General features: G+C 45.2%; 75 protein-coding genes, 1 tRNA gene and 2 pseudogenes. 23 read left to right on the top strand and 55 right to left on the bottom strand.

Annotation, left to right across the window (positions count from 1 at the left end; genetic code table 11):
* Positions 1 to 61 precede the first annotated feature (61 nt).
* Positions 62 to 146 (top strand) — tRNA-Tyr (locus BCT49_RS11675).
* A gap of 111 nt (positions 147 to 257) precedes the next feature.
* On the opposite strand, the gene BCT49_RS11670 is transcribed toward BCT49_RS11675, so the two are convergent.
* The 3 genes from BCT49_RS11670 to BCT49_RS11660 all read right to left on the bottom strand — a co-directional run bounded on the left by BCT49_RS11670 (position 258) and on the right by BCT49_RS11660 (position 3,920).
* Positions 258 to 1,787: an SgrR family transcriptional regulator gene (locus BCT49_RS11670; protein WP_102435338.1), complete on the bottom strand. Its 1,530-nt coding sequence runs from the start codon at positions 1,785 to 1,787 to the stop codon at positions 258 to 260.
* Positions 1,788 to 2,807 (bottom strand): Gfo/Idh/MocA family protein, encoded by a 1,020-nt coding sequence (locus BCT49_RS11665; RefSeq protein ID WP_102435337.1) that lies wholly within the window; start codon positions 2,805 to 2,807, stop codon positions 1,788 to 1,790. It abuts the gene before it with no gap.
* 204 nt (positions 2,808 to 3,011) lie between these two features.
* Entirely contained in the window at positions 3,012 to 3,920 is a 909-nt protein-coding gene (locus BCT49_RS11660; protein WP_102435336.1) for a Tim44 domain-containing protein, read from the bottom strand.
* A 197-nt stretch (positions 3,921 to 4,117) separates the two neighbouring features.
* On the opposite strand from BCT49_RS11660, the gene BCT49_RS11655 reads away from it, so the two are divergent.
* From BCT49_RS11655 to BCT49_RS11645, 3 genes are all read left to right on the top strand, one after another.
* Positions 4,118 to 4,708 carry a TetR/AcrR family transcriptional regulator gene (locus tag BCT49_RS11655; protein ID WP_017110059.1) on the top strand — a complete coding sequence of 197 codons (591 nt, stop codon included), beginning with the start codon at positions 4,118 to 4,120 and terminating at the stop codon, positions 4,706 to 4,708.
* 17 nt (positions 4,709 to 4,725) lie between these two features.
* A complete protein-coding gene (locus tag BCT49_RS11650) occupies positions 4,726 to 6,600 on the top strand; it encodes an MFS transporter (RefSeq protein ID WP_102435335.1) in 1,875 nt (624 codons plus the stop codon).
* A 161-nt stretch (positions 6,601 to 6,761) separates the two neighbouring features.
* Positions 6,762 to 7,682 (top strand): YeiH family protein, encoded by a 921-nt coding sequence (locus tag BCT49_RS11645; RefSeq protein ID WP_102435334.1) that lies wholly within the window; start codon positions 6,762 to 6,764, stop codon positions 7,680 to 7,682.
* A 143-nt stretch (positions 7,683 to 7,825) separates the two neighbouring features.
* Here BCT49_RS11645 and BCT49_RS25840 read toward each other — a convergent pair whose 3' ends face one another.
* The 7 genes from BCT49_RS25840 to BCT49_RS11615 all read right to left on the bottom strand — a co-directional run bounded on the left by BCT49_RS25840 (position 7,826) and on the right by BCT49_RS11615 (position 15,517).
* A complete protein-coding gene (locus BCT49_RS25840; RefSeq protein WP_198595848.1) occupies positions 7,826 to 7,990 on the bottom strand; it encodes a hypothetical protein in 165 nt (54 codons plus the stop codon).
* Positions 7,991 to 8,145: 155 nt separating this feature from the next.
* Positions 8,146 to 9,576, bottom strand: coding sequence for an o-succinylbenzoate--CoA ligase (menE, locus tag BCT49_RS11640; RefSeq protein ID WP_102435333.1), 1,431 nt, complete (start codon positions 9,574 to 9,576; stop codon positions 8,146 to 8,148).
* Between the two features lie 52 nt (positions 9,577 to 9,628).
* Positions 9,629 to 10,636 carry an o-succinylbenzoate synthase gene (gene menC, locus BCT49_RS11635; RefSeq protein WP_102435332.1) on the bottom strand — a complete coding sequence of 336 codons (1,008 nt, stop codon included), beginning with the start codon at positions 10,634 to 10,636 and terminating at the stop codon, positions 9,629 to 9,631.
* 73 nt (positions 10,637 to 10,709) lie between these two features.
* The gene (gene menB / locus BCT49_RS11630; protein ID WP_010439547.1) at positions 10,710 to 11,576 is read right to left on the bottom strand and encodes a 1,4-dihydroxy-2-naphthoyl-CoA synthase; all 867 of its coding nucleotides are present in this window, start codon (positions 11,574 to 11,576) and stop codon (positions 10,710 to 10,712) included.
* 102 nt (positions 11,577 to 11,678) lie between these two features.
* Entirely contained in the window at positions 11,679 to 12,479 is an 801-nt protein-coding gene (gene menH / locus BCT49_RS11625) for a 2-succinyl-6-hydroxy-2,4-cyclohexadiene-1-carboxylate synthase (protein WP_102435331.1), read from the bottom strand.
* Between the two features lie 9 nt (positions 12,480 to 12,488).
* Positions 12,489 to 14,213 (bottom strand): 2-succinyl-5-enolpyruvyl-6-hydroxy-3-cyclohexene-1-carboxylic-acid synthase, encoded by a 1,725-nt coding sequence (gene menD / locus BCT49_RS11620; RefSeq protein WP_102435330.1) that lies wholly within the window; start codon positions 14,211 to 14,213, stop codon positions 12,489 to 12,491.
* On the bottom strand, positions 14,210 to 15,517 hold the full coding sequence (locus BCT49_RS11615; RefSeq protein WP_102435329.1) for an isochorismate synthase: 1,308 nt from the start codon (positions 15,515 to 15,517) through the stop codon (positions 14,210 to 14,212). Before BCT49_RS11615 ends, menD begins: the two co-directional genes overlap by 4 nt.
* 296 nt (positions 15,518 to 15,813) lie before the next feature.
* Between BCT49_RS11615 and BCT49_RS11610 the strand changes: the two genes are divergently transcribed.
* The 3 genes from BCT49_RS11610 (at position 15,814) to BCT49_RS11600 (ending at position 19,363) form a co-directional block, all read left to right on the top strand.
* Positions 15,814 to 17,046 (top strand): pyridoxal phosphate-dependent aminotransferase, encoded by a 1,233-nt coding sequence (locus tag BCT49_RS11610; RefSeq protein ID WP_102435328.1) that lies wholly within the window; start codon positions 15,814 to 15,816, stop codon positions 17,044 to 17,046.
* 333 nt (positions 17,047 to 17,379) lie between these two features.
* On the top strand, positions 17,380 to 17,964 hold the full coding sequence (gene yfbR, locus BCT49_RS11605) for a 5'-deoxynucleotidase (RefSeq protein WP_102308149.1): 585 nt from the start codon (positions 17,380 to 17,382) through the stop codon (positions 17,962 to 17,964).
* A gap of 55 nt (positions 17,965 to 18,019) precedes the next feature.
* Positions 18,020 to 19,363, top strand: coding sequence for an anti-phage deoxyguanosine triphosphatase (locus BCT49_RS11600; protein WP_102435327.1), 1,344 nt, complete (start codon positions 18,020 to 18,022; stop codon positions 19,361 to 19,363).
* Positions 19,364 to 19,407: 44 nt separating this feature from the next.
* Here the strand turns inward: BCT49_RS11600 and BCT49_RS11595 are convergent, their stop codons facing one another.
* Positions 19,408 to 20,007 carry a tRNA-uridine aminocarboxypropyltransferase gene (locus tag BCT49_RS11595; protein WP_102435326.1) on the bottom strand — a complete coding sequence of 200 codons (600 nt, stop codon included), beginning with the start codon at positions 20,005 to 20,007 and terminating at the stop codon, positions 19,408 to 19,410.
* 9 nt (positions 20,008 to 20,016) lie between these two features.
* Here BCT49_RS11595 and rrtA point away from each other — a divergent pair, with 9 nt between their 5' ends.
* The gene (gene rrtA / locus BCT49_RS11590) at positions 20,017 to 20,565 is read left to right on the top strand and encodes a rhombosortase (RefSeq protein WP_102435325.1); all 549 of its coding nucleotides are present in this window, start codon (positions 20,017 to 20,019) and stop codon (positions 20,563 to 20,565) included.
* Here the strand turns inward: rrtA and BCT49_RS11585 are convergent.
* The 8 genes and pseudogenes from BCT49_RS11585 to BCT49_RS26345 form a co-directional block, all read right to left on the bottom strand.
* The gene (locus tag BCT49_RS11585) at positions 20,556 to 20,855 is read right to left on the bottom strand and encodes a ComEA family DNA-binding protein (RefSeq protein ID WP_102351290.1); all 300 of its coding nucleotides are present in this window, start codon (positions 20,853 to 20,855) and stop codon (positions 20,556 to 20,558) included. The two genes, rrtA and BCT49_RS11585, sit on opposite strands and share 10 nt — an antisense overlap.
* 261 nt (positions 20,856 to 21,116) lie before the next feature.
* Entirely contained in the window at positions 21,117 to 22,982 is a 1,866-nt protein-coding gene (gene ppiD / locus BCT49_RS11580) for a peptidylprolyl isomerase (protein WP_102435324.1), read from the bottom strand.
* 220 nt (positions 22,983 to 23,202) lie between these two features.
* Positions 23,203 to 23,496 carry an HU family DNA-binding protein gene (locus BCT49_RS11575; protein ID WP_012604504.1) on the bottom strand — a complete coding sequence of 98 codons (294 nt, stop codon included), beginning with the start codon at positions 23,494 to 23,496 and terminating at the stop codon, positions 23,203 to 23,205.
* A gap of 172 nt (positions 23,497 to 23,668) precedes the next feature.
* The gene (gene lon / locus BCT49_RS11570) at positions 23,669 to 26,020 is read right to left on the bottom strand and encodes an endopeptidase La (RefSeq protein ID WP_017110085.1); all 2,352 of its coding nucleotides are present in this window, start codon (positions 26,018 to 26,020) and stop codon (positions 23,669 to 23,671) included.
* A 132-nt stretch (positions 26,021 to 26,152) separates the two neighbouring features.
* Positions 26,153 to 27,433: an ATP-dependent protease ATP-binding subunit ClpX gene (gene clpX / locus BCT49_RS11565; RefSeq protein WP_017110086.1), complete on the bottom strand. Its 1,281-nt coding sequence runs from the start codon at positions 27,431 to 27,433 to the stop codon at positions 26,153 to 26,155.
* A gap of 81 nt (positions 27,434 to 27,514) precedes the next feature.
* Positions 27,515 to 28,141 (bottom strand): ATP-dependent Clp endopeptidase proteolytic subunit ClpP, encoded by a 627-nt coding sequence (clpP, locus tag BCT49_RS11560; protein ID WP_004736080.1) that lies wholly within the window; start codon positions 28,139 to 28,141, stop codon positions 27,515 to 27,517.
* Between the two features lie 105 nt (positions 28,142 to 28,246).
* Positions 28,247 to 29,545 carry a trigger factor gene (tig, locus tag BCT49_RS11555; RefSeq protein WP_102435323.1) on the bottom strand — a complete coding sequence of 433 codons (1,299 nt, stop codon included), beginning with the start codon at positions 29,543 to 29,545 and terminating at the stop codon, positions 28,247 to 28,249.
* Positions 29,546 to 29,838: 293 nt separating this feature from the next.
* Positions 29,839 to 30,021, bottom strand: a pseudogene (locus BCT49_RS26345) (hypothetical protein); the annotation flags it as partial.
* Between the two features lie 162 nt (positions 30,022 to 30,183).
* Between BCT49_RS26345 and BCT49_RS11545 the strand changes: the two are divergent.
* The 3 genes from BCT49_RS11545 (at position 30,184) to BCT49_RS25830 (ending at position 33,654) form a co-directional block, all read left to right on the top strand.
* A complete protein-coding gene (locus BCT49_RS11545; protein ID WP_102435322.1) occupies positions 30,184 to 31,992 on the top strand; it encodes a sensor histidine kinase in 1,809 nt (602 codons plus the stop codon).
* A 60-nt stretch (positions 31,993 to 32,052) separates the two neighbouring features.
* Positions 32,053 to 33,402, top strand: a complete 1,350-nt coding sequence (locus tag BCT49_RS11540; protein WP_102435321.1) for a sigma-54-dependent transcriptional regulator — start codon at positions 32,053 to 32,055, stop codon at positions 33,400 to 33,402.
* Positions 33,403 to 33,480: 78 nt separating this feature from the next.
* Positions 33,481 to 33,654, top strand: coding sequence for a hypothetical protein (locus BCT49_RS25830; RefSeq protein WP_198595847.1), 174 nt, complete (start codon positions 33,481 to 33,483; stop codon positions 33,652 to 33,654).
* A 61-nt stretch (positions 33,655 to 33,715) separates the two neighbouring features.
* On the opposite strand, the gene BCT49_RS11535 is transcribed toward BCT49_RS25830, so the two are convergent.
* From BCT49_RS11535 to BCT49_RS11525, 3 genes are all read right to left on the bottom strand, one after another.
* Positions 33,716 to 35,077, bottom strand: a complete 1,362-nt coding sequence (locus tag BCT49_RS11535; RefSeq protein ID WP_102350267.1) for a TRAP transporter large permease — start codon at positions 35,075 to 35,077, stop codon at positions 33,716 to 33,718.
* A 2-nt stretch (positions 35,078 to 35,079) separates the two neighbouring features.
* Positions 35,080 to 35,835, bottom strand: a complete 756-nt coding sequence (locus BCT49_RS11530) for a TRAP transporter small permease (RefSeq protein ID WP_192890198.1) — start codon at positions 35,833 to 35,835, stop codon at positions 35,080 to 35,082.
* Between the two features lie 66 nt (positions 35,836 to 35,901).
* A complete protein-coding gene (locus BCT49_RS11525; RefSeq protein ID WP_102435319.1) occupies positions 35,902 to 36,897 on the bottom strand; it encodes a TRAP transporter substrate-binding protein in 996 nt (331 codons plus the stop codon).
* Positions 36,898 to 37,253: 356 nt separating this feature from the next.
* On the opposite strand from BCT49_RS11525, the gene BCT49_RS11520 reads away from it, so the two are divergent.
* On the top strand, positions 37,254 to 37,661 hold the full coding sequence (locus tag BCT49_RS11520; protein ID WP_009847292.1) for a thioesterase family protein: 408 nt from the start codon (positions 37,254 to 37,256) through the stop codon (positions 37,659 to 37,661).
* Positions 37,662 to 37,681: 20 nt separating this feature from the next.
* Here the strand turns inward: BCT49_RS11520 and BCT49_RS11515 are convergent, their stop codons facing one another.
* Positions 37,682 to 38,509, bottom strand: coding sequence for a 4'-phosphopantetheinyl transferase family protein (locus BCT49_RS11515; RefSeq protein ID WP_102435318.1), 828 nt, complete (start codon positions 38,507 to 38,509; stop codon positions 37,682 to 37,684).
* A 526-nt stretch (positions 38,510 to 39,035) separates the two neighbouring features.
* Between BCT49_RS11515 and BCT49_RS26340 the strand changes: the two genes are divergently transcribed.
* From BCT49_RS26340 to pfaD, 5 genes are read left to right on the top strand one after another with little or no spacing between them, the layout of a single operon-like run.
* Complete coding sequence (locus tag BCT49_RS26340; protein WP_020628682.1) at positions 39,036 to 39,227, top strand: hypothetical protein; 192 nt, start codon at positions 39,036 to 39,038, stop codon at positions 39,225 to 39,227.
* Positions 39,227 to 47,059: a type I polyketide synthase gene (locus BCT49_RS11505; protein WP_102435317.1), complete on the top strand. Its 7,833-nt coding sequence runs from the start codon at positions 39,227 to 39,229 to the stop codon at positions 47,057 to 47,059. Before BCT49_RS26340 ends, BCT49_RS11505 begins: the two co-directional genes overlap by 1 nt.
* Positions 47,059 to 49,113, top strand: a complete 2,055-nt coding sequence (locus tag BCT49_RS11500; protein ID WP_102435316.1) for a PfaB family protein — start codon at positions 47,059 to 47,061, stop codon at positions 49,111 to 49,113. The genes BCT49_RS11505 and BCT49_RS11500 overlap by 1 nt, the downstream gene beginning before the upstream one ends.
* Positions 49,110 to 55,076, top strand: coding sequence for a beta-ketoacyl synthase N-terminal-like domain-containing protein (locus tag BCT49_RS11495; protein WP_102435315.1), 5,967 nt, complete (start codon positions 49,110 to 49,112; stop codon positions 55,074 to 55,076). Before BCT49_RS11500 ends, BCT49_RS11495 begins: the two co-directional genes overlap by 4 nt.
* A 38-nt stretch (positions 55,077 to 55,114) precedes the next feature.
* A complete protein-coding gene (pfaD, locus tag BCT49_RS11490; protein WP_102435314.1) occupies positions 55,115 to 56,752 on the top strand; it encodes an eicosapentaenoate synthase subunit PfaD in 1,638 nt (545 codons plus the stop codon).
* A gap of 97 nt (positions 56,753 to 56,849) precedes the next feature.
* Here pfaD and hflX read toward each other — a convergent pair whose 3' ends face one another.
* The 10 genes from hflX to prmB all read right to left on the bottom strand — a co-directional run bounded on the left by hflX (position 56,850) and on the right by prmB (position 69,159).
* Positions 56,850 to 58,217, bottom strand: coding sequence for a GTPase HflX (hflX, locus tag BCT49_RS11485; protein ID WP_102435313.1), 1,368 nt, complete (start codon positions 58,215 to 58,217; stop codon positions 56,850 to 56,852).
* Between the two features lie 279 nt (positions 58,218 to 58,496).
* The gene (locus BCT49_RS11480) at positions 58,497 to 59,609 is read right to left on the bottom strand and encodes an ABC transporter ATP-binding protein (RefSeq protein WP_065113367.1); all 1,113 of its coding nucleotides are present in this window, start codon (positions 59,607 to 59,609) and stop codon (positions 58,497 to 58,499) included.
* Between the two features lie 6 nt (positions 59,610 to 59,615).
* The gene (locus BCT49_RS11475; RefSeq protein ID WP_102435312.1) at positions 59,616 to 60,473 is read right to left on the bottom strand and encodes a carbohydrate ABC transporter permease; all 858 of its coding nucleotides are present in this window, start codon (positions 60,471 to 60,473) and stop codon (positions 59,616 to 59,618) included.
* Positions 60,470 to 61,408: a carbohydrate ABC transporter permease gene (locus BCT49_RS11470; RefSeq protein ID WP_009848503.1), complete on the bottom strand. Its 939-nt coding sequence runs from the start codon at positions 61,406 to 61,408 to the stop codon at positions 60,470 to 60,472. Before BCT49_RS11470 ends, BCT49_RS11475 begins: the two co-directional genes overlap by 4 nt.
* 144 nt (positions 61,409 to 61,552) lie before the next feature.
* Complete coding sequence (locus BCT49_RS11465) at positions 61,553 to 62,800, bottom strand: ABC transporter substrate-binding protein (RefSeq protein ID WP_054548180.1); 1,248 nt, start codon at positions 62,798 to 62,800, stop codon at positions 61,553 to 61,555.
* A 110-nt stretch (positions 62,801 to 62,910) separates the two neighbouring features.
* Entirely contained in the window at positions 62,911 to 64,356 is a 1,446-nt protein-coding gene (locus BCT49_RS11460) for an ATP-binding protein (RefSeq protein WP_102435311.1), read from the bottom strand.
* 71 nt (positions 64,357 to 64,427) lie between these two features.
* Positions 64,428 to 65,156 (bottom strand): response regulator, encoded by a 729-nt coding sequence (locus tag BCT49_RS11455; protein ID WP_017110102.1) that lies wholly within the window; start codon positions 65,154 to 65,156, stop codon positions 64,428 to 64,430.
* Positions 65,157 to 65,312: 156 nt separating this feature from the next.
* Positions 65,313 to 66,770 (bottom strand): protein adenylyltransferase SelO, encoded by a 1,458-nt coding sequence (locus tag BCT49_RS11450; RefSeq protein WP_102435310.1) that lies wholly within the window; start codon positions 66,768 to 66,770, stop codon positions 65,313 to 65,315.
* Between the two features lie 553 nt (positions 66,771 to 67,323).
* Positions 67,324 to 67,965: a LysE family translocator gene (locus BCT49_RS11445; protein WP_102435309.1), complete on the bottom strand. Its 642-nt coding sequence runs from the start codon at positions 67,963 to 67,965 to the stop codon at positions 67,324 to 67,326.
* 261 nt (positions 67,966 to 68,226) lie between these two features.
* Positions 68,227 to 69,159 (bottom strand): 50S ribosomal protein L3 N(5)-glutamine methyltransferase, encoded by a 933-nt coding sequence (gene prmB, locus BCT49_RS11440; RefSeq protein WP_102435308.1) that lies wholly within the window; start codon positions 69,157 to 69,159, stop codon positions 68,227 to 68,229.
* 63 nt (positions 69,160 to 69,222) lie between these two features.
* Here prmB and smrB point away from each other — a divergent pair, with 63 nt between their 5' ends.
* Complete coding sequence (gene smrB, locus BCT49_RS11435; RefSeq protein WP_076671161.1) at positions 69,223 to 69,753, top strand: endonuclease SmrB; 531 nt, start codon at positions 69,223 to 69,225, stop codon at positions 69,751 to 69,753.
* A gap of 135 nt (positions 69,754 to 69,888) precedes the next feature.
* On the opposite strand, the gene sixA is transcribed toward smrB, so the two are convergent.
* A complete protein-coding gene (gene sixA, locus BCT49_RS11430; RefSeq protein ID WP_017073606.1) occupies positions 69,889 to 70,353 on the bottom strand; it encodes a phosphohistidine phosphatase SixA in 465 nt (154 codons plus the stop codon).
* A 305-nt stretch (positions 70,354 to 70,658) separates the two neighbouring features.
* On the opposite strand from sixA, the gene BCT49_RS11425 reads away from it, so the two are divergent.
* Positions 70,659 to 73,436, top strand: coding sequence for an insulinase family protein (locus BCT49_RS11425; protein WP_102435307.1), 2,778 nt, complete (start codon positions 70,659 to 70,661; stop codon positions 73,434 to 73,436).
* A gap of 328 nt (positions 73,437 to 73,764) precedes the next feature.
* On the opposite strand, the gene fadJ is transcribed toward BCT49_RS11425, so the two are convergent.
* Together fadJ and fadI are read right to left on the bottom strand one after the other, a co-directional pair.
* Positions 73,765 to 76,011, bottom strand: coding sequence for a fatty acid oxidation complex subunit alpha FadJ (gene fadJ, locus BCT49_RS11420; protein ID WP_198595846.1), 2,247 nt, complete (start codon positions 76,009 to 76,011; stop codon positions 73,765 to 73,767).
* The gene (fadI, locus tag BCT49_RS11415) at positions 76,011 to 77,318 is read right to left on the bottom strand and encodes an acetyl-CoA C-acyltransferase FadI (protein WP_102435306.1); all 1,308 of its coding nucleotides are present in this window, start codon (positions 77,316 to 77,318) and stop codon (positions 76,011 to 76,013) included. Before fadI ends, fadJ begins: the two co-directional genes overlap by 1 nt.
* A 571-nt stretch (positions 77,319 to 77,889) precedes the next feature.
* Between fadI and BCT49_RS11410 the strand changes: the two genes are divergently transcribed.
* The 4 genes from BCT49_RS11410 (at position 77,890) to BCT49_RS11395 (ending at position 82,296) form a co-directional block, all read left to right on the top strand.
* Positions 77,890 to 78,438 carry a sigma-70 family RNA polymerase sigma factor gene (locus BCT49_RS11410; RefSeq protein ID WP_198595849.1) on the top strand — a complete coding sequence of 183 codons (549 nt, stop codon included), beginning with the start codon at positions 77,890 to 77,892 and terminating at the stop codon, positions 78,436 to 78,438.
* Positions 78,431 to 79,159: a DUF3379 domain-containing protein gene (locus BCT49_RS11405; protein ID WP_102435304.1), complete on the top strand. Its 729-nt coding sequence runs from the start codon at positions 78,431 to 78,433 to the stop codon at positions 79,157 to 79,159. Before BCT49_RS11410 ends, BCT49_RS11405 begins: the two co-directional genes overlap by 8 nt.
* A gap of 297 nt (positions 79,160 to 79,456) precedes the next feature.
* Positions 79,457 to 80,710, top strand: coding sequence for an outer membrane protein transport protein (locus tag BCT49_RS11400; protein WP_004736040.1), 1,254 nt, complete (start codon positions 79,457 to 79,459; stop codon positions 80,708 to 80,710).
* Positions 80,711 to 81,006: 296 nt separating this feature from the next.
* Complete coding sequence (locus tag BCT49_RS11395) at positions 81,007 to 82,296, top strand: outer membrane protein transport protein (RefSeq protein ID WP_102435303.1); 1,290 nt, start codon at positions 81,007 to 81,009, stop codon at positions 82,294 to 82,296.
* 95 nt (positions 82,297 to 82,391) lie between these two features.
* Here the strand turns inward: BCT49_RS11395 and BCT49_RS11390 are convergent, their stop codons facing one another.
* The 19 genes and pseudogenes from BCT49_RS11390 to BCT49_RS11300 all read right to left on the bottom strand — a co-directional run.
* On the bottom strand, positions 82,392 to 83,177 hold the full coding sequence (locus BCT49_RS11390; RefSeq protein ID WP_102435302.1) for an MlaA family lipoprotein: 786 nt from the start codon (positions 83,175 to 83,177) through the stop codon (positions 82,392 to 82,394).
* Between the two features lie 203 nt (positions 83,178 to 83,380).
* Positions 83,381 to 84,601 (bottom strand): c-type cytochrome biogenesis protein CcmI, encoded by a 1,221-nt coding sequence (gene ccmI / locus BCT49_RS11385; protein ID WP_102435301.1) that lies wholly within the window; start codon positions 84,599 to 84,601, stop codon positions 83,381 to 83,383.
* Positions 84,601 to 85,089, bottom strand: a complete 489-nt coding sequence (locus tag BCT49_RS11380; RefSeq protein WP_065104891.1) for a cytochrome c-type biogenesis protein — start codon at positions 85,087 to 85,089, stop codon at positions 84,601 to 84,603. The genes ccmI and BCT49_RS11380 overlap by 1 nt, the downstream gene beginning before the upstream one ends.
* Entirely contained in the window at positions 85,086 to 85,637 is a 552-nt protein-coding gene (locus tag BCT49_RS11375; RefSeq protein ID WP_102435300.1) for a DsbE family thiol:disulfide interchange protein, read from the bottom strand. The genes BCT49_RS11380 and BCT49_RS11375 overlap by 4 nt, the downstream gene beginning before the upstream one ends.
* A 5-nt stretch (positions 85,638 to 85,642) precedes the next feature.
* Positions 85,643 to 87,613 (bottom strand): heme lyase CcmF/NrfE family subunit, encoded by a 1,971-nt coding sequence (locus BCT49_RS11370; RefSeq protein WP_102435299.1) that lies wholly within the window; start codon positions 87,611 to 87,613, stop codon positions 85,643 to 85,645.
* Positions 87,610 to 88,092 (bottom strand): cytochrome c maturation protein CcmE, encoded by a 483-nt coding sequence (ccmE, locus tag BCT49_RS11365; RefSeq protein ID WP_017076805.1) that lies wholly within the window; start codon positions 88,090 to 88,092, stop codon positions 87,610 to 87,612. The genes BCT49_RS11370 and ccmE overlap by 4 nt, the downstream gene beginning before the upstream one ends.
* Positions 88,089 to 88,295 carry a heme exporter protein CcmD gene (gene ccmD / locus BCT49_RS11360; RefSeq protein WP_102435298.1) on the bottom strand — a complete coding sequence of 69 codons (207 nt, stop codon included), beginning with the start codon at positions 88,293 to 88,295 and terminating at the stop codon, positions 88,089 to 88,091. The genes ccmE and ccmD overlap by 4 nt, the downstream gene beginning before the upstream one ends.
* Before the next feature lie 14 nt (positions 88,296 to 88,309).
* Positions 88,310 to 89,050, bottom strand: a complete 741-nt coding sequence (locus BCT49_RS11355; RefSeq protein ID WP_102435297.1) for a heme ABC transporter permease — start codon at positions 89,048 to 89,050, stop codon at positions 88,310 to 88,312.
* Between the two features lie 148 nt (positions 89,051 to 89,198).
* The gene (gene ccmB / locus BCT49_RS11350) at positions 89,199 to 89,867 is read right to left on the bottom strand and encodes a heme exporter protein CcmB (RefSeq protein ID WP_102435296.1); all 669 of its coding nucleotides are present in this window, start codon (positions 89,865 to 89,867) and stop codon (positions 89,199 to 89,201) included.
* A gap of 1 nt (position 89,868) precedes the next feature.
* Entirely contained in the window at positions 89,869 to 90,486 is a 618-nt protein-coding gene (ccmA, locus tag BCT49_RS11345; RefSeq protein WP_102435295.1) for a cytochrome c biogenesis heme-transporting ATPase CcmA, read from the bottom strand.
* A gap of 280 nt (positions 90,487 to 90,766) precedes the next feature.
* Complete coding sequence (locus BCT49_RS11340; protein ID WP_102435294.1) at positions 90,767 to 91,276, bottom strand: DUF2802 domain-containing protein; 510 nt, start codon at positions 91,274 to 91,276, stop codon at positions 90,767 to 90,769.
* Positions 91,276 to 91,770: a chemotaxis protein CheW gene (locus BCT49_RS11335; RefSeq protein WP_004736225.1), complete on the bottom strand. Its 495-nt coding sequence runs from the start codon at positions 91,768 to 91,770 to the stop codon at positions 91,276 to 91,278. The genes BCT49_RS11340 and BCT49_RS11335 overlap by 1 nt, the downstream gene beginning before the upstream one ends.
* Positions 91,771 to 91,842: 72 nt before the next feature.
* Positions 91,843 to 92,910 carry a chemotaxis protein CheW gene (locus BCT49_RS11330; protein ID WP_102435293.1) on the bottom strand — a complete coding sequence of 356 codons (1,068 nt, stop codon included), beginning with the start codon at positions 92,908 to 92,910 and terminating at the stop codon, positions 91,843 to 91,845.
* A complete protein-coding gene (locus BCT49_RS11325; RefSeq protein WP_102435292.1) occupies positions 92,897 to 93,679 on the bottom strand; it encodes a ParA family protein in 783 nt (260 codons plus the stop codon). Before BCT49_RS11325 ends, BCT49_RS11330 begins: the two co-directional genes overlap by 14 nt.
* A gap of 10 nt (positions 93,680 to 93,689) precedes the next feature.
* Entirely contained in the window at positions 93,690 to 94,814 is a 1,125-nt protein-coding gene (locus BCT49_RS11320) for a protein-glutamate methylesterase/protein-glutamine glutaminase (protein ID WP_102435291.1), read from the bottom strand.
* Between the two features lie 13 nt (positions 94,815 to 94,827).
* Complete coding sequence (locus BCT49_RS11315) at positions 94,828 to 97,023, bottom strand: chemotaxis protein CheA (protein ID WP_102435290.1); 2,196 nt, start codon at positions 97,021 to 97,023, stop codon at positions 94,828 to 94,830.
* A gap of 9 nt (positions 97,024 to 97,032) precedes the next feature.
* Positions 97,033 to 97,764, bottom strand: coding sequence for a protein phosphatase CheZ (locus tag BCT49_RS11310; RefSeq protein ID WP_017104842.1), 732 nt, complete (start codon positions 97,762 to 97,764; stop codon positions 97,033 to 97,035).
* A gap of 114 nt (positions 97,765 to 97,878) precedes the next feature.
* Positions 97,879 to 98,247, bottom strand: coding sequence for a chemotaxis response regulator CheY (gene cheY, locus BCT49_RS11305; RefSeq protein ID WP_017104841.1), 369 nt, complete (start codon positions 98,245 to 98,247; stop codon positions 97,879 to 97,881).
* Positions 98,248 to 98,289: 42 nt separating this feature from the next.
* A pseudogene (locus tag BCT49_RS11300) lies at positions 98,290 to 98,790 on the bottom strand (RNA polymerase sigma factor FliA); the annotation flags it as partial.
* Positions 98,791 to 98,807 lie beyond the last annotated feature (17 nt).

The following is a 98,807-nucleotide window of genomic DNA, read 5'->3' as shown; positions in this document are numbered from 1 at the left end:
TTGATGGGCTTATGGGAAAACATCAATTTAGGCTTACTTTGTGAAGAGTAAGACACACCCTGGAGGGGTTCCCGAGTGGCCAAAGGGAGCAGACTGTAAATCTGCCGGCACTGCCTTCGATGGTTCGAATCCGTCTCCCTCCACCATATTCTTCTTAATTGGAAAATCGAAAAGCCAACTCATTGAGTTGGCTTTTTTCGTTTCTGGCTTGTTGATTACTTATTTCTTATTGATCACTTCCTTTGAACCATCAGTGCTTAACTGTCTGAAATCCATAATTTATTCAATTCACACCAGCCAAAACCATTCACTTGTACGCCTTGTATCCGCTCTGATACTTCTAATCCAAACGCTTCATGCTTAAGATCAGTAACAATATCTACCTCAGACAACCAATGACGACATTTAGCTAGTATGGCTAGCGAACGACTGTAATCAGGCTGCTGACGAATCAACGAAAGATACGTTCGCATCGTCTCCAAGATCTGCGAATCTAAATTGAGAGTAGAAAACGGAAAGCGAGATAAGAAGCTAAGCCAAGCGCTCAACGGATCACCTTCGTCAATAAGACTGCACAACACCACTCCTTCGATCTTGGTGTAGTTTCCGTATTCGATTAACACCAAATTATCATCAGGTGAAGCAAGGCTTGTAAAAAGTTTTTGGGATTCCGATGTATCTTCAACCGTCACTGTTTGGGTTATTTCGTTAGTCTGACTGAGGGCTTGGATCTTCAAAAATATGGAATAGTTTTCACTCGGTACGGCACTGGTTTTTTCTGGCATTTCAAGGCACAGCTTGTTTTCAGCGCATACCTTACTCGTTGCCCATTCTGGGTACACCCACAGCTCGATACTGTTCAAAATAGACACATGATGTGAATAGAGTTTATTACGACTTAGACGGAGCATGTTCTCTGAGAACACATCGAGAGAAAAAGCACCAGATCCATTGAGCTTTCCAGATATCGACGTTTGAAATATTGACGCTTCTACGCGCGACAAAAGCCTTGGTAAATGCCAGTCCGTTTCATTCAAACGCACTTCCACGGTATTCTCTGAATAGAGATCCACGGCGGCTATATGCTGATAACCAAGACGCCAATGCTCACTCTGAGTCAAAGATTGAAGGCAGCGAACAATATCCTTGCTCAATAAAAGGCTGCCATCATGAAAATGCACGTCATTGCGAATTTGAAAGCGCCACACTGTCGCATCTTCATTTGATTGCCAGTGATAAGCCAAATCACCTCGAACTTGGCTATTCTTAGCCTGGTCATTCCCTGCTTGGTTATTCTCAGTTTGGTCATTCTCTACATAGGTAAGGCGCTGGCACACTTGGCTCACTAAGAAGCGCTCAGTTCGTCGGAGCACCTTATGAGGATGAAGTTGTTCTAGCTTTCGATGAAATGGGATATAGGCCCGACGCGCAGCTTGATTGGCATGACTTAAAAACGACTGCAGCTCTAGCCCAGCATCCCTTCCGCCAAAACTCAGTATTGGAAGCATTTGCTCCACACTACCCGCGTCTGACAACTCGCGAACCAGCGTATAACACGCATCGATAGGTTCAACGAGGCATGTTAATAACGCTTTTTTGTTGCGACCTGAACTCGCCTGCCACTCAACCCAACCTTCCCTTACCATCGTTTTGATAATGGTTTGAACATGACGCTCACTGACGAACAACAGCGCCGCCAACTGACTGATCTGACATCGCGAGGTTCCAGGGCCAAACGCCTGAAATATCTGTTCGTAAAGTTCGAGTTGTCGCTTTTGGTTTGCCATCTATTTTTCTGAAGTCTTTGTCTTAGTGAGGTGTCCGTAGCCTGCATTCAGCAATGCTCGTTCCATTGTTTCGATAACCTGTAAAGAGACATCAGAGAGTAGAACATCAGAGTCGGTCTTGTTATCACGTACCAACTGAGACATATGATCAATCTCGAACTCGAAACCATTTCCCACTACTTTATGCTGAATGGTGTGTTTTGTGCCCTGATATTCAATGTCTATTGTCTCTGGGTTCCACCACTTATCTCTTATCGTGATCGTTAGTTCAGGCCCACGCAATGTAGCAGAGCGAGGTAAATTAGAAACGATAGACGCCGATATTTTCCCTTCAATACCTTGAGAGAACGTAAACAAAGAATCAGTATCCACATTCGATTGCTTGTACATACTCGACATATCAACCTGAGGCTCTGAAGGCGTTACGCCTAAGCTTCGACATAAATCATAGTAAAACCACAGTCCATAAACCCCAACATCAAGTGTCGCACCACCCGAGAGATCTGGGTTGAATATAAACAAGTTGGGATCATAGTCATGTTCGTTGCCAAACCCAGCTTCAATCGAGGTAATCTGCAGATTGTTTTCAACAAGATAAGATTTGAGCTCACGGTACGCTGGAAACGCCACAGTTTTCATCGCTTCCAATAACAAGACCCCATTTTTGTCCGCTAGGGCTTTCATTGCCAACCAATCCGCGAGATTAGTAAACGCAGGCTTCTCTACCAATACATGTTTTTTGTGACTCAGAAACAGCTCTGCCAACGGTTTGTGGTATGGGTGAACCGTGGCAATGTAAACTGCGTCCACATTCGGGTTGTTGGCCATCTCTTCATAGGAGCCATAACTCAACTCACAACCAAAGTTCTGACCAAACGCGTTTGCTCGTTCAGAGTCCCTAGAAGCGACAGCGTAAAGCTCGCCATGTTCAGAGTGCTGAGTGAGTGCGGTTGCGAACCTTTTCGCTATGTTGCCTAAACCAGCAATACCCCATTTCACCGACGTTGTGTCTTCGCTCATCATATTACCTAATCAATTGTTTGGTATCAGTTTACTCAGAACTCATTCAATGAAATAGAGAACAAATAAGCCAACCTGTTCATGATTTATCTCACCCGCTCACAAAGAAAGGGAAATTACCGTTTTCTTTCCATAAAAAAACGCCTACTGATTGCTCAGTAGGCGTTTGATTCAAAGACTAAATTGAATGGTATTTAGTATAGATTAACCTTGAATACCAACAATTAGCCATGGTGCATTGTCAGTAGTTAGATCACGCTCTAAGTGCCAGATATCTGTGATATCTTCTTCAACACCATCCGCAGTATCACGGTAACGACCGCTAAACTGTAGGCTTAATTGAGCCTTGCTACCGTCATGGTCAGCACGAACGATTTCAGCATCAACGTACATTACGTCTGTATGTTGCTCACCAGAAAGCTTATCACGCTCAGCTTTAAGGTCTTCGAATAGGCTTGGAGAAACGTATTCTTCAATTGTATTCAACTCGTTGTGGTTCCATGCACCTTGCAGTGTACGGTAGTGTTCACGCGAACCATTGATGAAAGCTGCTTGATCAAAGCCCGGTGGGTAATTGTGTGGAACATCGCTTTGCGCACCAAAACCAAAGCCGCCAGCAGCGCCTTGAGATTGAGGTTGTGCTTGCTCGAAGTTATGAACATTTGGCTTTTGCTGCGGTTGTTCAAACTTGTTCTGACCCATGCCGCCGAATGCTGGCTGTTGGCCACGTGCATTCTGCTGGTTCATGGAGCCTTGCTTCGCCCCCAACATTCCGCGTAGGAATTTGAACGCAAGGAAAGCAATCAGACCCATAATCAGGATATCCATAAACTGGATACCTTCAAATGCGCCACCGAAGAACGCAGCTAATAGACCACCAGCAAGTAAACCGCCTAGCAGACCACCCATAAGGCCTTTCTTGCTAGAGTTAGCTGCTGTGTTCTTACCAGTTTGATCTTGTCGGATCGCATTCGTATTTTGTTGTTTTGGTGCTGGAGCCGTTTTAAAGCTTTTGCCAAATGACTTACCACCACCAAACTTTTTCGCTTCCGCGATTGGCGTCACCGCGACTGTTACCAACAGGATCGCGACTAGTGAGAAAAATCGTTTCATTATTATCCTTTATAGGTTTCTTTATCTTTCGACACCTTAATCATACTCGTTAACAAAGAACAATGAAATATTCACTGCGTTTACACATGTATCATAATATTGCGGTTATTAATTGTTTACTAATGTAGCTAAAGGATTGACGGCACTCTGGGGCAGCATTAAAATATTGAACGATGTTCATTTACTAGATACTACTCATGGCACGAAGAAACGATCACACTCGAGAACAACTGGTTCAGCTCACCTTAAAGACGGTGACGGACTTCCTAGAAGAGCACTCTTATCACGAGTTAAGTTTACGCAAAATCGCCAATATGATTGGGTATGTACCGAGTACTCTAGTGAATGTGTTTGGTAACTATAACCTGTTGCTTTTGCACGTTGTTGCTCAAACACTAGACGAACTCGCCTCTGAATCCGCATCAGCCGTAGAGAAATCAAGCAACCCACAGCAAGCGTTATTCAACCTCGCTTATTGCTACCACGACTACGCACAGAAAAATCCTCATCGCTGGCAGCTTATCTTCGAACACAACATGAATGGTGAAAACCTTCCTGAGTGGCAATCTAATCGAATCGATAAAATGACGGGCATGCTAGAGCAATTATTAATGGCCATTGCGCCTGAACACACCGAAAGTGAAGTTGTGAAAGCAAGCCGCGTGTTATGGTCTGGTGTTCACGGAATAACCCTGCTGAGTGTTGATGATAAATTTTTCGCTTCTGAGCCTATTGATGGTAAAGAACTGATTAATAACCTAATCTCAAACTACCTCACCAACTGGTAATCATCAAAGGACAGATAATGAACAATGACAGCCAATCCTCGCTGTTAGCCCAAAAAAGGTTCCTACCCTATTTTATTACCCAATTTTTGGGAGCCTTTAATGACAACATCTTCAAAAATGTCCTGCTGCTCTTTGTTGCCTTCGCAAGCGTAGACACCTTGCCAATTTCCAGCAACTTGTTCATTAACTTGGCCGCTGGTCTTTTTATCCTGCCCTTCTTTCTCTTTTCTGCTTTAGCGGGCGTCTTGGCGGATAAGTACGAAAAATCTTGGTTCATTCGTAAGGTGAAGCTTCTTGAAGTCGTGATCATGTCACTGGGTGCCATTGGTTTTATCTACGAAAGCTACGCGATTTTGCTGCTATTACTGTTTTTAATGGGAACACAAAGTGCCTTCTTTGGCCCTGTAAAATACGCCCTACTTCCTCAACAGTTAGAATCGAAAGAACTGGTTTCTGGTAACGCTTTGGTCGAGACTGGCACCTTCTTAGCTATTTTGATCGGCACCTTAGGCGCCGGAATCATTGCCTCAGAAGAGAATTCAAAGCTGATCGCTGCAGTCTGTATTGTGACGTTTGCGGTGCTCGGCTATTTAGCCAGTCACTTTATCCCTGAAGCGCCAAGCAATGCACCTAATCTAAAAGTGAAGTGGCAACCCATTACACTGACACGCCAAACGCTCGCGATTGCTAAGAAAGATCGACCTACGTTCCAAGCACTGATGGCAATAAGCTGGTTTTGGTTCTTAGGGGCGACTTATCTCACTCAGTTTCCCAACTTCACCAAGGTTTACCTAAACGGCACGGAAAGCGCTGTCGCGTTTTTATTAGCACTGTTTTCAGTCGGTATTGCCATTGGTTCATTGGCTTGTGACAAATTATCCAACCACAGGATTGAGATCGGCATTGTGCCCATGGGCAGCCTAGGTATCTCTATTTTCGGGTTTTTAATGGCCGTTTCGATACCAGATGCACTTCCTGAATTCGATTCGTTCAAAAGCTTCGTGTCTTACTCTGAATTATGGCCTCTGTTCACCTATCTACTGCTGCTTGGCATGTCGGGTGGTATTTTCATCGTGCCTTTGTACTCTTTGATGCAGTTTAGAGCCAAACCCAATGAGCGAGCGCAAGTTATCGCAGGCTTGAACATCTACAACTCACTGTTCATGGTGGGAAGCGCTGTTCTTGGTATCGTGTTCCTGAGTGTTCTACAGTTTTCAATTCCACAATTGTTCGCCCTACTCGCGGTGTTCAATACTTTAGTTATGTTTGCTCTGTTTTATCAGGTGCCGATCTATGCCTTCCGATTCTTCACTTGGGTGGTGACTCACACCATGTACCGTGTGAAGCATAAGAACCTGCATCACTTACCAGAAAAAGGCGGTGCGCTGATCGTCTGTAATCATGTGAGCTATATGGATGCATTACTGCTGAGCGCCGTTTGCCCTCGCTTGATCCGCTTTGTGATGGAGGAAGATTACGCCAAACTCCCACCATTGCGACGTTTCTTGAAAAGAGCTGGGGTGATTCCAATCTCCGCTACAAACCGCAGTTCGATTCGTAATGCTTTCAAAGAAGTAGAACGCGCACTGCATGAAGGCCACATCGTGTGTATTTTCCCAGAAGGAAAGCTGACCTCAGATGGCGAAGTAGCAGAGTTCATGCGTGGAATGGAACTGATCATCCGACGTTCACCTGTACCTGTTATCCCGATGGCACTCAAAGGTTTATGGGGAAGCTACTTTAGTCGCTTTAAAGGCAGTGCATGTAAAGGTTTGCCTAATCGATTCTGGACAAAGATCGAGATCGAAGCAGGGAAACCGATTTTGCCGAAAGATACCTCTTGTGAAACATTGCGCCAGTCGGTTGCAGAGCTTCGTGGATCATTGCGCTAAGCAGAGCCATCCCGACAACTCTTTAGCTAAATATTAGAGCATAAGAACAAGCGTTCAGTTTTACTTAACGTTTGTTCAATTCATTTAGACTTACTTACCATTGTGTTACACGTATAGTCTTCCACTACGCTGCCAATACTAGACGCGACGACCTAAATATAATGAATCTAAAAAAGTCTGTTCCATTTTATCTTGCTGCTCTGTTTTGCTTAACCCCATGGGTGAGTTCACCGACGGCACTCGTGATCGGTTTCCTGCTTGCAAGTTTAGGTTTAGTCCCTGAGCACCTAGAAGTAGGCAAACTCACCAAGAAGCTACTGGCCTACTCAATTGTCGGCTTAGGTTTTGGCATTCAGTTTGAAAAAGCACTGGCAGTAACAGGCGACGGTATTGGTCTGATTGTCACAACCATCATTGGCACGCTGGTGATTGGTTGGTTCTTAGCGAAACGAATGGGACTGGATCGCACCACGGGTTACCTGATCTCTTCTGGTACCGCAATTTGTGGTGGTAGCGCCATTGCCGCCGTAGCCCCAGCCATTAAAGCAGACGATGAACAGATTGGTTTAGCGTTAGCTACAGTGTTCGTGTTGAACTCAGTTGCCCTTTTCTTGTTCCCGATGATTGGCCATGCGCTAGAGCTAAGCCAACAGACTTTCGGAACATGGGCTGCAATCGCGATTCATGATACATCTTCGGTTGTTGGTGCAGCATCAGCGTACGGCGAAGAAGCACTAACCACAGCAACAACATTGAAGCTAGCACGCGCACTTTGGATTATCCCAATCGCGTTAGTCAGTGCGATGATCTTCAAGAATGATCAAAAGAAGATTACGATTCCTTACTTCATTTTCTTCTACTGTGCTGCTATCGCTATTAGTGACTTGATGCCACAATTTGAGATGGTCTACCAAGGTATCTTTGATGTGTCTAAGCGTGCGCTGGTAGTTTGTTTATTCTTGATTGGTTGCGGTATTTCAGTTGAGAAGCTTAAAGCGGCAGGGCCGAAGCCACTGATGTTTGGTATTACAATGTGGACGATGATTTCGACAGGCTCATTAGCGTGGTTAACTCTCGCCTAATACACCTACACCTAATACGCAAAGCAGCCCTGTAGATTGGTTCATGTGTTAACCAGACACACAGATTAGCGAATAACAAAATAAAAAGGCAAAGCTCAAATGGGCTTTGCCTTTATCGTATATATTCATTGTTACAACAGTCACTAGTCAAACACAGGCTTATCACTCTTTTGATTCTCCCTTTTCATCAAAACAAGTACCACAACCAATACAAATGCAGTGAGTTCAGCCAACGATCGCGTCAGCCCAGACGAAGTAACTGCTTGGCCTATCTGCAGTAAAACCGCAATGATGAGGGCAATTTTCATAATAAGACCTTATTCTATAATCCGTTATTTATAGGGCTTATTATGATGGATGGTTATAAAGATAATAAATTCTGTTTTGAACTATCTAATTGCTAAATTAACTAACCGGCTCTCAATCTAGCAAACGACATACATCTTCCAGTGTTCTTCGGCTTTTAGTTTCTATGCTGAAACAACCAAGCTGCTAAACCTGCTCTCGATACTTTGATCCCCTGCTGTTCTTGCTCAGGCATCTGATAATACTTAATTGGAAACTTGAATCGCTCTAGGCTCCCTTGTAACTGCTCTGCAAACCAACCTTTGGTAGGTAGTTCATCGCAGTCGACAATCGCAATCGGTCTAAAGCCAAATTCACTGTCTTCAACAGGGACCACAAAGGCTTGTTTAACTTCAGGTAATTGGTTGAGTGCTCGCTCGATTTCTTCACAGTGGATGTTTTCACCGCCGGAAATAAACTGATTATCCGCTCGGCCAATAATCAACACTTGTTCGCCATCCCATTCACCGAGGTCTTTACTGTCGAACCAACCTTGGTCATCCACCAGTGGCGTTAAGTCACCTTGATAGTAATAACCAGAAGCAAGTGTATTACCGCCAATATAGATGCGCTGCTCTTCAATCTTCAATTGGCGCTGGTCGAGAACAAAGCCTGCCGTTTTGGTGCCATCGACGGGTTTCGCGGTCACTGTCGAAGCCGCTTCTGTCATGCCATATCCAAGCCAAGTTTCGATACCCATTTGTTGAGCTTCAAGCCCTAGCGCTTCTGGAATATGACTACCACCTAAAAGCACATGAGTTAAAGTAAGTGCTTGCTTACTTTGTAATAACCTATGCAGTTGAGTAGCGACTAAAGAGGCATGACTGCAACTTTCGATATCGGTTTCGAGCTTACCTTGACCTATTTTGATACAACCACCAGCAGCTAACCAACGATGGACAATCGCTAATCCCGATACGTGGTACATCGGTAAGCTAAGTAGCCAAGTGTCAGCTTGTTCAAAGTGAAAAACGTCGAGTAAACCGTTCGCTGAACATAAGTGTTGCTGTAACGTGTGCGCCACCGCTTTCGGATTTCCGGTAGAGCCAGACGTGAATACGATGCTCGCTAAAGATTGAGGATTAAAGTTAGGATTTTTCGGTGTTGTTAGTTTGTCATTACCATCGACCTTAACTTCGTTCAAGCAAGGTAAGGTCACCAATATCGTCTTGAGGTCAACAGCATCAGAATGATCTAACCCACAGCTATCTAATAACCACAGGTAACGTCTGTCTAGTTGACCATAAAGGGATTCAAGCTTCTGCGTTAAACGAGCTTTTGGCTGAGGCATGGTAAACGCACAAACCACCCCTAAATTTAAGGCCGCAAGATACACTGGAATCACTTCAGCTTGGTTCTTACCGGCAATCGTCAGTACATCACCTTCACATAAACCTTGATGGGATAATTGTTGTTGGTACTCACTCACTAACACTGAGACTTGCAGCCAAGTGTAAGCCCAGTCAGGAGTCACTAACGCTGTTTGATGTGGGTTTTGCTGCGCCCACTTTACCCAGAGCGGGTGGTGAATAGATTGTGGGCGCATCATAAAATAACCAAGTTATGGATTGAAAACGGTCTAAGCCAAACGAACAATCAGCCTAAGAAGACCAAATCAATTGCTGCTGTTCAAGCGTTGAAACTGGAAGCTGGCAACCCGGCCAAGAGACTTCTAGCTGTTGCTGATACAAGCCAATTGTATCAAGTCCTGGGACTTCATTAGGCAAGTATTGTTGTGCCAATCGAGCAATCTGAGTTAAGCCAAGGCTCGACTCTATGCTTGAACTTAGTACTGGTTTGATACCAAGTTGCTGCGCGCGTTCAATGATAGCGACACAACGTTCTACCGAACCAATTAGAGTTGGTTTAATCACTACCGCTTTAACACCCGTAAGGTCGCTGAGATTAAACTCAGGGCTTCTTACCGCTTCTTGTAGTGTCTCATCCCATGCAATCGCAACACCATGGTCAATGGCAAATGCCAAGCTGTCTTCTGGCTTCTGACAAGGTTCTTCAATAAAGCTAATACGTTGACGCAGTGAAGGCGCAATGTACTTGATAAACTGCTTAGCCTTTTCTGGCTTCCACGCACGGTTAGCATCAAGTCTTAGGGTTAAATCAGGAATCGACTCAAGGAATAAGCTCACCAGCATGCCATCACGGATCGCTTCATAAAGGCCAACTTTTACCTTAGCAACCTTCTCGCCTTTCATCTCATTGAGCACAGGGATCAACTCATCAGGATCGCCAGTACACAAAGGCGCAGCTTGGTAGTTACCTTCTGCGTTAAGTTCGCCGCGTAGTTCCATCATCGCCATCGAAAAACCGAAGGCAACAGAAGGATATAACTCATCAAAAGGCGTTTGAGGGTTATTGTGGCTCCAAAGCTCTAGTTCGTGTTGCAGTTGAATACCGGCTTGCTCGGCATCTTCTAGGCTAAAACCTGGCAGAGGTGCAACTTCACCAAAACCAGTTTTACCATCACACTCAAGTTGGATAATGTAACCAATTCGTTCGCTCAACTTATTATCACGAAGTACTACACCACTATCCATAGGTAACTGATAACGGTAGAGTTTCGCGTGACGCTGAGAATTCACTGAGTTCATAAGGTGTCCTAAAAATGGGAACATCAAAACAAAACGAGCCGCTATTTAGCGACTCATTCTGAAGAGGAAAAGGCTATGGGTTACGCGGGAATTTGTCGAAATCAGGTCGACGTTTCTCGTTAAACGCATTGCGACCTTCTTGGCCTTCCTCTGTCATGTAGAACATCATGGTTGCGTTACCCGCCAACTCTTGAAGACCGGCTTGGCCATCACAGTCAGCATTGAGTGCCGCTTTTAAGCAACGCAGCGCCATTGGGCTGTGTTGAAGCACTTCACGACACCAACGAACGGTTTCTTTTTCTAGATCAGCAACAGGTACGACTGTGTTTACTAGACCCATGTCCAATGCTTCTTGAGCATCGTAGAAACGACATAAGAACCAGATTTCACGCGCTTTCTTCTGGCCAACGATACGCGCCATATAAGAAGCACCCCAACCGCCATCGAATGAGCCTACTTTAGGACCCGTTTGACCAAACTGTGCGTTTTCAGCTGCGATTGTAAGGTCTGCCATCATGTGAAGAACATGACCACCACCTACTGCCCAACCCGATACCGCTGCGATAACTGGTTTTGGACAAGTACGAATTTGACGTTGGAAATCAAGCACGTTCAGGTGGTGTGTACCTGAATCATCTTGATAGCCGCCGTAGTCACCACGAATACTTTGGTCACCACCAGAACAGAACGCCTTCTCACCAAGACCCGTCAAAATGATTACGCCAACCTTCTCGTCATAACGAGCATCAGCCAATGCATTGATCATCTCTTTTACGGTTTGTGGACGGAACGCATTGTGAACTTGAGGGCGAGCAATCGTGATTTTCGCAATACCGTCGTCAGACTTGTGATACTGAATATCTTCAAATTGACTGCTTTCATCGCGCCAGTTAACTGCTGCGTAAAGTTCTTCTTCTGTGATGCCTACTGTTTTAGCCATGGTGATTCCCATTGTTCTATTAGAGACCACGACTAACGAATAGTCGTGACGGTGTTGCTCTGCTTTTGATAGTGCTTGATACGAGAGAACCGCTCAGTCAGTTTAGCGACGACTGGCGATACATTGGATGATCAGGTTGGAAAACAGCTCTGGTTGTTCGAAATGAACATTATGACCAGCGTAATCAACCTGACTATATTCAAAGCCACTATTCTCAGCTAGCTCCATGAATTTACGATCTTTTTCACCACACACATAATGCAATTGATGCTCATGAGACTTCAATGTGGCACGTAAATCCGGTTGCTTAGCTAACGAAGTAGATAACAACATATTTGCTACGGATACTCCAAGGTTACCACTACGCTTTATGACCAAAGTTTGTCTTTGCTCATGATTTAGTGAAGAAAAGACGCTTTGTTGATACCAATCGTCTAAAACATCTTCAATCGACTGCTGCGCAAAGCGGACAGCCCACTGCGTATCATGTACTAACCTTTGTGCTCGTTCTTCATCACGCTCAAGACCAAAGTTGCCACCTTCAATAATGACTTTCTCAAGATTGAGCGTTTCGAAGCAAGGGCTTGTCACCCCATACATGGCAAGCCTGCCACCCATAGAGTAGCCAATCACCACGATAGGGTAATCTGCAGGGAGATCGTTGAGGACAAGTTGAGAAGTGATGCACTGAACGATTTTCTTGCAGCAATGATCAAAGCCTACCGGATCAATAAAGCGACTTTGTCCATGCCCGGGCAAATCTATGCAAAGACGAGGAAAATCCTCTAGATATGGATGACATGCGCTCCAATCATCCCCGCTTCCGAGTAAACCATGTAGAAAAACAAGCAAAGGTTTGTCAGAAGATTCTTGTACAGCTGGGTAATAATTGGAGTAAAGCATGTAAAGTCCTTAGGCTAATGCCTCGGTGAGCATTGAACTGAATTGTTTCAGCAAAGTAGACGCTTGTTCGGGAGGCGTCTTAACTTCAACGAGCAAGGTACCCTGACCCTGTTCGAAATGTTGTTCGATAATCGTTTGATAGCAATTCAAAGTTTCTGGCGCCGCATAACCAAGCTGGAATTGTGCAGTGGCATGTTCAAAACCGAAACCATGGGGCATTTGATATAGAGATTGTTTTTGTTGCTCAGGAACGGGCAACAAGTCAAAGATTGCACCGCCATCATTGTTGGTCACAACAATAACCATCGGCGTTAGATTGTGAGTAAGCAGAGCCAGTGAGTTGAGGTCGTAAAGCAAAGAGGTATCGCCAATCAACATCATCAAAGGGTTCTTGTTGGCTTTTACCACGCCCGCAGCCGTCGCCACCAAGCCATCAATGCCCGATGCGCCACGATTACTGTAAACTTGATTCGCAGATATTGATGACAGCATATCCACCAGCCTTACCATCAAACTATTTCCCACAAATAGCTCTCTGTCTTTAAGTCTAGTCGACAAGTCAACTGCAACGCTCAACTCGGTCAGTTGGTCATTATTGGATATTTGCGCCAACGCTAATTGTTGAACCGTATTCGCGATTTCTACCAAAGGTGCCGCCCAACCTGCATGCTGACCTAACAAGGTAGGTAAATGCTGCTCTGACACCCATGACTCGATATCAGCAACGATATGGGTTTGAGGCAGATGATCTTGGTTGATTCGGTGCGAGTCCGGTGACACAACAATGTATTGTGATGAGCAGAATGATGATGCTTGCGACTTTATCCAGTGATTAAGGCGCTTAGAAACAATGCGTTCACCGAACTGAAGGATGAAATCACATTGTTTAAGTTGTTCTTTCGCTACACCACTCTGCATCCACAGATCATAATGTTTCCAATCACTTGTGACTCCTGATTGAGGGTCGCAAAAAACTGGCCAGCCTAATGCAGTGGCAAACTGCTGAGCTTTTGTCGCTTGTTCAATATCTAGCGAACCGAGAATAACCACACCCTTACGTCCAAGATACTCACCTGGAGCGATGGGTTGTGTGTTCACTTGATTAGGTAAAAACGTTTGGCTGTAACAACCTATTCCCGACTTCCACCCAGCGACACTGGAGGTGTATTCCGCATACATTTCCGCGCTATTCGCAGAATATAGAGGTTCTGGGAACGGACAATTGATATGAATAGCACCACCAACATTACGTTGTTTCGCCAGCACGTTATCAACTGATGTCAGAAGCCAGTTCAAAGAAACTTGTGTACTCGGGCTTGGTAAATTTAAAGCACTTTCAACATGGGAAGAAAAGATACCCTGCTGCTGAATCGCTTGGTTAGCACCACAGTCGACTAAATCAATTGGTCGATCGGAGGTCAGCAAGATCAGTTTTTCTCGTGTCAGCCCAGATTCAGCCGTCGCAGGAAGAAGGTTTGCGACAGCAGTACCAGAGGTCACAATCACTGCAACTGGCTTATCACTGGCTTTTGCCAAACCTAACGCGAGAAAGCCAAGCCCACGCTCATCAAAGTGCGTGTGCAGTGTCAGTTTGGGATTGGCTTCAGCTTCAAGTGTTAATGGTGTTGAGCGCGAGCCCGGTGCAACACAAACATGTTCAACGCCGCTGCGGGCTAGTTCTTCAAGTAATGTGTGACACCAAACTCTATTTAATACGGCTTGGTCGTGGTTCATGACGCCACACCCAGCGGTGGGTGATCTGAAATTAGGCTGAGCAGAGTCGACATCTTCTTGTTCAACTCTTGCCACTCATGTTCAGCAACGGATCCCGGCACGATCCCCGCACCCGCGAACAGTTGTACTTGATCGTTTACAACCAAGGCACTACGAATCGCGACACAGAATTCGGCGCGTTGATGGCTGATATAACCAACAGAGCCGGCATACCAGCCTCTCGCAAACGGTTCATGTTCAAGTATGAAATCCATCGCTTCTTTACGAGGTAATCCCGCAACGGCAGCTGTTGGTTGTAATGACGCAAGCAACTGGACACCGTTAACGCCAGTATTGAGTTTAGCGTGAATATTACGCTTGAGGTGCTGCACCTTACGCAAACGCACAAGTCGCGCCTCTTTTTCAACGTGGACCGTTTGAGAATGAGGAGTGAGACGCTCAATGATATCGTCGACCACATATTGGTTTTCATTGAGGTTTTTACTGTCTTGAGAAAGCCAGTTAGCTAACTCCATATCTTCTGTCGCGTTTTCTCCGCGACCAATGGTTCCCGCTAGCGCTTCAGTATCAAGCTCAGTGCCGTATCGGCTGTACAAGCGCTCTGGCGTTGAGCCGATAAAGCTGTGTTTGGAATCCAATACCAACATAAAGTGAAAGCTGTGATGGTTTTGCAAGTAGCTAGCCTTGAGCAACTGAGCCGCGCAGATTGGCGCATCCAATTGCAATGTGGTTTTACGAGCTAATACGACTTTCTTATATTCTTCGTCGCTGATGCCCTGAAGTACTTTATCAACCAAATTGCCCCACTGTTCTCGTTCTGGAACGTGGTTAATCTGCTCAATATGCGCCGACAAAGGAGCCAATATCGCCGCTTCTACAGAAAGCTTATTCAAAGCATTAATGGAAGCAACGCGATCAGGAGACAAATTAACCGCTAGCGACCAAGTGTCATCAAAGCGAATTAATTCAACCTGAGGAAGGAAGAAAAACGATTCCATGCAACGGCGGTTCTTTGCGGTATGTCCGTCAAATGAACGTCCACCCCAAATTCGTTGGTCTTCACCAAGAATGGCATACGCGGGAGCAGGATCGGAGAAAGTGTGCAGTTGACCGAGCGCGACCACTTCTTCACGAGTGTCGCGTGACTGCCAATAGAACTTTGGAAAGAGCGGTTGAGCATGAAGCCATTCTATAAATGCAAACGATGGTTTTTGCGTTAGAACTTCAACACAACGAACTTCACTTGCTTGGGCATTTTGTACTCGCTCAATCAAAGCGGAGATAGTTTGCTGGAAATGTGACAAATCGACCTCGTTCACATCTAAATTATTATTATATTAGTTTGATACTTTATGGGCAGCACCCACTTAGATCAAGAATGTACTATATCTTTTGAACATTCGTGTGATTTTAAGCAATCCAGCCTCTTTATTCATCTTAGCTAATAACAAAGAAAGCGATTAATTAAAATTTAGAAAAGAGTGACAACAAAAAGACCAAACGTGACACTGAAATGCGACATTCATCAGATTTTTATTCTATCAAACCCCGTTTTGCGGTACTTTAATAAAGTATTTAAATTAATTTCAGGAAATCGGCAATGCAAAATATCGGGATGTCGTCAAAACTCAACAGCGTATGCTACGAAATCAGGGGACCTGTACTCAAACATGCTAAGCGCATGGAAGAAGAAGGGCATAAAATACTGAAGCTTAATATCGGTAACCCCGCCCCATTTGGTTTTGACGCCCCTGATGAAATCCTTGTTGACGTAATCCGTAACCTACCGACATCTCAAGGTTACTGTGACTCAAAAGGCATCTATTCAGCCCGTAAAGCGGTTGTTCAGCACTACCAGAAAAAAGGTCTACGTAACCTTGATGTAGAAGACGTTTACATTGGTAACGGCGCATCAGAGCTTATCGTTATGTCTATGCAAGCGCTACTGGATAACGGTGATGAAATCTTAGTTCCCGCTCCCGACTACCCATTGTGGACTGCGTCTGTTGCGCTTTCTGGTGGCACACCGGTTCACTACATGTGTGATGAAGATGCTGATTGGTATCCAGATCTAGACGACATGCGCGCGAAGATTTCACCAAAGACGCGCGGCATTGTACTGATCAACCCAAACAACCCAACGGGCGCTGTTTATAGTCGCGACTTCTTACTTAAAGTGGTTGAGATCGCTCGTGAGAATGACCTGATCATTTTTGCCGATGAGATCTACGACAAAGTACTTTACGACGGTGCGGTACACACTTCAGTTGCAACGCTTGCTGAAGACGTATTAATGGTCACGTTCAACGGCCTATCTAAAGCTTACCGTGTATGTGGTTTCCGTGGTGGTTGGATGTTCTTAACCGGTCCAAAGCATATTGCGAAAGGCTATGTCGAAGGATTAGAGATGCTCGCCTCGATGCGTTTGTGTGCCAACGTACCTATGCAGCATGCAATCCAAACTGCACTGGGTGGCTATCAAAGTATCAACGAACTGTTGCTGCCCGGCGGTCGCTTACTTGAGCAACGTGACCGAGCATGGGAACTGATCAACAAGATTCCAGGTGTCTCTTGCGTGAAACCTAAGGGCGCTATGTATCTGTTCCCTAAGATTGACACCAACATGTACAACATCAAAGACGATCAGAAGTTTGTGCTCGACTTCCTTAAGCAAGAAAAGGTGCTATTGGTTCAAGGTACTGGCTTCAACTGGCCGAAACCGGATCACTTCCGTATTGTGACTTTGCCACATATTGAAGACCTTGAAGTGGCCATTGGCCGTCTTGAACGCTTCTTACAGACTTACAGTCAAGACGACCTCACCGAGGCTTAATTAACACCAAGAGTTATGACTACAATTTGCTGTTTTAAAAGACTTTAACTTGTAATCAATCACTTCTATGCTTAAAAGGCTCCTGTTTAGGAGCCTTTTTTATATCCGCTGTCTCGTGCAGTTTGTGGCAAACACAAGGTACGAGTGGAGTATTGTTTATACCAATCACAGTAAGTAAGTGTTCAGAAATAGCGTAGTGAAAAAGCTTGAGAACAAGGCAGATTTTTTTGGTAAGTAGTTATTCTACAATCAAAAATTCTAACATAGTTATCGAGTTTTTTAACAAGCTAGGATGACCAGTTATTTACTACGATTGGTACTATAAGGACGATTATGAAACAGAGCCATTTCTTTGCCCATCTAGCACGCATGAAGCTTATCCAACGTTGGCCGCTGATGCGTTCAATCTCAAGCGAAAACATTTCAGAACACAGCCTACAAGTGGCTTTCGTCGCACACGCCTTGGCGCTTATCAAAAATAAGAAGTTTGATGGTCAGCTCAACCCCGAGCACATTGCCTTGCTCGGTATGTACCATGACACCAGTGAGGTACTGACAGGAGATTTGCCAACTCCGGTTAAATACTACAACCCGGACATTGCTCTGGAATATAAGAAAATCGAGGCCGCAGCAGAACAAAGGTTACTCTCTATGTTGCCGGAAGAATTCCAAGACGATTTCGCGCCCTTCTTAATATCCGGAACAGCAAACAAAGAAGAACAAAGCATCGTCAAACAAGCCGATACTATCTGTGCTTACCTCAAATGCTTGGAAGAACTCAGCGCTGGGAACCACGAATACGAACAGGCCAAACGCAGGCTTGAAGAGACGCTATCACAACGCAAAAGTCCGGAAATGGATTACTTTCTGACGACATTTGCCCCCAGTTTCGAATTATCACTAGACGAAATCAGCTAGCTAGGTATAAGTTGAGTGTAATTATCTAAATAAAATCAATTTGATAGGTGCTATTTTGACTTCTCCAATCGAACCACCATTTGTACTCGAGCAAGAATGGCAAGATCGAAACAACGATGAGCATAAGATCAGAAGAGACGATCACCGTAGTCCATATCAACGCGATCGTGCTCGCGTACTTCACTCAGCAGCGTTTCGTCGTCTACAAGCGAAAACGCAAGTGCATGGCACCACAGTCAATGATTTTCACCGTACCCGATTAACGCACTCACTAGAAGCAGCTCAACTTGGTACGGGGATTGTCGCTCAGCTAAAGAAAAAACAACCCGAGTTTCGCGATTTGTTGCCGTCAGACAGTTTGATCGATTCACTGTGTCTGGCTCACGACATTGGCCACCCACCTTATGGACACGGTGGTGAAGTCGCATTGAACTATATGATGCGAGATCACGGTGGCTTTGAAGGCAATGCTCAGACGTTCCGAATAGTGACTCAGTTAGAACCCTATACCGAACATCATGGAATGAACCTATCAAGACGCACCCTACTCGGTTTGATCAAATACCCATCGCTACTCAGCGAGGTCCACTCACAATCTCAACATAAACCCGTTAAGCACCAGCGACAACTGCGCGCCAAAGATTGGATGCCAGCGAAAGGGATCTACGATCATGATGAAGAGTTGTTCAACTGGGTACTTGAGCCACTTTCAGACAACGACCAACAGCTTCTGAAGAAGAAAAGAAAGTCGCATACCGAACCACTTGAGCACAATAAAACTAAGTACAAATCACTCGACTGTTCGATCATGGAACTGGCTGATGACATCGCTTATGGGGTACATGATTTGGAAGATGCAATTGTGCTTGGTTCTGTCACCAAAGCACAATGGGTTGAATCGGCTTACCCTCAATTGAAAGAGGTGGCTGACCCTTGGATTTATGAGCATTTAGATTCGATTACTGAAATGCTTTTTTCGGGTGAGCAGTATCGTAGAAAAGATGCGATAGGTGGGATAGTTAACGCGCTACTCACCAGTATCTCTATCAAGCCCGTTGATACAGAATTTGAGAACGTGCTGCTGGCTTATAACGCTTTTCTTGAGCCGAGTATGGATGCCACATTGGATAGGCTAAAGCGCTTTGTCAGCGAGTTTGTAATCCAAGTTCCACAGGTTCAGGTGATCGAATACAAAGGTCAGCAGATCATCATGGATATGTTTGAAGCATTCAGCGCCGATCCTGAACGTTTGTTGCCACTGCCAATCAAGAAACAATGGCTACAGCATGACGATGAATCGAGAAAGATGCGCGTGATCGCCGATTACATCTCATCAATGACCGATGACCTTGCACAAAAAATGCATCAGCAACTGTTCTCGGCTCATACTGAGTTTTAATTTCTGACTTGTGCTAGGGAAACGGCTTAACCTTAATCTTAATCTTAATCTAAGTAGTTTTTCTCAAACACGCCCGGCGGCATATGATTGATCTGAAACTGAATCATCTGATCAAATGCCGTTAGCAAAGGGCTAAAGTCTCGGTCATTTTCTAACAAGCTCAACAGGTGATAACCCGCCTCTACAGTCGAAAGGCTGTTTTCACTTGGCGCTTTGCGGATTCGGTAATTACCTTTGAGATCTTTGGGTAAGTGAACAGTTTGTAGCGCGTGCAAGTTACTCGATACCTGCCACATTTTAAACGCCTTCTTCCATGTGCCATCCAATAAAATTACACGCAGCTTTTTACTTGGGCATGTTGCAGACTCAACAGAAACAGAATGTTCGCTGGGGTACAAGATCACGTGTTGATAATGCTCATCAGCCAGTAACTCATTAAGTTGTGTATTCTCTGAAAAATCTTCACCCACAAGCGTCACGCTGTTTTTTAGGGATAAAGAGAGAATACGTGCAGTTCCCATTGGGCGATGCTCTTCTGATGGGTGCTGAAGAATGATAAGCTCAACATTCGATTCGAGTGGTGTAACCCACTGACAAATACAAGCTTTCAAAGCCTTGCTGCATTGGGGGCAATAACGAGACATGGATTTAATGTGTACCCTGTTTTAATTTTCACTTCACTTTTATGCGTCTTATTCCAATTTGAGCCAATACAAGCTTGGGTCGTATGGGATAGCAATGCGATTGCCGAGGGGCAATGGTGGCGGATCCTAACAGGAAACTTTTCACATACCAACTACTCACACCTGCTTATGAATCTAGCCGGCTTATGGATCATCAGTTATCTGTTCCAACCTAATAAAAAACAACTGCTCAGCGCATTGCTTTTCATTAGTTTAGTCACTGGATTCTCTCTGTTGCTGTCGAGTATTCAAATCTATGTTGGCTTATCGGGAACTTTACATGGGCTATTTGGTTTATTCGCACTCAGAGAAGCGTTAAACGGCAGGAATTCTAGTTGGCTGTTGGTGTTAGGATTAATCGCTAAAATAGCCTGGGAGCAGCTTGTTGGCCCTTCTAGCACGACTGGCGAACTGATTAATGCTCGTGTCGCCATTGAAGCCCACCTAGCAGGTGCACTGGCTGGAGGCTTCATGGCTGTCGTGTTATTTATAACGGATAGAAAAACGAATCAAAGCTGAATTCTTTCGCGGTTCTTTTCGACCGTGGCCTCACCAATTCCTTTCACGTTCACCAAACTGTCAGCAGTGGCAAACTCACCGTTCTTCTCTCTGTAATCAACAATCTCTTTTGCTTTCTTATCGCCCACACCTACTAATAAGGCTGATAGCTCTTCTGCTGTCGCTGTGTTGATGTTTACCGTGATCTCAATGCCATCGTATAGCTCAGCTTTAGTTGGGCTATCAGCAAACACTGCAGAGCTCAGGGTAATAAGAAATGAAAGAAGTAGTGTTGAATATATCGCGCGCATAAACCGTTCCTTTGTACAAAAAAGGTAACTTATGCATTTACCGCTGCAGATAACACGAACGCCAGATAAAAACAAAGCGGGTCACCGAAGTGACCCGCTTTGTTATACATCTTATTTTCATCAGCTTGTTTGTTAGCTCACAAATCTGATTTATCGAATAAACCTAATTTGCAAAGCAACAACCATCGCATGTTGATTCTCGGCAGTCAGTCACCAAACAGTCTTAACTACCGAGCTAAGCTAACTCAAGCTAACCTGAGCTTACTGACCTTGACCCACTACGTAGTATTCAACGTCTGCATTTTTGCGTAGTACGTTTAATACGTTAGTTAGATCTTGTTGGTTACCAACACGCTCTAACTGAGCACCGATTTGAGTGCTGTAAGCTGGGTTGATTTCAGCCGTCACTTTAGAAAGCTCAACAACTACGATGTTACCGTCTTGGTCTTTAGATTGACCAAATACCGCTTGGCCTTCTTCTGGTTTCGATAGTGCGAACACAGAAGCTGCAAGTGGAGAGTTACGGTCAATCGTTTCAAGTTCAGTGAACTCAAGGTTGTTGTCTGAAAGTACCGCTTCGTCACCTTGCTTAAGTTCGTTAACAAGAGATACACCAAGCTCAACCGCTTGTTGCTCTGCTTGTACCGCAGACAGTGCAGCGACAACTTGATCTTTCACTTCAGCTAGCGGAAGAACTGTTTCGTCACGAGTCTCTTCTACACGAACAACAATCACGTGCTCAGGTGCAACTTCGATAACTTCAGAGTTCAGACCGTCTTCTTTCACTTCAGGGCTCAAGATAGCTTGCATTACTGCAGGCGTCATCAGAACTTCTGGTGCGTCAGCTTGAGAGATGAAATCAGTCGTCGTGATTTTCGCATTGATAGCTTCTGCAGAGTCGTCTAGAGAATCTGGGAATTCAAACGCTACTTTTTCAAGTTCAGTTTGTTGCTCGTAGAACTGATCAACTGCGTGTTGGTCTAGAAGCTCAGTCTTAATCTCTGCCGCTACTTCAGTGTAAGGCTGAGCTTGAGATGCTTTTAGTTCGTCTAGCTTGATGATGTGGTAGCCGAAATCAGATTTAACTAGGCCAGTAGTATCGCCAATATTCTCAAGAGCGAAAGCCGCATCTTCGAATGCTGGGTCCATAACATCACGTTCAATCCAACCTAGGTCACCGCCAACATCTGCACTACCGAAGTCGTCAGATTTCTCTTCCGCTAGCGTAGCAAAATCAGCGCCTGCATTTAGTTCGTCTAGGATAGACTGAGCTTTCGCCTCGTCATCGCCTTGAACTAGAATGTGGCTAACTTTACGTTGCTCTTCAGTTGAGTACTTGTCTAGGTGCTCTTGGTAGTATTTCTGAGCTTCTTCATCGCTAACTTCAAGCTGAGACTTAAGTGCTTCAGCAGAAAGCTCGATGTAAGACACCTTAGCTTGCTCTGGACGAGTGTAAGCTGCTGGGTTCTCAGTGTAGTACTGTTCGATCTGTTCGTCAGTTAACTCGATGTCTTTCGCTAGGTCAGCAACAGAAAGAGTCACTGTACGAATGTCACGAGTTTGAGCAATAAGCTTGCTTTGCGTATCGATCTCACCTTGAAGAACGAATTCGCTGCCTTGTAGAGCAGTAACAAGCTGGTTGCGCATTAGATCACGACGCATGTATTCAGCGAAGCTTTCTGCACTGAAACCTGCACGACGTAATGCCGATTGGTAAACTTCTTGGTCGAATTGACCAGCCGTTTGGAATTGAGGCATTTCTAGAATCATGGTACGGATTTGAGTGTCACTGATTCGTAGACCTAGAGACTCAGCTTGCTGCTCAAGTAGAACGTCATTGATCATGCGATCAAGAACTGATTTACGGAAAGACTCTACGTATGCAGGGTCTGCAAGCATTTGAGCAAAGTAATCGCCTAGTTGAGACTGCATGCGATTACGTTCGTTTTGGTAAGCCTGTTCGAACTCACCACGAGCGATTTCTGTATTGCCAACTTTAGCTGCTGCGTTGTTACCGCCACCGGTGATGTAGCTGCCTACACCTGCGAATACGAATGACAGGATAATCAACCCAAGGATAATTTTTACCGCGATGCTATTCACGCCTTCGCGTAATCGATCCATCATAATTTAAGTGCTCTCCGGATATGAAGCATTGGCTTCAAAATAAAAATCTATTCACGCGATATTATCAGAAAAAGAAATGCGCATCAGTAGGATGCGCATAATTTAAATAAGTTCAATGTGCTTTGCACACATACTGTCTAAGAATGAAACATCATTTTTCAAACAGTAAACGCATATTACTGCCTTCCCCTCGCAAAATTCGAGGTTTCAGCAACAAAAATTAGTTACATGCGTCTTTAAGTGCTTTACCCGCTTTGAAGCCTGGTACTTTAGCTTCTGCGATTTGGATCTCTTCACCAGTTTTTGGGTTACGACCTGTACGAGCAGCACGAGTACGAACACTGAAAGTACCAAAGCCTACAAGTGCCACTTGGTCACCTGATTGTAGCGTTGTGCCAACTGCTTCGATGAAAGCGTCTAGAGCGCGGCCAGCTGAAGCTTTAGAGATGTCTGCGTTTTCTGCGATTGATTCTACTAGTTGTGTTTTATTCACTGTTTTTCCCCTATGTGTCATCTGTGACTACTTCTCGATGACTGTACGTTCCATTTTTGGTTTTAATTTAGCCGCAAGCCTTATTACAAAAGGGATTGCCGCTTTAGTGGAATAACTTAGCGTCCAAAAAAAACGCTGACAAGCCTTTTCGAGCCTATCAGCGTAATTCTTTACTAGTTTTTGCTACGCATCACTATTTTTTCACGTCAAACTCGACCCCTGACGGATCTCGTTCTAGCGCGACTTTAAGTACTTCATCAATCCACTGGACTGGGATCACTTGTAAGTCAGCAATAACATTGTCTGGAATCTCTTCCAAATCGCGCTCATTGTCTTTTGGAATCAAGACAGTTTTGATGCCACCACGGTGTGCAGCAAGCAGTTTTTCTTTCAAGCCACCGATAGGTAAAACTTCACCACGTAGGGTAATTTCACCTGTCATACCCACTTCAGCTTTCACAGGGTTACCCGTTAAGCTAGAAACAAGTGCAGTACACATTGCGATACCCGCACTTGGGCCATCTTTTGGTGTTGCACCTTCAGGTACGTGAACGTGAATGTCACGCTTCTCGTAGAAATCTGAATTAATACCCAGATTTTCCGCACGAGAACGAACCACAGTCATTGCCGCTTGAATCGATTCTTTCATCACATCACCAAGAGAACCGGTTTGCGTTAGCTTACCTTTACCTGGCATTGATTCAGTTTCGATAGTCAGTAGGTCGCCGCCAACTTGAGTCCACGCTAAACCAGTCACTTGACCGATACGGTTACTCTCATCCGCCTTGCCGAAGTCATGACGTTGAACACCCAAGTACTCTTTCAGGTTATCAATGTTAACCGTTACAGACTTAAGGCTGCTGTCTAGCAGGATATTCTTAACTGCTTTACGGCAGATCTTAGAGATTTCACGTTCTAGGTTACGTACACCCGCTTCACGCGTGTAATAACGAATAATGCCGACGATTGCTGAATCTTCGATATTAATCTCATGAGGCTTAAGACCGTTACGTTGAACTTGTTTGTCCAGTAAATGGCTCTTAGCAATGTTGAGCTTTTCATCTTCTGTGTAACCCGACAGACGAATCACTTCCATACGGTCCAGTAACGGGCCAGGAATGTCCATTGAGTTAGATGTTGCGACAAACATCACATCTGACAGGTCATAATCGACTTCTAAGTAGTGATCGTTGAATGCAACGTTTTGCTCTGGATCGAGCACTTCTAGAAGCGCTGAAGATGGGTCGCCACGCATATCAGACGACATCTTATCGATTTCATCTAATAGGAACAGTGGGTTCTTAACACCAACTTTAGACATCTTCTGGATCAGTTTACCCGGAAGTGAACCGATGTAAGTACGACGGTGACCGCGGATTTCCGCTTCGTCACGTACGCCACCTAGAGCCATACGAGTGTACTTACGGCCCGTTGCAGCGGCAATCGAGCGACCTAGAGAGGTTTTACCTACACCAGGAGGACCAACAAGACAAAGAATTGGACCTTTTAGCTTGTTAATTCGGTTTTGTACTGCCAAGTATTCAAGAATACGTTCTTTAACACGCTCTAAGCCGTAGTGGTCTTCATTCAAGACCTCTTCCGCTTTCGCTAAATTCTTCTTAACTTTTGAACGCTTAGCCCAAGGAACACCAACCATCCAATCGATGTAGCTACGTACTACTGTTGCTTCAGCAGACATTGGCGACATCATTTTCAGTTTTTGTAGTTCTTGCTCGGTTTTTTCACGAGCTTCTTGAGGCATTTTTGAATCTTCGATCTTCTTCTTCAGAGTCTCGAATTCATCAGGTGCGTCATCCATCTCGCCCAGTTCTTTCTGAATCGCTTTCATTTGCTCATTCAGGTAGTACTCGCGCTGAGATTTCTCCATCTGCTTCTTAACGCGGCCACGAATGCGTTTTTCAACTTGCAGGATGTCAATTTCTGACTCCATTTGGCCCATTAAGAATTCCAGACGTTCAGTCACATCTGCAATTTCTAGAACGTGCTGCTTATCTACCAACTTAAGTGGCATGTGCGCTGCAATCGTATCGGCTAGGCGTGCAGCCTCATCAATACCGTTCAGAGACGTTAGAACTTCTGGTGGGATTTTTTTGTTTAGCTTAATAAAGCCTTCGAATTGATTGATCGCGCTGCGAACAACCACTTCTTGTTCTTTTTCGTCAAGTTCTGAGGTTACAACGTATTCGGCATCCGCTAGGAAAAATTCACTTTCTTTAAATTGGTGAATTTTTGCACGCTGCTGACCTTCAACAAGTACTTTTACAGTACCGTCAGGGAGCTTAAGTAACTGAAGAATGGTAGCAACGGTACCTACATTAAATAGGTCTTCGATTGAAGGCTCATCAGTGTCCGCTTCTTTCTGCGCTACAAGTAGTACTTGTTTGTTAGCTTCCATTGCCGATTCAAGGCAAGTAATCGATTTTTCACGACCGACAAACAATGGAATAACCATGTGTGGGTAAACCACTACATCACGTAGAGGTAGCACGGGGATTTCGATACGCTCGGAACGTTCCAAGTTCATATATTTCTCTCTTCCGCTTTAACTTATAAAGCAGTATATGGGGCTTAAACGACTGGATTCAATGGAAGAATAAAAAAAAGGAGGTAATTGCTTACCTCCTTTTTCAATTTGAGTGACTTGTCTAAAAAAGACCTACTCTGCAACCGCGGCTTGGTTATCTGAGTTACTGTAAATCAATAGTGGTTCTGACTCACCATTAATTACCGACTCATCAATCACAACCTTGCTTACATCTGTCGAAGATGGCAGTTCGTACATAGTTTCTAGTAGAACACCCTCCAAGATAGAACGCAGACCACGAGCACCCGTTTTACGTTCCATTGCTTTCTTAGCAATCGCACGTAGCGCATCTTCGCGGAATTCTAATTCAGTATCTTCGATTTCAAATAATGCTGCGTACTGCTTAGTAAGCGCATTCTTCGGTTCACAAAGAATTTGAACTAGAGCTTCTTCGTCAAGTTCTGTCAATGTCGTTGTCACGGGTAGACGACCAATGAATTCCGGAATTAGACCGTACTTCACAAGATCTTCAGGTTCAACTTGAGTGAACAGTTCACCCACAGTTTTTGCTTCGTCTTTTGAACGCACTTCTGCGCCAAAACCAATGCTCGAACCTTTTTCTACACGTTGTTCAATCACTTTATCTAGGCCAGAGAATGCTCCGCCACAAATAAATAGGATCTTAGACGTGTCCACTTGCAAGAACTCTTGCTGTGGATGCTTACGACCACCTTGAGGTGGAACTGAAGCAACTGTACCTTCAACAAGTTTTAGCAGAGCTTGCTGTACACCTTCACCAGACACGTCACGCGTGATTGATGGGTTTTCAGCTTTACGAGAAATCTTATCGATTTCATCGATGTAAACAATGCCGCGTTCCGCTTTCGCTACGTCATAATCACACTTCTGAAGCAACTTCTGGATGATGTTTTCAACATCTTCGCCCACGTAACCGGCTTCGGTTAGTGTTGTTGCATCTGCCATTGTGAATGGAACGTCTAGGAAACGAGCCAGTGTTTCAGCCAGTAGCGTCTTACCACTACCAGTAGGACCGATAAGAAGAATGTTACTCTTACCTAGCTCTACGCCTTCAGCTGTCGTGTCACCATTACGCAAACGCTTGTAGTGGTTGTATACCGCAACTGCTAGCACTTTTTTCGCGTATTCTTGACCGATTACATAGTCGTCAAGATGCTCACGAATCTCACGCGGCGTTGGCAGCGATTCCGATTCTTTCTTAGGAAGAACATCTTTAATTTCTTCACGAATAATGTCGTTACAAAGATCGACACATTCATCACAAATGTAAACAGAAGGACCTGCGATTAACTTGCGAACTTCGTGTTGGCTTTTGCCACAGAAAGAGCAGTAAAGCAGTTTACCGCTACCACCCTCTTTGCTTTTATCTGTCATTCGCTAACCTCTTAGCCTTTACTCTCTATGCTTGAGTGTATATCAATTTGAATCACTTTGCGTTAAACAATTGCCGTGCAATTATTGACCGCGGTGATTAAGAACTGAATCCACTAAGCCGTATTCTACTGCTTGATCAGCAGACATGAAATTGTCACGATCTGTATCACGCTCAACAACTTCTAGAGGCTGACCTGTATGCTCTGCCAATAGTTTGTTCAGCTTTTGCTTGATCGTTAGGATCTCTTGCGCGTGAATTTGAATATCAGACGCTTGGCCTTGGAAGCCGCCAAGTGGCTGGTGAATCATTACACGTGAGTTTGGAAGCACGTGACGCTTACCTGGAGTACCACCCGCTAGTAAAAATGCACCCATAGAGCAAGCTTGACCCATACATACTGTGCTCACGTTTGGCTTGATGAACTGCATTGTGTCGTAGATAGACATGCCTGCTGTTACGCTACCGCCAGGTGAGTTGATGTAAAGATAGATATCTTTGTCTGGGTTTTCTGATTCCAAGAAAAGCAGTTGAGCCACGACAAGATTTGCCATGTGGTCTTCCACTTGACCTGTTAAGAAAATGATACGTTCTTTTAATAGACGAGAATAAATATCGTAAGAACGTTCACCACGGGAAGTCTGTTCAACCACCATAGGAACTAGTGCGTCCATAATCGATGGCATTGTATTTTTTTCTTGGTAGCTCATATTCTTATGTCCCTAAAATAAATGGCCCGAATGATTAAATCATACGGACCATTGTTAGCAGAATTGTTGACCGTACGTCAACCTTCTACGTCAGATATTACTATATTAAGCAGGTTGCTGATTCATTAGCTCGTTGAAGCTAACTTCTTTATCAGAAACTTGAGCTTTAGCGATGATTGCATCAATAGCTTGCTCTTCTAGAGCTACATTGCGCATGTTGTTCATCATTTGCTCGTTTTGCTCGTAGTAAGCAATAACTTCAGTTGGATCTTCGTATGCTGTAGCCATCTCTTGGATGATAGCTTTAACTTTCTCGTCGTCAGCTTTTAGTTCTTCAGTCTTGATTACTTCACCAAGAAGAAGACCTACAACTACGCGACGTTTAGCTTGCTCTTCGAACAGCTCACGTGGAAGTTGGTCAGCAGCTTCAGTGTTGCCACCAAAACGTTGAGCAGCTTGTTGACGAAGAACACCGATCTCTTGATCGATAAGAGCAGAAGGTACGTCGATGTTGTTTTCGTTAACTAGACCGTCGATTGCTTGCTCTTTGATGCGGTTCTTAACAGCTTGCTTAAGCTCACGCTCCATGTTCTTACGAACTTCAGCTTTAAGACCTTCAACACCGTCAGCAGCGCCAAACTTAGAAACGAATTCTTCGTTTAGTTCTGGAAGTTCACGAGCTTCAACTTTGTTGATCTTGATTGCGAACTTAGCAGCTTTACCTTTTAGGTTTTCTGCGTGGTAATCTTCTGGGAAGTTTACTTCGATTTCAAATTCCATACCTGTTGTTTTACCAACGATACCGTCTTCAAAACCAGGGATCATGCGACCAGCACCCATCTCTAGTGGGAAGTTCTCAGCTTTGCCGCCTTCAAACTCTTCACCGTCGATAGAACCAACGAAGTCGATAGTTGCACGAGAACCAGCGTCAGCTGCAGTTTCAACTTCAGTCCAAGTTGCTTGTTGCTTACGTAGAGTTTCGATCATCTCTTCAACGTCAGCTTCTTTAACTTCTACTGCTGGTTTCTCAACAGTGATGTTTTCTAGACCTTTCAGCTCAACTTCTGGGTAAACTTCAAAAGTTGCGTTGAATACTAGGTCAGCGCCTTCGTTGTTTTCAACTGGTGCGAAAGTAGGTGCGCCAGCTGGGTTGATTTTCTCTTTAACGATCGCTTCGATGAAGTGACGTTGCATTACTTCGCCCATCACGTCTTGACGTACTGCTTGGCCGTACATTTTAGCAACCATCTTCATTGGCACTTTGCCTTTACGGAAACCATCGAAACGACGGTTTTTCGCGATGTTGCGTAGTTCAGCTGTAACTGCATCTTCGATGTTAGCAGCAGGAACAGTAATATTAAGACGGCGCTCTAGGCCTTCTAGCGTTTCAACAGTAACTTGCATTATATAAACCTCAAAACTGGCTCAGTAATCTGAGCATATGAGCCGTAACTTAGCTTTTATTCAAAGCCGACGTTGTTGGCTGCATCCTTGTGTAGTGCTCTATCCGAACACCTAATTTAAAATTGAGCATTGATGTCTGAATTGATTATTCAACCAAACACCAGACTAATCAGCGATATCTTCGTTCTTCACGCGTCGATTAAAACGCAATAAAGCTTGTTTTCAGAAACAAGAAAGGTATCTCCGATTAGCCTCAGGACAGAAATTTTAGACGCGACATTCTAGCGATCTGTTTAATCTCTGTCGAGCCGTTCACCTCTGGTTGATGATGAATGCTCTAAATTCGTCCAACTAAATGATACAAAAACGATCAAATCATCACTTAGCACATCAGAAATGGGGACAATAGCGACTTTTTCAAGGGAATGGAGGGCTTTTTTTGCTAAAAACCTTAAAAAGAGATCTTGCTCTTGTTTTACCCCTCAGAGTCGATAACTTTTTCAACAATCTCCATTACAAGGCCTTAACCTATTCTGAGCTGCTAACTCCTAAATTTCCGTACAAATAACCATTATTTACGGTCATAAACAAAAGAATGCAGGCTTGTTGATTTTGACCAGATTTAGTGGAGATCCACCATGTTTCAAGCTTTAAGAGTGCCTGTTTTATTGTTGATCACTTATAGCTTGTTGATGATTGTCGGTGGCCACTGGGTATGGAGCACCAGCCATCAAAGTTTGTTAAATGATCATCAATCCAAACTCGACCGCTTTTCGGTCCATATTTCGAGCCAACTCGACAAATTCGCGCACATTCCAGAGCTATTATCAAAAGACAAAGAATTGATTGATGCCCTGCATTCACCCCGCAACTCAGCGCAAATTGAACTCACGAATCGCTACCTACGCCATGTAAACACGGTTATTCAAGCATCAGACACATATTTACTCGATAGTATCGGCACCACGATTGCAGCCAGTAATTGGAATCAACAGCGCTCTTTTGTTGGACGTAATTTTGCTTTTCGCCCCTATTTCCAACAAGCTATTCTGGGTCATGAAAACCAATACTTTGCATTAGGTTCAACCTCAGGAAAGCGTGGTTACTATTACTCTTACCCAGTCTCTTATGCCGCTGAAATTATTGGGGTTATCGTCGTAAAGATGGATCTATCTCTGATTGAAGCCAGTTGGAAAGGCAAGCAGAGCTTTTTTGTCGCTGACGATAAAGACCAAATTGTTTTCATGTCGAGTAACCCGGAATGGCTGTTCAAAAGCCTTCAGCCTTTGGACGAAGAACAACGTTCTCGCATTAAAGAAAGCCAGCAATACCTAGATACCAACATCGAGAGTCTGCATTTTTCGGGCGATTTAGAAAGCGCCACCAGCAGCATTAAGTCACCTCATCAATTGGTCAAGGAGCAGTTCTTCACCTCTTCGCGCTTCTTATCCGATCCTAGATTGACCGTCAGAGTCTTTTCCCCTACCCACTTAGTCTGGTGGGATTTGATCGCCTACCTTGTAGTCCTGAGCTTAGTGTTCGCCATTATTTATCTGGCGATACAACTCAATACGCATCGCCAGCAAAGGCGTGCTCAGATCGACAGGTTGCAGTCTGAAGCGAACCAAAAACTTGAATTTCAAGTGCTCGAAAGAACCTCTGAACTTCATATAGAGATCAAGCAACGTATCGAAACAGAGCGCGTGCTCAGACAAACCCAAGATGAACTCATACAAGCCGCAAAATTGGCCGTTCTGGGGCAGATGTCTGCAAGTATCAGTCATGAGCTGAATAACCCGTTAGCGGCTATTCGCAGTTATGCAGACAATGGCCGACTTTTTCTCGCCAAAGAAAAGACCGACCGTGTTGATGACAACTTGTCGCGGATCTCAGCGCTCACCGATCGAATGGCTAAAATCAGTCACCAACTTCGCTCTTTTGCCAAGAAATCGACCGCAGAAGAGCTACACACGTTACAAATTTTACCGGTTCTTCATTCTTCAAAGGAACTGATGAAACCTCAACTCAAGAGTGAGAGAGTTAAAATCAATGAGCTACCCGATACCTTTGATGTTCGTGTGGTCGCCAATGCTATCCAACTGGAACAAGTTGTCATTAACTTGCTGACCAATGCCATTCAAGCAATGGAGCAGCAAGACGATAAGCAATTGTCCATCTTGCTGGAGATACGACCACCAAGCGCAGACACAACGAGTACACTGCTTATTCATATCGATGACAATGGTCCGGGGTTCTCTTCACCTTCGAATGGCGACTTTTTCGAACCTTTCCATACCACCAAGAAGAACGGGCTTGGGTTAGGGCTGTCGATTTCTCAACAAATAATCAGCGGAATTAACGGAAAGCTGTTAACCGGAGTCAGCCCACAAGGCGGCGCTCGATTTAGTATCGAGTTACCCATCGTTCCAACAAAAGAATCAGATTAGTCGCTAAGTAAACCATTACACGCTCACCAATAATAAGAATAAAAGATTAAAGGAATAACTATGTGTCACGTCTATTTCATTGATGATGAATCCGATTTAAGAATGGCCATCGAGCAGAGTTTTGAACTTGCTGATATCGATGCTGAATTCTTTCCAGATGCAGAATCCGCTTTGCTCGCTATCCAAGCGGATGGCCTTCCACATGTCATCATCACTGACATTTGCTTGCCAGGTATATCAGGGCATGACCTGCTCAATACCCTGATGCACAAAGATAAAGAACTCCCAGTCATCATGATCACTGGTCACGGTGACATCTCCATGGCGGTGCAAGCCATTCAAGATGGCGCCTATGATTTCATTGAGAAACCGTTCGCCAACGAACGCCTAATAGAAACCACCAAACGCGCAATTGAAAAACGTCAACTGACCCTCGAAAACCTTGAACTAAAACGCTCTCTCAAAGCGAGCCAAGCGCTTGGTCCGAGAATCATTGGTGATACACAATCCATGACTGAGCTCCGTTCGGTCATCACTCATGTTGCAGACACCAACGCTGATATTTTGCTTTTCGGTGAAACCGGTACGGGCAAAGAGTTGGTCGCACGCTCTCTGCATGAACCGAGCAGTCGTCGAGAACACAACTTTGTTGCCGTCAATTGCGGTGCCGTTCCTGAGAGCCTGATTGAAAGCGAACTGTATGGTCATGAGAAAGGCGCGTTTACCGGCGCTGAAAGCAAACGCGTTGGTAAATTCGAATTTGCTCAGGGCGGCACCCTGTTCTTAGATGAAATTGAATCCATGCCGATGCAGGCACAAATACGCCTACTGCGTGTATTACAGGAACGCGTGATTGAGAGAGTTGGATCTAATAGTTTGGTGCCTCTTGATATTCGTGTGATTGCCGCCACCAAAGTCGACCTAAAAAAAGCGGCTGAAGAAGGGAGCTTTCGACAAGATCTCTATTACCGACTCAATGTCGTCACCTTGGATTTACCGCCTCTAAGAAGCCGCCAAGAAGACATCCCTGCACTCTTTCACCACTTCTTACTTGTGGCTGCGGCTCGCTATGGGAAAACAGCCCCTGCGCTTCCACAAAAGGAACTGCATGCGCTTTTAGCTCACGATTGGCCGGGAAATGTACGTGAATTACGTAATACTGCCGAACGTTTTGTGTTGTTAGGTAAGCTTTCTAACCTATCAGACAACAGCACCGACTCTAGCCATGAAATGTCGCTCACTGAACTGGTCTCTGATTTCGAAAAAAATACGTTAAAGCAAGCACTTATTGAGTGTAATGGCAGTATAAAAGAGACTATGGAAAGGCTACAGCTTCCACGAAAAACGCTCTACGATAAGATGCAAAAACACCAACTCACGAAAGAGTCTTATAAGGTAGAACAAAACTAGATTAGATTTGGGAGTAAGATCACCTATACTTATTTTGATAACAGGATGTTATGCAATAAATAGGATAAGGAAATAGGTATGGGTGAGAAAACGAGAGTACCATCGATTACTGACACGTTTGAGATAGACGGTATCTACTACACCGATCAGCATGTCGACTTAAACACACCAGAATTAGAAGCGAAGCGAGCGCTGTATGAGCAGATAAATCCTCATTCGAATCGCGGTAGAAATATAGATGAGGAGGTCTAATGACCTCCTCATTTTTTATTCCAATAAGACTTTTTCAGTTCTAATCACATAGAACAAACAGCTATTTGGTTATGATCTCTGGCCCCATCAAGGTGGTTGGTAACCATGTTGATACCCAAGGCACGTAAGTTACGATAATCAAGAATAAGAACATCACGCCAACCCATGGCAGTGCGGCTTTTACGACATTCATCATCGACATCTTCGCTACCCCTGCGGTCACAAACAAGTTGAGCCCCACAGGCGGGGTTATCATCCCTATCTCCATGTTCACCACCATCATGATACCAAGGTGAATTGGGTCGATACCCAGTGCAATTGCGATTGGGAATACCAGCGGAGCAACGATGATCAGCAAGCCTGACGGCTCCATGAACTGTCCGCCAATCAATAACAGAACGTTCACCACGATCAAGAAGGTAATCGGTCCTAAGCCCGCAGAGAGCATAGATTCAGTGATCATTTGAGGAATACGTTCTTCAGTCAGCACGTGCTTAAGAATCAGAGCATTGGCAATGATAAACAGCAACATGATAGTCAGCTTACCTGCATCATAAAGCGTATCTTTGGTGTCTTTATGAACAAAGGTTTGAACGATTTTGACCAAGGCTGGTTTCTTGTTCTCTTTGTCCGCAAACGGGCCCATATCTTTGTAGATAAAGTTAGCAATGAAGAACGCATAAACCGCTGCAACTGCCGCTGCTTCTGTCGGAGTAAAGATACCGCCGTAGATACCACCTAGAATGATAACAATCAGCAGCAAACCCCAGCTCGCGTCTTTCGCTGCTGCGAACATCTCACCCCAGCCTACAAATGGCTGTGCCGGAATCTTCTTAATACGTGCTGCAATGTAGATAGCAATCATCAACATCACACCCGCCAGCAGGCCTGGAATAACGCCACCTAGGAACATACGACCAACAGATACATCGGTAGCCGCTGCGTAAACCACCATAACGATTGACGGTGGAATCAAGATACCTAACGTACCCGCGTTACAGATAACGCCTGCCGCGAACTCTTTTGAGTAGCCATTTTTGATCATACCCGCGATAACGATACTACCGATCGCCACTACCGTAGCCGGTGAAGAACCTGACAGCGCTGCGAACATCATACATGCCACAACCGATGCCATCGCCAAACCGCCGCGGAACCAGCCCACCATCGCGATAGCAAAACGGATAATACGCTTTGCAACGCCACCCGTAGACATGAAGCTAGAGGCCAAAATAAAGAATGGGATTGCTAATAATGTGTAATGGCCAGCAAATGCGTTAAACAACGTTTGTGCAACGGATGCCAGAGAAGCATCAGAGTGCATCAGCAAAAATAGGACGCTCGATAAACCCAAGGAAATCGCGATTGGTACACCAACCAACATGAACGCAATTACCATCAAAAATAGAAATAACATTGCCATGATTAGTCTTCCTTACCGTTAGATTTTGTATTCGATTCGCTCGTCTTATTTGACGTGTTCGAGTCCAATACCGCTGTCGCGTCTTCATCAGAACCCGCTAGTACGTCAGCTTTAAGTGCATCCAGCTCTTCTTCTGCTTCATGTCCTGCAATCATGCGGTCCAGTTTTCCAGTTAAGATTTGGAACGCGACTTGAGCAAAACGGAAAGTCAGTAGCGCCATACCAATCGGCAGTGCCATGTAAGGAATAAAGCGAGGCAGTTTTTCATATCGTTCGCCTTCGTTAAGCCAATCCGCCATGAACTGCAGCATTTCAGGCATTGGAATATCGTCGGTTTCATACCATGCACGTTCAGTCGCGAACGGGTACCAATAATTCCAAGAACCGATAAGAAGTAAGATTGAAAAGGCTAAACAACAAGTCACGGCAATCAGCGCGTAGATCTTTCTTAGCTTTTCTGGCGCGAGGTTAATAATGACATCGACGCCGATATGAAAATGTTTTTTTACGCCATAAGAAGCGCCGACCAACACCATCCATGCAAACATGAATACCGTCAGTTCCAATGCCCACAAAATGTTGTCGTTGAATGCGTATCGAAAGACCACATTGGCAAAGGTAAGTAGCGTCATTGCGCCAAGGAAAAATGCAATCAAAGACTCTTCAATCACATCAGTAACTTTTCCGACTTTAGAAAAAAATGAAGGCTCTAATGCTGCTTCGTTAGAATTTGGTTGTTCCATTTGAGGATTATCCATAATTGACTCCGCTTATAATTGTTTTAATGAGGAGTAGCGAACCATGCTCGCTACTCCTTAGCGGTGTTATTGGTTTGAAGCTAACGCTGCATTGATAAGATCTGAACCGATGTCTTTTTCAAACTTCTTCCATACTGGTTGAAGTGCAGTTACCCATGCTTCACGCTGTTCAGGCGTCAAAGTACGAACCTCACCACCAGCTTCGATGATGTTGTTTTTGTTCGCTAGGTTAACTTTTGAAGATTCAGCATTACGTGTCTCAGACACTTCCTGAACGATAGTGCCAAGTTGCGTACGTACATCTTCAGGTAGGTCTTTCCAGAAGTCGTTCGACGTTACTACAAGGTAATCAAGGATACCGTGGTTAGTTTCTGTCACGCCGTCTTGTACTTCAAAGAACTTCTTACCGTAGATGTTTGACCATGTGTTCTCTTGGCCATCGATAACCTTAGTTTGCAGGCCACCGTATACTTCTTTGAAAGACATCTTCTGTGGGTTAGCACCGAGTTGTTCAAACTGAGCGACTAATACGTCTGATGCTTGAACACGGAATTTCAAACCTTCCGCGTCTTCAGGATTGATAAGAGGTTTGTTTGCCGACATCTGTTTCATGCCATTGTGCCAAAACGCTAGGCCTTGTAGACCACGACGCTTCATCGCATTTTTCAGCTTTTCGCCAGACTCTGAGTTTTGGAAACGGTCAACAGCTTCTACATCTTCAAATAGGAAAGGAAGGTCAAAAATGCGGTATTTCTTAGTGAACTTCTCAAATTTAGACAGCGATGGCGCCGCCATTTGAACATCACCATTTAACAGGGCTTCCAGTACCTTATTATCATCGTAAAGCGTTGAGTTAGGGAAAACTTGCATACAAGCTTTGCCGTTCATTTCCGTGTTTACTCGCTCTTCTAGTAAAGAAGCAGCAATGCCTTTCGGGTGCTTATCAGTATTGGTTACGTGACTGAACTTAATCACAATTTCACCTGGATCACAGTTAGCGGCAGCATTGAAGCTAGTGAGTGCCAGAGCAGATACAGACAGCAGGGTAAGAGGCTTAAACATTATTATTCTCCTTAGTAAACAAAGCAGCCCATCAATGGGAACTGCGTGCTTTCACTAAGGCAATTAGCGCGCCACATTGAAACAAAACATTAACAAGCCTTTAACCGTAAGGCTTCTTAAGATCGATAAGCTCTAATCGACTAACTGATGCAAATATTAATGGGTGGAAAATGACACATAGAATATTTGTAAATGGGTGGGAGTTGACCAACGTATTAGTAATGAATAAGGCCGAATGAGGTCTGACCAAAAGCTCGATAGTCGATGATGCCTTGAAGTAATTTCAACCTATCCTGTAGAGTGCTGCACAACTTAGCCAGATTTACACCCCCACTACTTAATAAGAGTTGATATCAATGAGTCAGATCTACCATCACCCAGTACAAATTTACTATGAAGATACCGATCACTCAGGTGTGGTTTATCACCCTAATTTTCTAAAGTACTTTGAACGTGCACGCGAACATGTGTTGGGTAGCGATAAACTGGCAACATTGTGGAATGAACACGGATTAGGCTTTGCGGTGTATAAAGCCAACATGACTTTTCAAGATGGTGTTGAGTTCGCAGAAATCTGCGACATCCGAACCTCTTTTGAACTCGATGGCAAATACAAAACGCTATGGCGACAAGAAGTGTGGCGTAAAGATGCAACCAAACCCGCGGTGATTGGTGATATCGAAATGGTCTGCCTTGATAAAGACAAACAACTGCAGCCCGTGCCTGCTGAAGTATTAAAAGCGATGCTTGGCGAAACGAGCTAACTTCATCTCACCAAACTAGCTTAAAAGAGATGAGACGACGAAAAGGTTCTCATCTCTAATTGCATTGGAAGACTCGCCCCACCCAGCGTAACCGCAAATCGGTACTGGTCATCCAATCGCCCTAAGCAACATTGCCATGCTGTAGAAATATCGCTTTGTTCAGCAGCATCCAACTCAACTTCGGCATATACACTGATTCCGCCATGCAATCTAATTTCATCTTGCAAGTTTGATTGAAAGTCCGAGGCGTGAAGTGACAGTGTTTGTTCAGTCAGGTTAGAGAAATCAAACGAAAAGCTTCGCAACGATGTCGCTAGCCCCCTGCCCGTCGCTTTGATATACGACTCCTTCAGCGCCCACAGATCGAAAAAACGCTCTCTTTGTTGTTCTTTGCTGAGCTCAAGTAAATCCGTCAATTCTGTATCTGAAAAATAGTGCTTCATGATCGAGTCGATATTGGTCGAGCTTCTTGCATGTTCAATATCAACACCCAGATGAACTTGTTTCCCTTCTCTCTGGCAAACCGCGATTAACAAATGTTCTTTGCTATGACTGATATTGAAATTCAGGCCGGTTTCTATTTGTTGTTTCTCAATTAAGCTTGGCTTTCCTTTCTCACCATATTCAAAACGCCACTCTTCAGGCATCAAATCAGAATAGCTAGACAGCACCTTTCTTAGGTAGTTTCGAACATACAAAGCTTGAGTCTGAGATAAGGGCATTCGATAGCGCTCAACTTTGGCAATCTCATCGGCTGTCAGTCTCTTTTTGAGCTGCGATACATTGTTTGGCTGGTCATTTAAATTACTCAGAGAACATAGCCACAAATCAACAACGGGAGTTTTCATTTAACTCGAACTCACTTCTACAAACCACTCTTCAAACACGATTGGAACAACCAAATCGAACAAATTTAACTCATCTATGATTTAAGCGAAACCTAGAGAATACGGGAGGGAAACACCCTTCATATACGGACTTAAAGCTAATTTTTCAAATAATAACAAATTAAAACACAGATCACACTTAGCCTTACATAAGAGGCACCCGTTAAATGTTACTTACAAAAATATGACATAGATCTCACCAAGTCAAAATATAGAGTAAAAACACTAAAAAACAACCCATACTCATTAATTATCAATAAGTTAATTAAATTAAAAATACAAAAATCAAAACCATGCCAAATTCATCTGGTCTGAACAGATCATAGTGGCCTCTGGGAGCATTGTATCGACAACTCACCTCGGGTAGCCTGCTCAACCATTAAACAAATTCACACGTTTTCTTTGCGGATACCGATTTGTCATTTAGTCAGACTTTGAACAGGATTTTAATGGACATCGCCTCAACATTTGAATGCCACCGTCGCGCATGAAACACCTCCCCTACTCTCGTAAGTCAACGCACTTCGAAAGCCTAATTTCTATCTGGTTGCCGCCACTCAGCAACCTGAATTTTCAGCTGCGCTTCCCTAAATCTGTTTCAGATTTTCTTTCTATAGCTTTAAAAGCGCAGCCTCAAAACACGACATCACTTTCTGTGATTTCTAGTGGAGACTCATAATGAGCCAACCCGAGACAAATACACCGGAATCAGTCGACGATACTCGATTGAATAAACGCCTTAAAGATATGCCTGTCGCTATCGTTGGTATGGCGAGCATGTTTGCAAACTCTCGTTACCTGAATAAATTTTGGGACCTTATCAGCGAAAAGATCGATGCGATTACTGAAGTGCCAGATACGCACTGGCGTCCAGAAGATTACTACGATTCAGATCGTACTACGCCAGACAAGTCTTACTGTAAGCGCGGTGGTTTCATCCCTGAAGTGGACTTCAACCCAATGGAGTTCGGCCTTCCGCCAAACATCCTAGAACTGACTGATACGTCACAGCTGCTTTCTCTGATCGTGGCAAAGGAAGTACTTGAAGATGCAAAACTTCCTGAAGGCTATGATCGCGATAAGATCGGTATTACGCTCGGTGTTGGTGGTGGTCAGAAGATCGCTCAAAGCCTGAATGCTCGTCTTCAATACCCTGTTTTGAAAAAAGTCTTCAAGAGCAGTGGCATCAACGACGAAGACAGCGAGATGCTGATCAAAAAATTCCAAGACCAATACATCCACTGGGAAGAGAACTCATTCCCTGGTTCATTGGGTAACGTAATTTCAGGTCGTATTGCTAACCGCTTTGACCTTGGTGGCATTAACTGTGTAGTAGATGCTGCTTGTGCAGGTTCTCTAGCCGCAATGCGCATGGCTCTAAGTGAGCTAGTTGAAGGCCGCAGTGAAATGATGATCACAGGTGGTGTGTGTACTGATAACTCACCAACCATGTACATGAGTTTCTCTAAAACACCAGCATTCACCACCAATGAAACCATTCAACCTTTCGACATCGACTCAAAAGGTATGATGATTGGTGAAGGCATCGGCATGGTTGCTCTTAAGCGTCTTGAAGATGCAGAACGCGATGGCGATAGAATCTACTCAGTGATTAAAGGTGTCGGTTCTTCTTCGGATGGTAAGTTCAAGAGTATTTACGCACCTCGCCCTGAAGGACAAGCGAAAGCGCTTAAACGTGCTTACGATGATGCTGGTTTCGCACCGCACACACTTGGCCTTTTAGAAGCGCACGGTACAGGTACAGCTGCGGGTGATGTGGCTGAATTTGGCGGCTTAAACTCGGTATTCAGTGAGAACAATGAAGAGAAGCAACACATTGCGTTAGGCTCTGTGAAATCTCAAATTGGTCACACTAAATCAACTGCGGGTACTGCAGGTTTAATCAAAGCTGCATTAGCACTGCACCACAAAGTACTGCCGCCAACAATTAACGTATCGGCTCCGAATCCTAAGTTGGATATCGAGAACTCACCGTTCTACCTAAACACACAAACGCGTCCTTGGATGAAACGTGTCGACGGCACACCGCGCCGCGCAGGTATCAGCTCATTCGGTTTTGGTGGCACTAACTTCCACGTTGTCTTGGAAGAGTACACCCCAGAACATGCTCGCGGTGACAAATACCGTCAGCGCCAAGTACCGCAAACTCTGTTATTCAGCGCGGAATCTCGTCAAGCACTGATCAATGAGCTAAAACAAGTTTCAACTCAAGCTGCAGATGCTGCGTTCAAACTAGTAGCGCTTGCTGAACAAAACGCTCTACGCGAAATTGACGCTAAGCATGCTCGTATTGGCTTAGTCGTGACTGACCAAGCAGACCTTCAAGCGCAGCTGACTCAAGCGGTTTCTATGCTTGAAAGCCAAACCAAAGCACATTGGCAGATGCCAAACGGTACTAGCTACCGTGAGTCGGCACTGATTGCTGAAAACGGCGCAGGTAAAGTGGCAGCACTATTTGCAGGTCAAGGTTCGCAATACCTAAACATGGGTCGCGAGCTTGCTTGTCATTACCCTGAGATGCGCCAACAGCTTGCTCAAGCGGATCAAGTATTTGGTCAGCACAAGAAAACGGCTCTGTCGCAAATTCTGTTCCCAATTCCAACCTTCACACCGGAAGCAACCAAAGCTCAAGAAGCAGTGCTAACCAACACGGCCAACGCGCAAAGTGCGATTGGTACTGTGTCTATGGGTCAGTTCGACATCATGACTCAAGCTGGCTTCAAAGCAGACATGGTCGCAGGCCACAGCTTTGGTGAGCTAAGTGCACTATGTGCATCGGGTGTTATCTCGCAAGACGATTACTACCAACTAGCTTTCGCTCGTGGCGATGCGATGGCAGCGACACCTGAACAAGGTGACAGCGGTACTATGTTTGCGGTCATCCTAGACGCAGACAAACTTCCAGCCGTTGAAAACTGCATCAGCCAATTTGAAGGCGTGAGTATTGCCAACTACAACGCTCCGACTCAACTGGTTATTGCAGGTCCAACTGCGACGGTTCAACAAGCAGCACAAGCGCTAACTGAACAAGGCTTCAAAGCAATTGCTCTGCCAGTATCTGGTGCTTTCCATACACCGCTTGTTGCTCACGCTCAAAAACCATTTGCTGCTGCAATTGATAAAGCTTCATTCAGCGCTCCAACACTGCCGCTTTACTCAAATGCAACAGGCAAGCTGCACAGCAAAGACGCTAAAGCGATCAAGAAAGCGTTCAAGCAACACATGCTGCAATCGGTTCGTTTTAGCGAGCAAATTGAAGCGATGTATGAAGCCGGTGCACGCGTATTCGTAGAGTTCGGTCCGAAAAACATTCTTCAAAAGCTGATTGAGAAAACATTGGCTGATAAGAACGAAGAGCTTTACGCAATCAGCATCAACCCAAGCCCTAAAGGCGACAGTGACCAACAGCTTCGTTTAGCTGCGGTTCAACTGTGCGTGGCAGGTGTTTCATTAGACAACATTGACCCTTACCAAGCTGACATTGCTGAACCTGCAAAGGCATCACCAATGAACATCAAACTGAATGCAACCAACTACATCAGCCCTGCTACTCGTAAGAAAATGGATCAATCATTGGCTTCGGGCAACGTCACCGAAAAGACTGAGATTGTTGAAGTGAAAGTTGAAGTCGAGAAAATCGTGGAAAAAGAAGTGATTAAAACAGAAATCGTTGAAGTACCTGTGGCTGCTCCTCAAGCTTCAAATGTACAACAATCAGTTGCAGCACCAAGTCTACAAGTAGCAACAGCAACTCAGCAGCTTCAAGTAGCACAACCTGCACCAGCGACTATTCAACCAACAGCTTCAGTAACGGTTGATGAGTCTTCACTGCAATCGTTCTTCAATGCTCAACAACAAGCAGCAGAAGTACATCAGCAGTTCCTTGCGATTCCTCAGCAATACGGTGACACGTTCAACACCCTAATGTCTGAGCAAGCGAAAATGGCAACAGCAGGCGTAGCAATTCCTGAGAACCTACAGCGTTCTATGGAGATGTTCCACCAGCACCAAGCTGAGACGCTAAAAGCGCACGCTCATTACCTAGAAATGCAAGCGCACAGCAACAACTCAGCACTGAACATGCTGACGCAAGGATCAGTCGAAACAGCACAACCAACCTTCGTTGCTTCTGTAAATGCTCAGCCAGCGATTCAAGCTCCAGCTACTCCAACAGCTGTCGTTCAACAACCTGTAGCTCAAGTGCAAACGACTCCTGTACAAGCAGCACCTGTTCAAAATGTGGTAGCTCAGAAAGCTCCAGTACAGAAAGCCGTGCCTGCACCGCAAGTAGCGGCTCAAGCGGCAGCGCCTGTTGCAGCTCAACCTGTGCCAGTTAAAGCGCAACCAGCTCCTGTAGCTGCACCAGTAGCAGTACAATCAGCCGATGCTGAAAAAGTGATGCTAGAAGTGGTCGCTGAGAAAACGGGTTACCCAACGGAAATGCTTGATCTAGAAATGGACATGGAAGCAGACCTTGGTATCGACTCAATCAAGCGCGTAGAGATTCTTGGTACCGTTCAAGACGAAATGCCAAACCTACCTGAGCTGAACCCTGAAGATTTAGCTGAGTGTCGTACTCTTGGCGAAATCGTCGGCTACATGAACAGTAAAAGCATGAACAGCAAGATGCCAGCATCAGCGCCTGTTGCCGCACAGCCAAGCGCAACTGCTCCTGTTCAAGCAGCTAACGGTCTTGATGCAAAAGTCGTTCAACAAACCATGCTAGAAGTGGTTGCTGAGAAGACAGGTTACCCAACGGAAATGCTTGATCTAGAAATGGATATGGAAGCAGACCTTGGTATCGATTCAATCAAGCGTGTTGAGATTCTTGGTACGGTTCAAGATAAACTGCCTACTCTTCCAGAGCTAAACCCTGAAGACTTAGCTGAGTGTCGTACTCTGGGCGAAATTGTTGACTACATGAACAGTAAACTTCCGACTTCTGCACCAGTTGCAGCACAAACGGAAGTAGTGGCGCCAGCAGCAGCTAACAACGGACTAGATGCGGCTGTCGTTCAAAAAACCATGTTAGAAGTAGTAGCAGAGAAAACGGGCTACCCGACTGAAATGCTAGACCTAGCAATGGATATGGAAGCTGACCTTGGTATCGATTCAATCAAACGTGTTGAGATTCTTGGTACGGTTCAAGATGAACTGCCTACTCTTCCAGAGCTAAACCCTGAAGACTTAGCTGAATGTCGCACTCTAGGCGAAATCGTAGCCTACATGAACAGCAAGCTTCCAGCTTCTGCTCCAGTAGCAGCTCAAATATCTGCACCAGTGCAAGCAGTATCAAACGGTTTAAACGCAGAACAAGTTCAAAGCACAATGTTGAGCGTAGTAGCGGATAAAACGGGCTACCCAACAGAAATGCTCGACCTAGCAATGGACATGGAAGCAGACCTTGGCATCGACTCAATCAAACGTGTAGAGATCCTTGGTACGGTTCAAGACCAGCTGCCAACATTGCCAGAACTAAACCCTGAAGACCTAGCTGAGTGTCGTACTCTGGGTGAAATTGTTGACTACATGAACAGCAAGTTAGCTCCTAGTTCGGAAGCAGCGGCAGTAGCTCCTGCTGCAGAAAGCGCAAGCAACGACCTAAAACCTGCTCATGTTCAATCAACAATGATGGAAGTGGTTGCCGACAAAACAGGCTACCCAGCAGAAATGCTCGATCTAGCAATGGACATGGAAGCAGACCTTGGTATCGACTCAATCAAACGTGTTGAAATTCTAGGTACAGTTCAAGACCAGCTACCAACGCTGCCAGAGCTAAACCCTGAAGACTTAGCTGAGTGTCGTACTCTTGGTGAAATCGTTACCTACATGCAAAGCAAGCTATCCGCTGCTGCACCCGTAGCGACTGCTAAAGCTGATTCAGTAACGCCTATCGCAGAAACAGCGACAGCGGAACTTCCTCCACACAATGAGGTAGCGCTAAAAAAGCTACCAGCGGCAGATAAACTCGTCGATTGTTTCTCAAAAGACGCTTGTGTCGTGATCACAGATGATGGTCACAACGCCGGTGTTCTAGCAGAAAAGTTGACCGCTAACGGCATTCAAGTTGCTGTAGTGCGTAGTGCTCTTTCTGCCGCGTCACCTTTAAACAGTGAAATCGCAAGCTACACACTCAACAGCGTCGATGATGCTGGTGTGACTGCAGTTATTAACGACATCGAAGCAGACCTTAAAACGTCGAACAAAGTGATTGCTGGCTTCATTCACCTACAAGCTATCGTTGATGCTAAACAAAGCAACGAGCAAGCGGTTAACTTGAATGCAGACTCAAGAGCTTCACTGACGACAGCGTTCTTATTCGCCAAGCACCTAAATGGCCAACTGAATGCCGTTTCTGGTCGCAGCGTGTTCTTTACACTAAGCCGTATCGATGGTGGCTTTGGTTACCTAGATACTAAGCAATTAGCGAATGCAGAACTTAACCAAGCGGCTCTATCTGGTCTAACTAAGACACTGAGCCATGAATGGTCAAACGTATTCTGCCGTGCATTGGATGCTGACGCTTCTATTGATGCTCGTCACCTAGCTGAAGCTATCACAGGTGAACTATTCGATATCGATACCAACACGGTTGAAATCGGCCTTAGCCATGCGGAAAACGGTGAATCTGGTCGTGCAACATTGATTGCGGCAACACCAGGTGCTGCACAAACTAAAAACACAGGCGCTCAACTCACCAAGAGCGACAAAGTTCTGGTGACGGGTGGCGCTAAAGGCGTGACGTTTGAATGTGCACTGACGCTTGCTAAGCAATGTAAGTCTCACTTCATTCTTGCAGGTCGTAGTAAGCATATTACTTCAGCTGAGCTACCTCAGTGGGCACAAGGCAAGCAAGAGAAAGAGCTAAAACCAGCGGCTATCGCTCACCTACAAGCTACGGGTGATAAGCCAACGCCGAAAAAAGTTGATGCCTTGCTAAAACCGGTATTGAGCAGCCTTGAAATCAACGCAGCACTTGCCGCTTTCAACGAGATTGGCGCGAGTGCTGAATACCTAAGCCTAGATGTATCGAACCATGAGTCAGTAGCGAAAACGCTGGCGAATTTCGAAGGCATCACAGGTCTTATCCACGGCGCTGGTGTACTGGCTGACAAACACATTCAAGACAAAACACTTGATGAACTGAACATGGTTTACGGCACGAAAGTGGGCGGACTAGAAGCGGTTCTTGGCGGTCTTGATAGCAGCAAGCTAAAACTGATTGCGATGTTCTCTTCGGCGTCGGGTTTCTACGGAAACACAGGCCAAAGCGATTACTCGATGTCTAACGAGATCCTAAACAAAGCGGCTCTACAGCTGTCTGCTCGCAACCCTCAAGCGAAAGTGATGAGCTTCAACTGGGGACCGTGGGACGGTGGCATGGTAAACGCAGCACTGAAACGTATGTTTACAGAGCGCGGTGTGTACGTAATTCCTCTTCAGGCGGGTGCAGAACTATTTAGTTCTCAACTACTGAACGAAACTGGCATTCAATTGCTGGTTGGTACGAGCATGCAAGGTTCTGACAACAAGGAAGCTGCTGTAAAAAAGCTTAATGCGGAGTCTGTGCATCTTGCAAAGAGTCCGCTGAATACAAGCATCACTGTGACACGTCATCTTGATCCAAAGGCATTGCCTTTCATTCAAGATCACTGCATTGCCGGTAACCCTGTGTTACCGACAGTGTGTGCCATCCAATGGATGCGTGAAGTCGCAGAGCAACTGTTAGGGGTGAACGTTAGCGTTCACAACTACAAACTGCTTAAGGGTGTGATTTTTGATACTGATGAAGTGCAAGAGCTGAAACTGGTTCTTTCTTCTGATGCTAAATCAAAAGATCAGCTAAAAGCGGTGATCAGTTGCCAAGGGCGACCACAGTATCAAGCTCAGTTGCAAGTTGCCTCTGTACAAGTGTCTGAAGATGTTCAACAAGCGTCAGTAAAACGCTTTGAGGCCAACACTTCAGCACCTGTAACAACGGCACAAGCTCTATACAGTGACGGCACTCTGTTTCATGGACCAAGATTGCAAGGTATTACCTCAGTCGAACGCTTTGACGACTTAGGTTTATTGGCTCAATGCCAGTTGCCTCACATTGAAAACAGCGACTGCGGATCATTTATTCCTAAGCAAGGTTTTGGTGATAGCCAGCCATTTGCTGAAGATTATCTGTTGCAAGCCATGTTGGTATGGGCTCGATTGAAATACGGCGCGGCAAGCCTACCGTCTGCAATCGGTGAGTTTATTTGTTACGCACCGATGCACAATGGTGACCAAGGTTGGCTAGAGCTGAGCGTGATAAAAAGCACGGCTCGTTCGCTGCAAGCTGATATCTCGCTTTACCATCAAGATGGTCGTTTAAGCGCAGTAATGAAAGGCGCCAAAGTCACCATCAGCAAGAGCTTAAATGACGCATTTTTGCCGAAATCTAGCTCAGCAGTATCAAAGAAAGAGGCGACTAAAAACGCAGAAAAGGAGCAATTGTCATAGTGACTGTTCCTACTAATAAAGCGATGCCATTGCGCATCGCTCTTTTAGCTCAGCCAGCAAACGCGGCTGAGCTTTCTGCCGACTTATTCCCCTCGTTCTCAGAGATGATAACTGTTGTGGTTGATGGCAATTTTAATCAAGCACTTAGCCGTGCGATTGAGACTGTAAATCAAGGCACTGCTGTTAAACTCTGTTTGGATTCTCACTCACCATCATTGTTGATGTTAAGTGCGCTGAATGCTGCTCAGAATAAGATTCACCCACACGCGAATTTAGCGGGCTTTGCCGAAACTCTCGATCTGGATAATGGAGATAGCGTTCAACTTGCTCTAGAGATGTCACGCCGCCCCGCTTCAGATTTAAGCCATCAACAACAATACTCAACCCTATCTGCTTCGCAGCAGTTTAATGAATTGTTGAATATGATTGAGGCGATATCGAGCCGTTCATTGCCGAGCCATTCATTACCTAACAATTACTGGTTTACTGAACCGAACAAAGCACGGGTTGCTGCGTTAACTTTCAGTGACGATAGCCAAAAAGCCACCAGCCTGATATTGACTCAAGCGACCGGTTTGCACGAACCAAAGCCATTGCTATCGAGCGAGCGTTTGATGTTTGTGGTTTCTGGCAATGACCAAGCTGAATTAGTTTCTAAGCTAGCCTCACTAAGAGCTGAGCTTAAATGCGTTAGCGATTCGGCGGACAGCGAACTTGCTATCGCCAGCTTGATGTATTCAAACCTAAGCCACTTTCAAAGCGTTCAGCACAATGTTGGCCTTAACGCGAACATCGTGATTCAAGCCGCTTCAATCGATGCTGCACTACAAGAGATCACAGCGCTAGAAAATGCGTTGCCAAAAGTAATGGCTGACAATAGCCAATACAAAACGCCAGCGGGCAGTTGTTTCTCACCGATGCCTCAAAGCAAAGGTGGCGTTGCATTTGTTTACCCTGGTGTTGGCACGGTTTATCCCGGCATGTTGCGCGAGTTTCACCACCATTTCCCACAGTTATTTGCTCGTTTAGAACGTGAAGGTAACTTGAAAGAGATGCTGCAGGCTGACAAAACCTACGCTGAAGACTCGCAAGAAATGTCGCTCAGTGAGCTGGCAATTGCCGGTGTGGGCAGCAGTTATCTGTTAACACAACTGCTATGTGATGAATTCAAAGTGCAGCCAGATTTCGCCTTGGGCTACTCCAAGGGTGAAGCCTCCATGTGGGCCAGCTTAAATGTTTGGAAAAACCCACATGCGCTGATTGAGATGACTCAAACCAGCCCTATTTTCACGACAGCTATTTCTGGCGAGCTCACCGCAGTGCGTCAAGATTGGCAGCTGAACGGCGACGAAAGCATCCAATGGAATAGCTTTGTGGTTCGCAGTGATGCACAAGCGATTGAGGCTCTGTTACCAGAATTCCCACGCGCTTATCTCGCTATCATCCAAGGTGACACTTGCGTACTGGCAGGTTGTGAAAGCACATGTCGTGCACTACTCAAAAAACTAGGTAAACGTGGCATTGCCGCGAATCGTGTTACCGCAATGCACACCACACCAGCATTGAGCCAACATAGCCAAGTGCGTGAGTTTTACACGCAACCACTGTTCGACGAATTGCCAAAGCATATCCGCTTTATCAGCGCAGCAGGTCTACCGACGGGCGCACCAATCAATATCGACAGCGACAGCATCGCCCTTTCGATTGCCGACACTTTCTGTTCGACGCTGGATTTCACTGCGTTGATCCAGAGTGCGCGTCAGCAAGGTGCTCGCCTGTTTGTCGAAATAGGTGCCGATCGTCAAACCAGCACATTGATCGACAAGATCAATCGTAGCGATAGCGTAGCCGACCAAGTCTGCACAATCGCTTCCAATGCCAAAGGCGGTGACGATGTTGTCACGCTCATCAAGTGCATTGGTCAGCTCATTACTCATCAAATCCCATTGTCTGTCGAGCCACTTATTCAAGGGCTAAAACAACAGATCACCACTAAGCAATTAAGTGGTGTATCTCAAGGCAGTGCAGTGAATCATCAAGGAGAGCTAGTATGAGTTCTCAATCGAAACCATCTCAATATAAATATCAGGCTCAAAACAAACAGCAAGTGAAGTGCAATAAGATCGCGATTGTCGGTATTGCTAACCAATACCCAGAAGCTGATACGCCAAAAGACTTTTGGCAAAACTTGCTGGATAAAAAAGATTCTCGAACCACATTAAGCGCTGAAAAGCTAGGTGCTAAACCTGAAAGCTATCAGGGCGTGCAAGGCGAATCAGACCGCTTTTACTGTGATAAAGGCGGCTACATCGAAAACTTCAATTTCGATAGCAGTGGCTACCGCTTAACAGCAGAATCGTTCAACGGTGTTGACCAAAGTTTCCTATGGGCTTTAGATACAAGTCGTAAGGCGTTAGTCGACGCAGGCATTAATTTAAATGCCGATGTTTTAGAGCGCACAGGCGTGATCATGGGTGCCCTTTCGTTCCCAACCACACGTTCAAACGACTTGTTTCTGCCGATGTATCACTCGGTGGTCGAGAAAGCACTACAAGCTAAATTGTCTAATGACCAGTTTTCACTGCTGCCAACCAATGAAACCGCGCAAGACCTCAATCCTATCAATGGTGCAGCGGCACACAACGCCTCTAAGTTAGTGGCTGATGCATTGGGTTTAGGCAACGTGCAACTTAGCCTAGATGCGGCATGCGCAAGCTCAGTGTATTCATTGAAGCTAGCGTGTGATTACTTGAAGACGGGCAAAGCCGACATGATGTTGGCGGGCGCGGTATCCGGTGCTGACCCATTCTTTATCAATATGGGTTTCTCAATCTTCCACGCTTACCCTGACCACGGTGTGTCGGTTCCGTTTGATAGCAACAGTAAAGGTTTGTTTGCTGGCGAAGGTGCTGGTGTTTTAGTCCTAAAACGCTTAGCTGATGCAGAGCGTGATGGCGATAATATTTACGCAGTCGTCAGCGGTATTGGCTTGTCGAACGATGGTCGTGGCCAGTTCGTATTAAGCCCAAACAGCAAAGGACAAGTACAAGCCTTTGAACGCGCTTACGAAGCTTCAAACCTAACACCAGACAGCATTGAAGTGATTGAGTGTCACGCAACCGGCACGCCATTAGGTGACAAGGTTGAGTTAACCTCAATGGAGCGTTTCTTTGCTGACAAATTGAATGGTTCTAACCCGCCATTGATTGGTTCTGCGAAGTCAAACCTCGGGCACTTACTGACTGCGGCGGGTATGCCGGGGATCATGAAGATGATCTTTGCGATGAAAGAAGGCGTGCTTCCGCCAAGTATTAATTTGGACAAGCCACTGTCTTCACCAGAAGGTTTATTTGGTTCACAGACCCTACCAACACAGGTTCAACCTTGGCCAAGTAAAGCGGGCAACCAAGAGCGCTGTGCGGGTGTTTCTGTATTTGGTTTCGGTGGTTGTAATGCTCACTTACTGCTTGAAGCGTATTCAGACACCAGTCATGTAAACCAGACTCTAGAGTCAGCGTCTCCAAGCCTACAACCGTCTAATTTAAGCATTACTGGTCTAGCGTCTCACTTCGGTTCTCTGCAAAGCATCAATGCGCTAAGCACTGCGATTGAGACCAATAGCGATGCTTTCATTGCTTTGCCTAAGAAACGCTGGAAAGGCTTAGACCAACATCCAGAACTACTGAATCAGTTTGGTTTACATGGTATTCCAAACGGAGCCTACATCGATCAATTCGATCTCGATTTCCTACGCTTCAAAGTGCCGCCTAATGAAGATGACCGTTTGATCTCTCAGCAGTTGCTATTGATGAAAGTTGCAGACGAAGCGATCAAAGATGCCAAGCTTGTTGCTGGCCAAAAGGTTGCGGTTTTAGTCGCGATGGAAACTGAGCTTGAGATGCACCAATTCCGTGGGCGCGTAAACCTGCATAGCCAACTGGCTGACAGCTTTGCCAACATGGGTATTGAGCTAACACAAGATGAATACCAATCGCTAGAAACCATCGCGATGGACAGTGTGATGGACGCAGCCAAGCTGAACCAATACACCAGTTTCATCGGCAATATCATGGCTTCGCGTATCTCTTCATTGTGGGACTTTAACGGCCCTGCCTTTACGATTTCAGCCGCTGAACAGTCGGTTGCTCGTTGTATCGATGTTGCACAAAACTTGATGTCGCAAGAATCCATGGACGCAGTCGTGATTGCAGCCGTTGACCTTAGTGGCAGTGCAGAGCATGTGATTCTGAAGAACAGTGTGAGCCCAGTGTCGCTTGCTCCAAAATTCGGACAACCGCAAGACGGCAGTTGGAATGTGGGCGAAGGCGCAGGTGCAATTGTTCTTGTTGAAGAAAGCCGAGTAACGCGCAACCAAGACGCGGCTTACGGCAGCATCAACGCATTGGCCTTTGGTTCAAGCGAGAATAACAACGCCGTTGTTGATGAATTACTGACTCAAGTTGGTATGAGCTCGAACGATGTTTCTCTGCTTGAGCTTAACCATGCACCTGAATCTTCATTACATCAGTCTTCATCATATCTGTCTTCGTCTCTAAGTTTAGCGAGCACAAGGACGACTCAAGCGAGTCAACGTGTTGGTCATTGCTCTGCTGCTTCTGGCATGGCAAGCCTACTACACGGTCTCCTCAACCTGAACCTTGAGTCTCTGAATCCAAATGTCAGCTCTAAGAGCGCGATTGTTGCCAACATCAGCGAAGGACAATGCTCACAGCTGCTACTAAGCCAATCGAGTGTTGAATCTCAATCACTATCGGTTCGTTTAAGCAGTGAACTGGCGAGTGATGCTAAACGTCAATTGGTTAAGCAAGTGACTCTTGGTGGCCGCGATATTTATCAACATATTGCCCAAACCCCAGTGACTAACTTGGCAACAATTCAACACAAAGCTTCAGGTAAACAAGCAGCAAGAGTGGCGTCGGTTCCAACGACAGCAAGCATTCAAGCAGCCCTTGCGCAAAAAGAGTTAGAGAAGAAAGCACTAGCGCAGAACGCGGTAGAGCCAGTAATCGAAACTCCTACATCAGTATCCCCTACTCTGGCGCCAACGCGCCACAGTCAGCTAACAGGTAACCACAGCAATATGACTCATGTCCTATCCGCTAAAAATGGCGTATCGAATATCGACGCTAATACGGATGCAGCATCACAGCCGTCTGTAACACCACACAACCAAGCTTTTGCTCAAAATCAGCAAGCAGCTCAACAGGTACACAAAGCATTCCTGCACACTCGTGCCCAAGGCATGCAAATGGCTGATGCACTATTGAAAGCACAGCTAAACGCAGTTACGTCTGGTTTAGATAACTCAGCCGCTTCTCAACAAACGAATGGCCAACAAACGACTGATCAGCAAACATTAGCTCAACTGGCTCCGGTTCAGTCAGTGCCAGTCAACGTACTTGCAACGCCTGCACCAGTAAAACCTATCCGTAAGCCATGCATTTGGGATTACGATGATCTGGTTGAATACGCTGAAGGCGACATCGCCAACGTATTTGGCCCTGATTACGCGATCATCGATAGCTACTCGCGCCGCGTTCGCTTACCAACCACTGACTACCTATTGGTATCTCGTGTAACCAAGCTCAACGCGACAGTGAACGAGTACAAACCAAGCACCATGACCACCGAATACGACATCCCTGTTGATGCGCCGTATCTTGTTGATGGTCAGATCCCTTGGGCAGTGGCGGTTGAATCTGGTCAATGTGACCTAATGCTAATCAGCTACTTAGGTATCGATTTTGAAAACAAAGGCGAGCGTGTTTATCGCTTACTTGATTGTACGCTGACTTTCCTTGGCGACTTGCCTCGTGGTGGCGATACGCTGCGTTACGATATCTCAATCAACAACTTTGCTCGCAATGGCGACACGCTGCTGTTCTTCTTCTCGTACGAGTGTTTCGTTGGCGACAAGATGATCCTGAAAATGGATAACGGTTGTGCAGGCTTCTTCACCGACGAAGAGCTAGCAGACGGCAAGGGTGTGATTCACACTGAAGATGAAATCAAGGCGCGTAAGCTGGCAACTAAACAACGCTTCGACCCTATGTTGCACTGCCCTAAAACGCAGTTTAACCACCAAGAATTACGTCATCTACTGACTGCCAACATCGCAGAGTGTTTTGGCCCGACTCACCAATCTAATCGCCACCAGCCTTCTTTGTGCTTCAGCTCAGAGAAGTTCATGATGATCGAAAAAGTTAGCCGTGTTGAACCGCAAGGCGGCACATGGGGACTTGGTCTGATTGAAGGTCACAAGCAGCTAGAGCCTGAGCACTGGTACTTCCCTTGTCACTTCAAAGATGACTCAGTAATGGCTGGTTCTTTGATGGCAGAAGGTTGTGGTCAACTGCTGCAATTCTTCATGATGCACCTTGGCATGCACACGCTTGTTCAAAATGGTCGTTTCCAACCGCTTGAAAATGCCCCTCAACAAGTGCGCTGTCGTGGTCAAGTTCTACCACAATCGGCAGAACTGACTTACCGCATGGAAGTGACTGAGATTGGTCTAAGCCCTCGCCCATACGCGAAAGCCAACATCGATATTTTGCTCAACGGCAAAGTGATTGTTGATTTCCAAAACTTGGGTGTGATGATCAAAGAAGACGACGAATGTACTCGTTACCTGCCTTCTTTAGAAACAGCTGTCGCGACCCCTGTTATCGAAAACTTGGGCCATACACCAGCAGTGAACCAACAGGCTTCAGCCAATGCACCATTGATGGCTCAAATTGAAGACCTAGAAACGGCGCCAAATAAAGGTGTGGTTCCTCTTCAACACGTTGAAGCTCCGGTAACGCCTGATTACCCGAACCGCACACCCGATACAGTTCCATTCACGCCATACCATATGTTCGAATTCGCAACCGGCGATATCGAGAAATGTTTCGGACCTGACTTCTCTATCTACCGTGGCATGATTCCACCACGTACTCCGTGTGGCGACCTACAGCTAACTACTCGTGTGGTTGAGATCGACGGTAAGCGTGGCGACTTCAAGAAGCCTTCATCATGTATCGCAGAATACGAAGTGCCAGAAAATGCATGGTACTTTGATGAAAACAGCCACCAGACCCTAATGCCTTACTCAGTATTGATGGAGATTTCGCTGCAGCCAAACGGCTTTATCTCTGGCTACATGGGCACAACACTGGGCTTCCCAGGTGAAGAACTGTTTTTCCGTAACCTAGATGGCAGCGGCAAAATGCTGCGTAACGTCGACTTGCGTGGCAAAACGATCACCAACGATTCTCGTCTGCTTTCAACAGTAATGATGGGCACCAACATCGTACAGAGCTTCAGCTTCGAACTGAGTACTGACGGCGTGCCTTTCTACCAAGGTACAGCGGTATTTGGTTACTTCAAAGGCGCAGCACTGAAAGACCAACTTGGTTTGGACAACGGTAAAGTGACTCACCCTTGGCACGTTGATAACAACCGCACACCGGATGTAAACATCAACCTGCTAGACAAAACGACGCGTTACTTCAATGCACCTGTTTCTGCTAATGGTGAAGTGCAAGAGCACTACCAACTGGCTGGCGGTCGTTTGAACTTTATCGATACAGTACAGATCACCAGCGATGGTGGTAAAGAAGGCCTTGGTTACCTATACGCTGAGCGCACGATTGACCCAAGTGATTGGTTCTTCCAGTTCCACTTCCATCAAGATCCGGTAATGCCAGGTTCTCTAGGTGTCGAAGCGATCATCGAACTGATGCAAACCTATGCGCTAAACAAAGACCTTGGCGCTGGTTTCCGCAATCCGAAGTTTGGTCAAATCCAATCTGAAGTGAAATGGAAATATCGTGGTCAGATTAACCCTCTGAACAAACAGATGTCTCTGGATGTACACATCACTGCGATTAAAGACGAAGACGGCAAACGCATCATCGTTGGCGACGCAAACCTGAGCAAAGATGGTCTGCGTATTTACGAAGTGAAAGACATCGCAATTTGTATCGAAGAAGCCCCTGCTATCGATAAAGCATAAGCCGCCACTAGAGACAAAGAATTAGGAAAGAATTTAGTATGACAACTCAAACTACAATTAATAACGAAAAGCTATCTCCGTGGCCTTGGCAGATTGAAGGGAGCACTACCCATTTCGATAACGCAGCAATGTCGACAATTTTGAAAGATTTGAGCCTTGCTTGTTACGTAGTGAACCACCCTGAAAAAGGCTTAGGCGTAAGCCAACAAGCTGAAATTGCATCAGGCGATTCAGCAAGCTCGGCGAACAACCAACCTGTTAGCGCCTTTGCTCCAGCTCTTGGTACACAAAGCCTAGGCGACGAAGATTTTCGTCGCTGCCACGGCGTGAAATACGCTTACTACGCAGGCGCAATGGCAAACGGCATTTCATCTGAAGAGTTGGTGATTGCGCTTGGTCAGGCTGGCATTCTTTGTTCATTTGGCGCGGCGGGCTTAATCCCGTCTCGCGTCGAGCAAGCGATCAACCGCATTCAAGCAGCACTGCCAAACGGTCCTTACGCATTTAACCTGATTCACAGCCCAAGCGAACCCGCTCTAGAGCGCGGCAGTGTTGAGCTGTTTTTGAAGCACAAAGTGAAAACCGTTGAGGCTTCAGCATTCTTAGGTTTAACACCGCAAATCGTTCACTACCGCGCTGCGGGCCTTAGCCGCGATGCACAAGGTGAGATTCAGATTGGCAACAAAGTTATTGCTAAGGTAAGCCGTACTGAAGTCGCAAGTAAGTTCATGCAGCCTGCTCCTGTGAAAATGCTGCAAGCTTTGGTTGATGAAGGCCGAATCACAGCAGAACAGATGGAACTGGCACAGCTTGTTCCTATGGCTGATGACATTACTGCAGAAGCCGATTCTGGTGGTCACACTGATAACCGTCCACTGGTTACCCTACTGCCAACGATTCTTGCACTGAAAGAGCAAATCCAAGCTCAGTACCAATTCAAAACTCCGCTACGTGTCGGTTGTGGCGGTGGCGTAGGTACGCCTGACGCTGCTCTAGCGACGTTTAACATGGGTGCTGCTTACATTGTTACCGGTTCAATCAACCAAGCATGTGTTGAGGCTGGCGCGAGCGAACACACACGTAAGCTGCTTTCGACAACCGAAATGGCTGACGTGACTATGGCCCCGGCGGCCGACATGTTCGAAATGGGCGTGAAGCTACAAGTGGTTAAGCGCGGTACCTTGTTCCCAATGCGTGCCAACAAACTGTATGAGCTATACACACGTTACGACTCGATTGAAGCAATTCCAGTAGAAGAACGACTGAAGCTTGAGAAGCAAGTATTCCGTTCAACACTGGATGACATTTGGGCAGGGACTGTGGCGCACTTTAACGAGCGCGACCCTAAACAGATCGAACGTGCTGAAGGCAACCCAAAGCGTAAAATGGCGTTGATCTTCCGTTGGTACTTAGGGCTTTCTAGCCGTTGGTCAAACACCGGTGAACAAGGTCGTGAAATGGATTACCAAGTATGGGCAGGCCCTGCACTTGGCGCATTCAACGCATGGGCAAAAGACAGCTACCTAGATGATTACCAACAGCGTAATGCCGTTGATCTTGCTAAGCATCTGATGCACGGTGCGGCTTACTTAGCACGTGTTAATCTGCTGACTTCGCAAGGTATCAAGCTTGACCCAGAACTAGCACGTTGGAAGCCAACTCAAAGAATGGCATAGGCATTTCAATACAGCGTTAATTAAGCTCAACCAATAAAAAAAGCGACCACTTAGGTCGCTTTTTCTTTGGACGTTCTTATCTAAATTAGATAGACGATTAAGAGTTCTGCATACGCTTTTTCAAACGTGCTAAGTCAATTTCACTAGAGCGAACGGTCAACTTAATACACTCGTAATCGTACTCTTCTTTAACCACACTCATGTTTGAGCGAATCTCACCGATGATGCCTTGTCCAGAATAAGGGATGGTGATCTCTTCTTCGATCATGCCTTCTTCTGCAACACCAACGATGTATTTATGCAGTTTCGTGATATCTAACGGATCACGAGTCGACGTTAGCATCGCGTCTGGGAATTCTTCAATCAGCGCTAACTGATCTTCTTCACTCAGTCTATCGCACTTGTTCAGCACTAATAGTTTTTCGCTACCTTCAACGCCCACTTGTGCTAATACGTCGTGTACCACATCAAGCTGAGCTCGGAATGAAACGTCTGAAGCATCAACCACATAAAGCAACAATGAAGCATCGTGCGCTTCTGCTAGCGTTGAGTGGAATGAAGCAACCAGATCGTGTGGCAGTTTCTTGATGAAACCAACGGTATCTGAAACCAAGATACGCGGCTGAGTAATCGGCTGAAGTGCACGAACCGTAGTGTCTAGGGTTGCGAACAGTTTATCTTCACCGACCACTTCGGTTGCGGTCATTGCACGCATCATCGAAGATTTACCGGCATTGGTGTAGCCAACTAAAGCAACAGTGAAAAGCTCTGCGCGCCTTGTGCGTCGGGTCTTCATTTCATCTTGTACGCTTACTAGCTCGCGCTTAAGCGCAGCAATTTGGTCACGTACGTTACGACGGTCTAGCTCTAGTGAAGTTTCACCTGCGCCCTGACCCATTTGACGCTCTTTATCACCCTCAGCCGTTTCACGAAGTCGTGGCACCAAGTAGTTTAGACGAGCGATATCAACTTGCAGACGAGCAGTACGAGTACGAGCGTGACGGCTAAAGATTTCGATGATGATGCCAGTACGGTCAAATACTTCCACACCCAAACTCGCCTCAACAGTACGCATTTGAGATGGACTTAAATCACAGTCAAAGACCACAACATCAGCGGCACCGTATTGGAAGTTGCCCGTTGGAAGATCATCAAAATCTAGCTCATCGATTTCAGAACTAAAATCAAACGACTCATCAATAAAATCTTCATCTTCAGCTTCTTCAATAGAGCCTTGGTAACCAGTTAGGTGTGCAATTTCGGCAAGCTTACCTGCACCCAACACATTCTGTCGTTGAGATGAACTATGGTGTTGCGATTGCGTACCAACGACTTTAAACCCTAGGGTTGACACTAAGCGAGCAAGTTCGGCAAGAGACTCTTTTGCTTCGTCACCTTTAAAATCCGGTGTCGTAATAGAAATAAGTAAAGCGTTATTCGCCGCTGGTTTTGCTGTTAGTTTCATGTTTTATTCTGTCTATGCACCAAAGTGCAACCTAGTATTTGATCTAAAGTAGTGTGATCCTACGCGTTTCTACGTCAGCTTTATAGAGCTAAGGGATACTAAATCACGATATTATTACAGTAGAAGCATATATATCGTTTACCCCTTTGTTTTTATAAGGAATAAAAAGCAAGTATAGACAACGAAAAAGGCAGCATCACGTTACTTATTACTAGTTGGTGATACTGCCTTTGATTTAGACATGAACTTTGATTATTAAACTAACTCAGCAACTAGAAGTTAGAAGTCGATTCTCGCTTCGGTTTGAGCATCGAAGAATACAGCTTTCGATAAGTCAAAATGAAGCGGTGCCATTTGCCCAACCGACACTTCAAATTCTGGCGATAAACGACATGCGACTTCTTGGTCGTTCACTTTAACCATCGCAATCGTATCTGGCCCTGTTGGCTCCAACACTTCTAATTGCAGGTCTAGTTTTGTGGTTGCCGACACATCATCACCTTCTTGCTCAGTAATGTGTTCAGGACGCAACCCAATGACCAATTCCTTGCCATCTTGGTCACGCATACTCTGTGGCAATCGAATGTGGTGTTCTTGCTCCGCCGTGCCAGTTACTTTGATGATCGGATTCTGTTCCTCATCCAAATCCACCATGGTCTTAATGAAGTTCATGGAGGGTGACCCCATAAAGCCCGCCACGAACATATTGTTTGGCTTGGTGTAGATCTCTTGTGGTGTGCCTAACTGCTGCAGTTCACCATCTTTCATTACTGCGATGCGGTCAGCCAGTGTCATTGCCTCGATTTGATCATGGGTTACATAAACAATCGTGGTATTCAACTTTTGGTGCAGACGTTTAATCTGGTGACGCATCTCAACACGCAGCTTGGCATCCAAGTTAGAAAGCGGCTCATCAAATAGATACAGCTTAGGACGACGAGCCAAAGCGCGACCCATCGCGACACGTTGACGTTGACCACCAGAAAGTTGTGACGGTTTACGATCCAGTAACTGTTCGATTTGCAGCATTTCTGCCACTCGATTAACCTCAGCATCAATCTCTTGTTGCGGCATCTTGCGAATCTTCAAACCGAAAGCGATATTACCGCGTACCGTCATGTTTGGGTAAAGCGCGTACGACTGAAACACCATCGCAATATCGCGGTCTTTAGGTTCAACCTGCGCCACGTCTACACCATCAATTACAATCTCACCCGAGCTAATATTTTCAAGCCCAGCGATGGTGTTCATTAGTGTGGATTTCCCACACCCCGAAGGGCCGACAAGTATCAAAAATTCCCCCGAATCGATACTGATGTCGATGCCCTTTAACGTTTCGTTGTCCGCGTTGCGATAGGTTTTACGGATCTGTTTTAAATCTAATGTTGCCATGGGTAATTATCCTTTTACTGATCCTGCCGTTAGGCCACGAACAAAATATTTTCCTGCGAAGACATACACCAACAGCGTTGGCAGTGCGGCGATGATCGCGGCAGCCATGTCGACGTTGTATTCTTTAACGCCAGTGCTAGTGTTGACTAGGTTGTTTAATGCCACGGTGATCGGCTGAGTTTCTGAACCGGAATAGACCACTCCGAACAAGAAATCATTCCAGATTGCAGTGAACTGCCAGATCACCGTCACCATGATGATTGGTGTCGAGATCGGTAATAAGATCTTGAAGAAAATCGTAAAGAAGCCAGCACCATCCAACTTAGCCGCTTTGATCAGTTCATCAGGAATCGAGATGTAGAAGTTACGGAAAAACAGAGTGGTAAATGCCATGCCATAGATAACGTGCACAATCACCAAGCCGATGGTCGTGTTCGCTAAGCCCATCTTGCCCAGCGTGGTCGCCATTGGTAACAACACCACTTGGAATGGTATGAAGCAACCGAACAGCAGCAAGCTAAAGAACAGGTTTGAGCCTCGGAATTGCCACTTAGTAACCACATAACCATTGAATGCGCCGAGCAATGTTGATATCGCTACAGCAGGAATCACCATTTGGAACGAGTTCCAGAAGTAGCCTTTGATGCCTTCACATTTCACGCCAGTACAAGCGGTATCCCACGCTTTGTACCAAGCATCAAACACCCACTCTTTCGGTAAGCTCATCAAGTTACCTGCCTTTATGTCTGGCAGAGTTTTGAATGAGGTCAGTACCATTACGAACAGTGGCATTAGGTACACTAAACAGAAGAAAAGCAGTGCTGAATAGATAAACATTCGAGCAAAATTGATGTTATTCATCATGACTTTTTCTCCCTAAGTTCAGAGTAAAGGTAAGGCACGAGAATCGCTAAGATACCGGCAAGCATCATCATGGCACTGGCAGCACCTAGGCCGATCTGTCCACGAGTGAATGAGTGTGCGTACATGAATAGCGCTGGAAGATCCGATGAATAACCTGGGCCACCCGCTGTCATCGCGGTCACAAGGTCGAAACTCTTAATCGCAATGTGTGAGGTGATGATCACCGCACTGAAAACTACTGGGCGCAAGCAAGGCAGAATGATTTTGAGATAAATGGTGGGTAAGCTTGCCCCATCAATTTGAGCAGCTTTGATGATTGAAGAGTCAATGCCACGAAGGCCGGCTAAGAACATCGCCATCACGAAGCCTGAAGACTGCCAAAGCGCTGCAATCACTAAGGTGTAGACCGACATTTCAGAGTCAACTAACCAATCGAATTTGAAGTCAGTAAATCCCCAGTCTTGCATCAACTTTTCAATGCCAAGACCTGGATTAAGAATCCATTTCCAAGCGGTACCCGTGACGATGAACGACAACGCCATTGGGTATAAATAGATAGTACGAATCGCGCCTTCTTGGCGGATATTCTGGTCAAGCAACACAGCCAAACCAACACCTAGCAAGATAGCAATCGCCATGAATAGAAAACCAAACACACCGAGGTTGGTGATTGAGGTGATCCAGCGATCGTTGTCCATCAGCTTTTCATATTGGGTTAAACCAACAAAGTTAAAGCTCGGCAGAAATCGAGAGTTGGTGAACGACAACGCGGCCGTCCAAAAAATGTAACCATAGATACAAACCACGGTCACTAACGCGGTGGGCGCCAATACAATTTTAGGTAACCAATGTTGCAACCTGTCAGCAAAACTCGGTTTTGGCGCAGGCTGGCTCCTTGTGGGTTTTGGAGTCGACTCAGTCAAAACATGCTCCATAACTTATCCTTGTTGCACAATCGAGCCGATGGCTTACCTCTCGGCACCACATCAGCATCACGCATATCAGAATTGGGAATAAAGAGTAGATAGGCTCCCTACGAGCCTACCCACCCTGGGGGTTTGGTGTTAGACCAAATTAGATTAGATAGCCGCTTTCACTGCTTTCGCTAACTTGGCTGCCGCTTGTTTAGGATCGGCATCTTTCTCATTGAAGAAGTTAGTCACGACGTCATAGATAGCGCCTTGAGCGTAGCTTGTTGTCGCTAGGCCGTGAGCCATACTCGGAACAAGATCGCCCGATTCCGCACTCGCTTTGAAGGTTGCCATTGAATCCAACGCACACTGGTCGAACTTAGACATGTCCATATCTAGACGTACAGGGATAGAACCTTTGTTAAGGTTGAAGACTTCTTGGAAATCTTTGGTAAGAATGGTTTTCGCTAGATCTTGCTGCGCTTTTTGGTTCTCTTTGTCGCTTAACTCAAAGAACGCAAAGCTATCGATATTGAAGGTAAATTGGCCGTCAGTGCCCGGAGCTGGTGCACAGATGTAATCTTTACCCGGTACTTTGCCTGCCGCAGTAAATTCACCTTTAGCCCAGTCACCCATGATCTGCATCGCGGCTTCGCCATTGATAACCATTGAAGTTGCTACGTTCCAATCACGACCTGGAGAGTTACTGTCGATGTAGTCACGCATCTTTTTGAACTTGGTGAACACTTCCACCATTTTGTCGCCAGATAACACGTCCATATCAAGTTCTACGAACGCTTTGTTGTAATCTTCACTGCCTAGTACGTCGAGAGCCACTGCTTCGAATACCGTCGCGTCTTGCCAAGGCTGACCACCATGAGCCAAGGGAATGAAGCCAGCCGCTTTAATCTTGTCTGCAGCAACAAAGAACTCATCTAATGTCGTTGGAACCGTAACGCCTGATTTTTCTAAAACAACAGGGTTAGCCCAAAGCCAGTTAACACGGTGAACATTGACAGGAACTGCCACATATTCGCCATCCCACTTCATCACTTTAGTCACTACTTCTGGTAGTAATTCATCCCACTGTTCTTGTTTCGCAGTTGCATCGAGAGACGTTAGAAAACCTAAACCACCCCACTCCTGAATATCATGACCTTTGATCTGCGCTGCAGATGGTGGGTTGCCTGATACTGCTCGCGTTTTTAAAACGGTCATCGCACTTTCACCGCCGCCACCAGCCACTGCAAAGTCTTTCCACGTATGGCCTTGTTCTTCAATCATCTCTTTCAGTACCGCAGCGGATTTCGCTTCGCCACCGGCAGTCCACCAGTGAAGCACTTCCACTTCACCAGCTTGAGAAAATGTTGAGGCAGCAAGAAGAGATAGAGTAAGTAGGGTTTTATTGATTTTCATTATAATCTTCCATGTTTAGCGGACTCGACGTCCGGTTCAATAAAGAGTCTACTTATTTTGATTTTTAGGATTGAAACAAAAGGTAAGACTTATGTAACACAATTGTTACATTACACTTCTAAGCCTCTTGGTATATAGACTTTGGCTTCTAGGCCACCTTGAGAGGAGTTGCGAATAATGAGATCTCCGCCATGTCCATGCAGAATGTTTCGACAGATCCCGAGCCCTAAACCGTGTCCTTGGTCGTCGGTTGCAAGCCTAAAGTAGGGTTCGAAAACCAACTCTAACTTGTCTTCAGGAATACCTTTTCCGTGATCCTGAATCGTCACAATGACCCACACTGAATCACTGCTGATATCTACTTCGGCGGATTGTCCATATTTCACAGCATTATCGATAAGGTTAGTAAGCACGCGTTTAATAGCTAGCGGTTTGGCAACCAAAGGCTCAATCACAGCAGGTTCAAACTCGACCTGAGTTTGGTATTGGTTGTGCAGTTCAATCACGGATAGCATCATCTCGTTGAGATCGATAATGGCGTTATTTTCGTGAAGGTCAGTATCTCTTACCGCCTGTAATGCTCCCTTCACCATCATCTCAAGCTCATCCAGATCTTTGTTGAATTTGTCTTTCTTTACTTCACTTTCCAGTAATTCTGCACGCAACCTAAGACGTGTAATCGGTGTCTTCAAGTCATGAGAGATAGCCGAGAACAAATGCTCACGGTCGGCAACATAACGACGGATGCGCTGCTGCATGCGGTTAAAGGCTCGGGTTGCCGTGACCAGTTCGGTCGCCCCCTCTTCTTTCAGTTGAGGCTGTTGAATATCCATGCTCATTTCATTAGCCGCTCTTGCCAGCTTTTTAAGAGGTCGCACTTGGCGACGAATCATCAAGTAAGTTAAAACCAGCAAAATAAGCGTTGAAGAAACTAAGAAGATCACCTGTTCTCTGCCAAGAATCGTATCGTCGAGTTTCACATATGGCGCAGGCAACAATGCAGCAATGTACACCCATTCATGGCTAGTTAGTTCTATTTGAACAACCAGAATTGGCGGATTAAGAGGCTCTAAGGTTAAGGTGTGATGCGCCCACGATCGCGGGAGATCGCTCAAGTAGATGTCATTTTTAAGCAAACGAAGGTGTTCAGGACGTGAGAAATCTACCCGAACTGATTCGACTTTATTGAGCTTGCTACTCAAGACACTTTCTATTGCTTCAATTGAGGCGGTTTTTAAGCGGGTATCGGGAATCGGTTCAACGATCAAAGCCTCTTTATTGAAAGAAACGAAGAAGCGCGTACCGCCCATATTGCGGATCTGATCCAGCACGATATGGCGATATTTAACGGGTAGAGATTGGAAAAAAGTCACCGTTGAGGCAAACATGTTTGCCATGCTCGAAGAGGCAGAACGAATCCCCTCCATTTCTTTGTGTTTGGATTCGCTATACCAAATAGACGTTGCGATACCTTGAGCAATCACGACCGCTAACAAGGTCAGCAACAAGGTTCTTGCGACCAAGGAGTTTGGCTTTAACCGACTCAACCAGTTCATACGAGATACTTCATACAGAATGTTTCATTGGAAATACTTTATTAGATTACTTGATTAACAGTAGGTCATGCTTAGTGTTCATACTGAACAGGCACAGCAAGAATATAACCGTTGCCGCGCATGGTTTTGATGTAGTGAGGATATTTACCGCTGTCGCCCAATCGGCTTCTCAGGCGACTAAGCTGAACATCAATGCCACGTTCAAAAGGCAGCGCTTCACGGCCTCTGGTCGCGAAAGAGATGGTGTCACGGTCGAGAACTTCATTAGGACGAGTTAAGAACAGCATTAACAAAGAAAAGTCACTGCCCGACAAGTCCATCTCTTCTGAGTTTTCATTGTGCGAGATTCGATGCGCGAGCGTATCGAGCGTCCAGTCACCAAAAATGATCTGCTTTGGCAATGCATCACTTGGCTTGTCATCCACCACTTGAACACGGCGTAATAACGCTTTGATACGAGCCATTAACTGACGAGGGCTAAACGGCTTCGCAATGTAATCATCAGCACCAATTTCTAAACCGATGATCTGATCGGTTTCATCCGATACTGCTGTCAGCATAATGATAGGCACATTCGACTGCTTACGGACGCGCTGACACAAGGTAAAACCGTCGTCACCGGGTAGCATCACATCAAGAAGAATTAGATCAGGATAACCTTGATTTTGCAGGTGGGTATCGAGTTCGATACCGTCTCCAACGGAGGAAACATCGAAACCAGATTTTGTGAGGTACTCTTCCAGCAGCTCGCGGATTTCTTGATCATCATCCACCACGAGAATTCGAGTATTTGTTGGCATCGCCCAAACCTATTAAATTTACAACTTATTCACATAGTGTATAGGCTGGCCGATTATTTGATTATTGACATGTTTGTAAAGTTAGACGAACAAACAGATAAAGATCACATCTTAGTGACCTCTACCTGTACTTAGCGACTCAAAGAATCATGAGGGTTAAGAAGAACAGCTGATTTCCATGGCTTTGCCCCACTCTGGCGGCAAGGCGGCAAGGTGTTCGTAGTCAGGATGTTCCACATAAGGGTCTGCCAACACCACCATTAACGCATCAATATCACTGCTATCACCGCGCTCAGCTTTATCTATCGCAAGTTGGGCTAGGTAGTTTCTGAGGATGTATTTCGGGTTTACTTGTCGCATCTTTTCACAGCGCTCGGCCACTGAACTCTCTTCCAATTCACAGCGTTGCAAATAGTTATCCAACCATAGCTTTGCGGCCTCGCGGTCGATAACCAAATCAATCACGTCTTGCGGCGGCAATGTATCTAGGTTCGACAGCGTTCTAAAGAACCTTGGGTAATCGACTTTGTTTTGCGACATTAGCTCAAACAACGATTCAAACAAGCGACTGTCGCCTTCATGTTTCGAAAGCAATCCCAACTTACGACGCATCAACTGGCTAAAATAACCGTTCATTTGCGGCTCATACTGTTCTAGGGCTGCCTCTAAATCGGCTTTATCCACCAGCGGCGAAAGCGAATGAGCCAGTGCAGATAGATTCCACAATCCAATTCTAGGCTGTTGATTGAAAGCGTAACGACCTTGGTAGTCGGAATGATTACAGATCAATCTTGGATCATATTCATCAAGAAAGGCGAACGGACCGTAATCGAAGGTTTGGCCGATGATCGACATGTTATCGGTGTTCATAACTCCATGAGCAAAACCATTCGCTTGCCACAGCGCGACCATTTCCGCAGTGCGATCAACAATCTGATTAAACATTGCAGCGTAGGGTTTTTCTTCATCGAGACACTCAGGGAAATGCCACTCAATGACTTTATCGGCCAGCAACTTATGCTCAGCTAACTGATTGGTATAAAACAGATGTTCAAAGTGACCGAAACGGATGTGTGACTCAGCAGCACGCACCAACAATGCGCCCCACTCTTGCTTCTCTCGATATACCGGTGTGTCGCTAGTCATCATCGCCAACGCGCGAGTGGTTGGGATATTGAGCCCTGCCATCGCTTCACTACATAAGTACTCACGAACGGTTGATCGAATAACAGCGCGTCCATCGCCCATACGAGAATATGGCGTTTTGCCTGCACCTTTAAGATGTAAGTCGAACGTTTCACCACTTTTAGCAACAACTTGAGCTAATAACAGCCCTCTTCCATCACCTAAATCAGGGTTATAAGAGCCAAACTGATGGCCTGCGTATTTCATTGCTACTGGCGAGAATTGCTCAGGTTCAACATTGCCGGATAACGTCTCAAGCAATTCCTCTGAGGCATCCTCAAATAACGGAAAGCCGAGTTCATTCGCAAGGTTATGGTTCCATGCGAGCCATTGGACATTGCTGAGCGGTGTAGGTTGAATTGGGGTATAGAACAGTCGAGGTAATGCAGTAAATCGATTGTTAAATGAAATAGAATCCCAGACAGACATGAGAGATACACTGTAGATAAAAGATAACTTAAGATTATCACAGTTTGATAACAACTTCAGATCAGGTTATGCAGTGAGTCTTTTCAGATAAAGGGGTTAATCAGACCAAGAGGTTAATCAGACCAAGAGGTTATTCAGAGAAAGATATTATTCAGAGAAAAAGGTTACTGAGAGAAAGGTACAGCGAAGAAAAGGTTAAGTGGCTAGCCTTATGAGAAGAGCCACATTTAAGAGAAGAAGAGTTCTAACTTTGAAGACTTTTTAACAAGTGTGTTCATAATAAAAACTAAAAATATAGAGCCATAAAGCTGACTACATTAGAGCAAGAATACCCACTAGAGACAGGGTAGAGAAAAGCCAAGTGCGGCTGATAACGCCAAAGTTACTGTGTTGAATCATTTCTTGATGCTGCATATGTCTCTCCTTGAGAACGTGATGGTGTAACTACAATATATCGGCTTTTCGCTAAAAGCAGCAAGCATATTAATATTAACCTTTTATGACAGCATTAAGAATTTTCTGTAACTATTCAGCCCTTTGATAAATCGAAAAGTTATGCTCGGCTTGTCGTTGAAAGTAGCGCTCCTGCACCAATAAACACGCCCCCTGTAACACGGTTAAATACTTTGGCTCGACCCTTTGCAAATAACCAAGTTGATGATTTTGCACCTAGGTAGGCATAGACCAATAACCAAGACAATTCCATGACAACGAAGGTCAAAGCGAACACCACAAATTGAGGAAATAGCGCTATCGATGGGTCAATAAACTGAGGGAAAAGTGCGGTAAAAAACAGGATAGCTTTAGGATTACTCGCGCCAATAATAAAGCCACTGGCATAATGCTGCGCAGCGCTTTCTTTAACAGGTTGAGAGCCAGTTTGCTGATTCGATAGCTTGTCATAATCTTGCTGACTTGACCTTAGCGACTTCCAACCGAGATAAATAAGGTAAGCAGCACCCGTCCACTTAATGATATTAAACACCACTTCTGACGAAGCAATAATCACCCCTAAACCGGTAAACGATAACGTTAGGATTCCGGTAATGGCAGTCACGCTACCCAGGGCGGTAAATATCGATAACTTAAAGCCAGATTGCACACCCTTAGTCATGCACAACAAAGAACTTGGCCCTGGCGAGGCAGTTAAAATCAACACCGCCAACAAATAATAAATCCATGTATCAAAGCTCATCGCGAATTCTCCTTAACTCACTAAAACGACTAAACATTAAGCACCAATATGTAATAGCTATTCATATTAAGCAACTAAATATTGAGTACGTTCACTCTGTGCTGATTACTTATCTCTTAAATTTCGGCAATAAAAAACGCCATGCATCGCTGCATGGCGTTTAAATTCAAACGTTTCAAATAGAACGTCTTACAAAGTTCTAACCTTAAGTTTCAAGCTTAATATCTAAGCTAAATCCCTAAGCTAACAACGAACAGTAACCTAGTCTTTGTAGATAGAGAACTCATCTGCGCAAGCCACTAACTGCTCACGAGTGATCATGAATACACCGTGACCACCGTTTGAGAATTCAACCCAAGTGAATGGAAGCTCTGGGTACTGATCCATCATATGAACCATTGAGTTGCCAACTTCACAGATCAGAATACCATCATCAGTCAGGTAGTCTGGTGCGTTTGCTAAGATGCGGCGAACCAATTTAAGTCCGTCTGTACCTGCAGCTAGGCCAAGTTCTGGTTCGTGTGTGAACTCATCTGGCAGGCTGTTCATATCTTCTTCGTCCACGTAAGGTGGGTTCGATACGATCAGGTTGTATTTTTCTTTTGGCAAATCACGGAAAAGATCTGAACGGATAGGGAACACTTGTTGCTCCATGCCGTGATCTTGAACGTTCTGCTCTGCAACTTGCAGTGCGTCAGTAGAGATATCAATCGCATCCACTTCCGCATCAGGGAAAGCATGAGCACATGCAATCGCAATACAGCCACTACCCGTACACATATCCATGATACGAACAGGTTCTTCAGTTAACCAAGGTTGGAATTGAGCTTCAATCAGCTCACCAATTGGAGAACGAGGCACAAGTACGCGCTCATCAACAAAGAACTCAAGACCACAGAACCAAGCTTTGTTGGTTAGGTAAGCTGTTGGAGTGCGATCATTGATACGCTTGATCACGCGCTCAACAATACGTAGACGCTCACTGCTTGTTAAACGAGAGTTCAAAACATGCGGAGGAACATCAATCGGTAGATACAGAGTAGGTAAAATAAGTTGTACCGCCTCATCCCACGCGTTATCAGTGCCGTGACCATAAAATAGGCCCGCTGCGTTAAAGCGGCTAACAGTCCAACGAATCACATCTTGAAGCGTGTGTAGTTCTGATACCGCTTCTTCTACAAAAATCTTATCCAAAATTGTCTCCGAAAAGCGCTACAATACTGCTAATTACGTTTCTAATTTAGAATTCATAACCTGATGAGCAAAAAAGACACCGACTTTGATGACGATTTCGCCTTATTCAACGATGCAGTAAAGGGCGTTAAAAAGTTGCAACAGGATACCATAGTCCAGCAGCCAAAAAGAAATACCAAGCAAAAAGAAATTACTCGAACGGCCAGACAAGCCAGTGATAGCGAGTTTTATTTCTCTGACGAGTTCATTCCGCACCTTAGTGAGGAAGGACCAACACGTTATGCGCGCGATGATGTCTCTAAATACGAAGTGAAACGCCTACGTCGTGGGGTTTATGTACCCGACGTGTATCTCGATATGCATGGTATGACACAGCAAGAAGCCAAACGTGAGCTTGGGGCTATGATTGCACACTGTATTAAAGAAAGCGTGGCATGTGCTTGTGTTCAACACGGTATCGGCAAGCACATCTTGAAGCAAAAAGTGCCACTGTGGTTAGCACAGCACCCAGACGTAATGGCTTTTCACCAAGCACCGTTAGAGTTTGGCGGACATGGTGCGCTACTGGTTTTACTTTCTATCCCCGATAAATAGCTATCGACTTGTTGTTTATTCTAAAAAGTAAGTTCAGCACCTTATCGTTAGGTAAAAATAGTCCGTTAGAAACAACAAAGGGCATCTCAATAATCATGAGGTGCCCTTTTATTTATCTTTAAAAGCTGTCTATCGCTACGGATTAATGTTCCAAAGCAACTCGCCTTTTTGTGTCTCAAGGTCGAATTCAATACAGGCTAAACCTGACGTTGGGAACATAGGCGGTGCCATGCCCGTTGCAAATTCCGCTGTTAAATAGCCCACTAGAGGTAAATGAGAAACAAATAAAATGGTCTCTAGTTTTTCTACTTCAGCCATTGCTAAGGTCAAATCAAACACATCGTCAGACATCCCATATGGCGTTATATCATCACAGGTTTCGACTTTCTTTCCAGAAAACGCCTGGGAGATTTCCAACCATGTTTCTTGTGCCCTTAAATATGGGCTAACTAGCACTTTATCGAACTGGCTGAATCCTTGCTCATTTGCAGCTTGAGCCACCGCAAGAGAAGCCATTTTACCGCGCTTAGTTAACGCTCGTTCTGCATCCGAGTTCGCAAAATGTTCTGCTTCACCATGGCGCATAATGAATATTTTCATGTTCAATCCTGTCTATGTAACATGCCGAACGTCGATATATCCCATATATCAGCGATACGCTACTTAGGTTTGGCTCTCAACCTAGAGAAACCTCAGTCAATATAAATAATTATATCAAGTCACTTGCTAAAGAGTTCGACTTTCTTAACAATCTTATTAAAAGAAAATAAATCACTGATAAAAATCGATAAAAGTGATTTAGAAATCGCCAAATAGCTCTTCATATCCCAAAATATGATCTCAAGGTTTGCACCCCGAATCATCGGGTACATAATTTAAAAACCACCTTCTCTGGAGATGCTCCTTTGCACTTAAGCCCAAATGATGAACATCAATACCGTTACATAACCTTAAATAACGGGTTACGCGTACTGTTAGTTCAGGACCAAAATGCTCAAAAAGCAGCAGCTGCGTTAGCCGTCAATGTTGGCCATTTCGATGACCCTTCTGACAGAGAGGGTTTAGCTCACTACTTAGAGCATATGCTATTTTTGGGAACTGAAAAGTATCCAAAGGTCGGAGAGTTTCAAAGTTTTATCAGCCAACACGGTGGTAGTAACAACGCTTGGACCGGAACTGAACACACCTGCTTCTTCTTTGACGTCGAATTAAATACGTTTGAAACCGCACTTGATCGTTTTAGCCAATTTTTCACCGCCCCTTTATTCAATGAAGAAGCTCTCGATAAAGAACGCCAAGCCGTTGACTCAGAATACAAAATGAAACTCAACGACGATTCACGACGCTTGTACCAAGTTACCAAAGAACTGGTGAATCACAACCATCCATTCTCGAAGTTTTCAGTCGGTAATATCGATACGTTGGGAGATAGAGACGGTGAGACAATTCGCCAAGAGATCTTATCGTTCCACCAGCAACAATATTCAGCCGACCTGATGACACTGACGTTATCTGGAAACCAATCACTTGACGATATGCAAAATTGGGTTGAGGAGCGCTTTAGTTCTATTACCAACCATAACCTACAAGGCAAGAAGGTTGCGGTTCCAATTGTTGGCGAGTTAAGCACTGGCGTGCAAGTACACGTAGAGCCGATAAAAGAAGTACGAAAGCTAATTTTAACCTTCCCAATGCCAAGCATGGATGAACACTATGGTATTAAGCCACTGTCGTTCTTTGCTCACCTATTAGGTTATGAGGGTGATGGCAGCCTGATGATGCAACTGAAGGAAAAGGGCTGGATTACCTCTCTCTCGGCCGGTGGTGGCGCAAGTGGCAGTAATTATCGTGATTTCACGGTTAGTTGCTCATTGACCATCGAAGGTTTGACCAAAACAGATAACATCATTCAAGCCGTATTCCAGTACATCAAACTCATCGAGCAACAAGGTATCGAAGAGTGGCGCTACCTAGAAAAACGTGCGGTTTTAGAATCTGCGTTCCGCTTTCAAGAGCCAGCAAGACCACTTGATGTCGTCAGCCATCTCGTAATCAACATGCAGCACTATCAAGAGCAAGATGTGGTGTATGGCGACTACAAAATGTCGCATTTCGATGACGAATTACAACGTTCTCTGCTTCCTTACTTAACCGTCGACAACATGCGAGCGACCATCGTTGCACAGGGTTTCGAATACGACCGAGAAGCCAAATGGTACTTTACGCCCTACTCCGTCACACCGTTTAGCAGCGAACAACAACAGTGTTTTACCTGCATCAACCCCGGTTGGCAGTTTGAACTACCCGATAGAAACCCATTTATTTGTTATGACTTAGACCCTGCTGAGCTTGAAGAGCAAACTGAATTTCCACAGTTACTCGAAGAGTTAGACGGCTTTAAATTGTGGCACCTACAAGATCATCAGTTCCGAGTGCCTAAAGGTGTGGTGTACATCGCAATCGATAGCCCGCACTCGGTAGCTAGTCCTAGAAACATCGTCAAAACACGCTTGTGTGTAGAGATGTTCTTAGACTCGCTTGAAAAGGATACTTATCAGGCTGAAATCGCCGGTATGGGCTACAACATGTATACCCATCAAGGTGGCGTAACGCTCACGCTTTCTGGATTCAGCGAAAAGCAGCCACAATTGCTCAATATGATCCTTGAACGCTTTCAAGCACGCGACTTTAGTCCAACACGCTTCGAAACGATTAAGCATCAATTGCTAAGAAACTGGAATAATGCGTCGCAAGACCGCCCTATTTCGCAACTGTTTAATGCAATGACAGGGATCTTACAGCCAAATAATCCACCCTATTCTGTATTAATTGAAGCGCTGGAAACAATCGAGGTCGATGAGCTCTCTTCTTTTGTTCAGGCTATCTTGGCTGAACTTCACGTAGAGATGTTTGTGTATGGCGACTGGAAAAAGGCCGATGCACACAAGATGGCTGAAACGCTCAAAGATGCCCTGCGTGTTCAAGACCAAGCCTACGAAGAATCACTACGCCCGTTAATCATGCTGGGTGAGAACGGCAGCTTCCAACGTGAAGTGGTGTGTAACCAAGATGATTCGGCCATCGTGGTTTATTATCAATGCCCTGATATTTCGCCTACAAACATTGCGCTGTATTCATTGGCTAACCACTTAATGTCGGCCACTTTCTTCCATGAAATACGTACCAAGCAGCAGCTAGGTTATATGGTCGGCACGGGTAATATGCCACTCAACCGCCACCCTGGTATTGTGTTGTACGTGCAATCGCCGAATGCAGCTCCGGCAGACTTGTTGGCCTCAATCGATGAATTTCTCAATGCCTTTTACATGGTGTTGTTGGAGCTTAATGACTATCAATGGCACAGCAGTAAACGCGGCCTTTGGAACCAAATTTCGACGCCAGATACCACCTTGCGAGGTCGCGCTCAGCGCTTATGGGTTGCCATAGGCAATAAAGATTTGGAATTCAATCAGAGGGATCGTGTGCTAGAAGAGCTCAAAGGTCTGACTCGCTCTGACATGATGCGTTTCGTGGTCAGCCAACTCAAACCACGTACCGCAAATCGATTGATTATGCATGCGCAAGGTAACGCTCATAACGAAGAAGAGAAGCTATCGGCAGGAGTGGAAATTGGCTCTATTGATGAGTTTCAATTGCGACCAAAAGACTGCGAGCTTGGTTAGTAGATCTAAATAAAAAAACAGAAGGTTGATGTGGAAGCATCAACCTTTTTTATTGGATGCAGCATAAAAGCAGATCTCCTATTACGCTCCTTCGTCGCTTTAGGAGATGACGGTAGTTTGATTGAGATGCGTTCGAGCCCTCTTTTATCAACGCAATAACTTACTTTTTATCTCTCGCTCGTCATTCCCGAGAAAGAGGAACGACTGAGTCGGGAATCTCTCTTGAATTAACTCGCGATTCACAACTCTTCAAATAATAAAAAGCCCGCATCAATTGCTTGATACGGGCTTGATAATCAATGTGCTAGAAAGTTACTTCTAGAGAGTATTACTTATAGAAAGACTCATCCAATCCAGCACGTGTCAGTAGACCATCACATGGCGCAAAACGATCACCGTACTTCTTAGCGAAGTCGTTCATCATCTCAACCAATGACTTAATACCCACTTGATCCATATAACGGAACGGACCGCCTAGAAATGGCGGGAAACCGATACCGAAAATAGCACCAATATCGCCATCTCTTGGGCTACGAATAATACCGTCATCAAGACAACGAACAGCTTCGTTAAGCATAGGTAACACACAACGCATTGCGATGTCGTTATCGCTTAGCTTAGGTTCAGGTTGCAGCTTAAGCAGCTTGTAAACTGACTTATCGACTTCCTTCTTCTTACCTTTGTAAGTGTAGAAACCTTTGCCACTCTTACGGCCTTTACGGTTGTCATTCAACAGAATGTCGAACACATCAGGGCCTTGGAAACGTTCGCCTAATTCGTTAACCAGAATAGGGATGATCTTCGCACCGATATCAACACCCACCTCGTCTAGCAAAGTAATTGGACCAACCGGGAAACCGAAGTCCAATAACGTGCTGTCGAGCTTTTCAATCGGCTCATTTGCCAGTAACAGATGCGCCGCTTCATTCATGTACGGAGCAAGAATACGGTTCACATAGAAGCCGGCCGTATCTTTAACAACAATCGGTGTTTTACCTTGCTTCTTCGCTAATGCAACAACCGTCGAAATCGTTTCTTCTGACGTTGTTTCATGAGGAATCACTTCAACCAGCGGCATTTTTTCTGCAGGGCTAAAGTAGTGAAGACCGACCACGTTTTCTGGTCGTTGCGCTTTCTCAGCAATCTTATGGATTGGCAATGAAGAAGTATTGGTCGCAAAAATAGTCTCTGGTTTGGCATTGGCTTCAATGTCCGCAACCATCGACTGCTTAAGATCAAGATCTTCAAATACCGCTTCAATCACAACATCAGTGTGGTTAAAGCTCGTAAAGTCGATACCACCAGAAAGCTGAAGCACCTTACTTTCAAGGCCTGAACGGCTCAGAATGCGACGTTTACGCTGCTTATCGAACAACTTATAGTTGTAGTTAAGTGCGTTCAGTACGCCTTCGTTAGATACGTCTTTAATACGAACCGGTACTTTCGCTTTAGCAACACTAACATGGCTGATACCTGCGCCCATTAGACCGCCGCCTAGCACGCCAACACGCTTAACCGCTTTGGGTTCTGCGTCTGCGCCGTGCTCTTTTTTCATTTCAGTAGTGGCAAAGAAAATCGAACGCAGAGCTTTAGATTCTGCTGTCATCACCAATTCAGAGAAACGCTTCGCTTCGTACTGAAGACCTTTATCAAAGCCGTTCTCTAAGCCATAACGAATCACATCAAGAATCGCATCAGCGGCTGGGTAATTGCCGCGTGTTTTCTGATTGGTCTTCTTTGAAGCTTGTTCAAAAATCACCTTGCGACCCAGACCCGTGCGTGAAATCAGTTTTTCTTTGGTCGAAGCTTGGCTTTTAGACGCAAGACGTTTGCCTTTTTTACCGCCTGAGTTCTTTTCAACAAAGCTCTTAGCCACTTCAAGTAAGATAGTTTCTGGCACACAAGCATCGACAACGCCGAGTGATTTCGCTTTCTTAGCGCGTAGCTGCTTACCCGTAAGAATAAGGTCAAGAGATGGTAATAAACCGATAAGACGAGGAAGACGTTGCGTACCACCAGATCCCGGTAACAGACCAAGTTGGACTTCTGGCAAACCAAGGCGAGTCTTGTCTGAGTCTGTACACACGCGGTAATCACACGATAGTGCTAGCTCTAGGCCACCACCTAAACATGGGCCATGAATCGCTGCGACAACAGGATAAGGCAGATCAGACAAGGCTTGGAACATCTCTTGTCCTTGACGAGCGAGAGACTGTGCTTCATCAGCCGTCTTACAAGCATCCAGCATTCGAACATCAGCACCAGCAATGAAGTTATCCGGCTTCAATGAATGAACGATTAAGCCCTTAACTCGGCTTTGCTTTTCTTTCAGCTGCTCGAAGATTGCTTTCATTTCTTCAGCAAACGCCGCTTGTAGCGTGTTCATTTTTTCATTTGGCACATCGATCGCAAGCCATGCAATATCTTGGTCATCGATAGTTAAAGAAAACGCAGTCGCCTGTTTTACGACTTCATCGTTTATAACTGCCTTGTCACTTTTGGATGCAGCAACTGGCGTTGAATCCGTTTTTTTGACTGCTTTCTTTTCTTTTTTCACATCAAGAGTCGTAGACATTATTCCACCTCCAAGATCATTGCTGCACCTAAGCCACCAGCCGCACAAGCTGTGTTCAATGCTAAGCCACCACCACGGCGTTTAAGTTCACGCAGTGTTTGAGTCATCATTCGTGCGCCAGTCGCTGCAAACGGGTGTCCGTAAGCAATTGAGCTACCCAGCACGTTGAATTTCTCCATATCAATCTCACCGATCGCTTTGTCACGGCCAAGATTCTTCTGAGCAAACTCGTCACTTGCAAACATTTTGACGTTAGCCAGAACTTGCGCTGCAAACGCTTCATGCATCTCAATAAGTGTTAGATCTGATAATTCTAGACCGGTGTTCTTCAAAACTTGAGAGGTCGCGTAAGTCGGCCCCATCAACATATCCGTTTCAACACCAATCGCTGAAAATGCGTAGCCGCGAATGTAACCAAGCACTTCTAAGCCTAGCTCTTTCGCTTTACCTTCGCGCATCAACATCACCGCGGCACCGCCATCGGTAAGAGGGGTGGCATTGGCTGCCGTTACGCTTCCGTATTGTCTGTCGAATGCAGGGCGTAATTTAGCGTAGCCTTCAACCGTCGAGTCATGACGAACATTGTTGTCTTCTGCTAAATACTTTTTATAAGGCGCAGGGAAGGCTGTCATCACTTCACCTTGGATCTTGCCCTCTTTCCATGCTTGAGAAGCCAAAGAGTGAGAACGGTGAGCAAGTGCGTCTTGTTCTTGACGGGTGATACCATGAGTTTTAGCCATCTGCTCAGCGGTTTGACCCATAGATAAACCGGTCGAGTATTCAGCAACAGCAGGCGGTACTGGCATAAGATCTTTAACGGAAAGCGTTTTAAGAATCTTAAGCTTTTGACCCATTGTTTTGGTTTTGCTGAGCGCTAATAAGTTTGCCGCTAACTTTTTCGAAACACCGATTGGCAATACAGAAGAAGAATCAGCGCCACCCGCAATACCGACATCAATCGTGCCCGCCATAATGCTCTCAGTGACGTTTACTGCCGCTTGGAAGCTCGTAGCACAAGCACGCGTCACACTGTAGGCATCGGTATTAATGTCCATACCAGTGCCTAATACGATTTCACGCGCAATATTGGGGGCTTCTGGCATCTGTACAACTTGGCCGAAAACGACTTGCTCAATAAGTGCAGGATCGATATCCGTTCGTGCAAGCATCTCGCTCACAACCATTTTACCTAGGTCGACTGCAGGCACCTGACTAAATTCTGTGCTCTGACGAGCGAATGGGGTTCGTAATCCAGCGACAACGGCAACACGTTCTCCAGAACGGGTTTTGACTTCCTGTTTACCCATGGTTTCTCCTTAAAGTTAAGAGGTCTGACCTGAAGCATTGTAAAGAAGTTGTTAATTAAATCAAACGAGCGTTTAAATAAACGTGATACGAGTATCTCACTGTTTGAAAATATAACTGGGCATTCAGGCGAACCTTTTTGGGGGAAAGGTTGTCCTAAGAGACTAAACTATTGCTAGTAGAGACTGTTATGCGTAGGTAAAGAGTCGATGGTTTTATATCGGAGTATTTCCTGAAGGCAAAAAAAAACCACACAAAGCTGTGTGGTCGGAATGTATATAAAGCAATTAACTTAACGCCAATTGAAATAATCAGTTTCCTGATTAGGAGAAAGTAAAGTCAGCCTTCAAAAGGAAGTGTCGTCTTGCTCAACATGCTAGCCACGAATGACTAACTAGACGACAAGGTGTACTATAGCTTGTTCGAGGCCTTAGATTTTGAAGTAGATCAATTTTAATGTGATTTTACGATTTCCTGCCGATCGTTAGCTCTAAAAATATAAAAACGAAGCACAACGTATAGAGGACAGCTATACGCAGAGCAATTATGGAGGCTCGTGTGTCAATAATAAAAATGTTTGGAAAGAAAACAGCCAAGCGTCCGGTCAACTCTGATATGGACAAACAAAGAAAATACGAAGCACTCGTGCGTGCCTATCATCGTGACCTCTTTCGCTACGCCTATTGGTTATGTAAAGACAAAAGCATTGCCGAAGATTTAGTACAAGAGACTTGCCTTCGTGCATGGAAGTCACTCGATAGCCTACAAGATGAAAAAGCCGCTAAGTCTTGGCTGATTACTATCTTGCGCCGCGAGAACGCTCGACGTTTTGAACGCAAACAGTTTGATCTGGTTGATATCGACGATCATGGTAATGATGCTAGTGTCAGTGATGACCCACACCATCAACATCTGTGGTTGCAAGCTCAGATCATGAAACTTGAAATTGATTACCGTGAACCGCTCTTCTTACAAGTCATTGGTGGGTTTAGTGGTGATGAGATCGCGGACATTCTCGCTCTCAACAAGAACACGGTAATGACACGTTTATTCAGAGCTCGAAATCAGTTGAAAGAGATGCTGGATACAGAAGAGGCAGAGAGGGGGCAACATAATGGATGATTTGGAATTTCGTCGTCGTGTATTGTCGGAACCTAAGCAACGTACACAAGATATTGTTGATGCAGCTGCAAATAGCGAAGCCAATAGTAACTTTTTAGACGATGTACTATCGCTTGATAAGCAGATCCATTCAGCAATGAACGTGGATGTGCCAGACGATCTCGCAGATCGTATTCTGTTCAATCAGACCTCAAGCGAAGAAAGCAAAGTAGTAAGGCCTACTTTTGCTCGACGAGCGATGGCGATGGCAGCCTCAGTTGCATTCGTTGCCGGTTTACTCGTTGGCCAAGTTAACTGGGGAAATGCGTTAGTCTCTCCAGCTCAAGCAAGCTTGGTTGATACAGCAATGAAACATGTTGTTGATGAAAAGAGCTTCGTTAGCGCAATCGACGAACAAGTCACATCACAACAAATCAATGCCAAGATGAACCCATTTGCTTTTCAGTTTGATGAAGCGTTTCCTTATCACGTTTACTACCTGAACCATTGCGGTTTTGGTAAGTCCAACGCTGTACATATGGTCTTCCAAGGTCAAAAAGGCAAAGTCACACTGTTTTTGACTGGAATTCCGACAGAAAAGCCCGTCGACTTTGACGAAGAAGGTATGTCTGGTTCAGTAACACCGATTGATAACAGCAGCCTTATCCTTGTGGGTGAAAATGGCGAGGACGTTTCTAAAATCGCCGAAAAGCTAACAAAAATGATCAAACCGATGAGCTAATTCGCTCTCAAAGCCCCGTCACAAAAGGCCCAGCAACTATATTCTTGATATTGCTGGGCTTTATTTATAAATAAACCGAAAAATCATTCACACCATCAATACCTCTAGAGTTAAAACTCTAAAAAGAAGCATTTCCCACCATTTTCGTGTCAGATAGGCGTCATTTCCATAATTTTATCCTCAAAATTTCCAATGGTCGGATTTGTATATCGTATACTTCCGAATAGGATCAGCCACCATTGAGCAATTGCTCAAATTAATCGCCCTGTAGAGGCGGATATATAAAGGAATAAATGAATGACTACCAACAACACGCGTCTGTTTAAAAAGTCTCTTTTAGCAGTAACAATCACACTGGCGTCTTCGCAAGCGATGGCAGCAGGTTTCCAACTTAACGCACAATCAGCAACCGGCCTTGGTCGTGCTTTCGCTGGTGATGCAGTAATCGCAGATAACGCGTCAGTAATGGCTCGTAACCCTGCAGCAATGGCACTGTTTGACAAAACTGAGCTCTCTCTTGGTTTTGAAACTATCACAACTGACATTAAGGTTTCTGACGCTACTTACACTTCAGCAATGAACCCTGTAGGTACTCCAACATCATCAAACTACGATGACGCTGGCGGCACATCAGTTGCACCTAACATCCACCTTATCGTTCCTGTAAACGAGAAGTTTGCTTGGGGTGTAAACGCATACTCTAATTTCGGAACATCTACAGACTTTGGTAACGATTTTGCTGCTTCAGAGTTTGGTGGTGAGACTGACATCATGAGCCTTAACTTCGGTCTTGCTGGTTCATACCGCTTGAATGACCAATGGAGCTTTGGTGCTGGTCTTGATCTAATTTATGGTAAAGGTACGCTAAAACGAACAACAAGCACTTCAGTTACTCCTGGTGGTAATTCACCTCTTGATGGTCGAAGCCTTGTTGATATCGATGGTGCAGACGGTTGGGGTGTAGGCTTCAATGTAGGTACAGTTTACGAACTGGACGAAAACAACCGCTTTGGTTTATCTTACCGTTACAGCCCTGAGATCACAGCTGAAGATGATAAAGGACAAGAGATCACTCTTCCTCTACCAGATATGGCGGAGTTCTCTGGTTTCCACAAACTTAAAGATACTAAGTTTGCCGTACACTACTCTCTACAGTGGGTTGGTTGGAAAGCATTTGACAAGATCGATTTTGGCGGCTCAGCAAATGCACTACCTGACGCTCCGTACGAGTGGAAAAACGCTGGTCATATCTCAGTTGGTACGACTTACTACTTGAATAACGATTGGGATCTACGTGCTGGTTACATGTATGACATCGCAGCTCAAGATGATCTGAAATCAGTGTCTGTTCCAGATTCTGACCGTCAATGGTTCTCTGCTGGTTTTACATACCATATCGACACTGCGTCTAACGTTGATTTCGGCTTCACTTACTTACTAGGTGAAGACGTTAAAAACGTAAACGAGAGCTCTCCTCTTGGTACGTCGATTTCTGCAACAACACGCGCTGATGCAATCCTACTAGGTCTGCAGTACAGCCGTAGCTTCTAATATAATCGAAGTTAACAATCCCAAAGGGTCGCATTATGCGACCCTTTTTTGTTGCCTAAACCACTGACTGGTATCGATTTAGGCTTACAGCTGTAGCCTGCAAAGGCAAAATACGCCTACAAGTGTACGCTCAAATTTCGCAACACAGCCGAAACATTCAGACTATTTACCTAATAATCAGTCACATTTGATCATTAAATCCCTAAAACACTGTTTTATTCGAATTTCATTTTTAAAGTAATAACTCTAAACGTAGAATCACGCCACTAAATACTTATGATTCAGCGAACATAATAATGAAAATGAATAAGACTCTTCTATCTGCTGCAGTGGCAGTTGGACTACTTTCGACTTCTACCGTGACTCAAGCGGCAGGTTTTCAACTAGCAGAATACTCAGCAACAGGTCTTGGCCGAGCGTACGCTGGTGAAGCTGCAATGGCAGACGGTGCGGATGCTCAATGGCGTAACCCTGCAATGCTGACTTACCTAGAAGGCACACAAGTTTCTGTTGGTGCTATCTATGTTGACCCAAACATTGATATCGACGGTACCTCTACAACACCTCGTGGTACAACGACTTCAAATTCTAGCGATTTTGCACACAGCGCTGTAATTCCAAACTTTTATGTTTCTCATAAGTACAACGACAAGTTTGCATTGGGCTTCGCTGCTGGCACTAACTACGGTATGGAAACAGACCTAGGTACAGACTTCGGTGGTGCGAACCACGGTAACGAAGCAAGTGTTACGACAATGGAGCTAAACTTAAACGCGGCTTACCAAGTACTTGAAAGCGTATCTATTGGTGGTGGTGTTCGTTACATCATGGCTGAAGGTAGCTTTGGTGCAGTATCTACAGCAAACTCTCTAGTTCCTTTACCTGCAGGCACTGCTTTAAAATATATGGAAGGCGATGATACGGCTTGGGGTTGGCAAGTGGGTACTGCATGGCAGATCAATGAAAGCAACCGCCTAGGCTTTACCTACAAATCAGAAGTAGATCTAACTCTAGAAGGTCATGCGAAAGGGTTTGCTTTCAACCAAGCAAACCCTAATGCGCACAAACCTGGTTCCATGGATCTTGCTCTTCCTGCAACCGCAGAGCTTGCGAGTTTCCATCAATTGACAGAGAAAGTCGCGGTTCACGCGAGCATTAACTGGACTAACTGGAGCAGCTTCAAAGAGCTTGTTGCTGATTTCCCAACAGAATCAGTGTCAATCAAAGAAGAGAACTGGGAAGACAACTACCGTTTTGCGATAGGTACGACTTACCAAATGACGCCTAAGTTAGCTTTACGTTCTGGTATTGCATACGATACTTCAGCTGTAAGTGAAGAGCACCGTACAGCAACAATTCCTGAGACAGACCGTACTTGGTTAAGCATTGGTGCTGGTTACCAGTGGTCAGAGCAACTAACTCTAGATGCGGGCTTCACTTACATTCTAGCGAAAGACGCTAAAATGCATGAAACAGACCCGGGCACACCACAAGCACCTGGGGCAGATTACTTTGGTGGCAGCTTCGAAGGTGAAGTGACAGGTAGCATCTGGTTAGTAGGTATCCAAGCTAACTACCGTTTCTAATCTGTCTGACTTAATCTAAAGTCATAAACATAAAAAAGGCTCGATGTTATCTCAACATCGAGCCTCTCTTTTATCAGCAATTCAGCTTGTTATATCTAGTAATCTTCTAAATACCCATCAATGAAATCTTCTTCATCAAGATCGATTTCTTCAGGCTCGATCTCGGCTTTAAAGTCACGACGTTGAATATAAACATCTCTTGTTAACGCATATGGATCTGGTGAATCGTCTAGCAACGCTTCTTGTGACACTAACTGAGCACGAGTTTCCATGCCTTCGAATGCCCACTTACCTAAACTCGCCCAAAAGCTAATTAATGACAAAGGTACATACAAGCTATCCACTTGCTCGGTCACTTCACGAGTCGTAATAGGACCATAACCCGGTACCATAAAGTAAGGACCATTCCCTACCCCGTAGTGACCAATCGCATCAGAAAACGACTTATCGTCATACTTGGTGATACCCGCTTCGCTAGCAATATCAATCAAACCCAACAAACCAAATGTTGAGTTAATCCAAAAACGGTTGAAATGATCGAGTGCTTTCTCGCCATTACCCATGAATAAGTTGTTCACCATGCTTGCGGGTTCGTCTAAGTTGGCCAAAAAATTGGAGATACCCGATCGAACGGGTACAGGAGTGTAACCAACATAAGCGAGAGATACAGGGCGAACTAAATAAGGGTCTAGATATTCGTAATTGATGTCCCACATCGCTCGGTTGAATCCTTCGAAAGGATCATTCGGATGGGACTCTTCGACGTATTCAGAGGTTTCGAGGTTATCATCGTTAGTGCTTTCGTCTGGTGCGCTAGAACAGCCCACCGTTAAGCTTGCGATAAAGAGTAAACTCGAGAGTCTTAAAACACTGACAGACATATCACCTTTTCCATAAGGAATAATAATACCAATCGTAGTAAATAACTGTTCGACCTAGCTTGTTGAAACGCTCGATAACGTCGTTAGAAACTGTGATTGGTATAGGAATAAAAAAGGCCAGCAATCGCTGGCCTCAATTGTTTGCGTAAGTCTATACCGTTTGTCACTAAATCGGAATAGCTAACACTTATGCAAAGAGATGATTAATATTGTTTATTGATATCAATGGTCACTGGAGCACCCAGTTCAACCACTTCACTTTCACCGTACCAATCACCGTCACGTGTAGAAACGTTGCCGTCTGTATCAAGCCTAGCTCTAACCATCAGAGTTTCAAGGCTAGACAGTTTCTGGCCTTCCATCATGCTATTGCCGTCGTCAAGGACAACAGTGCGTGGGAAAGTGCCCAATGGGTAGCGAGCAGCTGCAACAGGCATCGGCGACCCATCCGCTCTGTGCACTGAAACAACCAGTACAGACTTAGGATCAACATTGACATCGCCAGCCAGTTCAAGTGTTACTGCAACACTCTTACCTTGATCAACGCCCATGGTATCGTCCATTTTCTTCTGTGCGCTTTCGATGCTGCGTGACAACATTTCGTAGCGACTGTCTTGTGGACCAATCATCTGTTGCATGATACTCCAGTACTTAACCGCACCAGGATAATCCTGACGTTCAAACGAATCGAACGCTAGTAACGAGAACACACGAAGGTCAACGTAATCATTTTGAATCAAGCGGCTCAAAATCAGACGAGCTTGGTTTTGATCGGCTTCATCCGGAGAAAGCATCAACGCTTGAGCGAAACCTAACTGAACATCTTCATTCTTAGGTTCAAGTTTGTAAGCTCTTTCCATTGAATCTTTCGCTGTTTCAGCATCACGATTTGCTAATGCGATACGACCAAGCAGTAACCAACCTGTAGAGTCTTTCGGTTGATAGTGCAGACGAGTACGAAGAGCCAACGTTAGGTCTTCCAATTCATCATCCGTTAGCGCACCACCTTCTGATGACATCAACTTTTTAGACAATGCAGGAAGATTCGCGCTCACTTCTTGCCAATGCTGTACCTTATCTAATGCACCAAATTTAAAGTACATACCGTAGGTAACAACCAAAACAAGAATCACTGATGGTACAACTACGCCAAGCGTAGAGATTTGTGTCTTCTTGATTTTTTCTTGTGTTGGAACATCATCAAGTAGCGACTGTTTTAAGTCAGCGATCAGTTCTTGTTGGTTATCAACAAGGCCTTCTTCCGCTTCTACTTCTAATTCAACTAAGCGATCTTTATAGAAGGCTTTATTCAACTCATCGCGAAGCACTTCATCGTTGTTTTCCTTCTTGTTCAAGAAAGGCAGAACAATCAATAAAACTGCGGCTAGCGAAAGGACAATTGTAGAAATCCAAAATAGAGTCATTACTGTTTATCTCCGTCGTTCTCTTCGTCGAGTAACGCTTTTAAACGTGCTTCTTTGTCTGCATCCCAGTCTTTATTGGACTCTACTGCTTTTGACTTTGACTTTCTGCTTCGTAAAACAATCAAACCAAAACCTAATACAACAACCGCAAACGGGCCAACCCAAAGGATCGATGTCGCTAAGGTAAGTGGCGGGTTGTACGTTACAAAGTTACCGTAACGAGCAATCATGTAATCAATAATTTCTTGCTCAGACTTGCCATCTTTTGTCATCTCATACACTTTTTGACGCAAGTCGACTGCAAGTTCCGCGTTCGAATCACCAATCGTGTTGTTCTGACATTTTGGGCAACGAAGCGTATTGCTCAAATCTTTAAATTGTTGCTCTTGATCGACCGTATCAAACTCATGAAATTCGATAGGGGCAGCCGTTACCGACGCAGAGATAGCGAACGTGGCGAACAATGCTACAAGTGTTTGTTTAATCATTTCGCCTCCTCCAATAACTCTTGATACATCGGCTGAAGTGTCGATGCCCAGTTTGTTGGGTTAACATCACCAACATGGCGGTAACGAACAACACCATTAGCGTCAATTAGGAACGTCTCTGGTGCGCCATACACGCCAAGGTCTAGACCCAGCATGCCATTTCCATCGAACAAGCTGATTAGGTAAGGATTACCTAACTCGTTCAACCAACCTACCGCTTTGTTGCGATCATCTTTGTAGTTAAGACCAATAATCTTAACGCCTTGATCAGCTAGCTTATTCAAGTAAGAGTGCTCTGCATAACAAGTCGGACACCAAGTCGCCCAAACGTTAAGCAGCAGTGGCTCGCCTTTAAAGATAGCTTGGTCATGGAACTTACCAGGTTGCTCTAAGTCTTCTAAACCAAACTCAGGAACGGGCTTACCAATCAATACCGATTCCAGTTTAGTCGGGTCATCACCCGACTGGTTACGCATCAATTGAGTTGCAAAGATTCCAGCTAGAACCATGAACGCAATCAATGGAATGAATAAAATCTTCTTGTTCATTCGAATTATGCCTCTTGCTCTTCAGCCGACTTTTTCGTTGGCTTACGGAAACGGTAACGACGGTCACTGATTGCAATTACACCACCAATCGACATGATCAAAGAACCTGCCCAGATCCAACGTACAAACGGTTTGTAGTAGATGCGAACTGCCCAAGATTTGTTGTCGTCTAAACGCTCACCCATTGCGATGTATAAGTCACGCGTTACGCCACGATCAATCGCCGCTTCAGTCATCATAGACTTAGCAGTGGTGTAGAAACGTTTTTCAGCGTGAAGCGTGTTGATGTATTTGCCTTCTTTGGTAATTTCAAAGTCAGCGATGTAACCATCGTAGTTAGGGCCATCTTTGTCACGAACACCTGTAAATAGGAAGTCGTACTCTTCAAGCTGGTAGCTTTCGCCAGGTGCCAGACGAACATCACGTTCAATACTGTAGTTTTGCACCATCGCGATACCGATCACTGTTACAGCTAAACCAATGTGACCACAGATCATCGCCCAGTGGCTACGAGGCAGTTTAGTTAGGCCTTTCATAAAGGTATGACGGTGAGTTGCACGCTCATGCAGCTCAAAGCCGTGCATGAAGAAGATCCAGAACGCCATTACCCAACCGGTATAAGCCGTACCACTGAAGCGGTCAGCCAGCAGGGTTACCATTAGCGCGCTTAAACCTAACGAGAAAATACCCGAAACTAACATTGGTTTAATAAGCTTAGACAGGTTGTCACGCTTCCAACGGATAAGTGGACCGATACCCAATAGGAAAGAGAACGGGATCATTAACCAGAAGAACAACATGTCAAAGAATGGTGCACCGATTGAAACCGATCCTAGACCTAACTGCTTATGAACGAGTGGCAGCAATGTACCCACTAACACAACCACTAACGCAGCAATCAATAAGATGTTGTTACCGAGTAGCGCATTTTCACGAGACACTAAATCAAAATTACCGCGGACACGAACCGATGCGCCTTTAACAGCGAACAGCAGCAGTGAACCACCGATAACAAATACTAGGAAGCCTAGAATAAACATACCACGAGCAGGATCCGACGCGAACGCGTGAACAGAAACCAAGATGCCCGAACGAACTAGGAACGTACCTAGTAAACTTAATGAGAACGCAGAAATCGCAAGTAAAACGGTCCAAGCTTTAAACGTGCCGCGCTTTTCTGTTACCGCAAGCGAGTGCATTAACGCAGTACCAGCCAACCAAGGCATAAATGATGCGTTTTCTACTGGATCCCAGAACCACCAGCCGCCCCAGCCAAGTTCGTAGTAAGCCCACCATGAACCTAGTGCGATACCTACTGTTAGGAATAACCAAGCCGCGATTGTCCAAGGACGAGACCAACGAGCCCATGCCGTATCTAAACGGCCACTCATTAGAGAAGCAATAGCAAAAGAGAACGCTACCGAGAAACCTACGTAACCCATGTAAAGCATTGGCGGGTGAATAATCAAACCCGGATCTTGCAATAGTGGGTTTAAGTCACGGCCATCGACAGGGAAGAAAGGCAGCGTACGTAAGAATGGGTTAGACGTTACGATAATGAACAGCAAGAAGCCGACAGTAATCAAACCCATAATCGCAAGTACGCGTGCAACCGACTCTTGAGGCATACCACGGCTAAACGTCGCAACAGCAACTGTCCAACCCGCTTGGATTAGAACCCAAAGTAGTAAAGAGCCTTCGTGCGCACCCCAAACCGCAGTAATACGGTAGTACCAAGGAAGTTGGCTGTTTGAGTTACTTGCAACGTATTGAATCGTAAAATCATTGGTGTAGAACGCGTAACACAGGATGAAAAACGAAATCGCTAGGAATCCGAACATACCCCACGACAACGGTCGTGCACTATTCATCAATAATGTGTTATTTCGAGCGGCCCCATACAGTGGGAGCACACTCAATAGCAATCCAAGCCCTAAGGACAGGATCATGGCAAAGTGGCCGATCTCGGCTATCATTGAGCACTTCCTTCTTTTTGTTCTGTCGAGTACTGCATTGGCTCATGGGTTTTCTTCATTGCTTCAGCAACTTCAGAAGGCATGTACTCTTCATCGTGTTTCGCTAATACTTCGAACGCTTCAATTGTTGTCGCATCTTTTAGAACGCCTTGAGCAACAATACCTTGTCCTTCACGGAAAAGATCAGGAAGAATGCCATCGTATAAAATTGTTACTTTAGGGCCGACATCTTTCAAATCAAAGCTTACACGTAGTGATTCGTTGTCACGGCTTACAGAACCGACTACAACCATGCCACCAATACGCAGGCGTTGACCAACTTCAGGTTTTTTACCGTCTTTACCATTAACAAGCTCAGTTGGTGTGTAGAACAGATCCATGTTCTGGTTAAGTGCATAAACCATCAATCCAACAGTTGCACTGATACCAAAAAAGATCGCTAAGACAATGCCCAGCCTCTTCTTACGTCTTGGGTTCATAGAGTGTTCTCCATATTTTTTGCTGCATCGATACGAGCTTGACGGTCAATCTTCGCTTGTACTTCAGTTAGTAATTGCTTACTACGACGAACACTTACTACCAGTAAGATGATCATCGCGAGGAATGTGATTCCAAATGCACTCCATACATATGAGGCGTAGCCACCCATGGCAAAGAAATCACTCAGAGATTCAAAATACATAATTACCTACCCTACTACGCTTTATCAGCCGCGAGTATACGAACCCACGGACGGTGACTTTCTTTACTGATGATTTCGTTTCTAAAACGAACCATAGTGACGGCACCAAAGAAGAAGGCGAAGCCGAAGATGTTCAGAAGAAGCGGCCATAACATGTCATTTGAAATAGAAGGCTGATCAAACTTAGTAATCGTCGCGCCCTGATGAAGGGTGTTCCACCACTCAACAGAGAAGTGAATAATCGGCAAGTTGATAACACCTACGATAGCCAAAATACCCGCCGCTTTTGCCGCTGTTTTTTGGTCATCAAAGGCGTGGTGTAAAGCAATCACACCCAAATATAGGAATAGTAGAATGAGCTCTGAGGTTAAACGTGCATCCCAAACCCACCAAGCACCCCACATTGGTTTACCCCAAACCGCACCCGTTAATAGCGCGATAAAAGTAAACACAGCACCAATCGGAGCCATTGCCAACGCCGCCATTTCAGACAATCTGACTTGCCATACCAAACCGATAAAGGCAGCAATCGCCATCGACATGTACACGCCCATCGACCAAATTGCAGACGGAACATGGATGTAGATGATTCGGAAGCTATCACCTTGTTGGTAATCTGAAGGTGCAAACGCTAAGCCCCACACCGTACCGACGGATAGACACAATAGCGCTAGGATAGAGAACCATGGCAAAAGTTTACCAGCGAGCTGATAAGACGTTTCTGCTTTGGCATAGGGATGGAGCCATTTCCACATGTTGTAATCTCACTCTTACTTCATATTGCTTACAGCTATTAAAGCTATAATTATAATAATTTTATTTGTCTTGCTTTCAGTTTTACTGACTCTATGAGTCCAATCGACACATTTGGTTCACATTAGCTATACGATAACGGAACCCTAATCAGTTCACACTCACTCTAAGTGCGGCACTGATCGCAAAAGGGGTCAGAGTCATGGCACCCATTAACATCGCCCCAAGCACCGCCAACTGGCCGTTGTACGCAACGCCCAATGCCGCAGCGTCAATCGCTGACGTCGCGAAAATCAAAATGGGGATGTAAAGCGGCAGAATTAACAGGCTTAACAGCACACCGCCCTTCTGAAGCCCTACCGTCAAAGCCACACCAATCGCACCAATAAAGCTCAATGCAGGTGTACCGACCAATAACGTTAAAACAACCGACAGCCAGGTATCGAAATCCAAAGACAGCAATACCGCCAATAGCGGACTAATCAAAATTAATGGTAACCCGGTCAATACCCAGTGTGCTATGACCTTGGACAAGACTACCAACTGCAACGGGATGGGCATCAGCATCATCTGCTCAAGGGCGCCATCTTGAAAATCATCGCGAAACAATCGCTCTAAAGAGAGCAATGCAGAAAGTAAAGCGGCTACCCAAACGATGCCTGCCGCAATGCGCGCAAGTAAGTTTGGCTCTGGCCCAATGCTTAATGGAAAAAGGGTAATTACAATGATGAAAAACCACAGAGGGTTAAAAATATCCGCTTGACGACGAAATGCGATAAGCAGTTCACGTCGAATGATCATTGTCATTGAAGAGATCATATTACTCACCCAACTTTATTTTTCTTAGTTTCGGGCTATCAGCAAACATATCTTGGTGAGTGGTCAATAACACAATGCCACCATTATCAGCATGCTGAGAAAAAAGAGATTCCAGAACTTTCACGCCCTGCTTATCAATCGCAGTCAGTGGTTCATCTAAAATCCATAACATTTGCTTACTCAACCAAAGACGCGCCAACGCAACACGGCGTTGCTGACCTGCAGAAAGTTGACCTGCAAGTACATCCTCTCTTCCCGCCAGACCCACTTGAGTCAGGGCATGATAGAGCTCTTCCTTAGTTGTATCCGCGTTATGAATCGATTGATAAAAACTAAGGTTTTCATACGCGCTCAGTTCGCGCTTAACACCCGTTTGGTGCCCAAGAAACAGAAGGTTTTGATGATAAATGTCTCGACTCGACTCAATAGAGCTACCATCCCAAGAGATAGAGCCTTCATCACGGTCACCTAAGCCAGTGATGATTCTCAGGAGTGTCGTTTTCCCAGTACCGTTACGACCTTCAACTTGAACCAGTTCGCCTGGTTTTAGCTGAAAAGACAACGATTCAAAGAGAACCCTGTCGTCACGAATAGCAGTTAAATTAGAGACTTCTAGCATAGGTAAATTTAGTCGAGTAATGAGAGGGCTATAGTAGCACACCAATAAGGTCACAAAACAGGACTAGGCGTTTTCGAGGGAACAAACTCCGTAAGAAACTGTTACTACCGCATCACAATTTACACATTTTTATTCTTGAAGCAGATATTGCCCTAGATACAAGCACTTATAAACATCGTTCTATAAATAAATCGACAGACATAAAAAAAGAAGCCGAAGCTTCTTTTTAAGAGGAGTACATAATAAACATCTGATTATTAATACTGATTGAGCGCTCAATTTAACGACGTCGAGGTGGCGGCTTACGACCGTGAGAAGAGGGTTGTTCGTCAAAAGATGACGGATTACTTCTTAATGAAGGGATCTTCTCTTTGCCTGCAAGCTTATTCTGCAGAGACATCATTAGCTCAGCTTCCGCTTTCGGCAATTCGCATTCTTCAATCAGTTCGTTGATCCCAGCACCAAGCTGAACCATTTTGGTCGCTCGTGTGTACAAACGACCATCAGTATCAGCGTGTTCGAGTTCAACGATACGCTCATTCAAATGCTTAATCACATCTTGTTGCTCAGTCACTTTTTGACCAAGACCAAGAACAACAGAGCGAACCTCAAGTAATTGCTTACTCGATTTTTGCAGCTCTTTGTCCAAGTTACGAACTTGAAGGCGTGATTGGTCTACCTGTTTTTGAATAGCTCTTTTTACTTTGCTAAGCAAAATCAAGATGAACAACGTAAACACGCCGACACCTGCAATTAACACTGCAGGACTCAAAGGAAGCGCTTCAAACATTACAGGTGAGCCATCTCATCCCATTCGTCTTCGCTTAGTAGTTTGTTTAAATCTACTAAGATAAGCAGCTTGCCATCACGGTTGCTTACACCTTGGATGAACTTAGCACTTTCGTCAGTACCAACACTTGGAGTCGTGTCAATCTCAGAAGAACGTAGGTAAACCACTTCAGCAACGCTATCTACTAAGATACCAATAACTTGACGTTCAGATTCAATAACGATGATACGAGTATTGTCTGTGATTTCACCTTGCATCAAACCAAAGCGAGAGCGAGTGTCGATAACAGTCACAACGTTACCACGTAGGTTGATAATACCTAGAACGTAGTCTGGAGCACCTGGTACTGGAGCGATTTCGCTGTAGCGAAGTACTTCACGTACCTGCATAACATTAATGCCGTAAGTTTCTTCTTCTAGCTGGAATGTCACCCATTGAAGTACTTCATCATTAGTTGGGTCTTTTCTTACTTCAATTTCACTCATATGAGACATATTTAATCCTCTTGCCGTCGTTACCGACCACTATTATTAACTTGATGCTTTTTGTTAGCCTAATGCTTATTACTAGCTTAATGCTTTTACATCTAGCCCTGCGTTTAGCATGGCGATCAATGCTTCGACATGAATCAAAGCACACATTTTTTCTTTTACCATACCAGCGAGCCAAGGCCGTTTCCCTGCCATTTCTCGCCAACGTACTTTATCTGTATTGAGAAGCTCAGTGCCTTTCAGCTCAGTGCCGGCAAGCCCCCACAAGCTTTCTCCAAGCATGACTATATATTGATAGTTTTCTTTGTATTCATCATTCGTTAGTTTCTCAGACATCACCCATTTTGCGGTGTCGACAACATCTAACTGACTCTCTCGGTTTGTTTGCAAACCTAAATACCAAGCAGGCTTACCAATCAAATGGCTGAGCTCTTCAAGGCGATGAATACCACCAAGTTCATCAAGAGGAACCGCGAAAGTTACCCCGTTGACATCAAAATACAGTACCTGAAAATCTTCTGTTCGAGCTGTGCTTTCCCATGATGTAAACCGTTCAATGCCGCCTGATTGAGTTTCAAGCTCAACCTCAGGTTCACTGATCGATTCAATCTCTGGTTCTTCAATGTTCGTTTCGTCTTGCTGATCTTCGACGTGTGACTCTTCAGCTATTGGTGACTCAATTATCGGCTCAATAGTTTGCTCAACAGCCATTGATAAATCAGGCTCAGGGAGATTCCAGTCTTGAATTTCAGGCTCTACAGAAAGCTGAACGGATTCAACAGCAGCATCAAACATTTGCATGTCTGTGTGTTGGGCAATTTTCTGCGTATTTTGATCCATTAACTCATCAAGATTCAGTTCATCAACCACATTCGTCGCTTCTAAGCGGCTCAGCAGTTTTTGTACATCCTCAAGGTTTGGAACCTCAAACTCCGCCTGTCGCAACTCGGCGTAGGTGGAGTAACTTGAACGTTTTGGCTCTGGCTCTGGCTCTGCAGATGATGAGTCATCACTAGACTCGTCAACAAAAAATTCATCAGAATCCAGAACTTCATCGCCTAACAGCGCAGTAAAGTAATCATCAAGTGCTTGCTCACTCGATAAACTTGGTCGCGCCATTGTTGATTCTTTATTCGCGCTCATTTATCGCCAGCCTTTCGAGATAAATAAGCAACTGTTTGTAAGCAAATACACCACGACTACCCGATGCAAAATGAGATGCTGGTAAGCGCTTTAGGCTTGCATCTCTAAACTTAGTGTCAATAGGGACAGCAGATGTCCAAACTTGATTAGGATAATCTTCTTTCAGTTGAGTTAACGTCTGTAATGAAGCCTTGGTTCGCTTGTCATACATCGTTGGTACTACTGTCACTTTAAACGGCGTTTTACGAGATTTTTGCATGATAGTCAAAGTGCGAATCATGCGTTCTAACCCTTTCATTGCTAAAAACTCAGTCTGTACTGGGATCAGGATACGATCACTGGCTGCCAATGCATTCACCATCATCACGCCAAGAATCGGCGGGCAATCGATCAACACATAGTCATAGTCATCTTTCAAAGCGGCAAGCGCACGCTTTAAAATTAACCCCATTCCACTGCGATTACCCATCACACGGTCTAATGTCGCGAGCGACATATGCGCAGGGATAATATCAATGCCTTCAACTTCAGTTTGCAATGTCAAAGGTCTTACCGTCTGAGCAGTAAACTCACGTAACTGAAACAGATCAAACAGACTCGACTCCACCGTATCTGAGTCGTAACCCAGATAAGTGGTCAGTGATGCATGCGGATCGGTATCAACCAACAAAACACGGTGACCTTTCAAGGCAAGTAAGCCTGCCAAAGTCACTGTCGTGGTTGTTTTGCCAACACCACCTTTTTGGTTTGCAACACTCCAAACAATCATGTCGATTTACCTAAGCTAAGCCAACTTCAACCAAGATCCTTTCCGCGATGCGGTCTAGAGGTAGGTCTTCAGTAGAAATGCCAGCTTTTGCTACAGCTTGAGGCATACCATATACAACACAGCTATCTTCGTCTTGCGCCCAAATCGTCGAGCCCGCAGTTTTTAACATACGTGAACCTTCTCGACCATCAGCGCCCATACCGGTCAGTATCATAGACAAGACTTTGTCACCGTAAATCTTCGCAGCAGAGCCGAATGTGACATCCACACAAGGCTTGTAGTTCATTCGGTCGCCGCCATCGATAATTCGTAAGCGAGCAGACCCTGCACGACCATCAACCATCATCTGTTTACCACCGGGAGCAAGGTAAGCCACTCCTGGTTTCAACACATCTCCGTCTTGTGCTTCGCGAACTTCAATCTTACACAAGGTATTCAGTCGGCTTGCAAATGCAGCGGTAAAAGTTGCTGGCATGTGCTGAACTAACACGATCGGATGTGGATAGTGAGCTGGAATGCGAGTCAAAATCTTCTGTAGTGCAACAGGACCGCCAGTCGACGTACCAATGGCAGTTAACTGATACTTTTTACCTGACGCTCTAAATTTTGCAGTCGATGCAACAACAGGCTTCGCAGCAGGCGTTGCCGCTGAAGTGGTTTGACGCAGCGATGAAGCTGTTGACACAGTTGCTGCTGCCGTTGCTCGAGGAGCAACAGGTGTACGGCGCATGAACGCGCGCTTAGCGGCAATTTGAATCACACGCTGTTGAAGCAGAGCGACCGCATCGTCACGGTTTCGAGCGATGTCTTCGAACTTCTTAGGTAAGAAATCCAGAGCTCCGGCATCTAACGCGTCCAATGTTGCTCTAGCACCATCATGCGTTAACGATGAAAACATCAAAATAGGCGTTGGAGACGCGGCCATAATTTCACGAACGGCTGTAATGCCGTCCATGACTGGCATTTCGATGTCCATAGTAATGACGTCAGGTCTAAGCTTCTTTGCTTTTTCAACCGCTTCTTTACCATTTACAGCTACATCGATGACTTCTAGGCGAGCCTCTGAGTTGATGATCTCGCTTACGCGACGGCGGAAAAAGCTCGAATCATCAACGACTAATACTTTAATCGCCATATTTATCCTTAAATTAAATTCTTGATGCTGCAGCGTACTGCTTCAACAAGTCAGGCACATCGAGAATCAATGCAATGTGTCCATCACTTGTAATTGTCGCACCTGCCATACCTGGCGTACCTTGCAACAACTTATCAAGTGGCTTGATAACGACTTCTTCTTGGCCAATCAGCGTATCGACAACAAAGCCAACTCTTTGGCTGCCAAGCTGAACGATAACAACGTGGCCATGTCCTTTGCGTAGTTCAACAATGCCAGCTTTTGGTGCAAGCCAATTTTGCAAGTAGAACAACGGGATAGATTTATCGCGGACGATGATAGTCAACTGGCCATCAACCACGTTAGTGCGGCTAAGGTCTAAGTGGAAAATCTCGTTCACAGAAGCCAATGGCAATGCGAATGGGTGACCCGCAACACCGACCATCAAGGTTGGTAGAATCGCAAGTGTCAGTGGAACCTTGATCGTAATCTTGGTGCCTTGACCCATTTCAGAATCGATATCGATCGAGCCATTCAGTGTATTGATCGCTGTTTTCACAACGTCCATGCCTACACCACGGCCAGAGATATCTGAGATTTGCTCTTTGCTTGAGAAGCCAGGTGCAAAAATAAGATTGAAACACTCTTTGTTTGATAAGCGAGACGCTGCGTCTTCGTCCATCAGGCCACGTTTAACCGCAATAGCACGAAGCTTATCAGGGTCCATACCGCCACCGTCATCAACGATAGCTAATTCAATATGGTCACCTTCTTGCGAGGCAGACAGGATCACTTTACCTGTTTGTGATTTGCCAGCCGCAATACGAGCTTCAGGCATCTCAATACCGTGGTCCACAGAGTTTCTCACTAAGTGAATCAGTGGATCGGCAAGTGCTTCTACTAAATTCTTATCAAGATCCGTTTCTTCACCGCGCATTTCAAGAACAATGTCTTTCTTCAAACTACGAGCAAGGTCGCGGACAACTCGTGGGAAACGACCAAAAACTTTCTTGATCGGCTGCATACGAGTCTTCATTACCGCACCTTGAAGGTCTGCGGTAACAACGTCTAAATTCGAGACAGCTTTCGCCATTTCTTCGTCGTTGCTGTTTAAGCCTAAACTTACCAGTCGGTTACGAACCAATACCAACTCACCCACCATGTTCATGATGGTATCGAGAGTTGATGTATCAACACGAACCGTTGCTTCCGCTTGTTGCTTCTTCGCTGGCGTTTTAACTTCAGCCTTAGCGGGAACATTCGGTTTAGGTTCAGCTTTAGCAGCAGGTTTCGCAACAGCTGGGGTTGCTGGCTTAGGCGTGACTTGTGCTGCAGGTGCAACAGGAGCCGCTGTTACATCAGCAGGCTTAGTTGCAGCATCCAGCTCTTCAATCGACGGGCCATTGCCTGAACCATGTAACTGATCAAGTAACTTCTCAAACTCTTCGTCCGTCATCAGGTCATCGCCTTCAGACATCGCCGAAACTGGAGCAGCAACAGGAGGTGGTGGCGGTGGAGGCGTTGAACTTGCCGCTGTCGGACTATTACCCGCACCGTGCAGTTCATCTAATAACTTTTCAAATTCGTCATCAGTAATATCACCACTGTCAGCAACTGGCTGAGGTGCAGCGGGTGCAGCGGGTGCTGGCGGCGGTGTTGGTGCAGAAGCTGCTGTTGGTGAACCACCTTTACCATGAAGTTCATCAAGTAGGCGTTCAAACTCATCTTCAGAGATATCATCCACTGAAGATGCACTGATGCTAGAGCTTTCGACAACAGGCTCAGGCACAGCAACAATAGGTTCAGGGATGGCAGGTATTGGCGCGACTTCATCAGCAGCCTCTGGTTTGCAGAGACGATGAAGCTCATCCAATAAAGATTGGTCAGCGGGTACTAAAGCTTCCTGATCTTGCACGGCTCGAAACTGTACATTAACTGTATCGAGAGCCTGCAGCATCGTGTCCATCAAGCCTGATGTTACGCTGCGTTGGCCGTTTCTTAGAATGTCGAACACATTCTCAGCACCATGACAAGTATCCACCAGCTCAGTCAATGCTAGGAAACCAGCACCACCTTTTACTGTATGGAAACCACGGAAAATAGCATTTAATAGGTCTTTGTCGTCAGGGTTATTCTCAAGCTCTACCAATTGTTCTGATAGGAGTTCAAGGATCTCTCCTGCTTCGACTAAAAAGTCCTGAAGAATATCTTCGTCTAAATCGTAGCTCATACGTTACCTTTAAAATCCAAGACTGGATAACAAATCGTCGACTTCATCTTGAGATGCCACAGCGTCTTCGCGCGCTTCTGGGTTCATGATTGGACCCTCAGGAGCAATAGATGCTTTCTTCTCTTTTTCTGGAGTTGGCTCTATCTGATTCGCACCGAATACCGTGAGAATCTCCACCAAGCGTCCTTCAACCTCATTTACCAAGGTAATAACTTTGCTAATGATCTGCCCAGTTAAATCTTGGAAATCCTGAGCCATCAAGATTTCAGTCAGTTGTCCACGTAGTTCAGTACTATCGCCTTCTACTTGGACAAGTAATCCATCAATGCGGTGACATAAAGCTTTAAATTGTGCCAGCTCAATGCGGCCATGCATCAGTTCATTCCATTGAGGCCTTACTTGAAGTAAACACTCGTGTAGGTTGTCTGCTATTGGCATACAACGATCGACTGCGTCCATCGTCTTGTTTGCTGCAACTTCCGTTTTATCAATGACATATTGAAGGCGATCCCTAGCATCAGGGATTTCATCATTTGCGATAACGCTGATGCGTTCATCGAAATTGAATTGAGCCAAAGAGTCATGGAGGTCGCGAGTCAGACTACCTATTTCTTGAAGCATTGGATTGTCTTGAAGACTAAAATTGTCTTCATAAATGCTTCTAACAAGAGAATCAGCACCTTGCTGCTCATCGTTTTCAAGCAGCTCTACTAATTTTTTTGCTTGTTCTAATGAAATCATCCTGAGTTCGGCCTTACTCCGCATACTTTGTGACGCTTCGACTATTGAGGTAAACAACACACTTAACCGTGAGTGTTTCTCTAGAAGCGCCTAAAAACAGGTTATTATTGACGCTTATAAGCGATCAAAAATCTTATCAAGTTTCTCTTTCAGAGTTGCCGCTGTGAAAGGCTTCACAATGTAACCATTAACACCTGCTTGAGCAGCTTCGATGATCTGTTCACGTTTCGCTTCAGCCGTGATCATAAGCACTGGAAGGTGCTTAAGTTCTGCGTCTGCACGAACGTGTTTTAACAGGTCAATACCTTGCATACCAGGCATGTTCCAGTCGGTTACCACGAAATCAAATTCGCCTTTTTTCAGCATTGGTAACGCGGTCAAGCCATCGTCTGCTTCTTGAGTGTTGTTGAAACCTAAATCGCGTAGTAGGTTTTTAACAATTCGGCGCATCGTTGAAAAGTCGTCAACAATGAGAATTTTCATGTTTTTGTTCAAATTAGCCTCCACTGAATAAAACCAGTGTTGTTAGTCGTTCTGTGTCCAAGCACTTAACTTAGTGCGTAGACGCTGCATAGATTGGCTCAGTATTTGGCTGACACGAGATTCGCTGACACCTAACACTTCCCCAATCTCTTTTAAATTGAGTTCTTCGTCGTAATAAAGTGAAAGCACGAGGCCTTCTCTTTCCGGAAGTTGTTTTATCGAATCGATCAAAGCTTGGCGGAATGACTCATCAGCAACCCCTTGAAAAGGCGTATTGTCTTGAGAATCTTCATTCGGAGAAATGACATCATCTGAGACGCCTAAATCTTCGATACCGACCAATCTTGAGCAGTTAATATCGGTCAATGCACTGTGGTACTGATCTAAACTGAGCCCCATGTGTTTGGCCACTTCGGCATCACTTGGGTCTCGATTCAGAACACTTTCCAGTTCTGCAATCGCACTGCTGATTTCTCGATTATTTTTGTGAACCGATCTTGGTACCCAATCGCCACGGCGAATGTCATCCAACATAGCCCCGCGGCTCTTCTCCGCTTAGA

This window comes from Vibrio lentus (assembly GCF_002875945.1).
Classification (GTDB): domain Bacteria; phylum Pseudomonadota; class Gammaproteobacteria; order Enterobacterales; family Vibrionaceae; genus Vibrio; species Vibrio apostichopi.
The sequence above is the reverse complement of the archived record's forward strand: the minus strand, read 5'-3'. Positions and strand labels throughout refer to the sequence as shown.

Coding starts and splice junctions, on each gene's coding strand:
- BCT49_RS11670 (WP_102435338.1), bottom strand. CDS start 1,787: ATGGCAAACCAAAAGCGACAACTCGAACTTTACGAACAGATATTTCAG.
- BCT49_RS11665 (WP_102435337.1), bottom strand. CDS start 2,807: ATGAGCGAAGACACAACGTCGGTGAAATGGGGTATTGCTGGTTTAGGC.
- BCT49_RS11660 (WP_102435336.1), bottom strand. CDS start 3,920: ATGAAACGATTTTTCTCACTAGTCGCGATCCTGTTGGTAACAGTCGCG.
- BCT49_RS11655 (WP_017110059.1), top strand. CDS start 4,118: ATGGCACGAAGAAACGATCACACTCGAGAACAACTGGTTCAGCTCACC.
- BCT49_RS11650 (WP_102435335.1), top strand. CDS start 4,726: ATGAACAATGACAGCCAATCCTCGCTGTTAGCCCAAAAAAGGTTCCTA.
- BCT49_RS11645 (WP_102435334.1), top strand. CDS start 6,762: ATGAATCTAAAAAAGTCTGTTCCATTTTATCTTGCTGCTCTGTTTTGC.
- BCT49_RS25840 (WP_198595848.1), bottom strand. CDS start 7,990: ATGAAAATTGCCCTCATCATTGCGGTTTTACTGCAGATAGGCCAAGCA.
- menE (WP_102435333.1), bottom strand. CDS start 9,576: ATGATGCGCCCACAATCTATTCACCACCCGCTCTGGGTAAAGTGGGCG.
- menC (WP_102435332.1), bottom strand. CDS start 10,636: ATGAACTCAGTGAATTCTCAGCGTCACGCGAAACTCTACCGTTATCAG.
- menB (WP_010439547.1), bottom strand. CDS start 11,576: ATGGCTAAAACAGTAGGCATCACAGAAGAAGAACTTTACGCAGCAGTT.
- menH (WP_102435331.1), bottom strand. CDS start 12,479: ATGCTTTACTCCAATTATTACCCAGCTGTACAAGAATCTTCTGACAAA.
- menD (WP_102435330.1), bottom strand. CDS start 14,213: ATGAACCACGACCAAGCCGTATTAAATAGAGTTTGGTGTCACACATTA.
- BCT49_RS11610 (WP_102435328.1), top strand. CDS start 15,814: ATGCAAAATATCGGGATGTCGTCAAAACTCAACAGCGTATGCTACGAA.
- yfbR (WP_102308149.1), top strand. CDS start 17,380: ATGAAACAGAGCCATTTCTTTGCCCATCTAGCACGCATGAAGCTTATC.
- BCT49_RS11595 (WP_102435326.1), bottom strand. CDS start 20,007: ATGTCTCGTTATTGCCCCCAATGCAGCAAGGCTTTGAAAGCTTGTATT.
- BCT49_RS11585 (WP_102351290.1), bottom strand. CDS start 20,855: ATGCGCGCGATATATTCAACACTACTTCTTTCATTTCTTATTACCCTG.
- ppiD (WP_102435324.1), bottom strand. CDS start 22,982: ATGATGGATCGATTACGCGAAGGCGTGAATAGCATCGCGGTAAAAATT.
- BCT49_RS11575 (WP_012604504.1), bottom strand. CDS start 23,496: ATGACACATAGGGGAAAAACAGTGAATAAAACACAACTAGTAGAATCA.
- lon (WP_017110085.1), bottom strand. CDS start 26,020: ATGAACTTGGAACGTTCCGAGCGTATCGAAATCCCCGTGCTACCTCTA.
- clpX (WP_017110086.1), bottom strand. CDS start 27,433: ATGACAGATAAAAGCAAAGAGGGTGGTAGCGGTAAACTGCTTTACTGC.
- clpP (WP_004736080.1), bottom strand. CDS start 28,141: ATGAGCTACCAAGAAAAAAATACAATGCCATCGATTATGGACGCACTA.
- tig (WP_102435323.1), bottom strand. CDS start 29,545: ATGCAAGTTACTGTTGAAACGCTAGAAGGCCTAGAGCGCCGTCTTAAT.
- BCT49_RS11545 (WP_102435322.1), top strand. CDS start 30,184: ATGTTTCAAGCTTTAAGAGTGCCTGTTTTATTGTTGATCACTTATAGC.
- BCT49_RS11540 (WP_102435321.1), top strand. CDS start 32,053: ATGTGTCACGTCTATTTCATTGATGATGAATCCGATTTAAGAATGGCC.
- BCT49_RS25830 (WP_198595847.1), top strand. CDS start 33,481: ATGGGTGAGAAAACGAGAGTACCATCGATTACTGACACGTTTGAGATA.
- BCT49_RS11535 (WP_102350267.1), bottom strand. CDS start 35,077: ATGGCAATGTTATTTCTATTTTTGATGGTAATTGCGTTCATGTTGGTT.
- BCT49_RS11530 (WP_192890198.1), bottom strand. CDS start 35,835: ATGGATAATCCTCAAATGGAACAACCAAATTCTAACGAAGCAGCATTA.
- BCT49_RS11525 (WP_102435319.1), bottom strand. CDS start 36,897: ATGTTTAAGCCTCTTACCCTGCTGTCTGTATCTGCTCTGGCACTCACT.
- BCT49_RS11520 (WP_009847292.1), top strand. CDS start 37,254: ATGAGTCAGATCTACCATCACCCAGTACAAATTTACTATGAAGATACC.
- BCT49_RS11515 (WP_102435318.1), bottom strand. CDS start 38,509: ATGAAAACTCCCGTTGTTGATTTGTGGCTATGTTCTCTGAGTAATTTA.
- BCT49_RS26340 (WP_020628682.1), top strand. CDS start 39,036: ATGAAACACCTCCCCTACTCTCGTAAGTCAACGCACTTCGAAAGCCTA.
- BCT49_RS11505 (WP_102435317.1), top strand. CDS start 39,227: ATGAGCCAACCCGAGACAAATACACCGGAATCAGTCGACGATACTCGA.
- BCT49_RS11495 (WP_102435315.1), top strand. CDS start 49,110: ATGAGTTCTCAATCGAAACCATCTCAATATAAATATCAGGCTCAAAAC.
- pfaD (WP_102435314.1), top strand. CDS start 55,115: ATGACAACTCAAACTACAATTAATAACGAAAAGCTATCTCCGTGGCCT.
- hflX (WP_102435313.1), bottom strand. CDS start 58,217: ATGAAACTAACAGCAAAACCAGCGGCGAATAACGCTTTACTTATTTCT.
- BCT49_RS11480 (WP_065113367.1), bottom strand. CDS start 59,609: ATGGCAACATTAGATTTAAAACAGATCCGTAAAACCTATCGCAACGCG.
- BCT49_RS11475 (WP_102435312.1), bottom strand. CDS start 60,473: ATGATGAATAACATCAATTTTGCTCGAATGTTTATCTATTCAGCACTG.
- BCT49_RS11470 (WP_009848503.1), bottom strand. CDS start 61,408: ATGGAGCATGTTTTGACTGAGTCGACTCCAAAACCCACAAGGAGCCAG.
- BCT49_RS11465 (WP_054548180.1), bottom strand. CDS start 62,800: ATGAAAATCAATAAAACCCTACTTACTCTATCTCTTCTTGCTGCCTCA.
- BCT49_RS11460 (WP_102435311.1), bottom strand. CDS start 64,356: ATGAACTGGTTGAGTCGGTTAAAGCCAAACTCCTTGGTCGCAAGAACC.
- BCT49_RS11455 (WP_017110102.1), bottom strand. CDS start 65,156: ATGCCAACAAATACTCGAATTCTCGTGGTGGATGATGATCAAGAAATC.
- BCT49_RS11450 (WP_102435310.1), bottom strand. CDS start 66,770: ATGTCTGTCTGGGATTCTATTTCATTTAACAATCGATTTACTGCATTA.
- BCT49_RS11445 (WP_102435309.1), bottom strand. CDS start 67,965: ATGAGCTTTGATACATGGATTTATTATTTGTTGGCGGTGTTGATTTTA.
- smrB (WP_076671161.1), top strand. CDS start 69,223: ATGAGCAAAAAAGACACCGACTTTGATGACGATTTCGCCTTATTCAAC.
- sixA (WP_017073606.1), bottom strand. CDS start 70,353: ATGAAAATATTCATTATGCGCCATGGTGAAGCAGAACATTTTGCGAAC.
- fadJ (WP_198595846.1), bottom strand. CDS start 76,011: ATGTCTACGACTCTTGATGTGAAAAAAGAAAAGAAAGCAGTCAAAAAA.
- fadI (WP_102435306.1), bottom strand. CDS start 77,318: ATGGGTAAACAGGAAGTCAAAACCCGTTCTGGAGAACGTGTTGCCGTT.
- BCT49_RS11410 (WP_198595849.1), top strand. CDS start 77,890: ATGTTTGGAAAGAAAACAGCCAAGCGTCCGGTCAACTCTGATATGGAC.
- BCT49_RS11405 (WP_102435304.1), top strand. CDS start 78,431: ATGGATGATTTGGAATTTCGTCGTCGTGTATTGTCGGAACCTAAGCAA.
- BCT49_RS11400 (WP_004736040.1), top strand. CDS start 79,457: ATGACTACCAACAACACGCGTCTGTTTAAAAAGTCTCTTTTAGCAGTA.
- BCT49_RS11395 (WP_102435303.1), top strand. CDS start 81,007: ATGAAAATGAATAAGACTCTTCTATCTGCTGCAGTGGCAGTTGGACTA.
- BCT49_RS11390 (WP_102435302.1), bottom strand. CDS start 83,177: ATGTCTGTCAGTGTTTTAAGACTCTCGAGTTTACTCTTTATCGCAAGC.
- ccmI (WP_102435301.1), bottom strand. CDS start 84,601: ATGACTCTATTTTGGATTTCTACAATTGTCCTTTCGCTAGCCGCAGTT.
- BCT49_RS11380 (WP_065104891.1), bottom strand. CDS start 85,089: ATGATTAAACAAACACTTGTAGCATTGTTCGCCACGTTCGCTATCTCT.
- BCT49_RS11375 (WP_102435300.1), bottom strand. CDS start 85,637: ATGAACAAGAAGATTTTATTCATTCCATTGATTGCGTTCATGGTTCTA.
- BCT49_RS11370 (WP_102435299.1), bottom strand. CDS start 87,613: ATGATAGCCGAGATCGGCCACTTTGCCATGATCCTGTCCTTAGGGCTT.
- ccmE (WP_017076805.1), bottom strand. CDS start 88,092: ATGAACCCAAGACGTAAGAAGAGGCTGGGCATTGTCTTAGCGATCTTT.
- ccmD (WP_102435298.1), bottom strand. CDS start 88,295: ATGTATTTTGAATCTCTGAGTGATTTCTTTGCCATGGGTGGCTACGCC.
- BCT49_RS11355 (WP_102435297.1), bottom strand. CDS start 89,050: ATGTGGAAATGGCTCCATCCCTATGCCAAAGCAGAAACGTCTTATCAG.
- ccmB (WP_102435296.1), bottom strand. CDS start 89,867: ATGATCTCTTCAATGACAATGATCATTCGACGTGAACTGCTTATCGCA.
- ccmA (WP_102435295.1), bottom strand. CDS start 90,486: ATGCTAGAAGTCTCTAATTTAACTGCTATTCGTGACGACAGGGTTCTC.
- BCT49_RS11340 (WP_102435294.1), bottom strand. CDS start 91,276: ATGTTTGAAGCGCTTCCTTTGAGTCCTGCAGTGTTAATTGCAGGTGTC.
- BCT49_RS11335 (WP_004736225.1), bottom strand. CDS start 91,770: ATGTCTCATATGAGTGAAATTGAAGTAAGAAAAGACCCAACTAATGAT.
- BCT49_RS11330 (WP_102435293.1), bottom strand. CDS start 92,910: ATGAGCGCGAATAAAGAATCAACAATGGCGCGACCAAGTTTATCGAGT.
- BCT49_RS11325 (WP_102435292.1), bottom strand. CDS start 93,679: ATGATTGTTTGGAGTGTTGCAAACCAAAAAGGTGGTGTTGGCAAAACA.
- BCT49_RS11320 (WP_102435291.1), bottom strand. CDS start 94,814: ATGGCGATTAAAGTATTAGTCGTTGATGATTCGAGCTTTTTCCGCCGT.
- BCT49_RS11315 (WP_102435290.1), bottom strand. CDS start 97,023: ATGAGCTACGATTTAGACGAAGATATTCTTCAGGACTTTTTAGTCGAA.
- BCT49_RS11310 (WP_017104842.1), bottom strand. CDS start 97,764: ATGATTTCATTAGAACAAGCAAAAAAATTAGTAGAGCTGCTTGAAAAC.
- cheY (WP_017104841.1), bottom strand. CDS start 98,247: ATGAAAATTCTCATTGTTGACGACTTTTCAACGATGCGCCGAATTGTT.